This is a genomic window from Pseudomonas sp. 43A (assembly GCF_013363935.1).
Classification (GTDB): Bacteria; Pseudomonadota; Gammaproteobacteria; order Pseudomonadales; family Pseudomonadaceae; genus Aquipseudomonas; species Aquipseudomonas crudilactis.
In genome coordinates, this window is the sequence record NZ_CP054880.1 from 1,825,070 (window position 1) to 1,940,412 (window position 115,343).

Below are 115,343 nucleotides of genomic sequence, written 5' to 3' on the forward strand. Positions count from 1 at the left end.
TATCTGCAGCAAGCAGGCGCTGAGGGTTTTTATTGATCTGGAAAGTGGAATAGTCGAACTCCACCGGTGGCGAGTGTTCGACCTGGCCGCTGGCATCGAAGCTTTGATAATGCGCGGCGCTGATCTGGCTGTAGTCCCATTGCGTGATGTTTTGCGCAATGCGGTATTCCAGCAGCAGACGTTGCGCCAGCAGCGGTTTTTCTCGCAGGTCGGCGGGATTTTGATGAAACATCAGCACTTGCCGACAGAGCCGGCGCGTGCCGATTTCAAAGCCTTGACCGTAAGTCGAAAAGGGGTCCGGGCGCACGCGCCACGGCCCGAGTGTGTCGCCGTCGTACAGCGGGATTTCGCTCAGCGACGCCGTACGCTCGCCGTAGTCGAAAATCAGCTGAAACTGCCAATCCAGCTCGCTCGGGTCTGGCACGGTCCAGGCGAACAAACGCTCGCTTGCCGTGAAGTTGCCGTAACACACCCGCTCCAGATAACGCTGCGCGCGGTAGTCGTGGGTCGGGTCGGGATCCTGATCATCGGCTTTGTAAACGAAGCAGATATGCTCGCCGTGGGTGTTCATGCTTTCGCAGAGCAGCCACGCCGCAATATTTTGCGCGGCATCCGGATCGGCACGGCGTGAGGCGGCGGTTTTGCCATAGACGTGCAGCGAGCCATCAGCGCCATGTATCAGCCAAAACGTCGACGCAGCGTTCTCCGATGTACGGGTCTGCAGTTGCCATTGCTCGCGCAGGGCAAAGTCGCTTTCAACGCGCGGCCAATAACGGACCACGCGATGCGGGCCGATGCTCTTGCCGCCGTAGGTTGATTCAAAACGCGACTTGATCGTGCCGTCAGCTTCCAGCTCCGGCATCCATACCTCGCCATCGTGACCGACGATCTCATCGTGTTCGGTATAACGCGGAACACCCTTGGCGGTGCGCCGGCTGATCTGGCTCAGCCCCATGCCCCAGCCGATACCGAAGGACCCGTTACCGCTCTGGCTGCTGTACGTCAGCGACAATTGCGGCGCCAGACCCCATCCGCTCGAGAGAGGGATGGGCAGCTCGAAGGACGCTGCACCGGTCGGCCCCACGGCGCCCCAGCTTTTACCGATGGTGGCAATCGATGAACTCTTGGCGATGGAGGGAGTAACGATGCTCAGGTCTTGTTCGGCCATGATTGCGTCCGGTGCACTTGCGGTGGCGTAAGTGAAATGACGCTATCAACAATTGCCAAGGGCGTAACCTGTCAAACCTGACAGGTGCACAAGATCGATTTGTGTGGTTGCCTCGGATTTTTATCGCCGAATCAGTTATCTCCAATGCAATCGCAGGCACAAAAAAAGGCCGATCCGTCATTTGACGGGTCGGCCTTCTTTTTTACGCCTTCAGGCGTTTACTGCACTTCTACCGCCAGGCTTTCGCTGATCTTCTGTTGCCAGATCGCCGGGCCGGTGATGTGAACGGACTCACCTTTGCTGTCCACCGCAACGGTGACCGGCATGTCCTTGACCTCGAACTCGTAGATCGCTTCCATGCCCAGTTCGGCAAAGGCCAGCACCTTGGACTTCTTGATGGCCTGGGCCACCAGGTAGGCAGCGCCGCCGACAGCCATCAAGTACACGGCTTTGTTGTCCTTGATCGCTTCGATCGCGGTCGGGCCGCGCTCGGATTTGCCGATCATGCCCAACAGGCCGGTTTGCTCGAGGATCTGCCGGGTGAACTTGTCCATCCGCGTCGCGGTGGTCGGGCCAGCCGGGCCAACCACTTCGTCACCGACCGGATCAACCGGGCCGACGTAGTAGATGAAGCGACCCTTGAGGTCGACCGGCAGGGTTTCACCCTTGTTGAGCATCTCGACCATGCGCTTGTGCGCAGCGTCGCGACCGGTGAGCATCTTGCCGTTGAGCAGGACGGTTTCGCCCGGCTTCCAGCTCTGCACGTCTTCCGGGGTCAGGGTGTCGAGGTTGACGCGACGAGCCGACGGGCCGGCTTCCCAGACGATTTCCGGGTAGGCGTCCAGCGGTGGCGCTTCCAGCGAGGCCGGGCCGGAACCGTCGAGCACGAAGTGCGCGTGGCGCGTGGCGGCGCAGTTCGGGATCATGCACACCGGCAGCGAGGCGGCGTGAGTCGGATAATCCATGATCTTCACGTCGAGCACGGTGGTCAGGCCACCGAGGCCCTGGGCGCCGATGCCCAACTGGTTGACCTTCTCGAACAGTTCCAGGCGCATTTCTTCAATGCGGTTCTGCGGGCCACGGGCCTTCAGTTCGTGGATGTCGATGGATTCCATCAACACTTCCTTGGCCATCACCGCAGCTTTCTCGGCGGTGCCGCCGATGCCGATGCCGAGCATGCCCGGAGGGCACCAGCCGGCGCCCATGGTCGGAACGGTCTTCAGCACCCAGTCAACGATCGAGTCGGACGGGTTGAGCATGGCCATTTTCGACTTGTTCTCGGAACCGCCGCCCTTGGCCGCCACGTCCACTTCCACGGTGTTGCCCGGGACGATGGAGTAGTGAATCACGGCAGGGGTGTTGTCCTTGGTGTTTTTCCGAGCACCCGCCGGGTCGGCGAGGATCGAGGCACGCAGGACGTTTTCCGGCAGATTGTAGGCGCGGCGCACGCCTTCGTTGATCATGTCGTCCAGGCCCATGGTGGCGCCATCCCAACGCACGTCCATGCCGACGCGCACGAACACGGTGACGATACCGGTGTCCTGGCAGATCGGGCGGTGGCCGGTGGCGCACATGCGCGAGTTGATCAGGATCTGCGCCATCGAGTCACGGGCCGCTGGCGATTCTTCGCGCAGGTAGGCTTCGTGCATCGCCTGGATGAAATCCACGGGGTGGTAATAGGAAATGAACTGCAGGGCGTCGGCAACGCTCTGAATCAGGTCGTCTTGCTTGATCACGGTCATGAGTCGCGCTCCTCTAAAAGACGGGAACATTCAATAAGGTGCCTGCGGCTTGGGTGCATCGGTCGGTCGCAGACACCTTTCAAGGCACGCCGGGGCTGCTGGCGCGACGCTAAAAAGGCGCGGCAGTATACCGCGCCTCGGTGGGGCATACACGCGCCGGCAGTCATTCGTTGGTCGCATGGGTGGGCGAATATCGGCCAGCGGGTTTGCATTTCCGGATTTACCCCCTCACCCCAGCCCTCACCCCCAGGTGGGCGAGGGGGAAAGGGAGCCGATCTTCGTGCTGTTCAGACCTGAGTTCAGCTCGGGGAAAGGGAGTCGAATTTCATGTTGTTCAGACCTGAGTTCGGCTCGGTATTTCAGGTCGGCGTATTGCCAGCAATCCACTCGGTCAGTCCCCTCTTCCTCTGGGAGAGGGTTAGGGTGAGGGGCTTTTGGCGGTACACGCAGGCCACACTTTTGACGTCAAATTTCGAGCCCGAAAATCGGTGGTCATTTATCGACTACGCCACTAAAGTGGCAGCCGGTCTGTAGAGTAGGACACTCGGTCAGCCTCTTATCGCACGGTGAGTCAACGATTGACCCATAACGCCATTCAACGTCTTTTGCTTAAACGTTTCGCCCTTGCTGCGGCCACCTACGGATTGGCTTTGCTGCTGCTGTGGCTGGCGTTTTTCGCCGGTCATTACGGCCAGTCCCTGAGTTCCGTGGCCATCGGCAGCGCGCTGGTGGTAATCAGTCAGGCGACGCTGTTCGCAATGTTCTGGAGCGGGCGCAACCAACGCTTTGCCGACCCCAGCCTGACCGAAGTGCAAGTGCTGCTCGGACTGGGCTGGCAGACCTGGCTGATCGCGCATCTGGATGAAGCCCGTGGCGCCTTTCTGGTGTTCTACGTGCTGATTCTGCTGTTCGGCCTGTTCCATCTCAGTCGACGGGCCTTCATCCGCTGCGCCCTGCTGGTGTTCTTCAGTTTCTGCGCGATCACGCTGTGGGACGGCTATCACTTCCTCTTGCCCGACCCTGCGCTCGCCGCCTTGCAGGTGTGCATTCTGGCGATGGTGCTGGCGTGGCTGGTGCTTTACGCGCGCTTCGTTCAAGTCTCGCGGCAACGCCAGCGCCAGCGCCGGTTTGCCTTGCAGGCGCATCAGGACACCCTGCGCGGGATGATGCGTCAGCTCGAAGACCTGGTCGCCACCGACGAGTTGACCGGGTTGTTCAATCGCCGGCACTTTCTGCGCCTGGCCTCGCGTGAGCTGAATGCGATGGACAACGACGTGGTGCACGGCCTGGCGTTGATCGATCTCGATCATTTCAAACGCATCAATGATCTGCACGGTCATGCTGCCGGCGATCAGGTGCTGCAGGCGTTCGCCGGCGTTGCGCAGGCGTGTCTGCGCGACGGCGATGTATTGGCGCGTTATGGTGGCGAAGAATTCGTGGTGCTGCTGCCCGATTGCAATGCCGAACGCTTGACCGCTTGCTGCGAGCGTCTGCGCATCGCCTTCACCGATGTCGAGCTGGTGGGGCTGAGCGTGCGCAACCTCAGTCTGTCGGCGGGCATGACCCTGCTGGAACTGGGTGATGACCTCGACGACGCCTTGCAGCGTGCCGATCAGGCGCTGTACCGAGCCAAACGTGACGGGCGCAATCGTTGTGCCGCGGCGTGGGAGAACGTCGATGCCTGAACTTCGCGTCGGTGAACAGCAATGGTCAGTGGCGGCGGGCAGCAACCTGCTCGATGCCCTCAATCAGCGTGGTGTCGCCGTGCCCTACAGCTGCCGCGCCGGCAGCTGTCATGCGTGTCTGGTGCAATGCGTGCAAGGTCTGCCGGCGGATAACCGTCCGGATGCGTTGAGCGCTGAACAGCGGCAACAGGGCTGGCGACTTGCCTGTCAGTGTCAGGTAACCGAAGACTTGCAGGTGCACACCTTCGATCCGCTGACCGACGGTCGCCCGGCCGTGGTCGAGGCGCTCGACTGGCTGAGCGACGGCGTGTTGCGTTTGCGCCTGACCCCGCAGCGGCCGTTGCGCTACAGCGCCGGGCAACATCTGGTGTTGTGGATCAATCACATCGCCCGGCCATATTCGCTGGCAAGCCTGCCGGAAGAAGACCGCTTTCTCGAATTCCACCTCGATTGCCGCCAGCCCGGCGAATTCAGCGATGCCGCGCGGCGCCTGCAGATCGGCGACGCGATCCGCCTCGGCGAACTGCGTGGCGGCGCCTTGCATTACGACCCTGACTGGCACAACCGACCGCTGTGGCTGCTCGCCGCCGGCACCGGTCTGGGGCCGTTGTTCGGTGTTCTGCGCGAAGCCTTGCGTCAGGATCATCAGGGCGCCATTCGTGTCATTCACGTGGCCCATGATGCTGACGCGCACTACCTGGCCAAACCTTTGGCGGCACTGGCCGCGCAACGCGAAAACCTCAGCGTCGAGCTGTGGACGGCGGCCGAGTCAGCCGCCGCTTTGGCGCAACTGCGCCTTGTTTCCCGGCAAACCCTGGCCTTAGTCTGCGGCTCGACGGCCAGTGTCGACGCCTTTGCAAGGCGCCTGTATCTGGCCGGATTGCCGCGCAATCAACTGCTGGCCGATGTGTTTTTGAGCCGTGGTTGAGCGCTGATCTTTCAGACGCGAGACACGCCATGACCGAAGCCATCCTGCTGGAACGCGAACGCGGTTTGCTGACCCTGCGCCTCAACCGCCCGGACAAGAAAAACGCCCTGACTCGTGCCATGTACAGCCGTCTCGCCGAGGCGCTGAAACAGGCTGACAACCACTCTGAAATCAACGCCGTGCTGATCACCGGCAGTGCAGAATGCTTCACGGCCGGCAACGACATCGCGGACTTCATTCAGCAACCGCCGAGCGACCTCGACAGCCCGGTGTTTCACTTCATGGTCAATTTGCTGGAGTGCCGCAAACCGGTGATCGCTGCCGTGGCCGGTGCAGCGGTGGGCATTGGCACGACATTGCTGCTGCACTGTGATCTGGTTTACGTGGCCCGCGATGCGCGCTTGCGCATGCCGTTCGTCAATCTCGGTTTATGCCCGGAGTTTGGCTCCAGCCTGATCCTGCCGCGTTTGCTTGGGCAAGCCAAAGCGGCAGAGTTGTTGTTGCTCGGCGAAGGATTCAGCGGTGAACAGGCTGTGCAGTGGGGGATTGCGACCGAAGCGTTGGGTAGCGGCGATGCGGCGCTAAGCAAGGCGCGGGAAATGGCGCTGCGCTTCGATGAATTGCCGGCCGAAGCGGTGCGTATCAGCAAGCAATTGATGAAGGCGCCGGATCGCGAGTTGATCCGTAGGGTGATCGAAGAGGAGGGCGTGCTGTTCACCCAACGGCTGCGCTCGCCGGAAGCATTGGCGGCGTTGAGCGGATTCATCAAGCGGCATTGAAAAGCCACCCTCACCCCAGCCCTCTCCCAGAGGGAGAGGGAGAGGGAGCCGACCGAGGTGTAATGCGCTATACATCGACTTGAAAGAACCGGTCGGATTCAGCTCTGAGCTATCAGGTCGGTGCAATTCTGCAATATCCCTCAATCGGTTCCCTCTCCCTCTGGGAGAGGGCTAGGGTGAGGGGCTTTCGATTCAACGTAGACAACAAAAAAGCCCCGGCACTCACATGCCGGGGCTTTGGTTTTTCAGCGCGTCACTCAGACCTGCGGGTCGCCCACGTGCAGGATCTTCATGCCGTTGGTGCCGCCGGTGGTGTGGTAGCTGTCGCCCTTGGTCAGGATGACCCAGTCGCCTTTTTCCACAACGCCGCGCTTGACCAGCTCGTCAATCGCCTTCTGGCTGACTTCATGCGGTTCCAGCGAGGCCGGATCGAATGGTACGGTGTACACGCCACGGAACATCGCTGCACGCGCCTGCGTTTCGCGGTGCGGCGAGAACGCGTAGATCGGCACCGAGGAACGGATACGCGACATGATCAGCGGGGTGTAGCCACTTTCGGTCAGGGCGATGATCGCTTTGACGCCCGGGAAGTGGTTGGCGGTGTACATGGTCGCCAGCGCGATGCTTTCGTCGCAGCGGGTGAATTCCTTGCCGATGCGGTGGCTGGAGGTTTTACCGGTCGGGTGTTTTTCAGCGCCGACGCAGATGCGCGCCATCGCCTGCACGGCTTCCAGCGGGTACTGGCCAGCAGCGGATTCAGCCGAGAGCATCACGGCGTCGGTGTAGTCGAGCACGGCGTTGGCCACGTCGGACACTTCGGCGCGGGTTGGCATCGGGTTCTGGATCATCGACTCCATCATCTGGGTCGCGACGATCACAGCCTTGTTGTGGCGGCGTGCGTGCAGAATGATTTTCTTCTGAATGCCCACCAGCTCGGCGTCGCCGATTTCCACACCGAGGTCACCACGGGCAACCATCACTGCGTCGGAAGCCTTGATCAGGCCATCGAGGGTTTCGTCATCGGCCACGGCTTCGGCGCGTTCGATCTTCGCCACCAGCCAGGCAGTGCCGCCGGCTTCGTCGCGCAGTTGACGGGCGTATTCCATGTCGGCAGCGTCACGCGGGAACGATACCGCGAGGTAGTCGACTTCCATTTCTGCGGCGAGCTTGATGTCGGCCTTGTCTTTTTCAGTCAGGGCCGGTGCGGTCAGGCCGCCACCGCGACGGTTGATGCCTTTGTGGTCGGACAGCGGGCCGCCGATGGTCACGGTGCAATGCAATGCATCGTCAGTTTGGGTATCAACGCGCATCACCACGCGGCCGTCGTCGAGCAGCAGCTCGTCGCCCACGCCGCAGTCCTTGACCAGATCCGGGTAGTCGATGCCGACCACTTGCTGGTTGCCTTCGGTCAGAGGATGGCTGGTGGAGAAGGTGAACTTGTCACCGATCTTCAGCTCGATCTTCTTGTTGGCGAATTTGGCGATACGGATTTTCGGGCCTTGCAGGTCACCGAGCAGGGCGACGAAGCGGCCGTGCTTGGCAGCGAGGTCACGCACCAGCTTCGCGCGAGCCTTGTGCTCGTCGGGGGTGCCGTGGGAGAAGTTCAGACGGGCAACGTCCAGGCCAGCCAGAATCAGCTGTTCGAGAACTTCCGGCGAGTTACTGGCCGGGCCAAGGGTAGCGACGATTTTGGTACGACGGACGGACATGCAAAGACTCCTGAGTTCAAGCGCTAGCGAAGGCTACTATGCTCTTGGGGTGTAGTCATTGTTCGAATGCACTACTTATTGTTTTCTTTATTGAACACGACGATTGGCGCAAACACTTCTGAAGATTTCTCGGCAAGGGTCGATAAAGAGCACAAGACAGGAGAACCCTCATGCGATTCGTACCCATTGCCGCCCTTGCCCTCAGCGTCCTCGCCGTGACGGGCTGCACCCGTTGGTCGATGAACCATCATTTGAACAACGCCTACAGCGCCTATGACCGCGGCAACTGCGAGCAGGTCATGCTCGAACTGTCCAAGGTCGAACGCGCCAGCCGTGCCCGCCCGTATGTGTGGCCGGAAGTGTCGATGATGCGCGGCCAGTGCCTGGAGCGGCAAAAGATGTTTGTCGATGCGGCGCAGACCTACCAGTTCATCATCGCCTCGTACCCCAACAGCGAATACGCCTACCGCGCCCGCGCGCGTCTGGAAACCTTGCAGAGCCTGGGCCATTACCCGACGCGCAGCGCTGCTGCCGTGGTGCGCCCGACCCGCTTCTGATGACAGTTGTCATACAAAATCTGGCCGTGTGTACAAGCTGAGCTATAGTCGAATAACCCGGGTTTAGAGCCGAATCTGTAAACCCGGAGCAACACCTGCGACTGGCAAGTGGTCAGGTGACGGCGACGTAGCGACCGTCACACCGGAAGCGGGGAGAGCGCACCTGCGCTACAGGGGCGTTCCGAAGCAAAGGTGCGGCTCTGTGATGGAGCCTTGCATGGCGAACTGCGCATGTTTACCGACCGCCGGATTGAACGGCATCAGCTGCCGTATTTCCTCAGAGTGTTCAACAGCGTCACCAACAAACCCATCGGTTTTCTGGGCAACGTGTCCGAAGACGGGCTGATGCTGATCAGCCAGTTGCCGATGATGGTGGGTGTGGACTTCCATTTGCGGCTGCAAATCCCTTGCGGCGAGGGTTGCCAACAGATAATCGATCTGGCCGCGTGTTGCCTGTGGTGCCACGAAGACGCGACCCCGCTGCACTACGACGCCGGTTTCAGCCTGCAACAACCACCGCCGGAATACGGGCAATTGGTTGAGGCGTTGCGCCAGTACTTCAGTTTTCAGCCATTGCCGGCCTCGGCCTGATCGGAAACCGCCTAAAGCTTCGCGAGCAAGCTCGCTCCCACAGTGATCCGCATTCTTTCAGTTGAAATGCTTCGAGTGTGGGAGCGAGTTTGCTCGCGAAAACGTCAGTACAGACAACCTCTCTCCAAGGTCAGGTAACGGCAATCGCCCGCTCGTTATCCAGCGCCTTCTCCGCCAGCAACAAACCCATCTCGCTCAATTGATAGATCGCCATCGCCAGGTGTCGCGGCTTGTTTTCAAGGCTGTCGGCCAGGTCGAGCAGCAGAATGCTCACCGAAGAAAACGTTTCGTAGGTCTGAATGGCCACGGCTTCGGGGTTGAGGTCGGGCGCGATCATGAACATCTGCATGCCGCGATCCACGGAGTTGCGTGGGTCGGGTTTGGGTTTGAGGTAGTGGTCGAGGGCTTTTTCGGCGGCCTCGTGGAGCTTTTTCGAGTCGCTGGATTGATAGGGGGAAACCGAGTCGGTTTCGGGGGGATTTGGAGTGTCTTTGAACATAGTGATAACCCTTGTAGTGAGGGCCTTCACCACTTCGCGACTAAACGAAGGGGTGGCGGCTGGACGCAGGTTAGTCGACCGGGGGGTATCACCAAAAACCGGCGCGCCGAAGCGCCCTGCGTACAGCCACCATCGAGTGGGGGGATAGGGAGTTCCCGACTTGATGACGCTTATACACATTGGTGACACACCCCGGGCGACTAAACCCGACCACTGATTGGCAGCGGCACGGATCAAGTTACGGGGCATCAGCCAAGCGCACAAGCCGGCGGATTCTGAGGGATGTGTAGGCAATGGCGCAACTCGGTGTAGCCGTGTGTTGGCGGCTGTAGGAAGCCTCTGAACGGCAATGCGGGAAAAATTACCATCCGTCGGGACTGTCAGATTTTACAGGTAGGCACCTGCTTATTTCCCTGCGTACATATACCCCTCAAACATTGCTCGGGGCAGAGAGGGGAAATTCATGTCACAGGATAAGAATCTCGAAGGCGTATCAGAGAGTGCCGATATCTCTGTACCGCAGGAACAGGAACCTCTGCTCTCGAATGGTGTAAGTCCGGATGGGCAATATGTCGGACCATTACAAATTCAGCTCTGGGAAATCATCGAGACCGTTGATACCAAAAGTTCGATCATCTTCAACATTCCGCAGTCTGACGGTAGACACCAAGTCTGGATTGATTACTACGGTCCGAACGGATATTTCCGCAATTGCCTCGTTGGTGAATGGTATCCGGGCGTGCAGTGGAATGAGTACCCTGCAACCGATCTACCTGAGGGTAATGGTTACTACGCTACGAAGTGGAATTACAAAGGCAACTGGTCCGAGCGCAGAGATAAGCGGGTATTTGTAAGAAAACTCCCTGTCATCACTGGTAAAGATGAATTTGCAGCGACTGTTTACGGGACGGGTGTTACCAGTGGTCGTCTTGAAATAGTCGAAAACCTTACGGGACAAAGCCTCAGTCCGCAGATCACCGGTACGCTGAGTAACTGGTCGATAAAGCTTTCGGATGGTCTAAAACCAAGAAGTTACAGCGTCAAGGTACGTCATTCGGAATCAGGATATGCCACTCGCTTCTCGACTCCGATAATCTTCAATTATTACGGCGTCCCTGCCATTACTCGACCGAAAAAAGATGATGTGATAACGCAAGGCCGACCATTAGTTGAAGGAGAAGGATACCCAGATGCGACTGTCAGGATCTATCAAGCGGATTCTGGCGTAGTTCTTTACGGAGAGACGAAAGTCAGCGCTAACGGATATTGGTCGACAACGCTGTTGCAAGATTTGCCAGCCGGCCGCTTCACCTTTACCGCACAGCAGTCGTATGGCGGTAGTAACCTGCCTGGTTGGGCGAAAGGCGTGGATGTTTTTGTAACCACTGCACCTGTTATTACTCCGCCAGATCCAGGCTCGTATCAGAATCAGGTTTTTACCGTAACCGGTTCAAAGGGAGCTTTAGGTGGCACTGTTCAGGTTTTACTGGACGGGAAAGAGATCAAAGTCGGTGAGAGTCTGATACTGACGAAGGCAAATTGGAGCGCCTCCGTTGAAGTGCCTGCAGGCAATACTTCGCTGGTGGCTATCAACGTCATCGAAGGACGAAGGTCCGAGCCAAGTGGTCCGCGCGCATTCAAGGTCCGCCCTGCCACGTTCGTCGGCGTCAACGTCGAAGTCCTGGCTGATGGATCAATCAAGTTCTCAGGCTCCGCCCACGCCGGCGCAACGGTGGTGATCACCGCGCCCGGTTATGCAGTCACGCCGCCAGGGGAGGTTGTGGCAACCGGGGGTCAATGGGCAACCACCGCGACGGATTGGCCATACGGCACCTACAACCTGCAAATCGTGCAAAAAGTGCGCGACGGTGCCAGTGGCTGGATCGAGTCACAGCCTTTCCCATTCCAAATCAACAAAGTATTAGCCGATGTGAGCGAGGTGACATCGACCCCTGACTATCAGCCGACGGTCACGGGTAAAGGCTCTCACGGCGCCACGGTGCAATTGTTGAGACCCGGGGGATCCGATGCAGGTTTTCCCGATGCTGTGGTGACTAATGGTCAATGGTCGAGCACGGCGTTAACGCAATGGGGGCCGACGCGCAATTATCCCCTCAATATCAGGCAATCCCGGGACGGGCAGCATTCGCCCAACTGGGTTGCGCACTACATCAATATTCCGCCACTGGCTCCCGGTCTTGACGACCCGCTCGAAGATGGACTTTCACCCTGGTTCAGCGGCACTTGCTGGCCGGGCGCGGTGGTCAGCCTCCAGTACAGCGACGAGGTCGGTGTGGTGCACCCGGCCACTGTCAGCAATGACAAGTGGACATTCCGCCGCGACATGGCGTTCGAGACGGGGGTTGAGCATACCGTCACCGTGACCCAGTTTGCCGCGGAGCAGACCTCGTTACCGGCGAGCGCCACCTTCACCGTCAGACGGCCCATGTCCCAGCCGCGGATCACCTATCCGGACCCGACCAGCAAGGTGGGCCGTGATGTCACGGTCGAGGGCGACAACGGTATGCAGGGTGCCGTGATGCAGTTGCGGGATGCCCAGTTCCAAAGCCCGCTGGGGCCGGAAAAAACACTGGATGCAGACGGTGCGTGGTCGATCGATCTCGCCGGTCTGGAATTCCGCAGGTACACCATCGATGCACAGCAAATCCTTGACGAACGGCCGTCCGAGCGCAGTGAGCATTGCTATTTCGATGTGGTGTTGTTGCCGCCGCAGATCACCCAACCGACGGAAAACGGGAAGCTGCCACGTACCGCAAAAATCGCCGGCAGCGGCATGGCGAACGGACGGGTCGAAGTTTTTCTGGAGGGTGTCAGCGAGCCTCTGCTCAGCGACATCCTGGTGAACGCCAAGGGTGATTGGGAAGGTGAAGTGACGTTGCCGGTGGGGCGCACAAGCATTCGTGCGCGGCAAACGTTCGTCGATGGAAACGGCCAGCGGCAAGAGTCGGACCTCGGCGAAGCGCGGCAATATGACGTCGTCCCGGCTGCACCGCTGATCGAAACCCCGACCGAGGATGACCCAGTCGGCAGACGCACGGTGGTGTCTGGTTTCGGTGTGCCTGGCGACACGGTCACGGTGACGCTGGCCGACGCCACGCACTCGCTGCAGTCCAGCGCCATCGTGCAGGAGGATCGCACCTGGTCGGTGACACAGGACTTCAGTTCCCTTGCCGGCGGGCCTTACGTGCTTGAGGCGGTGGCGTCGCTGGAGGAGTTCGCCTCCGTCGAGGCACTGCGCCCAATCATGCTGGGTACTTTTCTGCCCACCCTCGACGCCCCGGCGGCGGGCCGCTGGGTCAGTCATCCGCTGCAGTTTGCCGGCCGCGGGCGCAAGGGCGTTGGGACAGTGGTGAGTTGGTACAACCCGGATGTGCAGTGGACGGGGCCCTTGCCCATTGCCGGTGACACATGGCATGGGGAGGCGACGCAACCATTGCCGGAATCCGGCAACTGGTACCGATTCAGGCAGAGCCTCACGGATGAGAAGGGCGACGAGACGATATCCGACTGGGTCGTGAGCGCGCGCTTCGAGGTCGAGCGCGCAAATCCGCCGGTGGAAGGTTCTTGAACGCATACCCGACGAACGGTTGTAAAACCTGTCAGATCTGACAGTAGACACTCGACCTGTCGAAGCGCCAAATCTTAATCACTGAGTGTGCAGCCTGGTGGAAACGCCAGGTTGCTCCGGCCGGCTTTCGTCTCAAGGAACCTGATCATGGCTGATTCGCGTCGCCCCGCTTTGCAAATGTTCGATCAAATGTTTGGTGACGAACAACACGCACAAAACCTCGGGCTGGACAATCTCAAGACGTATCTTGAACAAGGGGGATCGATTTTTCCCTTGGTGGAAAAGGGCGTTCAGGGTCTGGTCAGGGAGCAGCGGCTCAGCCCGGATGACGCCCGGCGGTTTTTGCGCGGGGCCAACAGCATGGCCACGTATCTGCGTCGTCAGTTTATCGAGCAAACCCTGACGGGCGATCGGAACGCGACAACACGCAGCTCCAGCGGTTTGTTATCCATGGTTGACGGCCCCACTTATCAAGTCCTGATCGGTACCGACTTTGCTGCACTGTGTCCACCGGATGCACTGGAGTCCCTTGTTTCGCCCATAGCGTATCTGATCGATTTGCTGCGCTGGATTCGTGACCGTATCAAGCCCGAAAACCAGGAAGAACAATATCAGTTGCACAACCGCCGCACGGATTTGCTCGCGCTGGAGGTCGACGTCAATGCGGTCTATCAGTCGGTATCGTCGGTCGACATCATCGTCGCGGTATTGGAGCAGTTCATCGCGGCGAACAAGCCCAAGCCAGGACAGTCGACTGAAGACGCATTGATCGAGGCCCGCTACCCCAACGGTCTGCCGTATTACCAGCATTGGGTCACGATTGATGCTATCGCGCAGTCCCATGACCTGTCGGTGGGGGACTTCGAGCACCGTGTCGATCTGGCCTACCCCTATTTTTTACAACCCGATGCCCGGGGAACCAATACCGGTCCCGGCTTCGCTCATGCTACGCGCCTCGGTCCCTATCAGCGGCAATTGCTGACGGAAGCCCGCGAGAGCTATGACCAGCGTAAAGAGTTTTTCGACCGCCACTTCGGTACCAATGACCTTGATAGTTACCAGAACCTTAGTCAGGTGGAGTTTCTAGGCGAGCGAACCAAGTTGAGCAGCACGCAGATCGAAGCTTTGCTGTCGATTCGCGATGCTGCCCCGGTGCGCTCAGCCAATGTGAAATACCCGGATGAGACACCCGAGACACCCGAGATACCCCAGATACCCCAGATACCCGAGAAACCCGAGAGTGAACGGTCGGGGTCGGTGTACATCAACAACAACACCGCCCCCGCCGTGCGGATCGACGACGAGTCACAATTTCGCCATCGGCTGACGGCAGACCCCGACAAGGAACTGGGCTTCAACCGCTATGACCGGATAAACCAAATGGTCCGTCTGGCCAACTGGACCGGTTTGCCGTTCGATCAGGTCGATGCACTGCTGGTGGCTGCGATCCGGGCAGTAGAACACGGTAATCCTTCGGACCCCGCCGCTGCGTCAGAGATGGACATATCCAGCGGCGTCGTGCATGCCCTGGGTCTTTTTCAGACCCTGCGTGAGCGTTACGAATGCACTGCGGCGGACTTTGCCGGGTTCATCGCAGAGCTGTCGATCTACGGCCGTGGCGAGGCACTCTCGCTGTTCGACCAGATCTTCAATGATCGAACGGATTACCGCGAGCCCTTGCGGCTCGACAACCTTACGTTTCCAGTGACGCCGGCGCCGGGCGAGGTCGATCTGACGATCAGCCAGTTGTGCCGTGGCCTGGCGATTGACCCGCAGACTTATTACGTCCTGGCAACCACGGTGGCCAGAGCACATGGATTGACCGACACACTGACGCGCAGCCCGGCGATCATCTCGAGTTTTTACCGCCTGGTTCGACTGCCCCGACTGTTGAACATCACCCCCATCGAAGGTGTGCTGATGCTGTCGGTGCTGGGTGGGATCGAGTGGGTTGATGGCTTGGCGGGTACCCCTCGTATCCACACCGTTGCAGAAGGTCCACCAGACATACTGGAACTGATCGAAGCCATGCACAGTTGCGTGCAGTGGTGCGCGCAAAGCGATCTGCCAGTGTTGTGGGTGTTGCAGCATGCGGTCAAACCGCTGGCGGCGCAGCAACCGTCCGAGCAGGATCAGCAACTTTTCGAGCAGTTGCGCAATTTGCTGCCGACCGCATTGTTGTCCAACGGTGTGTTTCTGATGGCCGGCGTGCCGTCTGCAGGGGTCGCCGACTGGCTCGAATTCCTGGTGAGCCGCGCCGATGGCCAGCTTCCTATTGTCGACGCCTATGGTCTGGTATTGCCTCAGTGGGGGACATCCGAGCAATACCTGGACGATGTCCGCAGAAAAATTGCCTGGGCGGTCGACAGTGCCTTGGGGGTGGTCGAGGAGCCATTGCGCCTAACCCTTATCGACATCATGACCGGTGTGGTTCTGCAGGCGCGTGATGCTCAGGCATCGTTGGTCAAAGAGACGCTGGCCGTGTATGCCGGTGTCGGTGTGGAGCAGGTACTACCGATCCTGAGCTGGTCAAACACCACGGTTCATCAATTGCTGCAACAAGTGCTTGAGCAAACCCCTGTGGAATCAGAGGGGGCAAGCCGAAAACAGCACCGCAATGCCGATGTGCTGCTCGATCTGCTGGCGCAGGTGCGCTGGCGCAGTGAAGTGGTGTCGACGCTGGGGTTGAGCGCCGCGCTGTTGCACGAATATCTGGATTACGGTCACGAAGCCTGGCTCGGTCAGAGCAACAGGCACGAATTGACGATACGCACACTGTATTACTTGACGACACTGACCCGTGCCTTTGCCCTGAGTGAACAACCGTCGCAGAAACTGTTGGACTATCTGCGTCAGGTCAACGATCTGTCGGATCTCACGGGGGATGCAATGAGGCTGGTGCAACAGGCCGCCGCCATCAGGCTGGCCAATTTTTTTGGCTGGAGCGTGCAGGAAGTCCGCGAGTGTGTCGACCGTATCGATCCCACCAACCTCAAGGTGTTGAAAAACCTCAGCCAACTCGATCTGTTGATGCGCGTCCGGGAGCTGTCCATCGAGACCGGCATGGATGCATTGACGATTTTCCTGATCGGCAGTCTGCCCGAAACCGTCGACAAGACAGCCTATGCCAAGGCCGCCGAACTTGCTCTGCTGGGCGCGACCAGTGAGCGCTCGCCTGTGGCGCACGTGGCAAGCGACCTCAACGAGTTGGTCTCAATTACCTGCGACGTGGTGGATGGCAGCGATGTCGTGGCCAACAAGCCAGGTGAGCTAGCCACGTATCGGGTGACCGTGAACAACGCGCAAGGTCAGCCGCTGAGCGGCATCAAGGTTCACTGGCGAGCCTCCCTGGGCAGCATTAAAACAGGTGCGACCGACACAAATGGAACGCTTTTGGTCATCTATACCCCGGGCAAGGTCATGGGCACCGATACGCCCGTGTATTGGCTGGATCTGTTTGAGCCGCGCTACGCCACATCTATCGACATCACCTTCGACCGCAAAACGCTGACTTTTCCGTTGGCAGAACTGTCACCAACGCCCTTGGGAGTCGTGCCGGAAGGCCAGGAAGTCGAACTCTACGCGTTGCTGGAAGACGGCTACGGCAACCGCGCGCACGACTCGTTGGTGGATTGGTACTGGGTGACCGTACCCCCGACAAATGTGGATACCGCAACTATCAGACCCCGTCAGGGGTTCACCGATCAACAGGGACTCACGCGAGTTTTTGTGTCCAGCGAAACCGGAGGCACCTTCGTTTTCAGTGTTCGGAGTCAGTCTAGCGATAGCGAAAGCGTGTTCATTAATCCCATCACCTTCGCGGGTGAGGCGATACCGGGGTAAGCGGTATCGCTTGGCTAACGGTTGTCCCCGGAGCATATCCCAAGGAGCAGGATCATGGCATTGAGCAACATTGGCGGGCTGCTGGAAAAACGTCGCGCGGCACTGCTCGAATACTGCATCGGCCAGGTGGCCAATGCGAAATATCCGTTCTTGAAAACGGCGGCCGATCTGTTCGAACTGCTGCGCATGGATCCACTGGACACCTACCAGGTGCGCAGTTCGTGGGTAGCCGAAGCGACCAGTTGTGCACAGCAGTACATTCATGCGGTGTATCGCAAGCTGGAACCGGGCTTTGAGAAGCAAGCGTTCGACAATCGGCATTTGCTCGAATGGGAGCTGTACAACAACTATCCCGACTGGGCCGCCGTGCAGCTGATTTCGTGTTACCCGGAAAACTTCATCAATCCCTTTGTACGCCTGCGCAAGACCAGTCTGTTCAGAACCCTTGAAAACAATCTCAATCAGGCACGCTTGAGCAACGATTCCGTGCAGTCGGCGCTGCAGGACTACCTGCAGACCTTCGAACAAACCTGCGATCTGGATGTGATCAGTTGCTACATGGACAGCATGACGCCGGCCCGCGCCAATTATTACGTTGTCGGGCGACAGCGGGTGCAGCCCTTCCAGTACTTCTGGCGCAAGGCCGAGATTGAACTGGGCAGCCAGAGTGTGGCGGTCAATCCAGCGGCCTGGAGTGAATGGCAAGCCGTGGAAATCCCCGTTGCCGACGAGGTGCTGGATATTCGCCCGGTGGTCTGGAATGGCCGGTTATGTCTGGTCTGGGCGCAATGGCGTGTGAAGGTCGCAGCGAAAGTTGGCTCAGTCGATATTCCCTACAAACTGGACATCAATCTGGCGTTCATGACCCAGAACGGCCAATGGTCGGCGCCGCTGCTCCTGCACAGTTCGGAATACCAGACCAACCTTTTGCCGGGCACCCGGTTGATTGCGAGTGAGCGCCGCGATTATCTGGATCCCAAGGGCAAGCTGGGGGTTTTGCTGACGGGCAAGATAAGTGGCCAGACTGTGGCGCCGCTGAGGGTGCATGCGGTTTACGACGTGTTGATGCGCCCGGTCGCCGGCGACGGTGGGGCATGGCTGGATCTGGCGCTCCAGCATCGATTCGTCAGCAACGAAACGGTTCAGCATCCACTGAGCAGCCAGGTCACGGTCGTTCCCCGTGTCCTGACGGCGGGTTCCCTGACGCCGCATATGGATCTGCAAGTCATGGCGTTGCGGGTGGGAGATGAAGATATGATCACGGTGCAGGGATATTGCAGGCCCACCGGACTTGCCAGTGCCATGGTGAAGATCAAACTGTGGCTTGTTGGCGCTTCAGGTGAGGATCCTAAACCGCTGGAACAAGAGCTGGATCAGGCGGGTGGTTGGGTAACCGAATCGTTGGTATCCAGCCGAAAAGAAGGCACTTGGCCGGACCCGACCACTTTTGCATTAGCCGGCCCCACCGCTTATACGGGCGATAAGCGATTTCACCTGACCATCGTCGACCTCAAGGATTTCGTCCCGCCCACCTTGCGCAAAAACACTGTCGATGCGGCGCAGTTTCTTTCCTTCAATCAGTCTGACTTGCAACTGAAGTTCGTCCGGCTCAATTCATTGTTTGGCCCGGAACTGGTGCAGCGTTCCAATGGTTCCGTGGACGCCGTGCTGGACTGGAACACTCAGTTCATTGCCGAGCCGTCGCCCACCGGGGTGCCGTTCGTTGAGCCCAATGGTGCTTTCAACGGTGCCAATGGCCTGTTTTTCTGGGAGCTGTTTTTCCATCTGCCGCATTTGATGGCCACGCGCTTGCGCGATGAAGAGCGCTTCCGTGAGGCACAAAACTGGCTGCATTACGTGTTCGATCCACAGGCAACTGCCGATCCTCGGGAACATCCAGACTATCCCAACCCAAGACCGGCATACTGGCGTTGCCGCCCCCTGGACATCGTCAGAACTCCAGGCGATCCGGGTTGTGAAGTTCAGAACCCCACGGATCCGGATGCCATCGGCTACGCAGCACCGGCGCACATGCAGATTCTGGCATTCACCGACTATGTGAAAAACCTGATGAGCTGGGGCGACTGGTATTACCGGCAACTGACCCGCGACAGTCTGGTGGCCGCCAAGCTGTGCTACGTCCAGGCCGGGTTTCTGATGGGCAAGGCACCGACCGCCAACACGGCGACCCGTTGGCAAACCACCAAGGTCGCCGACTTGCTGGAGCAGAGCACTGTGCGGCCGCGGCTCGAAGCCTTTGAAAAGACGCTGAATTTCAGCCTGGCGGATTACCCGGTCGCTTCCGATACCCCGCCGATGCTCGGATTGTTGGCCTGTGGGCCCTTTGAAATCCCCATCAATCAGTCGCTGCTCGACCTGTATGCCGCGCCTGAACTACGGATGCACAACCTGCGCCACAATCTCACCATAGAGGGCAGGCCTATGGATCTTGCGCTGTTCAGCCCGCCGACGGATCCCAATCAATTGCTGCGCGACCTGGCGACCGCTGGCGTGGCCGGGCCGAGACCGATGGGTGGGCGAATGGTGGTCAATGCCTTCCGTTGGCGTGTGACGTTCGAAGTCGCACTGCGGGCCGTGCAGGCGCTGCAGGATTACGGCAGTCAGGTGCTCAATCTGCTGGAGCGGCGTGATCGCGCCGAGCAGGAAGAATTGCAGCAAAACCATCTGGTGGAATTGGGCAGCTATGTCGAAACGGTGCAGGATCAGTCGATCGCCCAACTGGAGGCGAATGTGACAGCGCTGCAGCAAAGCCGGACCATGGCGCAGGAGCGGGCGGATGCTTACGCAGCGCGTTACAACGAAAACGTCTCGGCGATCGAATATCAGGTCATGTCGAGCCTGAAACAGTCGAAAACCTCCGCGTTGCAGGCCAGGGTCGTCAGGACCGCCGGGGGCGTCATCGGGGCGTTGCCGAAAATATTCGGCACCTCCAATGGCGGCTTCAAACCGGAACATGTGTTTGATGCAGCGGCTTTCGGCATGGAGGTTGCCTCGTCGCTGTTGCAGATCGATGCCGACAGCCAGGCCACGACCGAAGGTTACCGGCGTCGCCGAGGCGAATGGGCGCTGCAGCGTGATCAGGCAATGGCGGAGGTGCGTGCGCTCGATGAGCAGATCGTGGCGCAGAATCATGCGGTCACTGCGGCACGATCCAGCCTTGCGCAGACCTTGCGGGCCAACAGTCAGGCATTGACGGTCTACAACTACCTGAAAAAACGTGCGAGCAATGCCGAACTGTTCGGCTGGATGCTCGGCCAGCTCAAGGCGCTGCATTATCAGGCCTACGATGCGGTCATCAGCCTGTGCCTCAGCGCCCAGGCTTCGCTGGCCGCCGAAACCGGTGATTACGATACGCAAATCCCCTTGCCTCAGGTGTGGCTCGACCATCGTCATGGGCTGACCGCCGGTGAGCAGTTGCGCGGGCATCTGCTGCGTCTGGAGCGTGAATATCTGCAACGCCACGAGCGACGGCTGGAGCTGGTAAAAACCATTTCCCTGCGACAGTTGTTCGACGACGAAGTGGAACCTCAGGTGGGCATTGCCAGCTGGGCGGATGCCTTGCAGCAACTGAAAGACACCGGGGTACTGGAGTTCAGGCTGACCCAGTTGCTGTTCGATCGCGATCATCCCGGGCATTTCTGCCGGCAGATCAGTTCGGTAGAGGTCGAACTGCCGGTCCTGACCGGACCTTATGAGGATGTGCGGGCGACCTTGCTGCAGATCAGCAGCATGACGGCGACCCGGCCAACCACGCAGTCCGTGCAGTACTTGCACAATCCGGGCGGGGTAGCGCCGCTGGATGTGGTGATCAATTTGCGCAGCGCTCAGCAAATAGCCTTGTCGGTGGGCATCGCTGACAACGGTCTGACGAACATGAAGCCCGATGAAGGACTGCTCCGTCCGTTTGAATGCACTGGCGTGATCTCCGGCTGGAGATTGAGTGTCCCGTGGTCGGGTAAACGGCTGCAGGCCGCCATGCTTGCGTCGTTGACCGACCTCATTGTGCGTATCCATTACACCGCCAAGGCCGGAGAGCCGACCTTCGTCCAGAAAGTCGTAGACCTGGTCACCCAGGCTGAAAACACCAGGCTGAACAAACAGGCCAAAGGAGCGAGCGATCATGCATGAGCCAGTCATCCAAGCGAATCAAAGTCTGGTGCTCAACGGTGATTTCACTCAACAGCTCGACCACTGGACTTACAAAGGGTCAGTCGGCTTAACGAGTGAAATGTATGAAGGCGCGTTTATCGGTTTCCTGGTGGCGGGGGTCGGTGGCTCGGTTACACAGCAGGTATCAGTGCCTAAAAAGCCCGATGCCGGCGCCAGTTACGAACTGACATTTTTGTGCGAGTTTCGCCCGGGGGCTGACTGGTCGGGCCAGCTCGGAACGTTGCGCATCCTCAAGGGCAACACGGAGTTGATGAGCATCGAACTCAAGCGCGAGACGCTACGCAGCCTTGAGGACGATAACGCTCGTCTGGCGACGGCACAGCCGTTGGATTTCATTCCGATTGCCTATCGCGAATCGCTGGATCACCTGGCATTCGACAGCGGCGAAACCTTGACCTTCGAAGTCAACGGTGTGCCGAGCAACCCTTCAGATAAGCGCTCGGTTGTGCGTATTACGCGCATCGACCTTCAACTGAAACTGGAGCCCTTGAAGCTGCAGGCGCTAAGTCTGGACGAGGAAACCCTGACGCCAGGTCGGACCTTGTATCTGTGCCTGGGGGCATCCCTTGGCGGCGCATCGGACGACTTCCTTTTCACTCCACACAAGCTGTCTTTTATGCCTGTAGCCGGCAGCGCCTGGCTGGATACCCAGATCGCATTGACCAGCCACGGTAACCCGATGGACGCGGTCAAGGCTGATCCTGAATGGGGTGTCGATCAGGCGCTGCTGTCGCATTGGTCGCTCGACTGCCCGGCGATCGGCGAAGAGAAAAGCTACGATTTTTCGATAAGCCTGGTTAACCAGTACAGCGCCGAACCTTATGCGATTGACGTTTCGCTGGGGCATCACCGCCTGGCCTTTCGCGAGGTACAGGAAGCGGCTTACTACCCGGTGCTTGAATATGCGCAGAGTGTCCGGCTCGGCGTGCAAGTCGTTTCGTTCTACACCGGCCAGGCGCTGGATGGCCGGACAGTGAACTGGACGGCGTCCGGGCAAGGTGTACTGGGGGCCGGGATCACTGACGAGCAAGGCTGGGTTTACTTTGATTTTGCACCGAGTACTGCGGGTGATGTGGTTATCAAGGCAGCGGTCGAAAGCCCTTATTACGCCAGTGGCGAAGTGACCCACGAATTTGCGGTCAAGGTGTTGGCGACGGATCCGTGGAAGGCGTTGCGATCCGTCGTCGAGGATATAGAAACGCAGTGGGACGTGACCGGTTATCCCAACCGGGGCGCCGCGCACCCTGTCATCGTGCGCCTGCTCGCCGACAGCCCGTTGCAGGGCACTGATCTGTCGCTGCACTGGAGCGGCGTCGGGCACGAGCAATTGGGGATCACGGTCAGGCCCCCGCTCGAGGAGCCGGTTCCGTTCGATGGGCGCGACAGCCTCTGGACGCTGACCAGCGAGGACCGGCTCGACGGTCGCTTTGATCTGTCATTGGTCTGCTCAAAGCTGTTGTTGCCATCTGTAGCCAAACCGATGTCGCTGGCGCGCAACCGGATCAAGGTGGGGGAGGTGCGTGAGGCCAACAAATATCCGATCGTCGACGAGGCCGAGAGCGTGCTGCTGCGGGTGCAAGCGGTGCATGAAGTGGCCAGAGGCGATGGTGATCCGGTCAGCAATGCGTTGGTCGAATGGGTGATTCCCGACGGTGACCCGGTCCACAGTGCCACTGGGTCGGGCGGCTGGGCCAGTTTGCTGTATACGCCGAAAACTGCCGGGGAAAAGACCATCACCGCCCGGCTCAAGGCGCACCAGGAAGCGATGTCGGTCGAGCACCTCTTCACTGTCACGGCCGTTGCCACCAACCCCTGGAAAAGTCAGGTGAAAATCTGGCTCGACGATGCTGAGGTTCAACGCAATACACTTGGCGTGCTCTGCCGACGTGGACAGACTCATACCCTCAGAGTCGAACCGGTTACCGGCAGTGATTGGCTCGGGCGCAACATCAGTCTGCACTGGCGCGGCGTTGATCCTGATATCGGGTTGCGGCCCACAGACTTGGGAACGCTCAAGCCATTGACGTTGCCAGGGCCGCAATGGCAACTGGTCTCCGACAGCAGCACCAGCCTTAGCAGCCTGTTTGAGCTGGAACTGCGCCTTGAAGGCGAGACAAACGTTCGCGAGTTGGCAGGACGGCTGATGTCTGCGGATCTGACGGAGGAAATGGCGCTGATGCTCGATCAGGTGCCATCGGCGCTGGATGATCGCAGCTTGTATCCATGCCTGGGGGCCGTTCACCGCTTCAACGTTTTACCTCATGCACTGAGCCCGTTGGTGGGGCTTGAAGCATCCCTGATCTGGTCGGGCACACCGGCCGATTCACTGGGCGCGACCGTCGCCCCGCCGCTGGAGCATGGGCAGACACTGAACGACGGCGGCGCAATCTGGACGCTGGACTTCACCGGCAGTGCGACGCAAGGCGAGTTTGCTCTGACCCTGGCCCTGCCTCAGTTGAGTTTCGAGGCGATCGCCAAGCCGATGACACTGGCTCACAACAAGGTCAGATTCGAGGCATGGCGCGAGTCGGCGGTGGATCCGGTCATTGGCCAGGCGCCGGCGTGGATGTGGGTGCAGGTGTACTCGCATTACACCAACCGCCCTGTGGATCAGGCACCGGTGAGCTGGATCATCGATGGCAATCCTCGCGATATCCAAACCACGACCGATGGCTGGAGCGGCTTTGACTTCAGGCCGCAGGTCGCCGGGGAAGAGTCGGTAACCGCAGCGGTACTCAGTCGTTATGACGACTACGAAGATCGTCGTCCAATGACAGTCAGATCGCTGGCCAGTGATCCCTGGGAGGGGCTGATGGTCAGTTTCGACAAGCAGTCGGAACAGCCAATAGGTCAACAAACGTTCTTTCCGCGACGCAAGGGTCAACATGAACTACAAGTGCGAGCGCTGGACGGCAGTGACTTGCTGGGTCAGTACCTGACACTGGGCATGACGGAGTCCGGGCCAGCGGCACTCGGCATCCGTTTCGAGGAACCGAGGTTGGGCGATCCCAGATTGTTTTCGTCCGCAGGACTGACCTATAGGTTCCGGGTGGACGATCTCAAGGATGGCAGCTTTGGATTGCACTGCTCGTCGACGCGGCTGGCCAGTCTGTCTCCCGTGAACGCCATGTCGCTGGGACAAGGCGAACAGGTGGTGAAGATCGCTGAACGCCAGCGGGTCAATCAGACGTTGTTCTGGGGCGATGCCGTGACTGAACAGATCACGGTCATCTCCTCGATCAGCGGCAAGCCGATGGTTGGGGTCACTGTGACCTGGCGCAGCCCCGACCTTGGAGAGGTGACATCGATCACCAACTTTCACGGGGTGGCGAAGATTGAGTTTGTGCCGACTACACCGGGAGCGCTGGAGCTGACCGTATCGGTGGGCGGAGCATTGCACTCGGATTCGATAGCGTTGCCGTTCTTCGTGCATGAGCCTCGGGAAATCCAGTCGTTGATCAGTCCTGGTCCGACGGGATATCCGGGGCAAGAAGTCAGCGCACAGGTCATTGTGGTTTCTGCCAGAACAGGCGAGCCCCTCGTTGATGTCGACGTGGAATGGGAATACCCGGGCATCAAGATCGCCCCAACGAAAACGGATGGTACCGGCAAGGCCGAGGTCGCGTTCAGACTCCCACCGGTCAAGGAAGGTTGGTTGCTTGCCGCTGTGAAGGGCGGCTACGCCGGATGGGAGGTCAGATCGATGATGTTTACCGCGAATGCAAACTCGGACACCTGGTTGCAGGAATTCACGCTTTGGCTCAATGGCGAAGAGGTGAGCCTTGTCGACGGGAAGCTGCTGCTGTCTCACGCAACCGCTTACGATCTGGAGTTAAGGGTAAGGCCGCACAGTTGGCTGATCCCCTGGGCTGAAGTGGCACTTGAAGACTCATCCGGGGCGCAGGCGCTCGGGCTGACGTTTGATCCGGATCTTGAAACCTTGCGTCCGGTGGACGGTGAACCCATTCGATGGTCTGTTAATAACGAAGGCCCATGGCGCAATGGCGACTTCACTTTAAAGTTGACCAGTCCCAGCATTCCGGATCGATTGTTGCCGGGGCAACTGTTTGATATCGAGGCAGAGCTGGACATGCAGTTCGACAGTTTTGCGAAGGTCTTTGGGCATGACACGTTGTATCCTTGTCATCGCGTGGCGCACGTAATCAGATTGCGGGCAAAGTCTGGCAGTTCGCTGACGGGGGCTTATGTAAGGCTGGGATGGCAAGGCGAAAGCGCCGAGAGCCTTGGATTGAGCATAACGCCTGATCTTGCACAGGAACATCAACTCGGACAAGACTGGTTGTTCTGGACTCTCGATTGCCGAGAAAGTATCCGGGATGGCGCGTTTGCCCTGACGCTGAAGACACGGAATGATCAATGGCTTATTTCGCCAGCGGCCATGCGCCTGGCGCATAACTGGGTGGATGCAGAACGGTGGCGCGAAGACATTGAAATGGGTAACGGGGAAATAATGACCCGAAATTTCATTCGGGCGACCTCCAAAATGAAGAAAGAGCTTGCGCCGGGAGTTCGAGTCTCCGTTCAGCATTCCGATTCAAGCGAGACCTACTACGTAACAACCGATCTTGCCGGTGAAGCGTTCGTTAATACGTACAGGGGCGTAACTGCCGAACTGAAAATTTACAATCACTATGACGGCAGCACTGTCTGATTGTGAGTTTTGGTCGTGGGAATAAATCAGCACCTTTTCCAACTGAAGAAGGCGCTAAAAACCTCCGGCACTCTTCAAAGCCAGATACCGCGTCACCAGTTCGCCCCCCAGTTCCGCTGGCCGGACATCCACTACCGGAACCCCATGAGCCCTCAAGCGCTCATGGAGTTCTGCCTGCTCGTTCAAATAACTCACCGTCCCGCAATAGGCCAGAGCCTCGGGCAAGGTTTGCACCGGTGCATGTCGCAGGGCGTCTAGCGTCTCCTCGCGCAGGCTTGCCACCATCACGCGGTGCTGTGTGCTCAGGCGTTTGACGGCAGCCAATAGTTCATCGTCGACTTCATCGCGCAGGTTGCTGACCAGCACCACCAATGCCCGGCGTTTTTGCCGGGCCAATAGTTGATTGGCGGCGGCCTGGTAGTCGGCAGGGCGTTGTGTGCTGCCCAGGTCATACACTGTGTTGAGCAACACGTTCAGTTGCCCGGCGCCTTTGACTGGCGCGAGATGGCGCGGCTGTTCGCTGGCGAAGGTACTCAGTCCCACCGCATCGCCCTGGCGCAGGGCCACATAACTCAGCAGCAGGCAAGCATTGAGCGCATGGTCGAAATGCGACAGCTCGCCGTCCTGGCTGCGCATGCATCGGCCGCAGTCGAGCAGAAAGATGATCTGCTGATCGCGCTCGTCCTGATACTCGCGGGCAATCGGTGTGCGTTGACGGGCGGTGGCTTTCCAGTCGATCTGGCGCAGGCTGTCGCCTTCACGGAATTCGCGCAACTGATGGAATTCCAGACCCTGACCGCGCCGTTGGCGCTGACGCACACCGAGCTGGCTGAGCCAGTTGTCCACGGCCAGCAGTTCACCGCCGTAGAGTCGGGCGAAGTCGGGGTAGACGCGGGTCTGGTCGCTGACATCGAGCAGGCGTTTGCCTGTCCATAATCCCAAGGGACTGGGCAGGCTGACTTCGCAGTGAGCGAAGCTGAAATGACCGCGCTTGAGCGGGCGCAATCGATAACCGAGCAGGCTGCGCCGGCCGGGTTGCAATTCAATCGACAGCGGCAGGTTTTCGAAACTCAGCCCGGCTGGCGGGTGATCGAACAGTTCAATGTGCGTCGGTTCGCTGAAGTCATGTTCGACTTCCAGGCGCACTTCACCCCAGCGGCCGAGCGCAAGACTGCCGGGCATTTGCCGTGTGATGCGCGGTGTTGGCAGGCGTTGCAGGCGCAGGGCATCGAGCACCGCCAGGGCCAATAGCGCCAGCAGCAACCCCCAGTTGATCGATATCAGGCTGGCAGGGATGTCGACTTCCAGCGCCCGCAATGTACCCAGAACGATGCCGATCGCCAGCAGCAAGGCCAGCCAGATCAACAGCAGGCGTGAGGGTTTCACAGACGCGGCGCCGCAATCTGGTCGAGCAGTTGCTGCAGCACCTGATCGACCTGCAGCCCTTCAATGTCCAGCTCCGGGGCAATGCGTACGCGATGGCGCAGCACAGCCAGTGCGCAGCCTTTGATGTCGTCCGGGATCACGAACTCGCCGCCGCGCAACAACGCGCGGGCACGGGCGCAACGCACCAGTGCGATCGAGGCGCGGGGCCCGGCGCCGAGAATCAGCCCCGGCCAGGTGCGCGTGCTACGGGCCAGACGCACGGCGTAGTCGAGCACCTGATCGTCCAGCGGCAAGTCACTGGCGATGCGTTGCAGGGCTTGCACGTCCTTGGCTTGCAACACAGTGCGCAGCGGTTGCACATCGAGCATGTCGGCGCGGGTTGAACGGCTGACCTGTCGCACCATGTTCAACTCTTGATCCGCGTCCGGGTAGTCCATGCGCACCTTGAGCATGAAGCGGTCGAGCTCGGCTTCGGGCAGGGGATAAGTGCCTTCCTGTTCGATCGGGTTCTGCGTCGCCAACACCATGAACGGTTGCGCGATGGGCAGGGCGCGACCTTCGAGTGTGACCTGCCGTTCCTGCATCGCTTCGAGCAAGGCCGCCTGGGTTTTCGCCGGGGCGCGGTTGATCTCGTCGGCCAGCAACAGGTTGGTGAACAGCGGGCCTTTGCGCAGCTTGAACTGCTCGGTTTGCAGGTCGTATACGGCGTGGCCAGTGACGTCGCTGGGCATTAGATCCGGGGTGAATTGAATCCGCGCGAATTCGCCACCGAAGCAGCGGGCCAATGCGCGCACCAGCAGGGTTTTGCCTAGCCCCGGCACGCCTTCAAGCAATACGTGGCCACCGGCGATGAGCGCCGTGAGCACGTCGTCGATCACCTGGTTCTGGCCGATCAGGGCTTTCTGCAATTCGCCGCGCACCGCTTGCGCCAACTGGCTGGCACGCTGGCGTTGCTGGGCGGCGTGGCTGGCGCTGCCGGGCTCGATCTGTTCAGTCATAGCGTGTTCCTCAAGGTTTGCAGGTGGGCGACCTGGCGGCAGAAATCGGCGCTGGAGATCCGCCGGTTCGGCACCGGGCTCAGGGCCTGGCTGATAGCGCGGGTGGGTTGCCGGGTCAGGCGCGACAATGCCAGCCATTGTTCGGCAACGTTCAATTGATCGAAGCCGGGATGGCGGCGACGGGCGCGGCGCAGCACATCCTGTTGTAGTGCTTGCAGCAGTGCCTGTTGGCCGTTGTGGCGCAGCAGGAAATCGGCGCTGGCGCGCAGGTGTTCCTGCAATTGTCGGCGTCCACTCGGGGCGGGTAGCTGAAGTGGGCCGTGGCGTACACCGACATGCCACAGCCACAGGCCGATCAACGCGAGCAGGGCAACGATGGCTTGCGGGAAGTAGCGCCAGAGCAAGGTCAGCAGGCCATCGTGCTCGGTGTTGTAGATCAACGTGACGTCGGTGTCGGCGCTCAGATACCAGAGCAGCCAGGCGTTGTCGTATTGGCTGATGATGTTGTTCTTCCACAACTCGGCGTCGGTGACCACGGTGATCGAGCCAAGGCTGTAGGGCAGTTGCATCATGTGCGTGGCCTTGGCGCTGTTGGCCCAGGCTTGCGCAAGATTCTTCGGGTCGTCGAGGTGGAAGTCGGTATCGAAACCGGCGTAGGCCGGGGCGTCTTCGTCTTCCAGATAGAGTTTGGTCAATTTCGGGAAGCGGTCTGGCGCCACGTCGGCGGGCAGGTCTTTCAGATCCTTGCTCAGGGATTGATGCAGCTGCACCCGATCAAGCAACAGGTCATTGCTTTGTTTGCTCTGCTCATCCCACAGCGATTCGGCGACGAACACCAGCCGCCCGCCGGCCCGCGTCCAGTTCAACACCTGATCGACCTGACGCGGGGTCATGCGTGAGCGGTCGTTGAACAACAGCAACGTATGACGGCGAGGGTCGATTTCCGGCAGTACCGCGAGGCTTTCGGCGTGGCTGACCATGAGGCCGCGCTCACGCAAAAACAGCTCGGCCGCCAGATAAGGATTGGCTTGCGCGGCGGGCGAGGGGCCGTGATCGACTTCTTCCTGATAAGGCTTGGCCTTGAGGTAGAGGAAAACGCTCAGCGCGCCCAGCAACAGGGCGATCAACGCGCCAACCCACCACAGTGTCCGGCGACTCAACGGGCGGCTCCGGGGCCGAACAAGGCGCGCCAGCCATCGCACAATTCCTGCTGCATGGACGCCGGTGGTACGCGATGCCCGTAGGCCATGTTCTGCCAGTGATTAGTCAGGCTGCGGCTGAAGGCGAGCAGTTCGGGGCGCTGCAATTGTTCAACGTGCGCGAGCACCTGGAGTTCGGTGTCGGCGGGTTTCAGGCTCAGATCGAAGTCATGCAGCAGATGGCTGAGCAACCCTCGATAGAGCAGGCCCAACGCTGCACGGGGCTGGCTTTGCCACAGTTGTTCGGCATGGGCGGCGATGTCGTCAGGCAAGGTGTCGCGGTTCAAATCCAGACCGAAGGCTTGCTGCGGCAACGCTCGTTTCGGTTTGGAAGGCAGTCTGGGGCGGCGGCTGACAAAGGCCTGGAGAAACTCGCGATAGCGCCAGCCCAGCCAGCCCAGCACCGCAATGAGCGTGCCCCACAACAGCACTTCAATGACCTTCGCCAGCACATTCAAGTGTTGTCCGTCGAGCCAGCCCAGCAGGGTTTTCAGCCACTGCGGCGCTTCACCCGGTTTTTGCGCTTCGGCAGGTTTCGCCGGGTCGTCGCCAAAGCGATAGCGGGTGACGACTTCCTTGTTCTTGAACGGCGGCTGTTCAAGCAATGCCTTGATACTGTCCCGTGAGGCCTGGCTAGTGAGTGGTTGATTCAACAAGCGCGGTGCCTGCGGACTGTCATCAGGCTCGGCCGCCCAGGTCGACGGCATATTCGGCAGCACCAGACAGACCGCCAAGAGCAATCCCACCACGCCATTGTTCAGGCGCTGACGCAAGCGGCGGAACACCAGTTCGATATCCCACGCTTCCAGTTGTGTGCGTCGGTTCAGATAAAGGCTGAAACCGCAGGCAACGTAGATCGGCTCCCACACCACCAGCACCAGCGCGTAGAAAGCATTGGTCAGATGTTCCAGCCAGCGCCAGTCTTGATCCGCCGCGAGAATCAGTGACTGCCAGCTCCAATCCGTTTCGACCTGTTGCGGCAGCAACATGTAGAACAGCACCATCAGGCCGATCCACAGCGCGGTTTCCAGATGCACGCCGATGAGGGTCAGCCATTGCGCAGCGCCGGCGTTGCGTTGCAGCAGCACGTGCAGGCGTTGTTGCCGGGCACTGCCGTCGAGACCTTCGAGTTGCACCACCGGCAGCAGAAAACTGCGGCTGAAACTCAGGCGGCGCCAGGTCAGACTGGCCAGCAGTTGCGGTTTGAGCAGGCGTGGCCATTCGCGCAAGGCCTGTTTAAGTGTCGGCGTCTCGCCAAACAGCGCTTGCGACAGGATGTACAGCGGCAGGCGTTCGTACGCTGGTTTCAGCCACCAGAAGATAAACACCGCCAGCGACGGCGAGTCCCACAGCAGCAGGCTGAGCAGGGCGAACAGCGGCAGGGTGACGATCGCCCAACTGGTCATCAGCAGACGCCGGTGTTGCTGGCTCATCAGCACGCCGAGGTCCATGGCCTCCCAGGTCGTGCGCGGGCGGATCACCACGGTGGCGTCACTCAGGCGCATGGCGGGTCCTTCCAGCGAACGCCAGATAGAGCGCGACCAACGCCCAAAGCCCGGCGCCGACCAGATATTTGGTCAGCGGCGTGACAGTGGTTTTCGACGACCAATAGGCTTCGATAAACGCGGCAATCAACAGGAACAGCATCACCCCGCAGACCAGCAACACGCTTTTGCGTGCCGCCCGTTGCAGCGCTTCACCGCGCGTCAGCCGTCCGGGTGCGATCAACGCCCAGCCGAGTTCCAGGCCGGCCGCGCCGGCGAGGGCAATGGCGGTGAGTTCAAAGGCACCGTGGGCGATGACGAATGACCAGAAGGTCTGGCCGAAACCGATCTCGCTGAGATGCCCGGCGACCGCGCCGATGACCATGCCGTTGTAGAACAGAAAGAACGCACTGCCCACGCCCAGCAACAAGCCGCTGGCAAAGGTCTGAAAGGCAATGCCGATGTTGTGCATCACGTAGTAACCGAACATTACCCAGTCTTCACTGGCCGCACGTTCGGCGGGGCGTCCGAGGTGGCCGGCGACCGGATCGTACATGCCTTGCATCTCGCGCACCTGATCGGCGGGGATCAGGTTGTAGACCAGGTCGGGAAATACATACACCAACACGCCGACGCCGATCAGGCTGCCGAAGAACAGCAGGCTGGCGACCAGCACAAAGGGCCATTCGGCGCGCACCAGTCTGGGAAAGTCGGCGAGGATGAAACTCAGCAGATTGGCGCCGAATCGGCTGCGATGACGGTACAGCTGTTGATGGCCGCGCAACACCTGTTGCTGCAGTGAGTCGATGAGGAAACTGCTGTAACCGCGCGCCTGTGCCAGCGCCAGATGTTGGCAGAGGCGTCGATAGGCCTTGGGGAAACCGCCGACTTGCGAGGTGTCCTTGCCGCGCTCAAGGCGTTCGAGGGCCAGCGCAAACCGCTCCCATTCGGCCTTGTGGCGGGTTTCGAAAAGACTCTGCTTCATGTCGGGCCCAACAAACCGCGAGCGATACCATTGAGTTCAGTAACAGCTTTGGGCGCGGAAATATGCAGTGGTTGGGCGAGCAGTGCTGCCAGTTCATTGACCCGCGCTGACGATAATTCACCTTGGCGCTCGGCAAAACCCAGCACGGCGCGTTGTTCCGCGAGCGTCAGGGGGACGGGCGAACGCCGTGGTTCGGCTTCAGGCAGTTGCGGGCGAGTCAGCGGGCGTTCGCTGTAGACCACCAGTGTGCCGGCAGCGATGTCGCCGAGGCGTTTGAAGGTCGGGTGTTGCAGGCAACTGAGGGTACCAAGGAAGTAGCCGAAGGGCAGCAGATCGACAAAGCGCAGCAGGTTGCGCAGCAGCGAGGCCGACCAGCCAATCGGAGTGCCGTCATCGTGCACCACGCGCAGCCCCATCCATTGTTTACCCGGCGAGCGGCCCTGACGCAGCACTTCGAACAGCACCATGTACCACCAGCTGATCGCAAACAGCAGCAGTGAACCCAGGCCCATGCCGAGCTTGCCGAGAAACGCCAGGGCGATGAACAGCACACCCATGACCACGCCGCGCAGAGCCAGATCGATCGCGAAGGCCACGGCGCGCACCATCAACCCGGCGGGGCGCAACGGCAGATCGATGCCTTCCGGCGTTTCGACCTGATACCGCGTATCCAGCGGCGGGGCCAGCGGTGCTTTCCTTGGCGGTGCTGTAGGCTCGAGCATGGGCTACCTGATGTTCGCCTGTTCGGGGGGCAAGTGAGGTCGATGCTAGCAGTCTCTCGGGGGAAAACGACATAACTATGTATTGCACAGCGAGTGACACTAGGTGTTTGAATGTTTCAAGGCTGGCCGCGACGGCGGTTGAACGCCTAGACTTCGCCGATCTTCAGTTCAGGAACCGCCCGTGACTTCAATCTTCTGGTACGACTACGAAACCACTGGCATCAATCCCCGCTGCGACCGTCCGTTGCAGGTCGCCGGGATTCGCACCGACCATGACCTCAACGAGATCGATGAGCCGGTCAACCTCTACTGCCAGCCCAGCGAAGACATCCTGCCGCATCCGGCGGCTTGCGCGATCACCGGTATCACCCCGAGCCAGCTCGCCGAAAACGGTTTGAGCGAAGCCGATTTCATGACCCGCGTTCATGCGCAACTGGCTGCCCCAGGCACCTGCGGGGCGGGTTACAACACCTTGCGTTTCGACGACGAGATGACGCGCTACAGTCTGTATCGCAATTTCTTCGATCCTTACGCCCGCGAGTGGCAGGGCGGCAACAGTCGCTGGGATCTGATCGACGTGGTGCGCGCCGCCTACGCGCTGCGTCCCGACGGGCTGGTCTGGCCGACGGACGACGACGGGCGGGTGACGCTCAAGCTCGAACGCCTGACCGCCGCCAACAATATTGATCACGGCCATGCCCACGAAGCCCTGTCGGACGTGCGCGCGACCATCGCCCTGGCGCGGTTGATCCGTCAGAAGCAGCCAAAACTGTATGACTGGCTGTTCCAATTGCGCAGCAAGCAAAAAGTCATGGATCAGATTCGCTTGTTGCAGCCGCTGGTGCATGTTTCCGGGCGCTTCTCGGCGGCGCGCAGTTATGTTGGCGTGGTGCTGCCGCTGGCCTGGCACCCGAAAAACCGCAACGCCTTGATCGTCTGCGACCTGCACCTCGATCCGCAGGGCTTGCTCGATCTGGATGCGCAAACCCTGCGCCAGCGCTTGTACACCCGCCGTGACGATTTGCCTGAGGGCGAGTTGCCGGTGCCGCTCAAGCTGATTCATGTCAACCGTTGCCCGGTGGTGGCTCCGCTGTCGGTACTGCGTGCGCAGGATCAGCAAAGGCTGGGTCTGGACATGGCGCTTTATCAGGAACGCGCGCTGCGACTAACTGACGCACAACAAGTTTGGAAAGATAAAGTTGCTGCGATTTATGTCAGCGAAGATTTCACCCCGAGCGAGGATCCGGAACAACAGTTGTACGACGGTTTTATCGGTGACCGCGACCGGCGTCTATGTGAGCAAGTGAGGAGCGCTGACCCTTCGCAATTAGCGCAAGAGCAATGGCCTTTCGATGATGAACGTTTGCCTGAATTACTCTTTCGATATCGAGCACGTAACTTTCCCGAGACCTTGAGTTTTGAAGAGCAGGAACGCTGGCGGATATTTTGTCAGCAGCGTTTGTCCACACCTGAATGGGGTGCGCCGAATACCTTGCAATCTTTTACCGAGGCCGCAGAGCAATGGTCGCTTAGTGCGACACCGATGCAGAGAGCCGTACTCGATGAATGGCAGAATTATGTCCAGGCATTACGCAAACGTTTGAATCTTTGAAATCGAACATGATCGGCGCTAATTTTCGCGGATAAAAAAAACGCCAGCATTCGCTGGCGTTTCTTTTCGTGGCAGATTGGTCTGCGACGGGTACTGCGGCTTAGCCCAGCAGGGTAGCCCAGCCTTCAACCACATCACCGCCCCACTTGGCTTTCCACTCTTTCAGAGTTTTGTGGTTGCCACCTTTGGTTTCGATGACTTCGCCGTTGTGCGGGTTTTTGTATTGTTTAACTTTGCGAGCACGCTTGGTGCCGGTAGTTTTTACTGCGCCACCGCGTGGTGCTTTGGTTTTCGATTCTGGATCCAGCAGCGCGATGATGTCACGCAGGGATTTGGAATATTCACCCATCAGGGTGCGCAGTTTGCCTTCGAATTCCAGCTCGGCTTGCAGTTTGTCGTCTTCGGACAGGTTCTTCAAACGGGCTTGCAGCTCTTTGATAGCTTCTTCGGTGGCGCGATATTCGTTGATCAAGGACATGATTACTACCTTAGTAGAGTGCTGAATGGCAGGGGACAGTGCCGCAATAATAGTCAGGCTGTTTCATCAAGTAAACATTTAACCGGACTTTTTATTTAAATTAGTTACGAAAGAAACCGGCAATTTGAATGTTCAGTTAAATAGTGTGATGCAGTCATCACAGATATTCACAGTCAAAGGATCAAACAGGGCTCGCGCAGCGCCACGAGGGTGACGTTTGTCGCCGTCAGAAATCCGAGTGTCGAGGCGGTGCGCGCGAGGGTGCTCATCAGTACTGCAGTTTTGCCGCGCAATCGCTAGAATGGCCGCCTTTGCGAAGTTCTGGAGTTCCCCCCTCATGCGCACTTTTCGGCTGGTGATATCTTGCCCGGACCGCGTTGGCATCGTTGCCAAAGTCAGTAATTTTCTGGCAGCCCACAACGGCTGGATCACCGAAGCGAGCCACCACTCGGACAATCAGGTCGGCTGGTTCTTCATGCGTCACGAAATTCGTGCCGATTCGCTGCCTTTCGGAATTGAAGTTCTGCGCGAGAAGTTCGCGCCGATCGCCGAAGAGTTCTCGATGGACTGGCGCATCACCGACACCGAGCAGAAAAAACGTGTTGTGCTGATGGCCAGCCGCGAGTCCCACTGCCTCGCTGACTTGCTGCACCGCTGGCACAGCGATGAGCTGGACTGCGACATCTCCTGCGTGATTTCCAACCACGACGACCTGCGCAGCATGGTCGAGTGGCATGGCATTCCTTACTACCACGTTCCGGTCAATCCGCAGGACAAGCAACCGGCCTTCGACGAAGTGTCGCGTCTGGTCAAACAGCACGATGCCGAAGTGGTGGTGCTGGCGCGTTATATGCAAATTCTGCCGCCAGACATGTGCCGTGAATACGCACACAAGGTGATCAACATTCACCACAGCTTCCTGCCGTCGTTCGTCGGTGCCAAGCCGTATCACCAGGCTTCCCTGCGTGGTGTGAAACTGATCGGCGCGACCTGCCACTACGTGACCGAAGAGCTGGACGCCGGTCCGATCATCGAGCAGGACGTGGTGCGCGTCAGCCACAGTGACAGCATCGAAGACATGGTGCGTTTCGGCCGTGACGTCGAGAAGATGGTGCTGGCTCGTGGCTTGCGTTATCACCTCGAAGACCGTGTGCTGGTGCACGGTAACAAGACTGTAGTGTTCTGATCGAACTCACGCAGGCTTGAAAAACCAAGGGTCTGGGCGTTCAATCGCTCAGACCCTTGTTCATTCAAGCCCCGAGGAAACCTTCATGAGCGACCCACTGGACAAAGCCACTTCCAAAGCGCCGGCGACTTTGGGCGAGGGGTGTTTGAGTCGATATGATCCCGAGGACATGAGCCCGGAAGATGGCACCGAGTTTCCCGGCGCTGCCGAGTTGTGGGAACAACTCCAGGAAGAGCATCAGAACGACGTCAAGAAGCCTGTCTGACGTTCATCAGCTTCTTCAATAGCGGCCGACCCAACATCAACAGAAACACCGGGCCGCCCACCAGCAGATAAAAGTAATACGTCACCACTCGCCAGATCAGAATCGCCGCCGCTGCGGTGGATTTCCCCACCATCGGCGCCAACAGTGCCGCCGAGGTCAGCTCCGCCGCTCCCGCGCCGCCCGGCAGCAAGCTGAACTGGCCAGCGCCCAGCGAAAGCATCTGCACCAGAAAACTCCACGCCCACTGCAAGTCTGCGCCCAGGCCGCGCAGCGCCAGATACAGCACGCTGTAACGCAACAACCAATGCACGCAGGTCAGGGCGAACACTTTGATCAATGTTTGCCAGGGCAACTTCAACGTATCGGTAAACGCCGCGAGAAAGTGCAGCAACTTGCGCGCCCAGCGACGGCGGGTACCGGCCTTGACGTTCATCCTTGCCAACAGGCGACCGCTCAGGCGAATCAAGGTGCGGTGATAGCGCGCGACCAGCACACAACTGAACAAACCGCCGAACAGCGAAATCGCACTGACGGTCAGTAACCACTCGAGGCGGTCACTGAGGTGCTGGAACAGCGCATAAATCAGAATCCCGCTGAGGGCGCAGAGAAAGAACAGCAAATCGCTGAGCTGATCCATCGCAAACACCGCGCTGCCCCGCGCCGGACGCACGCCTGATCGGGCCAGCAGCGCCATGATTGTCAATGGCCCGCCGCTGCCGCCGGGAGTGGCGCAATAGGCGAACTCGGCGGCCATTACTACGCCAAGGCTTTGCAGCGGCGTGACACGCTCGCGCTGATCGCCGAGTAACAAGCGCAGACGCAAGGTATTGATGCCCCAGCAGAGCAGGATCATGCCGAACATGATCAGCAGCCAGTGCAACGGGAAACTTTGCAAGCGCGACCAGGTTTCGCCGCCACCCAGCACAACCGGAATCAGCACCGCCGCGAGCAGGCCGATCAGCAAGAGAATGCCGCGACTCATGCGGCGTGTCCCCATTGACCGCGCTGTTGGTCGAGCCAGTGGATTTTGGTCATCGGTACGCGTCCTTCACTCAGTAGTCGTTCGAGGGTGTGCAGCCAGTAGTCACGGGAATAACCGTGGCGCATGTCCACGGGATGCAAGCCTAGACGAATCACCGGCGCCTGGCGCCAACGCTGTTGACGCTGCTCGCTGACAATCTTCGATAAGCCCCTTCGCCACGCGCTGCGGGCGCTCCAGACCAAGCCTAGTGCGTCGAGGGGGGTGAAATCCGGCAAACGATAAAGATGTTGCGGATCACTGGTGTAGCGCAGCGGTAACTCGCGCAGGGCCTGGCGGGTGCCGTCGCTCATCAACCACGCCGGGGCAACGAAACCGTGCAGCGGCCAGTCGTGGCGCTGGAAGATTTCGATGCCGGCACGCAGGCGGGCGAGGGCGGCTTCATGGGATAAACGATAGAACTCGCCTTCATGGGTGTAAACGCGGCGCATGAACCAGTCGCGCGGTGTCGTCGGGCCGGGCTCCTGGTCATCGTGGAAATAACCATGCAACGCCAACTCATCGCCACGGGCAACGCGCGTATCGAGCATTCGGCAAAATGCCGGGTGATCGTTGAGGGCATTGTGCCGGTGGAAGTCCGGTACGACCAGCCACGTCATCGGCACGTTGCCCAATGCGTCGACGGCCTCGACAAACGGTTGGTAGTCCGCCCACGTCGACGGCGCCACGTCGTGCAGCACCAGCAAGACGGCGGGATTATTGGTCGATTCAAGCATTGGCCACCCTGGGCAGCGTATGTCCAAGTACGGCGTGATAGTGGCCCAACAAACTGTCGACCACCGTGTCCCAGGCGTAGTGAGTTTCGACATGCTGGCGGGCCTGAGCGCCGAGCCTGGTACAGCCGCGATTGAACAGTTCGCGCACGGCATTGGCCATCGCCTGCGGGTTGTTCGGTGCGCAAAGCAGGCCGCAGGACTCAGTGACAATCTCTTCGAACGCCCCGGCCGCCACCGCCACCACGGGAATGCCGCAGGCCATGGCTTCGAGGATCACCAGGCCGAAGGTTTCCTGGTCGCCGGCATGGAGCAGTGCATCGGCACTGGCCATCAACTGCGCGACGCGTGGCGCGGGACAGAATTCGTCGATCACACTGACGTTGTCCGGCACGGCGGTGGGCATCGACGAACCGACCAGCAGCAAGTGATAGCGCGGGCCGAGGCGCTGCATGCATTTGAGCAGTACCGGGAGGTTTTTCTCTTTCGAGCCGCGCCCGGCAAAAATCAGCAACCGGGTTTCTTCGGCGATGCCCAGTTCTGCGCGTAGTTGCGGGTCGCGGGCATTGGGGTGAAAGGTCTGCAGATCGACGCCCAACGGTTGCACGAAGACATTGCGTACACCGAGGCCGCTGAGCTTGTCAGCCATGACCTGACTGGGCGCCAATACCCGGTCGAAGTTGCCGTAAAGCCTGGTGACATACGCCTCGATATTCGGCGTGACCCAATGGCCCATGCGATTACCGACCAGCAGTGGCAGGTCCGAGTGATAAAAACCGATCACCGGCACATCCAGCTGCCGCCGCGCATCCAGTGCGGCCCAGGCGGTCAGGTAGGGATCGCCGACTTCGATCAGCTCCGGCTGCAAATCGTGCAGCACGTTGCGCCAAGGGGCGAGGCGAAGGGGGAAACGATAACCCTTGCCGAACGGCAGGGCGGGGGCTGGAACCGTATAAACACCGTCGTGTTCGCTGAAATGCGCACCGGGGATCAACAGGCTGTGGCGAGTGCCGGGTTTGATGCTCAACCGGCGGTGTTTGGCATCCAGATAAGTGCGCACGCCACCGCTGGCCGGGGCGTAGAACATGGTGATGTCGGCGATATGCACGGTGATCAACCCTCCGCTGCGTGGTTCTCCTTTGGTTGACCTTTATCAAGAATAGATGTTCGGTCGGGATTGCGCGGTAGAGCTGATGAGCACCCTCACCCTAACCCTCTCCCGGAGGGAGAGGGGACTGACCGAGGTGTCTGGACTTGATACTTCGACCTGAAAGTCTTCAGTCGAACTCAGGTTTTGAACAGCATGAAGATCGGCTCCCTTTCCCCTTCGCCCTTTTGAGGGAGAGGGGACTGATCGAGGCGTTTGGGCTTGATACATCGACTTGAAAGTCTTCAGTCGAACTCAGGTTCTGAACAGCATGAAGATCGGCTCCCTTTCCCCCTCGCCCCCTTGGGGGAGAGGGCTGGGGTGAGGGGGTAGGCCTTTGATCTTAGATGCGGAAACTGCCAACCAGTTGTTTCAGACGCGAAGCCTGCTGCTCCAGGTCCGAACACGCCCGCAACGTCGCCTGCAAGTTCTCCACGCCTTCCTGGTTCAGCGTATTGATCTCGGTGATATCGACGTTGATCGACTCCACTACAGCGGTCTGTTCCTCGGTCGCCGTGGCCACCGACTGGTTCATCCCGTCGATCTCGCCGATACGCTGCGTCACGCTGTTCAGGCGTTCGCCAGCCAGGTTAGCAATCTCGACGCTGTCCTGACTGTGGCGCTGGCTGTCGCTCATGGTGCTCACCGATTCACGGGCGCCGACCTGCAGCTCCTCGATCATGGTCTGCACTTGTTGCGCCGATTCCTGGGTGCGATGCGCCAGATTGCGCACTTCATCGGCCACCACGGCAAAACCACGACCGGCCTCACCAGCACGCGCCGCTTCAATCGCCGCGTTAAGCGCGAGCAGGTTGGTTTGCTGGGAAATGCTGGTGATCACTTCAAGAATCTGACCGATGTTCACGGTTTTGCTGTTCAGCGACTCGATATTGCTGCTCGACGCGCTGAGCATGCTCGACAGTTGATTCATCGCCTTGATGCTGCGATCCACCACCTGCTGGCCGTCTTCAGCCAGGCTACGCGCGTCGCTGGCCTGATTCGACGCTTGTGCAGCATTACGGGCGATTTCCTGCGCGGCGGCGCCGAGCTGGTTGATCGCTGCGGCCACACTGCTGGTGCGCGAGGCTTGCTGATCGGAGTTGTACATCGACGAGTTCGACGCCGCGACCACGCGCAGGGCGACTTCGTTAACCTGACCGGTGGCCGAGGACACTTCGCGGATCGAACCGTGAATACGCTCGACGAAACGGTTGAATGCGGTGCCCAGCACGCCGAATTCATCGTTGTTAACGATGGTCAGGCGTTTGGTCAGGTCGCCTTCGCCGTCGGCAATGTCTTCCATGGCGCGAGTCATGACGTGCAGCGGCTGGATCAGAATGCGGATCAGCATGCCAAGCAGCGCGAGGATGATCGCGACTGCGATGACTGTGGCGATGACCGCAGAGGCGCGGAACTGGCTGAGCATCGCAAAGGCCTGATCCTTGTCCACCGACAGACCGATGTACCAGTTCACCGACGGCAGGCCTTTGATCGGCGCGAAGGTCACGATGCGGGTCTTGCCGTCGACGGTGACTTCGCTGAAGTCGCTGCTGATGCGCGGGGTGTCTTGCGGATAGGCTTCTTTCAGGGATTTCATCACCAGAGCCTTGTCCGGGTGGACGAGGATCTTGCCGTCGGCGCTGACCAGGAACACATAACCCATGCCGTCGAAGTCCCGGGCGGCGAGGGTGTCGACCAGCGATTGCAGGCTCAGGTCACCGCCGACCACGCCGACGCTCTGGCCGGCCTTTTTCGAGGCGGTGGCGATGGAGATGATCAACTGGCCGGTGGCGGCGTCGATGTACGGTTCGGTCAGGGTCGAGGTGCTGCTGCTCTCGGCACCTTTATACCAAGGGCGCACGCGTGGATCGAAACCGTCCGGCATCTTCGTGTCCGGGCGGATGGTGAAGTGCCCGGTGGAATCGCCCAGATAGGTGGCCATGAACGTCGAGGTCAGGGCTTTCTGCTCCAGCAGGCTGGCGACGTTGGCAGACTCGGGGTTGATCGAAATGTTCTGGGCGGCGTTCTCGATCAGCAGAATGCGACCGTTGAGCCAGGTCTGGATATTGTCGGCGGTGACCTCGCCCATCTCGTTGAGATAGTTGTTCAGGTCATCGCGGATCGCATTGCGCTGTAGCCAGTCGTTGTACAAGGTAAACGAGGCGAAGGCGGCGATGACGATGAGGGCGGCGGCAAGCAAAATTTTATGGCTGAAGCGCAGATTTTTGTTCATGGCTTGGGGTTCCGCTAAGGTCTTAATGTCCAGGGCGTGCTTTTATAGAAGCGCGCAAAATGGGCAAGGGTGAAAACAAGCTGATATTTCCGTCTCTCCTTAGGGAAATGTCCGGCCTGACTTGTGGTCGGGTCTCTCACTCTTCTTTATCGGCCATGCAGAATCAAAGATTAACCATTGGGTGACAAAATGCCTGACTCCTCGCAACTCGTAATCGGCGCCGATCTCGCAGGCCAACAGATTGCTCAGGCCATGCGCCTGGCGAACCGCCACGGACTGGTCGCGGGCGCCACCGGTACCGGTAAAACCGTCACCTTGCAGCGTTTGGCCGAGGCGTTCAGCGACGCCGGCGTCGCGGTGTTTGCCGCTGACATCAAGGGCGATCTGTGTGGCCTCGGTGCCGCCGGCAACCCGCAAGGCAAGGTCGCCGAGCGTATCGCCGGGATGCCGTGGCTCAACTACAAGGCGCAGGCCTATCCGGTGACCTTGTGGGACATCCACGGCGAGTCCGGTCATCCGTTGCGCACCACGTTGAGCGAAATGGGGCCGCTGCTGATCGGCAGTCTGCTGGAACTGACCGACAGTCAGCAGTCGGCGCTTTATGCAGCGTTCAAGGTCGCCGATCGTGAAGGCCTGTTACTGCTGGATCTGAAGGATCTGAAAGCGCTGCTCAATCACCTCAAGGAAAACCCGCAGCTGTTGGGCGAAGACGCGGCGCTGATGACTACTGGCTCCAGTCAGGCGCTGTTGCGCCGCTTGGCAATCCTCGAACAGCAGGGCGCTGAAGCCTTGTTTGGCGAACCGGCACTGCAACTCGAAGACATTCTGCAACCGACCGCCGATGGTCGTGGGCGCATTCACTTGCTCGACGCCAGTCGTCTGGTGCACGAAGCGCCGAAGGTCTATGCGACATTCCTGTTGTGGCTGCTGGCCGAGCTGTTCGAGCAGTTGCCGGAGCGCGGTGATGCCGACAAACCGCTGCTGGCGCTGTTTTTCGACGAGGCGCATTTGCTCTTTGGCGATACGCCCAAGGCCTTGCAGGAAAGGCTGGAGCAAGTGGTGCGCTTGATCCGTTCCAAAGGCGTTGGCGTGTATTTCGTCACGCAGTCGCCGGCGGACTTGCCCGATGACGTGCTGGCGCAGCTCGGCCTGCGCATTCAGCATGGCTTGCGCGCCTTTACCGCCAAAGAGCAGAAGTCCCTGCGCGCGGTAGCGGACGGCTTCCGGCCGAATCCGGCGTTTGACAGCCTGTCGGTGCTGACCGAGTTGGGGATTGGTGAGGCGCTGGTCGGCACGCTGACCGAGAAAGGCACGCCGGAAATGGTTCAGCGCGTGCTGGTGGCGCCACCGCAATCGCGAATCGGGCCGCTGACCGATACCGAACGAACCATGCTGATTGCCGGATCGCCGTTCAAGGGCCGCTATGACAAGCCGATCGATCGTGAGTCTGCGTATGAAATTCTGATGGGGCGTAAAGGGCTGGCGCCTGAGGCTGAAGCGCCAGCGGCTTCGCAAGAGCCGAGTCTGGCGGACAGGGCTGGAGAGTTCCTGGGTACGGCAGCAGGGCAGGCCTTGAAGTCAGCCATGCGTCAGGCTGCCAATAACCTCGGCAAACAACTGGTGCGCGGCCTGATGGGGTCGCTGCTCGGCGGCAGCAAACGCCGCTGAAACCTGTGGGAGCGAGCTTGCTCGCGAAGGCGCCGTGTCAGGCAACACATAGGTTGAATGACAGTCCGCTAGGTTGAATGACAGTCCGCATTCGCGAGCAAGCTCGCTCCCACAGGGAATTTGTCAGGTCTTGGCTTTGGCGTGCGCCGCCAGTCGTTCCAGCGCCGCGCGCAACCCCGGGTCAGTGATCCCGTCCGCCGTGGCCTGAATCGTCGCCGCTGCATCCGTCGACAAATCCATTGTGTGCCCGGCCGCTCCGCGTTGAACGGTCGGCGGCTGCACCTTGAACAGAATCCGCGTCAAACTGGCGAACTCGTCAAACATCTGCAACTGCCGCTGCAAGCGTTTTTGCTGGTAACGCAGGCGCGTGGCCCAGTGGCCATCGGTGACAATCAGCAACAGACTGCCCTCACGCCACGACGCTACATGGCAATGTTCACGGGCGGCGGGTTGCAGTTGGCTTTCGAGCAGGCGCTGCAGATGACCCAGTCGTTGGGCATGGCCGAGGATGGCTTTGAGCGGCTTGGCTTCGCGCAGGAGAACGGCGGGTGCTCTGGCCGTAAGAGGGCGAAATGCCATGATCGAACACCTGAAGTAACAGAAACGCCATGGTAGCAGAAAGAGGTGGATTCACTCGCCCATTGCTTTTGCCCCCGCTTTACCCATTAAATCAACGACTAACTTCTGCCTTGTATGACTTGAAGTTGAGCAAAACGCCCCTATTTTAAGTGAGCCCCGTCAAAGCGCAGTGCCAGCATCGTGGAACATCGCCACTTTCCTCACTTCCGTTTCCGGGTAGAATGCTCGTTCGCATGCGGCCATGAGGGCTGCACGGGCGACGCTCACGGGGCCGCCCTCCATCCCTTTAGTGTGGAAGATCCTGCCGATATGTTTGCGCCTTTGTTAAAGAAACTTTTTGGAAGCAAGAACGAGCGTGAAGTCAAACGCATGCTCAAGACGGTGCAGCTCGTCAATGCCTTCGAAGAGCAAATGGTGGCCCTTTCGGACGATCAATTGCGCGCCAAGACCGAAGAGTTCAAGGCCCGCATCGCCAAAGGGGAAACCCTCGACAAGCTGTTGCCAGAAGCCTTCGCGGTCGCCCGCGAAGCCGGCAAGCGCATCATGGGTATGCGCCACTTCGACGTGCAACTCGTCGGTGGCATGACCTTGCACGAAGGCAAGATCGCCGAAATGCGCACCGGTGAGGGTAAAACCCTCGTAGCGACCCTGGGTGTTTACCTCAACGCATTGTCCGGCAAGGGCGTGCACGTTGTGACGGTGAACGACTACCTGGCGCGTCGCGACGCCAACTGGATGCGTCCACTGTATGAATTCCTCGGCCTGACCGTCGGCGTCGTGACGCCGTTCCAGCCGCCGGAAGAGAAACGTCTGGCCTACGCCGCCGACATCACCTACGGCACCAACAACGAATTCGGTTTCGACTACCTGCGCGACAACATGGCGTTCAGCATGGAAGAAAAATTCCAGCGCGAACTCAACTTTGCCGTGATCGACGAAGTCGACTCCATTCTCATCGACGAAGCGCGTACCCCGCTGATCATCTCCGGTCAGGCCGAGGACAGCTCCAAGCTGTACATGGAGATCAATAAACTGATCCCGCAGCTGGAGCTGCACGTTGAAGAAGTCGAAGGTGAAGTCACCAAGGCTGGCCACTACACCGTTGACGAGAAGACCCGTCAGGTCGAACTCAACGAAGCCGGTCACCAGTTCATCGAAGACATGCTCACCCGCGTCGGCCTGCTGGCTGAAGGCGAGAGCCTGTACTCGGCGCATAACCTGGGCCTGCTGACCCACGTGTATGCCGGTCTGCGTGCGCACAAACTGTTCAACCGCAATATCGAATATATCGTCCAGGACGGCCAGGTCGTACTGGTCGATGAGCACACCGGCCGTACCATGCCGGGTCGCCGCCTGTCCGAAGGCCTGCACCAGGCCATCGAGGCCAAGGAAGGCCTGAACATCCAGGCTGAGAGCCAGACCCTGGCCTCGACTACCTTCCAGAACTACTTCCGTCTGTACACCAAGCTGTCCGGCATGACCGGTACCGCTGACACCGAAGCGTTCGAATTCCACCAGATCTATGGTCTGGAAGTCATGGTCATCCCGCCGAACAAACCGTTGGCGCGTAAAGACTTCAACGACCTGGTGTTCCTGACCGCCGAAGAGAAATACGCGGCGATCGTTACGGATATCAAGGAAAGCATGGCTGCCGGTCGTCCGGTGCTGGTGGGTACTGCCACCATCGAAACCTCCGAGCACATGTCCGCATTGCTGGTGAAAGAAGGTATCGAACACAAGGTTCTGAACGCCAAGTTCCACGAAAAAGAAGCCGAGATCATCGCGCAGGCCGGTCGTCCGGGCGCACTGACCATCGCCACCAACATGGCCGGTCGTGGTACCGACATCCTGTTGGGCGGTAACTGGGAAGTGGAAGTCGCTTCGCTGGAAGACCCGACCCCTGAGCAAATCGCTCAGATCAAGGCCGACTGGCAGAAGCGTCACCAGCAAGTGCTGGAGTCCGGCGGTCTGCAAGTGATTGCCTCCGAGCGTCACGAATCGCGCCGTATCGACAACCAGCTGCGTGGTCGTGCCGGCCGTCAGGGTGACGCCGGTTCGAGCCGCTTCTACCTGTCGCTGGAAGACAGCCTGATGCGCATTTTCGCCTCTGACCGGGTGAAGAACTTCATGAAAGCCCTGGGCATGCAGCCGGGCGAAGCGATCGAGCACCGCATGGTGACCAACGCGATCGAGAAGGCGCAGCGCAAGGTTGAAGGCCGTAACTTCGATATTCGCAAGCAACTGCTCGAGTTCGACGACGTCAACAACGAACAGCGTAAAGTGATCTATCACATGCGTAACACGTTGCTGGCCGCTGACAACATCGGTGAGACCATCGCTGACTTCCGTCAGGACGTGCTCAACGCCACCGTCAGCGCACACATTCCGCCGCAATCGCTGCCAGAGCAGTGGGACGTGGCAGGTCTGGAAGCGTCGATTGCCAGCGATTTCGGCGTGACACTACCGATCCAGCAATGGCTCGACGAAGACGACCATCTGTACGAGGAAACCCTGCGCGAGAAGCTCATGACCGAGCTGATGGCGGCGTACAACGAGAAAGAAGACCAGGCCGGTGCCGAAGCACTGCGCTCGTTCGAGAAACAAATCGTGCTGCGCGTGCTGGACGACCTGTGGAAAGACCACCTGTCGACCATGGATCACCTGCGTCACGGCATCCACCTGCGTGGCTACGCTCAGAAGAACCCGAAGCAGGAGTACAAGCGCGAGTCGTTCACGCTGTTCTCCGAGCTGCTCGATTCGATCAAGCGCGACTCGATCCGCGTGCTGTCGCACGTTCAGGTACGCCGCGAAGACCCGGAAGCCGAAGAGCAGCGTCTGCGTCAGGAAGCCGAAGCACTGGCCGCCCGCATGCAGTTCGAACACGCCGAAGCGCCAGGTCTGGAGCAACCGGAAGTTCTGGGTGAAGAGGTTGATGTAGCCCTCGCCACCGCCCCGGTTCGCAATGAGCAGAAGCTGGGCCGCAACGAACTGTGCTACTGCGGTTCGGGCAAGAAATTCAAGCATTGCCACGGGCAGATCCAGTAAAACCCGTTTCAATCGCTGAAATACCCGCGCCGCGACCGGCTCCTGCCGTCGCGGCGTTTTGCCATTTAAACCACCGTTGCTGCGCGTGACGGTGCTGACATCATTGAGTAAGGAGCGCATTCATGGCTGTTGGTCTTGGTCCTTTGCCAACGTTGCACCCGGTTGCCGGTTTTGAACTCGGTATCGCCTCGGCCGGCATCAAGCGCCCCGGGCGCAAAGATGTCGTTGTGATGCGCTGCGCCGAAGGCTCGACCGTGGCAGGCGTGTTCACCTTGAACGCGTTTTGCGCGGCACCGGTGATCCTGGCGAAAAAACGCGTGCAGAACGCCGTGCGTTATTTGCTGACCAACACCGGCAACGCCAACGCCGGCACCGGCGAACCTGGCCTGGCCGCCGCTGAGCGTACTACTGCCAGACTGGCCGAGCTGACTGGCGTTGATGCCAGCCAGATTCTGCCGTACTCCACCGGTGTGATTGGCGAGCCACTGCCGGTCGAGAAGATCGAAGGCGCGCTGCAAGCCGCACTGGACGACCTCTCGGAAAACAACTGGGAAGCCGCCGCCACCGGCATCATGACCACCGACACCCTGCCGAAGGGCGCCAGCCGCCAGTTCGAGCATGACGGCGTGACCATCACCGTCACCGGTATCAGCAAAGGCGCGGGCATGATTCGCCCGAACATGGCGACCATGCTCGGCTACATCGCCACCGACGCCAAAGTCTCCCGTGACGTTCTGCACAATTTGATGCTGGACGGCGCGAACAAGTCGTTCAACCGCATCACCATCGACGGCGACACCTCGACCAACGACTGCTGCATGCTGATTGCCACCGGCAAAGCTGCACTGCCGGAAATCACCCGCGCCGAAGGCGAGCTGTTCGCCAAGTTGAAGCAAGCGGTGTTCGAAGTATGCATGGACGTGGCCCAGGCCATCGTGCGTGACGGCGAAGGCGCAACCAAGTTTGTCACCGTCGAAGTGAATGGCGGCGGCAACCATCAGGAGTGCCTGGACGTTGGCTACACCGTTGCGCATTCGCCGCTGATCAAGACTGCACTGTTCGCTTCAGACCCGAACTGGGGCCGTATCCTCGCCGCAGTCGGCCGTGCTGGCGTGCCGGATCTGGACGTGAGCAAGATCGACGTGTTCCTCGGCGAAGTGTGCATTGCCAGCCGTGGTGCCCGTGCGGCGACCTACACTGAAGCCCAGGGTTCGGCGGTGATGCAGCAGGAAGAAATTACCATCCGTATCGAGTTGGGTCGCGGCGATTGCAGCGAAACCATCTGGACTACTGATCTGTCGCATGAATACGTGAAGATCAACGCTGAATACCGTACTTGATCCAAAATGTGGGAGCGGGCTGCCGGCCTCTTCGCGAGCAAGCTCGCTCCCACAGTGGTTTCGGCCGTTCATACATGTTGTGTACATCCAAGAACCTGTGGGAGCGAGCTTGCTCGCGAAGGCGATGGTTCAGACACGACAAGTTTAGACGCTTTCCTCTGACGAAAAGGCGCCACACCCATGTCCCTGCACCTGATCATCGGCGACAAACTGCTTTCCTCCTGGTCCCTGCGTGCCGCACTGGCGCTTGAACTGACCGGCGCACCGTACAGCGAAGAACTGATCAAACTCGGCAAGCCCGATACCCGCGCGCTGCTGCTCAAGCATTCGCCGACCGCTAAAGTCCCGCTGCTGCAAACGGCGCGCGGCACCATTGCCGACTCACTGGCAATTGCCGAATACCTCGCCGAGACGTTCCCGTCCGAGCAACTATGGCCCTCCGACATTTTCGCCCGCGCTCAGGCCCGATCCGCTTGCGCACAAATGCACAGCGGTTTCTTCGCCATGCGCAATCACATGCCGTTCAACCTCAACCATGACGCACCGCTGAACCCGGTGCCGCCAGAAGTGAAGATCGACATCGAGCGCATGCTCGCGCTGTGGGCTGAATGCCGCGCCGCCGCCACCGAGAGCGGGCCGTACCTGTTCGGTCGGGTGAGTCTTGCCGATGCCTTCTTCGCCCCGATTGCCGTGCGTTTGCGCACCTACCAAGTGCAACTGCCCGCCGCCGACGAAGCCTATGTTGAAACCGTCTACCAATGGCCCGCCTTCAAAGCATGGCAAAAGGCTGGACTGGAGGAGTTGATTCCGTGAAACGCGTACACGTCGCCGCTGCGGTCATTCGTGATAGCAGCGGCAAAATCCTCATCGCCCGCCGCGCCGACACCCAGCATCAGGGTGGTCTGTGGGAGTTTCCCGGTGGCAAGGTCGAGGCCGACGAGTCGGTCGAAGGCGCACTGGCCCGTGAGCTGCACGAAGAGTTGGGCATTGTCGTTGGCTCAGCCCGCCCGCTGATCAAAGTGCGTCACGACTACCCGGACAAGCAGGTATTGCTGGATGTCTGGGAAGTGTCGGCATTCACCGGCGAGCCGCACGGTGCTGAAGGGCAGCCGTTGGCCTGGGTCTCGGCGAAGGAACTGGCGAGCTACGAATTCCCGGCCGCCAACCAGCCGATCGTTGCGGCGGCGCGTTTGCCGGCGGAGTACCTGATTACTCCTGAGGATCTGGAAACCCCGGCTCTACTGCGCGGTATCCAGAAGGCGATTGCCGGTGGGATCAAACTGATCCAGTTGCGCGCGCCGAACGGCTATGACCCCAAATATCGCGATCTGGCTGTCGATGCGGCCGGGCTGTGTGCCGGGAAGGCGCAGTTGATGATCAAGGGGCCGTTCGAGTGGCTCGGCGATTTCCCGTCTGCCGGCTGGCACATCACCTCTGCACAGCTGCGCAAATACGCGGCGGCGGGGCGGCCGTTACCGGCGGAGCGCTGGTTGGCGGCGTCGTGCCACAACGTTGAAGAACTGGCGCTGGCAGAGCAGATGGGCGTGGATTTCGTCACGCTGTCGCCGGTGCAGCCGACTTTGACGCACCCGGATGCCCAGCCGTTGGGCTGGGAGCAGGCTTCAACGTTGATCGAAGGCTTTAGTAAGCCGGTGTTTCTGTTGGGCGGGGTTGGTCCGGCTGAGCGCGAGAAGGCTTGGGGCGTTGGCGCGCAGGGTGTCGCGGGGATTCGCGCGTTCTGGCCTGATTCTCTGTAAAGGCTGCTGGCCTCTTCGCGAGCAAGCTCGCTCCCACATTTGACTGCATTCCAACTGGATGAACCCAATCAACTGTGGGAGCGAGCTTGCTCGCGAAGGCGGCCTGTGAGGCGCTACTTTTCTGCAGGTTTTACCGCCGGTTGCCAAAGAATCTCCGCAATCCCCTGCCGCCGCGCAATCAACCGCGCCGCGACAAACAGCAAATCCGACAACCGATTGATATACGCCAGCCCAACCCCGGCCAACGGCTCCAGCGCATTCAAATGCTGACAGCGCCGCTCGGCACTCCTCGCCAGACTCCGGCACACATGCGCCTGCGCAATCAGCATCGACCCGCCCGGAAGAATGAAATTCTCCAGCGGCCCCAGCTCTTCATTCCACAGATCGATCGCAGTTTCCAGCCGTTCGATTTCTGCCGCGTTCAATGCCTGATACTCCGGCATCGCTAACTCGCCACCCAAATCGAACAGCCGATGCTGACAAGGCGCCAACACCTCGATCAGTTCATTCAGCCCGGGATACGTGTCGCGCTCGGCCAGCAACCCGGCCAGCAACACGCCGACCTGACTGTTCAGCGTATCGACCTCGCCGATTGCCTCGATGCGCGGGTGATCCTTGGGCACGCGGCGGCCATCGCCCAGGCCGGTTTCGCCTTTGTCACCGGTGCGGGTGTAGATTTTCGACAGGCGAAAGCCCATGGGTTACCTCGATAATTGATTGGTTTCGGCAGCGAAGGGCAGCGGTTGCGTCAACGGCAGGCGCAAGGTGAAACAGGTGCCTTGGCCCGGTGCCGACTGCACCTCCATCTGTCCTTTGTGATTATTGGTGATGATGAAGTACGACACCGACAAGCCAAGGCCGGTGCCCTGACCGATTTCCTTGGTGGTGAAGAACGGCTCGAAGGTGCGTTTGCGCACGTTCTCGCTCATGCCGATGCCGTTGTCCTCGACCTGGATTTCGGCCCACGGTGGATTGAGCTTGGTGCGCAGGATGATCCGTCCCGGTTCGCTGTCGTCTTCACGCTGATGGATGGCCTGCGCGGCGTTTTTCAACAGGTTGAGCAGCACTTGCTCAAGTTCATTGGCGGTGCCCGGCACCGGACCGAGCGCCGGGTCGAACTGACGGATGATCGCCTGGCCCTTGAAGTCGAAGCCGATGGCCAGATCAAAGTCGTTGCCAGCGATTTCCACTGCTTGATCGATCAATGCCGGTAAGTCGCACGGCGCCATTTGTCGGGTGCTGCGACGGCTGAAGCTGAGCATGTGCGTGACGATTTTCGCCGCGCGGGCGCCGGCCTGTTGGATGCCGTCGAGCAGTTGCGGTACTTCGCGGCCCTGCAGATAGCGGTTTACCGTGTCCAGTTCAATGCCCAGTTGCTCGGCGGTTTCGAGGTTCTTCGGCAGGTCGGCGGACAGGCGTCGCCGGATGTTCTGCACGTTGTGCAGGATCGCGCCCAGCGGGTTGTTGATTTCATGGGCCATGCCGGCGGCGAGGCCACCGACCGAGAGCATTTTTTCCGACTGCACCATCATTTCCTCCAGCGACAGGCGCTGGGTGATGTCATCGATACGGATCACCACTCCCCGCCCGGCACCGCCCATCAGGGGATAGAACGTCAGTGCGTAATGCTTCGGTTCATCGTCCTTGAACCACGTCACTCGCTCGATTTTCGCCACGGTGTGCTGCTCGACGGTCTGCTTGAGTTGCGGCAGAAACGGCTTGAGCGGTTCGAAGGCGAGAAAGATTGGTTGGTTCAGTGCCTCGTCCAGTCGTGTGCCGGAGAGGGCACTGGCTTCCTGGTTCCACTGGGTCACGTAGAGCTGCTCGTCGAGGGCGATCAGCGCCGAGGGCATCGAGTCGATGATGCTGTTGAGGTAGTTCTGGAAGCCGGTGAGCTTCTTCTCGATCTTGCTGCGCACCTGGACTTCCAGTTCCAGTTTGCGGTTGGTGTGGCGGGTTTCCTCGGCCAGCCCCTGGGCTTGATCGTAGGCCGCTTGCGAGTCATCGCGGGCGCGCTTGAGTTGCTGCTCGCGGGCTTCGATGCGCGACAGCATGGTGTTGAACGCCTCGGCGAGGCTGCCGATTTCGTCATGATTGCCACGTGAGGCGCGCAGGGCGTAGTTCTCTTCGCGGGTTACCTGACGCGACAATTCCTCAAGCTGATGAATCGGCCGGGTGATCAGGCGTTTGATCTGCCGGGCAATCACCAGCCACAACAGCACGCTGAAAATCAGAATGCCAAGGCTCGCGGTCAGGGTGCCGGTGTAGAACGCCATCGGCAGTTCGCTGCTGGCCACCAGCAACAAGTGGCCCGGCGCAGTGCCGGGGCGGGGCAGGGTGATCAACTGGTTGCTGCGAAATTCGGTCAGTTGCCACGCTTCGATGTGCCGATAGCGCTCCGGCAGATTCAGTTTGTCGCCGCGCTGCACTTGCGCCAGACGTTCGCCCTTGCCGTCATACAGGGCGGCGGCGCGCAGTGGTGAATAGCTGTCGAGTTCTTTGAGCAGGCGCTCGGCGCTTTGCGGTGATTGCAGGGCTTCGCTGACCAGACTGGGGTTGGAAATCAGCCGGCCGATGGTCTGCAACGCCTGCGGCGCCATGCTTTCCTGGGAAATGTAGTAGGCGGCACTGATAAAGGTCAGGTTGGCGACCAGCAGAACGGTGGTCAACAGCACCAGCAGGGCGGCCAGCAGTTTCTGGCCGACCGGCAGGTTTTCGAGGCGCTGGCGCAATGGCATCAGGTTTTTCACAGCAGAGGAACAAGTGGCCAGCGTAGCCGCTGCTCAGTCGCTGGGCAATCCGAGGCTGCGCAGATGCGTGATCAGTCGTTGCTGCAATTGCTTGAGGTGCGGCAGGTTCAACTGATGGCGCGCGGCGACTTTGCAGGCGTGGCCCAATAGATAGCTGATTTCGGTACGGCGCTGATTGGCGACGTCCTGATACATCGATGAGTAATTGGCGGCGGTGGCATGGATGACCCTTTCGACTTCCTGTTGCAGGTTTTCTGCTGCAGCCGGTTGGCCGCAGCGCTCCAGCAACTCGACCAGTTCGCCACACAGCGTAGCGACTTCGCAGTGATGTTCCTGCAATCCGCCGTTACGGCAATGGTGCAGCACGGTCAACGGATTGATCGCGCAGTTGAGCGCCAGTTTGCGCCACAACCGCGTGAGGATATCGGTACTCCATTCATGGGGAATTTTCGCCGCCTCCAGATCGTCCAGCCAGATCGGTGCGACCGGATGCCCAGCGTCGCCCAGCCAAGTGAAACCGTGGCCGGCGAACACCACACGCCAGGCGCCATCGCGAAAGGCGCCCTCGGTACTTGAAGCGCTGATGCAGCGTGCCAGCGGAACACGGTTGGCCACGGCGTCCTGACTGCCGAGGCCGTTTTGCAGGAGGATCAGTTCGGCGTCCGCCGTCAGCCGTGGGGCGAGGCGGGCGACGGCGCTTTCGGCGTCGTAGGCTTTGCAGGCCACCAGCAAACGGCGGATTGGCTCGGGACTATCGGGTGTTTCGCCGGGAACCGCATAGGTGCTCGCCACACCGTGCTCCACCAGCGTCAAGCCGCCCGCAGCCTGATAGCTTTGCAAGCGTTCGGCATCACGCACGATCAGCCTGACCGGCAGACCGGCGCGAGCCAGGCGTGTAGCCCACAGCGTGCCGAGACTGCCGGCGCCCAGTACATGCCAGGGGGTGGACATCAGTTTTTTACTCGATTGCGTACAGGCATGTGCGGCTCGCCGTGTCGGTGGGAAAAGACCCGTTATAATGAGCCCGATTTTAACCGCAAGCCAAGCGCGCTCCATCCACATCGAGCGCGCCTTTTTATTGGAGAGATTACATGCCGTCGTTCGACGTGGTATCCGAACTGGACAAACACGAACTCACCAACGCGGTCGAGAACGCCGTGAAGGAACTCGATCGTCGTTATGACCTGAAAGGCAAAGGCAGCTTCGAGTTCAAGGAAAAAGACCTCACCGTCAGCCTGACCGCTGAAGCCGGGTTCCAGCTGGAAGCGATGATCGAAATCCTCAAGCTGGCGCTGGTCAAGCGCAAGATCGACGTACAGTGCCTTGAGGTCAAGGACGCTTATGCATCGGGCAAACTGATGAAGCAGGACGCGATCCTCAAGGAAGGCATCGACAAAGAACTGGCGAAGAAAATCGTCGGCCACATCAAGGATGCCAAGCTCAAGGTGCAGGTCGCCATTCAAGGCGAGCAAGTGCGCGTGACCGGCAAGAAGCGTGATGACCTGCAAGAGGCCATCGCGGCACTGCGGGCCAAGGAATTCGGCATGCCCCTGCAGTTCAACAACTTCCGCGACTAAGCTCGGTCAGATGACCTGTGGGAGCGAGCCTGCTCGCGAAGGCGGTGTGTCAGTCAACTCATTGCTGAATGACACGGCGCCTTCGCGAGCAGGCTCGCTCCCACATTGTTTTGTGTACACCCGGCGGGTTTCTGCCGCTTATTTTTCGCGTGCCCAATGGCCGGAAATCAGGAGATAGAACATGGATTTGAATGCTGAGGTGGACAACCTGGTCAAGGCATCCCAGGCGTGGATCCCGATGATCATGGAATACGGCAGCCGCGTGCTGCTGGCAGTGATTACTTTGGCCATCGGCTGGTGGCTGATCAACAAGGTCACGCAGAAACTCGGCGGTCTGCTGGCCCTGCGTAATGCCGATCTGGCGCTGCAAGGTTTTATCAGCAGCCTGGCGAACATCATTCTCAAGGTGCTGCTGATTGTCAGCGTCGCTTCGATGATCGGTGTTGAAACCACTTCGTTTGTTGCTGCGATCGGTGCTGCCGGTCTGGCGATCGGTCTGGCCTTGCAGGGCAGCCTGGCGAACTTCGCTGGCGGCGTGCTGATTCTGCTGTTTCGTCCGTTCCGTATTGGTGACTGGATCGAAGCGCAAGGCGTAGCGGGCACGGTCGACAGTATCCAGATTTTCCATACCGTGCTGCGTACTGGGGATAACAAGACCATCATCATGCCTAACGGCAACCTGTCGAACGGCATCATCACCAACACCAACCGTCAGCCGACCCGTAAGGTTGTGTTTGATGTGGGCGTCGATTATGAAGCCGATCTGCAAAAGGCCCGTCAAGTGCTGCTGGATCTGGCCAACGACGAGCGTATTCTGAAAGACCCGGCACCGCAGGCGGTGATTTCGACGCTGGGTGACAGTGCGATCACAGTTTCCCTGCGTGTGTGGGTTAAAACTGCAGACTACTGGGACGTGATGTTCATGTTTAACGAGCAGTCGCGTGATCGTTTAAAAACCGCCGGTATTGATATTCCTTTTCCGCAGCGGACGATTCGCGTAGTTCAGGAAACAGCAGCACAGTAACAACCTTGATACCTGGCTTTGCAGTCAGTTAATCAATAAGAACCCAAGAGTCATTCATGCTCTTGGGTTTTTTTATGCCTGTTGTGAAAGTTCGCCAGCTAATAGATAGCTGGCTAATCTTTGTTGCAGGGATGCAATAAGTGCAGGCATAAAAAAACCGCTCACCTGAATCAGGTGAGCGGTTCTTGTTAGAGCATGGCTCTACAGTACGTCAGCTGCGCATCTCTATTAAAGGATGTTCAGTGGGTACTCAACGATCAGACGGGTGTCGTTGTTGTCAGACGCGTAGCCGCTGTACGCGCCGTTGGAGCGGTACATGGCATAACGCAGACGGAACGACAGGTCTTTGGCCGGGCCTTCCTGGATCACGTACTTGGACTCGGCGTTCCACTCGTTTTCCTTGCCTTCACCCAGACCGTTGGTGGTGATGTGGTCACCCATCACGTAACGGGTCATGAAGCTCAGGCCAGGTACGCCGTAGGTTTTCATGTTCAGGTCGTAGCGAGCCTGCCAGGAACGCTCGTCGCGGCCCACGAAGTCGGAGATCTGAATGGAGTTGGCAACGAAGATGGTGCTGTTACCGTCAACGCCATAGTAGTAAGCGTTGTCGCCGCTGGAGCGCTGGTGAGCGAGGGTGAACTTGTGGGCACCGATGCTGTAAGCAGCGGCCAGGGACCACAGGTTGTTGTCCACACCAGTGGTGCCGTCGCCGATCGCGTCAACCAGGTCACCGCGGCTTTCGCCTTTGGTGTGGTAGCCGTTGAAGTCGAAGTTCAGCGACTGCTCGTCGTTGATTGGCAAGGTGTAGTTCAGGTTGACGTAGTACTTCTTGAAGTAGTCGTCAGCGTCGGAAGCAGCCAAGGCACCGGTGAAGTTATCGGTGAACGAGTAGCTGGCGCCGAAGATGTTGATGTTGGTCAGGCCTTTGCCGCCATTGCCGTTCTCATCAGGCAGACCGCCGATGCTGTCACGGCCCATACCGGTTTGTTTGCTCAGGGACGTGAAGCGACCTGCGCTCAGTTCCAGACCTTTGATCTCTTTGGAAGTGATCAGGGTACCGGTGGCGACTTCTGGCAGCAGACGGCTGTCGTCGGTGGCGAATACCGGGCTGGCAACGAATTGCTGGCCGTATTTCAGAACGGTGTCGGATACGCGGAATTTGACTGCGCCGCCGATTTTGCCCTGGGATTTTTCCGGGTTGCCATCGCTGTCGTTGGCGAACAGGCCGTTACCGCGGTGGCCCGAGCCGCCGTCCAGTTTGACCGAACCCATTGCCATGGCGTCGAGACCGAAGCCAACGGTGCCTTGAGTGAAGCCCGATTCGTAAGTCAGCAGTTGGCTGAGACCGGAATCCTGGCGATAACCAGCAGTACCGGAAGTGCCGTTGCCTGCACCGTTTTTAAAGTCACGGTTCATGTATTCAAAACGGGTCTTCAGTTTCAGGCTCTGGTCTCCAAAGAAACCTTTGGACTCGTCCTGGGAAGACGCCATTGCGAACTGCGAGGTGCCTGCTGCAACAGCCAGGGCGATCATGCTCCACTTCATCACGCGCATCGTGATTTGCTCCTTTGGTTTTTAGAAGAGTACTGCCGTCCCACCTGTTTTATTATCTGGGCGGCTCTTTCTTTTTGTGTCGGCGCAAACTTATATCACGCCGACAATGTTGGCGATACTTGCGAATCTAACCTTTCACCTTCTTTACGACGCTGTCGCAAACGGTTGTGTAGATGTCGCAAATTCACAGTACCGATGCAATCGGGCCTACAACTTTTTCGCTGTTTTCTTAGCCGTTCGCATCGCTAAAAAAGAGTCCCTGGCAAAACACTTGAATCTCCATCGGGCAACCCTGCCACTGTTTTTGTTGGGCTTGAGGCATCCACATCGTGTGGTGCGCTTATAGTCCATATGTGTGCGAATGCAACAAGCGTGCACAAACCGCAAAGTCAGTGCGGTTATTTTTCTGAACAGCGCGTGTTACCTGTAAAAACCTCATGAATACGGGGCGCAAAGCCTATTTTTACAAGGGCTTGACGCCATTCCTGCATTGGTGTTGCCACGGCGTCCGCTGCCCACGACAGCGAAAAACGTTACCGGTTCACCCCGTGAGTGAGTATTCGGCGGATGCTTCGACGCATGAGCGTAGACGCACTGTGCGGTTTTGGTGCAAAAAAACACACACGCTGTCCTGTAATCACACAGCTTGGTGAGTGGGCGACCTTGAGCGCATCAGGGGTTTTCGGTCATTTGCGTGTGTTTATTGCCGATCCTGGTTCTTTGCTGGTGCAACGTGTCGGTATATGTCCCATGTCGGGGCGTGCGGCGAATGACAAGAGGGCACAGCTGTCGTGAAGGCTGGCGCAATCGCAGGTATGCTGCCGGTCTGTCGCTTGGTGCTGCGTCCTGCGGGATGGCCGCTAAGCTCAATATGTCGATCAGCCGGAGTGCGCGTAGTGTTTGCTTTAGATTCACGACTTCAACAGGACACGCTGACCCTCGGTGACTTCCCGCTCTGCCGACTGTTGCTGTCCAATGACAGCAACTATCCGTGGTTCATCCTGGTGCCTCGTCGCGACGATATCAGCGAGTTGTTTCAGTTGGATGTCGCCGATCAACAGCAGTTATGGCTGGAAACCACCGCGCTGGCCGAGTTGCTCAAGGATTTGCTGGATGCGGACAAAATGAACGTGGCGACGCTGGGTAATGTCGTCAGCCAATTGCACATGCACGTGATTGTGCGCAAACGCGATGACGCCGCCTGGCCGGCGCCGGTCTGGGGCAAACACCCGGCCAAGCCTTATAGCGCCGAGCAAGTGACGGCCATTCGCGAACGCTTGCGTCTGGTGCTGACCGAAGACTTCACGTTTCTGGAGGGCTGAAGCATGAGCCTGGAACAACGCGTTACCGATCTGGAAAGCCGTCTGGCGTTTCAGGATGACACCATCCAGTCGTTGAACGACGTGCTGGTCGCGCAGCAGCGTGTGGTTGATCGCCTGCAATTGCAGATGGCGGCACTGCTCAAGCGTCAGGAAGAGATGGTCGGGCAGTTCGAATCGTTCGAAGAAGAAGCGCCACCGCCGCACTATTGAGTGAGCCATTTGCTTGAATAGAAAGTGAAGACATAAAAAAACCGCGTACAGCCAGGCTGCACGCGGTTTTTTATTGCCTTGGATCAGCGACGCGGCAAGGCGGCGATCACGTCCTCGGCTTGCAGGCCTTTGTCCCGGTTCATCACCGAGAATTCCACGCGCTGGCCTTCGACCAGTACGCGGTGGCCTTCGCCACGGATGGCACGGAAGTGCACGAAAATATCATCACCGGAATCCCGGGAGATAAAGCCGAAGCCTTTGGAGGTGTTGAACCACTTGACGGTACCGGTATCACGGTTGGTCATGTCATAGCTGGTTGGAGCGGCAACAGGTGAAGAACGATAGAAGCTCACCGCCAGGTGCAAGACCACGGCAACCAGCGCGATCACCAGGGTGAACAGCACGGCTGGCTGGCCGGCGATGACGGGCATCGGGGCGATCAGGGTCAAGGTTTGCAGGACGACGGTCAGCACCAGAAGAGCGCTGACCAGATTTTGCAGATGCTGACGCGGGCCTTTGTTCCAGTAAGGAATTACTGGAGCGATGACCAGGTTCAGCAGGCCGAAAAAGGCCAGGTAAAGTGCATCGGGTTGTTGCAGGTAGGGAACGGCTTCGGATTTCAAGCTGGGTATGAACGACAGCAGCAATGCCGCTGCGCCCATTAGCAGGTGGACGATTTTCAACATTTTGATTGGCTCACGTTTATGACGGCTCACAAGGAAGAGCTGAAGGCGCACGGTTCGCTTCGGAACAAAATAAGAGGCGGTGGACACGTTCACGGCATCAGCCTATGCGCAACACCCCGAAAAATGGGGCATGGCGACACACTGCCTATTTAACAGCAAAGCCTGCGGCTACTCAAATCAGCCCGGCCAGCGGCATCGTCTCGGTCGATTTGTCGCAGTGGCTGCACCTGATCGGGGCTGCGGGGTGTCGACAGCCTTGCTAGAGTGGGTCTGCACCTGTTGGATGAATTCAATCGCCGTTAGGGGGTAAACATGGCAATCGATATCGGTATCAGTGAAGAAGATCGCAAGTCCATCGTCGAAGGCTTGTCGCGTCTGCTGTCGGACACCTACGTGCTGTATCTGAAAACCCACAACTTCCACTGGAACGTCACCGGCCCGATGTTTCGTACGCTGCACTTGATGTTCGAAGAGCAATACAACGAGTTGGCGCTTGCCGTGGACTCGATCGCCGAGCGTATTCGCGCGCTGGGCTTTCCTGCACCGGGTGCCTATGCCACTTATGCACGTCTTTCTTCTATCAAGGAGGAGGTGGGGGTGCCGAGTGCCGAGGACATGATCAGACAGCTGGTCGATGGTCAGGAGGCGGTGACTCGTACTGCGCGCGGTATCTTCCCGCTCCTCGATAAGGTCAGTGACGAGCCAACGGCAGACTTGCTGACCCAGCGCATGCAGGTTCACGAAAAAACCGCGTGGATGTTGCGTGCGTTGCTCGAAGCCTGATCAAGGCCCGAGGGCACGTCTGAGGGCGTGCTCGCGGGCAGTCCGGAATCTTACCGGCATCGTTGGCTTATCCTACGGCTATGGTCAATAAGTCATCTGGATATAACTTTGCGTCTGCGCTTTTATGAAGTCTCAGGATGTGGCTTTGTAAACCAGCAGAGATGACAAAGGAGTGTCAACGATATGGTAGAGGGAGACAGGCGAAGCGACAGGGTTGTCGGCTTGCCGCATGAGTTGAAATTCGATCCGTTCGTCAGCGAGTTCGACATGTCATTGGTTCAGCCGCTGTCTCGATCCGTGCGTTTGAACGGATTCGCGACATGCCTGCGACTGGAACAGGTTTACTGGAATATTCTGGGCAACATGGCCAGGAATAACAGCTGTTCGATCAGTTCGCTGTTGTCCCACGTCGACCGGGAAGTGCATCTGCGTCATGGCGGGGTTAAAAATTTCAGCGCACTGGTGCGGGTGGTCTGTGTGATGAGTGCAGGCCAGGGAAGCTGAGTCGGCGCGAAGCAGCGGTTGCAAACGAGGTTGCGGGCTGTGCAGTCTTACGGCTGCACAGCCCGCATTTAATCGATATAATCCCGCTCTTTCGCCGCAAAGCCCTGCGCGCGGTGGCAATCTGATCGCCGAGACACCCCCATGCCGATGTACGATTATCAATGTGCTTCCTGTGGTCATCAGTTGGAAGCCATTCAAAAGATCAGCGAGGCCCCGCTGGTCGACTGCCCTGCCTGTCAGGCGCCAGAGCTCAAGAAACAACTGTCGATGCCAGGCTTTCGCCTCAGCGGCGGCGGTTGGTACGAAACCGATTTCAAGACCGGCGCCAAGAAGAACCTGGCCGGTGGCGACAAATCTGACTAGGGTTCAACCCCGGGTTGAACGACACGCGTGAGTTCCGCATTGCTTGAAAAGCAACGGGAGCTCCACCGAATTTTTCGAATTACGAGAAGCGAACCACGACCATGATGCGCAGCCACTATTGCGGCCAACTGAACGAAAGCCTGGAAGGCCAGGAAATTACCCTTTGCGGATGGGTTCACCGTCGTCGCGACCACGGCGGGGTGATTTTCCTCGATATCCGTGATCGTGACGGTCTGGCCCAGGTGGTTTTCGATCCGGATCGCGCCGAGAGCTTCGCCGCTGCCGATCGCGTGCGCAGCGAGTACGTGGTGAAGATTACCGGCAAGGTGCGTCTGCGTCCGGCCGGTGCCACCAACGCCAACATGGCGTCGGGCATGATCGAAGTGCTGGGTTACGAACTGGAAGTGCTGAACGAGTCGGAAACCCCGCCGTTCCCGCTGAACGAGTTCTCCGACGTTGGTGAAGAAACCCGTCTGCGTTATCGCTTCCTCGACCTGCGTCGTCCGGAAATGGCCGAGAAGCTGCGCCTGCGTTCGCGCATGACCACCAGCATTCGTCGTTTCCTCGACGAAAACGGCTTCCTCGACGTTGAAACGCCGATCCTGACCCGTGCGACTCCTGAAGGTGCGCGTGACTATCTGGTGCCAAGCCGTACCCACGCCGGTTCGTTCTTCGCCCTGCCGCAATCGCCGCAGCTGTTCAAGCAACTGCTGATGGTTGCCGGTTTCGACCGTTACTACCAGATCGCCAAGTGCTTCCGCGACGAAGACCTGCGCGCTGACCGTCAACCGGAATTCACCCAGATCGACATCGAGACCAGCTTCCTCGATGAAAAAGAGATCATGGGCCTGACCGAAGAAATGATCCGCAACCTGTTCAAGGAAGTGCTGGGTCTGGAATTCGGCGACTTCCCGCACATGACTTTCGAAGAAGCCATGCGCCGCTACGGTTCCGACAAGCCAGACCTGCGTAACCCGCTGGAACTGGTCGACGTTGCCGATCAACTGAAAGAAGTCGATTTCAAAGTGTTCAGCGGCCCGGCCAATGATCCGAAATGCCGTATCGCCGCACTGCGCGTTCCAGGCGGGGCAAGCATGCCACGCAAGCAGATCGACGATTACACCAAGTTCGTCGGCATCTACGGTGCCAAGGGCCTGGCGTACATCAAGGTCAACGAGCGTGCTGCCGGTGTTGACGGTCTGCAATCGCCGATCGTGAAAAACATCCCGTTGGAAAACCTCAACGCCATCCTCGATCGCGTGGGTGCAGTTGACGGCGATATCGTGTTCTTCGGCGCCGACAAGGCCAAGATCGTCAGCGAAGCCTTGGGCGCACTGCGTATCAAGCTCGGTCACGACCTCAAGCTGCTGACCTGTGAGTGGGCACCGATGTGGGTTGTCGACTTCCCGATGTTCGAAGAAAACGACGACGGCAGCTTCTCCGCGCTGCACCACCCGTTCACCGCGCCGAAGTGCACGCCGCAAGAGCTCGAAGCCAACCCGGCTGGCGCTCTGTCCCGCGCGTACGACATGGTCCTGAACGGCACCGAGTTGGGTGGCGGTTCGATCCGTATCCACCGCAAAGAGATGCAACAGTCGGTATTCCGTCTGCTGGGCATCAACGAAGCGGAACAGGAAGAGAAATTCGGCTTCCTGCTCGACGCGCTGAAGTACGGTGCGCCGCCGCACGGTGGCTTGGCCTTCGGTCTGGACCGTCTGGTGATGCTGATGACCGGCGCCCAGTCGATTCGTGAAGTGATCGCCTTCCCGAAAACCCAGAGTGCTGCTGACGTGATGACGCAAGCGCCGGGTGTGGTGGATGCCAAGGCACTGCGCGAGCTGCACATTCGTTTGCGCGAAACGCCAAAGGCTGAGTAAGACGGGCCTGAAGGCGCATCTTCGGATGCGCCTTTTTTCTATCTATAGAGAGCAGGTCGAGATTTTTTGTTTGCTGGCCGCTGCATGAGCAGGGCGGGCAACGTTTCAAAGAGAATTCGGAGCGAGTTATGGCTGGTCATTCCAAGTGGGCGAACATCAAGCACCGCAAAGAACGTCAGGATGCCAAAAGGGGCAAGATCTTCACCAAGTGGATCCGCGAACTGACCGTTGCGGCCCGTCAGGGCGGCGGTGATCCGGGCTCCAACCCGCGTTTGCGTCTGGCGCTGGATAAAGCGCTGAGCGCGAACATGAGTCGCGACATCATCGACCGCGCCGTCGCGCGTGGCGCCGGTGCCACCGAAGCGGACAACGTTGAAGAACTGACCTACGAAGGTTACGGCCCGGGCGGCGTAGCGGTGTTGGTCGAGTGCATGACCGACAACCGCAACCGTACCGCTGCAGCCGTGCGCCATGCGTTCAGCAAGTGCGGTGGCAACCTCGGCACCGACGGTTCGGTGGCGTACCTGTTCGAGCGCAAAGGCCAGATCAGCTTCGCACCGGGCGTCGATGAAGACGCATTGACCGAAGCGGCGCTGGAAGCCGATGCCGATGACGTGGTTGCACACGAAGACGGTTCGATCGACGTGTTCACCTCGTTCACCAGTTTCTATGCGGTGCGTAACGCGCTGGAAGCTGCGGGTTTCAAGGGTGATGACGCGGAAATCGTCATGCAGCCGACCACCAGCGCCGAACTGGATCTGGAAGGCGCGGAGAAGGTGCTCAAGCTTATCGACATGCTTGAGGATCTGGATGACGTGCAGAACGTCTACTCCAACGCGGACATTCCGGAAGACGTGGCCGCTCAGCTCGGTTAAGAGCGGCTACGATTCAATGTGGGAGCGAGCCTGCTCGCGAAGGCGGATTTTCAGGCAACATCGTTGCTGATGATGAAACCGCTTTCGCGAGCAGGCTCGCTCCCACATTTGTTATGGGTTGATTTGAAAATCGTGCTTTTACCGAATCTGCAGGCGTTATGACTTTAATTCTTGGTATCGACCCCGGTTCGCGTATCACCGGTTACGGGATTGTTCGCGATACCGGGCGTGGCGGTTGTATTTATGTGGCTTCGGGCTGCATTCGTACCGGTGCGGGCGAACTGCACGAGCGTTTGCAAATCGTTTATCGCGGTGTTCGAGAAATCATTCAGACTTACGGCCCGGTGACCATGGGCATCGAAAAGGTGTTCATGGCGAAAAACGCCGACTCGGCGTTGAAGCTCGGGCAGGCGCGCGGCGCAGCGATTGTTGCCGGCGCCGAAGAGTGTCTGGAGATTGCCGAGTACACCGCCACTCAGGTCAAACAGGCGGTGGTCGGCACTGGCGCCGCCAATAAAGAGCAGGTGCAGATGATGGTCATGCACATGCTCAAGCTGACCAGCAAACCGCAAATCGATGCCTCGGACGCCCTGGCCATTGCCATTTGCCATGCGCACACACGCTCCAGTCTGCTGCCGCACGGTTTGGGAACGGCACGCAGTCGTGGCGGGCGCCTGCGTCTCTGATAGCATCAGCATCAAATTTGTGGAGTGTGGACTTTCGCGCCTGTGTTGCCGGCCCGAGTCTTTCGCTCTGACTGTCGCCAGCCCACGGCTGGCCAACGCTCAAGGATCTGAAACGTGATTGGACGCTTGCGCGGCACCCTGGCTGAGAAACAGCCGCCGCACCTGATTCTGGATGTAAACGGCCTCGGGTATGAGCTGGAAGTGCCCATGACCACCCTTTATCGTTTGCCGTCGGTCGGTGAACCACTGACCCTGCACACCCATTTGGTCGTACGCGAAGACGCGCAGTTACTCTATGGTTTTGCCGGCAAGCGTGAGCGAGACTTTTTTCGCGAATTGATCCGTCTCAATGGTGTCGGGCCGAAGTTGGCCTTGGCCTTGATGTCGAGTCTGGAAGTCGACGAACTGATTCGCTGCGTGCAGTCGCAGGACACCTCGGCGTTGACCAAAGTGCCGGGTGTCGGCAAGAAAACCGCCGAGCGTCTGCTGGTCGAGCTGAAAGATCGCTTCAAGGCCTGGGAGACTACGCCGGCCATGTTCGCGCTCGTACCGAATCAGCCGGACGGCCCGGCTCCGGTCAATACCGCTGAGAACGATGCGGTCAGCGCGCTGATTTCCCTGGGCTACAAACCGCAGGAAGCGAGCAAGGCGATTACCGCCATCAAGGACAAGAATTTGAGCAGTGAAGACCTGATCCGCCGCGCCCTGAAGGGAATGATTTAAGTGATTGAAGCTGATCGTCTGATCGCCGCCGCGCACAGTCCGCGCGAGCGCGAAGAAGTCCAGGACCGCGCGATTCGCCCGGTTAGTCTGGCCGACTATATTGGCCAGCCGACCGTGCGCGAGCAGATGGAGCTGTTCATCCAGGCCGCCCGTGGCCGTAGCGAATCCCTCGACCACACACTGATCTTCGGACCGCCGGGTCTGGGCAAGACTACGCTGGCGAACATCATTGCCCAGGAAATGGGCGTGTCGATCAAGAGCACGTCCGGTCCGGTACTTGAGCGTCCGGGTGATCTGGCCGCATTGCTGACCAATCTTGAGCCGCACGACGTACTGTTTATCGACGAAATCCATCGCCTGTCGCCGATCGTTGAAGAAGTGCTGTACCCGGCGATGGAAGATTTCCAGCTCGACATCATGATCGGTGAAGGGCCAGCCGCGCGTTCGATCAAACTTGATCTGCCGCCGTTCACTTTGGTGGGCGCAACCACTCGCGCCGGCATGCTGACCAACCCGTTGCGTGACCGCTTCGGTATTGTCCAGCGTCTTGAGTTCTACAGTACGGCCGACCTGGCGACGATTGTCAGCCGTTCGGCAGCCATTCTCGGTCTGCCGCTGGATCCGGAAGGTTCTTTCGAGATTGCTCGTCGCGCCCGGGGCACGCCGCGAATCGCCAACCGTCTGTTGCGCCGCGTGCGTGACTTCGCCGAAGTCCGCGCCAAGGGCCATATCACCAAAGCGGTGGCGGACCTGGCGTTGAACCTGCTGGACGTCGACGAACACGGTTTTGATCATCAGGATCGGCGTCTGCTGTTGACCATGATCGAGAAATTCGATGGCGGCCCGGTCGGCATCGACAGCCTCGCCGCTGCAATCAGCGAGGAACGCCACACGATTGAAGATGTGCTGGAGCCGTATCTGATTCAGCAGGGTTACATCATGCGCACACCACGGGGCAGGGTGGTGACGCGCCATGCGTACCTGCACTTCGGTTTAAACATTCCGTCACGAATGGGTGAAATGCCCGTGGCAGACGAGTTTCTCGATGCCGTGGACGATTGATACACAATTTTTGTCGATTTATTCAGGGTTTGTACGGTCATAGGACGGTACTTTTGCGGTAAAGCTCTGAAACCATGAAAAACAGTTGCCTGGCCGGATTGGCAACCCGAGGAGTAAGCACTAGAGTATGCGCGCGCAAAACGGGCTTGGGCCGTTCGCACATCGTTGTCGCGTTTATTACGAGGACACCGATGCGGGCGGCATCGTGTATTACGTTAATTACCTCAAGTTTATGGAACGGGCTCGAACCGAGCGGCTCCGCGAACTGGGCTTTGCCCAATCTGCGCTTGCCGGGGAGGACCTGTTGTTTGTCGTGCATTCCAGCGAAGCGCGCTATCACGCGCCGGCGCGACTGGACGACGAGCTGCTGGTAAGCGCTGATGTAATCGAATTGAACCGGGTCAGCCTGCGCTTCAAACAGCAGGTCAGGCGGGCAACGGATAATGTGCTGCTCTGTGAAGGGCAGTTTTTGGTGGCCTGTGTGCGCACTAACAGTTTGAAACCCCGGGCCCTTCCCGAAGACCTGCGTGCGGCCTTCGCCGACGCGGTCGGCCCGGGTACACACTCAAAGCAGGAGATAAAGCGTGGAAGCTAACGTCGTCGACCATTCCTCCATGTGGAGCCTGGTCAGCAATGCCAGCATCGTGGTGCAGTTGGTAATGTTGACTCTGGTGGCCGCATCGGTGACCTCATGGATCATGATCTTTCAGCGCAGCAATCTGCTGCGCGCCGGTCGACGCGCCCTGGAGAGCTTCGAAGAGCGCTTCTGGTCGGGTATCGATCTGTCCAAGCTGTACCGTCAGGCGGGCAGCAACCCTGATCCGGATTCGGGTGTGGAGCAGATCTTCCGCGCCGGTTTCAAGGAATTCTCCCGTCTGCGTCAGCAGCCAGGTGTCGATCCTGAAGCGGTAATGGAAGGTGTGGCCCGTGCCATGCGCGTGGCCATCTCCCGCGAGGAAGAGAAACTTGAGCAGAGCCTGCCGTTTCTCGCCACCGTCGGTTCGGTCAGCCCGTACATCGGTCTGTTCGGTACGGTGTGGGGCATCATGAACTCCTTCCGCGGTCTGGCCAGCGCCCAGCAAGCAACCCTGGCCACTGTGGCCCCGGGTATCGCCGAAGCCCTGATCGCCACCGCGATCGGTCTGTTCGCCGCGATCCCTGCGGTTATCGCTTACAACCGTTTCGCCGCTCGCAGCGAAACCTTGCTGGGCCGCTACTACACCTTCGCCGATGAATTCCAGGCGATCCTGCACCGCAAAGTGCACACCAGCGAAGAATAAGCAGGTAATTTCCAATGGCTTTAATCGCTCGAGCTCGCAAAAAGCGCAAGCCGGTCGCCGAGATGAACGTGGTGCCTTACATCGACGTGATGTTGGTGCTGCTGGTTATCTTCATGGTGACCGCGCCGATGCTCAATCAGGGCGTGAAAGTTGATCTGCCCAAGGTTTCCAGCGAAGCCTTGCCGCAGGACAACAACACTCAGGTCCTGACCATTTCGATCAAGGCTGACAAGACCTACTACTGGAATCTTGGCAGCGAAGTCGATACCGAGAAGCAACAGGACAGGGCCATGACCCTGCCGCAAATGACCGACGCGGTGACCAAGATCATTCGTGCCGGCACTGAAGGCGGCAAGCGTACCCAGGTCTTCATCCGCGGTGACAAGACCGTCGACTACGGTTCCGTCATGGGCGCCATGGGCGGGTTGCAGAAAGCCGGGGTCGGTAATGTTGGTTTGATTACCGAGGCCCCCTGATGCAGCAACAGCGAGAGCCGTCCGCCTCGGAAAGCTACTTCTGGCCTAGTGTTCTGGCAATTGTCCTGCACGTGCTGGTGTTCGGCATGCTGTTCGTCAGTTTTGCCTTTACACCAGAGCTGCCGCCGGCCAAACCGATTGTCCAGGCGACCCTCTACCAACTGAAATCGAAAAGTCAGGCAACCACCCAGACCAATCAGAAGATTGCGGGTGAGGCGAAGAAATCCGCCGCGCGCCAGACCGAAGTCGAGCAGATGGAGCAGAAGAAGGTCGAGCAGGAAGAGATCAAGGCCGCTGCGGAACAAAAGAAAGAAGAAGCGGCTCAAAAAGCCGAGGAAGCCAAGAAGGCCGACGAGTCGAAGAAAGCAGACGAGGCGAAAAAGGCTGACGAAGCCAAAAAAGCCGACGAAGCCAAGAAGACCGCCGAAGCCAAGAAGGCTGAAGAGAAACAATTGGCTGATATAGCCAAGAAGAAATCTGAAGAAGAAGCGAAAAAGGCTGCTGAAGAAGAGGCCAAGAAAGCCGCTGCTGAAGAAGCCAAGAAGAAGATCGTCGAAGACGCGAAGAAGAAAGCCGCCGAAGACGCCAAGAAGAAAGCTGAAGCTGAAGAGGCGAAGAAGAAAATCGCCGACGAAGCGAAGAAGAAAGCTGCTGCCGATGCTGCGAAGAAGAAAGCGCAGGATGCGGCACGTAAATCGACCGAAGACAAAAAGGCTCAGGCCTTGGCCGATCTGCTTTCCGACACGCCGCAGCGCCAGCAGGCCTTGGCCGATGAGCAGGGTGACGAAGTCGCGGGCAGTTTCGATGACCTGATTCGTGCGCGAGCGGCAGAAGGTTGGGCTCGTCCACCTTCGGCACGCAAAGGCATGACGGTCGTGCTGCAAATCGGCATGTTGCCGGACGGTACGGTGACTTCGGTCAGCGTGGCCAAGTCCAGTGGCGACGGTCCGTTCGATGCATCGGCAGTCGCGGCAGTGAAGAATATTGGACGTTTGACAGAAATGCAGGGAATGAAGCCGAGCGATTTCGCTCCGTATCGTTCATTCAAGATGACATTCACACCTGAGGATCTAGCCTTGTGAGAAACCTTCTTCGAGGAATGCTGGTCGTGATCTGCTGCATGGCAGGGATCGCGATGGCGGATGAAAAGAACATTCTGGTTACCAGCGGCAGCGATCGGGCTACTCCGATCGCCGTTGTACCGTTCGGTATGCAGGGCGGTGCTGTGCTGCCGGACGACATGGCAGAAATCATTGGTAACGATTTGCGTAACTCGGGCTACTACTCGCCGATTCCAAAGCAAAACATGATCAGCCAGCCAAGCCAGCCGAGCGAAATCATCTTCCGTGACTGGAAGGCGGTGGGTGCTCAATACATGATGGTGGGCAGCATTGCGCCAGCCGGCGGTCGCCTGCAAGTGCAGTGGGCGCTGTTCAACGTGGCCACCGAACAGAAAGTGGCTGACGGCAGTGTTTCTGGTACCACCGAGCAACTGCGCGACATGGCGCACTTCATCTCTGATCAGTCGTTCCAGAAGCTGACCGGTATTGAAGGTGCGTTCTCGACTCGCCTGCTGTATGTGACGGCTGAACGCTTCTCCGAGAAGAACACGCGTTACACCCTGCAACGTTCTGACTATGACGGTGCCCGTGCCGTGACTCTGCTGCAATCGCGCGAGCCGATCCTGTCGCCGCGTTTCGCACCGGATGGCAAGCGCATTGCTTACGTATCGTTCGAGCAGAAGCGTCCGCGCATCTTCATGCAGAACATCGACACCGGTCGCCGTGAGCAGATCACCAACTTCGAAGGCCTGAACGGTGCACCAGCCTGGTCGCCGAACGGCGATCGCCTGGCATTCGTACTGTCCAAAGACGGTAACCCGGACATTTACGTGATGAACCTGGCTTCGCGCCAGATCACCCGAGTGACCGCAGGTCCTGGCATCAACACCGAACCGTACTGGGGCAAGGATGGTTCGACCATCTATTTCACCTCGGACCGCGGCGGCAAGCCTCAGATCTACAAAACCAGCGCCAGTGGCGGTGGTGCCGAGCGTGTGACGTTTGTAGGTAACTACAACGCCAACCCGAAACTTTCGGCAGATGAAAAGACTTTGGTGATGATTCATCGTCAGGATGGCTTCACCAATTTCAAGGTGGCAGCTCAGGATCTGCAGCGAGGTAGTGTAAAGATCCTCACTGATAGCACTCTGGACGAGTCACCTACTGTTGCGCCCAACGGCACCATGGTAATCTACGCCACCCGCCAACAGGGCCGGGGAGTCTTGATGCTCGTGTCCATTAATGGACGCGTTAGGCTCCCGCTTCCTACCGCTCAAGGCGAAGTCAGAGAACCGTCCTGGTCCCCTTACCTGAAGTGAGCGGGCGCTACACGTTTTACTTAACACACTGGGGTTCATTAGGAGTTTCACGATGGAAATGCTGAAGTTTGGTAAATTTGCTGCGCTGGCTCTGGCCATGGCTGTAGCTGTAGGTTGCTCGTCCAAAGGCGGCGACAACGCCGGTGAAGGCGCTGTTGATCCAAACGCTGGTTACGGCGCAAACACTGGTGCCGTTGACGGTTCCCTGAGCGAAGAAGCTGCTCTGCGCGCAATCACCACCTTCTACTTCGAATACGACAGCTCGGACCTGAAGCCAGAAGCCATGCGCGCTCTGGACGTTCACGCCAAAGACCTGAAAGCAAACGGCGCTCGCGTTGTTCTGGAAGGCAACACCGACGAACGTGGTACTCGTGAGTACAACATGGCACTGGGCGAGCGTCGTGCGAAAGCCGTTCAGCGCTACCTGGTACTGCAAGGTGTTTCCCCAGCTCAGCTGGAACTGGTTTCCTACGGCGAAGAGCGTCCAGTTGCTACCGGCAACGACGAGCAGTCCTGGGCTCAAAACCGTCGCGTCGAACTGCGTAAGTAATTCGATATGCGAACGTGCCGTCGTGCTGTAACTGTTCTGGCTCTCAGCCTCGCGCCGCTTGCGGCGTGGGCTGCGGTTCCTGTGGTCGATGACAACTCCGGTTATAACAATAGCGGGAGCAGTTATCCGCCTGCAGGTTACGGTACGAACGGCGCCTATGCCGGGGGAGCGGCTTCGGCCCCTGCCTCGGCACAAGGCATGCTGTTCAACCAACTGCAACAAATGCAGGATCAGATATCGCGCCAGCAAGGTGTGATCGAAGAACTGCAGAATCAAGTTGCGCGCATGAAGCAGGAATCCCTGGAGCGATACCAGGATCTTGATCGGCGCATAGGATCCGGTGCTGCACCTGCCGCGACTCCTGAGAATTCTTCTGCCGGTGGCGATGCAAGTGCTGCTGCCGGTGCTGCCGCTGGCGCCGGGGCTGCTGCCCAGGCACCTGCTGCAAGTAGCGAACCGGGTGATCCGGCCAAGGAAAAGCTGTATTACGATGCCGCTTTCGACCTGATCAAAGCCAAGGATTTTGACAAGGCCAGCCAGGCTTTTGCCGCTTTCCTGCGCAAATACCCGAACAGCCAATACGCGGGCAACGCTCAGTACTGGTTAGGCGAAGTGAATCTGGCCAAAGGCGATCTGCAAGGCGCAGGCCAGGCTTTCGCCAAGGTTTCGCAGCTGTATCCCAAGCACGCCAAAGTGCCGGATTCGCTGTACAAGCTGGCTGATGTAGAGCGCCGCCTCGGTCATACCGACAAGGTCAAAGGCATTCTGCAGCAGGTGGTGGCCCAATATCCGGGTACCTCCGCCGCTCAGTTGGCCCAACGCGATCTGCAACGCATGTAAGCAGGCTTGACCCGTTTGGAAGAAACCCGCGCTTGTCGCGGGTTTTTTCGTTAGAATTCACGCCCTTTTTCTGAAACACGCTTCTTGTGGTCCGCGCGTTGGCGGGATTACCTGAAGTGCCTGACGGAGGCGGACAGCCTGTTTAGCTGTTACGCCCGTGGCGACTATGCAAGACACATTGAGAATCACCGAAGTTTTCTACTCTTTGCAGGGGGAAACGCGGACTGCCGGGCTGCCCACGGTTTTTGTGCGCCTGACCGGTTGCCCATTGCGTTGCCAATACTGCGACAGCGCCTATGCCTTCAGTGGCGGTACCGTGCGTACCCTCGACGACATTCTCGAGCAAGTGGCCGGATTTCGCCCGCGCTACGTCTGTGTCACCGGCGGTGAGCCGCTGGCACAGCCCAATGCCATTCCTTTGCTCAAACAGTTGTGTGATGCCGGTTATGAGGTCTCGCTGGAAACCAGCGGCGCCCTCGACGTCTCGGCTGTCGATCCGCGCGTCAGTCGCGTTGTCGATCTGAAGACGCCGGATTCGAAAGAAGCCCATCGCAACCGTTACGAGAACATCGAACTGCTGACGCCCAACGATCAGGTGAAGTTTGTCATCTGCTCGCGCGACGACTATGACTGGGCCGTCTCCAAACTGATTCAGTACGGTCTCGATCGGCGTGCCGGCGAAGTGCTGTTTTCCCCAAGTCACCATGACCTCAATGCTCGCGATCTGGCGGACTGGGTGGTGGCGGACAACCTGCCGGTGCGGTTGCAATTACAGTTGCATAAATATTTGTGGAATGACGAGCCGGGGCGCTGATATGACCGAACAACTGAACTCCACTGGAAAACGTGCGGTCATCCTGCTGTCCGGCGGCCTGGATTCGGCGACCGTTGTGGCCATGGCTCGCGCCGAAGGCTACAGCTGCTACACCATGAGCTTCGATTACGGTCAGCGTTCCCATGCCGAATTGCACGCGGCTGCACGCGTCGCCCGCGACCTGGGCGTGGTTGAGCACAAAGTCATTGGCCTGAACCTGAATGGCATGGGCGGTTCGGCGCTGACCGACAGCAGTATCGATATCCCGGAAGAACTGGGCGAAGGCATTCCGGTCACTTACGTGCCGGCGCGCAACACAGTGTTCTTATCGTTGGCGCTGGGCTGGGCTGAAGTGCTCGGCGCGCGCGACATCTTTATTGGTGTCAACGCCGTGGACTATTCCGGTTACCCGGATTGCCGTCCCGAGTTCATCGAGTCGTTTGAGCGCATGGCCAATTTGGCGACCAAGGCGGGCGTGGAAGGCAATGGTTTCCGCATCCAGGCACCGTTGCAGAACCTGAGCAAGGCGCAGATCGTTCAGGCGGGCGTGAAGCTTGGCGTTGATTATGGCCTCACCGTGTCCTGCTATCAGGCCGACGATGAAGGCCGCGCGTGCGGTAAATGCGACAGCTGCCGGCTGCGCGCAGAAGGCTTTGCGGCCGCTGGTGTGAGTGACCCAACACCTTATTTTTGATTATTTTCAAAAAGGTGTTGAATAGTCCTTAAAAATCAGTATTATACGCGCCACCACACAGCGGGTCGTTAGCTCAGTTGGTAGAGCAGTTGGCTTTTAACCAATTGGTCGTAGGTTCGAATCCCACACGACCCACCATATTTGGCGGTTTAGAAAATCCGGAAGGCCCACGAAAGTGAGGATTTCCGGGTTTTTTTTTGCCTGCAATTCGGACCTGCGTCGTTTCGATACCTGCAGCGCTGACGCAGGTCAGAATCATCTTTTGTATCAACGGGATATTCTGTAGCCTTGCGCAGCTTCAATGCTGTCCGTGCCTGATAATACTCACTCTCCCGGCGGTACCCTCAAGCGGTCCGGAGCCGGGTGTATACTCGACTTTCGCGCGAACGCGCCTGCAGGTCTTGCGAACATGACGCAGATTTCCGAACGCCTTCTGGTTCAAGCCCACCTCGATGCCAAACAGCCCAAACCGCTGACGGCCGAGGAAGAGGCTTATTACCGTTCTGCCATCGCCGCCGAGCTCAAGGCTCAGGACGCGGTGCTGGTGGCTCACTTTTATTGCGATCCGGTGATTCAGGCTCTGGCCGAAGAAACCGGTGGCTGTGTCTCTGACTCCCTGGAAATGGCCCGCTTCGGCAATGCTCACCCGGCGAAGACCGTGGTGGTGGCCGGCGTGAAGTTCATGGGCGAGACCGCGAAGATTCTCAACCCGGAAAAACGCGTGCTGATGCCAACGCTGGAGGCGACCTGCTCGCTGGACCTGGGATGCCCGGTTGATGAGTTCTCGGCGTTCTGCGATCAGCACCCGGAGCGTACGGTGGTGGTCTACGCCAATACCTCCGCTGCTGTTAAAGCACGGGCTGACTGGGTGGTGACTTCAAGTTGCGCACTGGAGATCGTCGAAAGCCTGATGGACAACGGCGAGACGATCATTTGGGGCCCTGACAAGCACCTGGGCACCTACATTCAGCGCAAGACCGGCGCCGACATGCTGCTCTGGGACGGTGCGTGCATCGTTCACGAGGAGTTCAAGTCCAAACAGCTCGAAGACATGAAGGCGCTGTACCCGGACGCCGCGATTCTGGTGCACCCGGAATCGCCAACGTCGGTGATCGAGCTGGCGGACGCCGTCGGGTCCACCAGCCAGTTGATTGCTGCCGCGCAGAGCCTGCCAAACAAGACCCTGATCGTCGCCACCGACCGTGGCATCTTCTACAAGATGCAGCAGTTGTGCCCGGACAAGGTTTTCATCGAGGCGCCAACCGCCGGTAACGGCGCTGCGTGCCGCAGTTGCGCACATTGCCCGTGGATGGCCATGAACACCCTTGAGCGCACGCTCAAGAGCTTGAAGGACGGCACGAACGAGATCTTTGTTGATCCGGCGTTGATTCCGCAGGCGATCCGGCCGCTGAAGCGCATGCTCGACTTCACCCAGGCAGCGCGGATGAAGCTGGCCGGTAACGCCTGAGCTCTTTCAGACACAACACAAAACCTGTAGGAGTGAGCCTGCTCGCGATAGCGGCGTGTCAAACAACGAATATGTTGACTGACACACCGCTATCGCGAGCAGGCTCACTCCTACAGTGGTATTCGGCGTCTGGAAATTATTTGGTCTTCTTCGGGACCCGGACGAGGCGTGTATCGGAATAGATGTCATGCCACGTGCGCTTCTGCTTGTCGTACAGCGACCAGAAGAATCCCAGCCCCACGCACAACCACGACGCAATCGACACCATGAACCGCAACAGCGCCTGCCACAGGCTGATCGCGGTGCCATTTGCGTTCTGCACGCGAATGCCCCACACCTGCATGCCCAGTGTCTGCCCGCCATGGGTCCAGAACTTGGCAAAGAATCCGAACAGCACCAATACCAGCACCGTCGAGTAGAGCGGATCACCGTCCAGTTGCCCGGCATCGGTCATCACACGCAGGCGCTCTTCGCCAATGATCGCTGCCTGGATCAACTTGTAAATAAATCCGGTGACGATCAGCAGAGCGGTGCACAGCAGAAAGTCATAGAACATCGCTGCCAGACGACGGCCCAGGCCAACGGCAGGAAAATCGCCCTGTGGGGTGAGCAGGTTTTTCGACATGGCAGCCTCTGGACGCAAAGTGAAGCGCCATTTTACGGATTCGCGCGCACAAAAAAGCCCCTGATATCAATATCAGGGGCTTTTTCGTAACAGAAATCAGGCTTCTGCTTGTACTTCGTCAGCCTGCATGCCTTTCTGGCCTTGCACAGCAACGAAGGTCACTTTCTGGCCTTCTTTCAGGCTTTTGAAGCCGTTGCCCTGAATGGCGCGGAAATGCACGAACAGATCCGGACCGCTTTCTGGAGTGATAAAACCAAAACCTTTCTCGTCGTTAAACCACTTGACGGTACCGCTCTGACGTGTGGACATTTCTTATTTCCTTTGACGCAAAAATTAATGACAGTCTCCTTCACATGAAAGAGTACTGGGGCTGGTTGCAGGAGAGTAAGAAGACGTCGAACGGGATGTAGCTAACTTGTAGGCTACTGCCCAGGTCACGATTCCAAGCTGACCCATGCAAACACAGTGGACAAACTCTACGCCAACTACGGGAGAAAAAACAAGCCCTGCGAAGGCCCCGGTTTTACTGCGCTTTCTGGCAGTTAGTCAGTTCACTAGTGCGGGCTTAGACGATTAGCTTGTTCAATTGTTTTCGGACGTTATAAGCAAAGTTCATATTCGAATCGAATGTTAGAAAATGCACTTTTTTGTGGCGATTGCGTGACACATTAGTGCACGCATTACGCAATCGCGTTACTTATAGAAACAGTCAATCAACCGCGATAGTAGCGTTGTGGAACAAATGGCATTTTGCTTACAAGCATTTGTACCTTTTTCCCACGAACGATGGCCCAGACCGGTGTGTCGAGGGTGACATAAGCGCTGTCGAGGTAACCCATCGCCAACGGCCCGCCCAAGGTCGGACCAAAGCCACCGCTGCACACGCTGCCGATGATCTCGCCGGCTTCGTTGACGATTTCTGCGCCTTCACGCACCGGGGTGCGTTCTTGCGGTAGCAAGCCGACGCGTTTACGTGCGACGCCATTCTGCTGCTGGGCGAAAATGTTTTCCGCCCCCGGAAAACCGCCGGCGCGCGCGCCATCAGTGCGACGAGGCTTGGACATTGCCCACAGCAGACTGGCTTCGATCGGCGTGGTCTCGGTGTTCATGTCGTGGCCATACAGGCACAGGCCGGCTTCCAGGCGCAGCGAATCGCGAGCACCGAGGCCGATGGCCTGGACTTCCGGTTCAGCGAGCAGGGCGCGGGCGAGTTTTTCGGCATCGGCGGCCGGAACGGAGATTTCGAAACCGTCTTCACCGGTGTAGCCCGAACGGCTGACGAAGCAGTCGACACCCAGCAGATTGACGCGGGCGAACTGCATGAACGTCATTTTCGCCACGTCGGGAGCCAGTCGCGCCAGCACGGTAACGGCTGCCGGACCCTGCAATGCCAAGAGGGCGCGCTCTTCGAACAGCGCCGTAATGGTGCACTGATCGCCGATGTGTTTTTGCAGGTGGGCCAGGTCCTGATCCTTGCAGGCGGCATTGACCACCAGGAACAGTTCGTCGTTGCCGAGGTTGGCGACCATCAAGTCATCGAGAATGCCGCCGTTCTCGTTGGTGAACATCGCGTAACGCTGCATACCCACCGGCAGGTCGATGATGTCTACCGGCACCAGGCTTTCCAGCGCTTTGGCGGCGTTGGCGCCGGTCAGGCGGATCTGACCCATGTGCGAGACGTCGAACAGCCCGGCCTGCTCACGGGTGTGCTGGTGTTCTTTCATCACGCCGAGCGGGTATTGCACCGGCATGTCGTAGCCAGCGAACGGCACCATGCGGGCGCCGAGTTCGAGGTGCAGAGCGTGCAGCGGGGTTTTCGACAGTTGTTCGGTGGACATGCGTGGCTCCTTGAAAATTTGAGTTGGGGGTAAGCGGCAAGATCAAGATCAAAAGCCCCTCACCCCAGCCCTCTCCCGGAGGGAGAGGGGGCTAATTACGTTTCTCTCCCTGGGGGAGAGGTGGTCAATTTTGGTTTGGCTTGGTTCGTGATCAGCATTCGATGATGTTGACCGCCAGACCGCCGCGGGCGGTCTCTTTGTATTTGCTTTTCATGTCGGCGCCGGTCTGGCGCATGGTGCGGATGACTTTGTCGAGGGAGACGAAATGCTGGCCGTCGCCACGCAGGGCCATGCGCACCGCATTGATGGCTTTCACCGAGCCCATCGCATTGCGCTCGATGCACGGCACTTGCACCAGTCCGCCAATCGGGTCGCAGGTCAGGCCGAGGTTGTGTTCCATGCCGATTTCTGCGGCGTTCTCGACTTGCTGAACGCTGCCGCCGAGCACTTCGCACAACGCCCCGGCCGCCATCGAACAGGCGACGCCGACTTCACCCTGACAACCGACTTCAGCGCCGGAGATCGAGGCATTCTCCTTGTAGAGAATGCCGATGGCCGCCGCGGTCAGCAGAAAGCGCACGACGCCGTCGTCATTCGCGCCGGGGATAAAGCGCATGTAGTAATGCAGCACCGCCGGAATAATCCCCGCTGCACCGTTAGTGGGTGCGGTGACTACGCGGCCACCATTGGCGTTTTCTTCGTTGACCGCCAAGGCGTAGAGGTTGACCCAATCAAGCACCGACAACGGATCACGCAACGCCGATTCCGGGTTCTTGCACAGTTGCCGATGCAACGCCGCCGCACGACGTTTGACCTTCAAACCGCCCGGCAGAATGCCTTCGTTACGACAACCGGCGGCGACGCAGTCCTGCATTACTTGCCAGATTTTCAGCAGGCCGGCACGGGTCTCCGCTTCCGGGCGCCAGGCGCTTTCATTGGTCAGCATCACCTGACTGATCGACAGACCATAGGTGGCGCAATGGCTGAGCAAGTCCTTGGCACTTTTGAACGGGAAGGTCAGCGGCGTGGCGTCTTCGACGATGCGATCGGCGCCGGCCGCATCTTCATCGACCACAAACCCGCCACCGACCGAGTAGTACTCGCGGCTGCGAATCTGCAGGCCCGCCGCATCAAAGGCGCGGAAGATCATGCCGTTGGGGTGATAGGCCAGCGGCTTGCGGATCATCGCCAGGTGTTCTTTCTCGTTGAACGCAATGCTGTGTTCACCGAGCAGGTTAAGCCGGCCGTTGCCGCGAATTTCTTGCAGACGGGCGGCAACGGTTTCGGTATCGACGGTGTCCGGGTGTTCGCCTTCGAGGCCGAGCAGCACGGCTTTGTCGCTGCCGTGGCCTTTACCGGTGGCGCCGAGGGAGCCGTAGAGTTCGACGCGAACGCTGGCGGTGGTGGTCAGCAGGTTTTCCCGGCGCAGGCCTTCGGCGAAACGCGCAGCAGCGCGCATCGGGCCGACGGTGTGGGAACTGGAGGGGCCGATGCCAATCTTGAACAGGTCGAACACGCTTAACGACATGAGTGGTTCTCCGGTTTCTTGTTATAGGAATTGGCGAAACATCAGGCTTGATGCGTTCCCCTGTAGGAGCTGCCGAAGGCTGCGATCTTTTGATCCTGATCTTTCAACAGCAAGATCAAAAGATCGCAGCCTTCGGCAGCTCCTACAGGTTAAGCGGTGGGGGCGAGTGGTTCGCCCCTTTCTGGTTTAAGCGTAGCTTTCGATCGACGGGCAGGCGCAGACCAGGTTGCGATCGCCGAAGACGTTGTCGACGCGACCGACCGGTGGCCAGTATTTGCCTTCGATCAACGAAGCAACGGGATAAACGGCCTGCTCGCGGCTGTACGGGTGAGTCCACTCGCCCACCAGCTCTGCCGCCGTGTGCGGCGCGTTCTTCAGCGGGTTGTCGTCCTTGTCCAGCGTGCCGTTTTCCACCGCGCGGATTTCTTCGCGGATGCGAATCATCGCGTCGCAGAAGCGGTCCAGTTCTTCCTTGGATTCGCTTTCGGTCGGCTCGATCATCAGCGTGCCGGCTACCGGGAACGACATGGTCGGCGCGTGGAAGCCGAAGTCGATCAGGCGCTTGGCGACGTCATCAACGCTGATGCCGCTGCTGTCTTTCAACGGACGCAGATCGAGAATGCACTCGTGTGCCACCAGACCGTTGCTGCCGGTGTACAGCACTGGGTAGTGCTCTTCGAGGCGACGGGAGATGTAGTTGGCATTGAGGATCGCCAGCTGCGAAGCGCGCTTCAAACCGGCGCCGCCCATCATGCGAATGTACATCCAGGTGATCGGCAAAATACTTGCGCTGCCGAACGGTGCTGCGCAGACCGCGCCTTCCTTGCGTTGCATCTGGCCGTGGCCTGGCAGGAACGGGGTCAGGTGCGACTTGACACCAATCGGGCCGACGCCCGGGCCGCCACCGCCGTGCGGGATGCAGAAGGTTTTGTGCAGGTTCAGGTGGGAGACGTCGCCGCCGAACTTGCCCGGTGCGCAGAGGCCGACCATCGCGTTCATGTTGGCGCCGTCGATGTACACCTGGCCGCCGTTGTCATGAATGATCCCGCAGATTTCGCGGATGCCTTCTTCGAACACGCCGTGGGTCGACGGGTAAGTGATCATCAGCGCGGCGAGGTGTTCGCGGTGCTCGATGGCTTTGGCACGCAGGTCTTCGATGTCGACGTTGCCGCGCGCATCGCACGCAGTCACGACAACGCGCATGCCAGCCATGTTGGCGGTGGCCGGGTTGGTGCCGTGGGCGGACGACGGAATCAGGCAGATGTCGCGGCGCTCATCGCCACGGCTCTGGTGATAGGCGCGAATCGCCAACAGGCCTGCGTATTCGCCTTGCGAACCGGCGTTCGGTTGCAGTGAGATCGCGTCGTAACCGGTAGCGGCGCAGAGCATCGCTTCCAGTTCATCGGTCAGTTGCTGGTAACCGGCACTTTGCGCGGCCGGGGCGAACGGGTGCAGAGCACCGAATTCAGCCCAGGTCACCGGGATCATTTCGCTGGCAGCGTTGAGTTTCATCGTGCACGAGCCCAACGGGATCATGGTGCGATCCAGTGCCAGGTCCTTGTCGGCCAGTTTGCGCAGGTAGCGCATCAGCTCGGTTTCCGAGTGATAACGGTTGAACACCGGGTGGCTGAGGATTGGCGACTGACGTACCAGCGACGCAGGAATAGTGCTTTGAACCGAAGCGGCGAGGGCAGCGAAATCCGGCAGGGTCTTGCCGTCGGCGAACAGGCTCCACAGGGTTTCGATATCCGCCTGGGTGGTGGTTTCGTCGACCGACAGGCCCAGACGCTGAGCGTCGATCACGCGCAGGTTGATCTGCGCAGCGTGCGCCTTGTCGTGCAGTGCGGCGGTGTTTGCGCCGGTGGCCACGGTCAGGGTGTCGAAGAAGCTGGCTTGTTCGACTTTCGCGCCGAGCGCGGTCAGGCCCTTGGCCAGAATCGCGGTCAGGTGATGCACGCGGTTGGCGATCTGGGTCAGGCCTTTCGGGCCGTGGTAGACGGCGTACATGCTGGCGATATTGGCCAGCAGCACTTGCGCGGTGCAGATGTTCGACGTGGCCTTCTCGCGGCGGATGTGTTGCTCGCGGGTCTGCATCGCCAGACGCAGCGCCGGCTTGCCGAAGCGGTCAACCGAAACGCCTACCAGACGGCCCGGCATGTCGCGTTTGAACGCATCTTTGGTGGAGAAGTAAGCCGCGTGCGGGCCACCGAAGCCCAGCGGCACGCCGAAGCGTTGCGCGGAACCGATGGCGACGTCAGCGCCGAACTCGCCCGGGGCGGTCAGCAGCGTCAGGGCCAGCAGGTCAGCGGCGACGGCGACCAAGGCGTTGGCGGCGTGGAAGCGTTCGGTCAGTTCGCGGTAGTCGAACACATCACCGTTGCTCGCCGGGTATTGCAGCAGGGCGCCAAAGAACGGCGTTACGTCAGTCAGTTCACGCTCATCGCCGACGACCACGTCAATGCCCAGCGGCTCGGCACGGGTGCGCAGCACGTCGAGGGTTTGCGGGTGGCTGTGGATCGAGGCGAAGAATTGGTGGCTGCCCTTGTTCTTGCTCAGGCGTTTGCAGAAGGTCATGGCTTCGGCAGCGGCGGTGGCTTCATCGAGCAGGGAAGCGTTGGCGATCGGCAGGCCGGTGAGGTCGCTGATCATGGTCTGGAAGTTCAGCAGCGCTTCGAGACGGCCCTGGGAAATTTCTGGCTGGTACGGCGTGTACGCGGTGTACCAGGCCGGGTTTTCCAACAGGTTGCGCAGGATCGGCGACGGCGTGTGGCAGTTGTAGTAGCCCTGGCCGATGTAGGTCTTGAACAACTGATTCTTGCCGGCGATCGATTTGATCATCGCCAGGGCATCGGCTTCGCTGAGGCCGTCGTCCATGCCGAGCACGCTGGTGCCCTTGATGCTTTCCGGGATGACGCTGGCGCTCAGCGCTTCGAGCGAGTCGAAGCCGAGGCTGTTGAGCATGGCTTGCTCGTCACCGGCGCGCGGGCCGATATGACGGGCGATGAATTCGTTGGCGGTGCCGAGGTTGATTTGAGTCATGTCGGTGTTCCTCAGGCTTCGGCTTGGGCTTTGATCAGACGGTCGTACGCGTCCTGATCGAGCAGTTTGCCGACAGCGGCGGCATCGCTTGGCTGGAAGCGGAAGAACCAGCCTTCGCCCAGCGGATCTTCGTTGACCAGTTCCGGAGCGTCTTCGAGCGCCGGGTTGACGGCCAGTACGTCGCCATCGAGCGGCATGTACACGCCGCTGGCAGCTTTTACCGATTCCACGGTGGCGGCTTCGGCGCCTTTTTCGTAAGCCTGCAGCTCAGGCAGTTGCACGAACACCACGTCGCCCAGGGCGTTCTGCGCGAAAGCGGTGATGCCGACAGTAACGCTGCCGTCAGCTTCGGTGCGCAGCCATTCGTGATCTTCAGTAAAACGCAACTCGCTCATGGAAACTCCTCAGGGGGCCAGACTCGTCTGGTGGACGCGGTGGAATAGTCGGGCGCGAAGGCCCTTATTTATGAGGGGTTGATTAGCAAGAATGCGGCCAAGGTTCATTTATCTTTATAAATCAATGATTTAGGTATTAAAGGGGTCAGCACGGGAGGCATCTCTGTAGCGAAATCGCTACAGCCTGGAGCGAGGATAAAAGCTGAACGGGATCAAAGCCTTGCACAGCGGTGATCGGAGGAGGGTGTATCGATATCGTTCCGCTGTAGCGCTTTCAGTACAGTTGGAGGTCGCTTTTAAACTGGGAACCCTGATTTTTTGAATTGGAAACCCGGACTGTAGGAGCTGCCGAAGGCTGCGATCTTGACCCGGGCAATACACATCCAAATTCAAAAGATCGCAGCCTCCGGTAGCTCCTACAAGGGAATTTGTGGTGCTTTCAGGGCTTGTTGGGAATTCCGTATTTGCGCAGGCGATGGGCGATGGCCGTGTGCGAAGTTTGCAGGCGGCTGGCCAGTTGGCGGGTCGAGGGATAGCTGACGTAGAGTTTTTCCAGCAGCGTTTTTTCGAAAGATTCGACCGCTTGTTCGAGGCTGTCGACATCGCTGTCGGTTTGCCGCGCCACCGAGGTGCCGGCAATGTCGAGGTCGCCGATATCCACCAGGCTACTCTCGCAAATCGCCGCCGCGCGGAAGATCACGTTCTGCAATTGTCGTACGTTGCCCGGCCAGCGATTGCCGAGCAGCGCCGGGTAAGTCCCCGGGGCGAGGCGGCAGACCGGGCGCTGAATCTGCGCACAAGCCTGCTGCATGAAATAGCGTGCCAGCAACAGAATGTCCTGGCCGCGCTCGCGCAGCGGCGGCACTTCGACGTTGAGTACGTTGAGGCGATAAAACAGGTCTTCGCGGAACAAGCCTTCGCTGACCATTTTTTCCAGATCACGGTGGGTCGCGCTGAGGATGCGCACGTTGACCTTCACCTCGCGATCACCGCCCACGCGGCGGAAGCTGCCGTCGTTCAAAAAGCGCAGCAGTTTGGCCTGCAAGTACGGCGACATTTCGCCGATTTCATCGAGAAACACCGTGCCCTGGTTAGCCAGTTCCATCAGCCCCGGTTTACCGCCGCGCGCCGCGCCAGTGAAGGCTCCCGGGGCGTAGCCGAACAGTTCGCTTTCGGCGAGGTTCTCTGGCAACGCCGCGCAGTTCAGGGCGAGAAACGGTGCGCTGTGGCGAGCGCTGATGGCGTGACAGGCGCGGGCGACCAGTTCTTTGCCGGTGCCGGTTTCGCCCTGGATCAGCAGGGGGGCGTCGAGGGCGGCGACTCTTTGCGCGCGTGCCTTGAGTGTGCGGATTGCCGGGGACTCGCCGAGCAGCGCGTCGAAACCTTCGGCGTGGTCGTGGTGCAGCGCCGAGAGTTGTTCGCCGATGCGGTTCGGTTGGTACAAGGTCAGCAGGGCGCCAGCGTCGGTGATTGGCGTGGCATCGAGCAACAAGGTCTGACCGTTGACGGTGATTTCGCGCAGCGGCAGGCGAAAGCCGTGTTCGAGCAAGGTGTCGAGCAGGGCGGGGTCGTTGAACAGTTCAGAGACGCTTTCACCGGCCGGTTCGCGACCGTAGAGCGCGATTAATGCCGGGTTGGCGAGCAGCACTTTGCCGGCGCTGTCGAGCGCCAAAACCGGATCGGTCATCGCAGCCAGCAACGCGTCGAGCTGCAAGTGCCGACGCTGGCCGGGGAGGATGTCGACCACGGTCACCGCTTCCACGCCGAGCACGCGGAACAGCGCATCTTTCAGTTCTTCGAGCACTTGCGGGCTCAGGGTCGGCGCGTCGATGTAGACGTTGGGCGGGATCATCTCCACCGCATCCAGATTGAGATTGCGCCCACCGAGGATAGCCAGGACTTCCTGGGTGATGCCGACGCGGTCGATGAAGCTGACGTGGATACGCATGGGGCGGTTCAGTGATCTGCAGAGCGGAGGGTGGCAAGTATGCCTTGGGCTTGGAGAGAGGTGAAAGCAAAAGCACCCTCACCCCAGCCCTCTCCCGGAGGGAGAGGGGGCCGACCGAGGTGTCTGGCGCTATACGTCGACCTGTTAAATCGAGTCGATTATGGATTCAGTGATGCAGGGTCAGGTCGGCGTAATTCTGCAGCATCCCCCAATCAGTCCCCTCTCCCTTTGGGAGAGGGCTAGGGTGAGGGGCTTTTTCGGTTTACTCGAAATGCTCAAGATTGACCGGATCCCCGGATTGCATATTCAACTTCTGCCGAATGTCTTCAAACATCAGATCGTAATGCTTGTGCACCGATCCGATCTGGCTGTGAGCCTTGGGAATTCCGTACTTCTCGGCGATCCGGGTCACGTCGCGGGCGAAGTTGTAAGCCTCTTCCTTGGGCAGGAAAAACGCTTCCTTCATGTCCTTGCCCTGCATGCTGCCATGCAGGGTGAACTGAATCCCTTTGCCTTTCTGCGGATCGGTGAACACTTCATAGTCGAGGTGCACGTTGTAACTGACGTCATCCGGCGTCAACGCATGCCGCTCGATGTGCAGGCGACCGGGTTCGAATTGGGCCATGGTTTACTCCTTTCAAGGCATGGGAGAAGGGCAGACCTCGGGCCTGCCCCCGGAGTTTCTAATTATCGATAGCTGATGCCGGGCTTGGCGGTGGTCACGCGAGTACCGGCAGTGCCCTGAACGATGGCTTCGATATCCGCCAGCGAACCGATCACCGCAACTTTGCCAGTATGGCGCGCGAATTCGCAGGCTGCCTGCACCTTCGGTCCCATCGAACCGGCGGCGAAACCGAGGCGTTCGAGTTCATCCGGGTGCGCTTCGGCAATGGCTTTCTGCGTTGGTTTGCCGTAGTCGATGAACGCCGCGTTGACGTCAGTGGCGATCACCAGCAGGTCGGCTTCCAGTTGCTCGGCGAGCAGCGACGAGCACAGGTCCTTGTCGATCACCGCCTCGATACCCTTGAGGTTGCGGTTCTCGTCATACATGGTCGGGATCCCGCCACCACCGGCGCAAATCACGATGCTGCCCTTGTCCAGCAACCACTTGATCGGGCGGATTTCGAAGATGCGTTTTGGCCGTGGACTGGCGACTACGCGGCGGAACTTGTCGCCGTCCGGAGCAATCGCCCAACCTTTGTCAGCGGCGAGTTTTTCCGCTTCGGCTTTGTCGTAAACCGGGCCGATCGGCTTGGTCGGGTTCTTGAACGCGGGGTCGTTGGCGTCGACTTCAACCTGGGTCAGCAGGGTGGCGAACGGCACCTCGAAGTCGAGCAGGTTGCCCAGTTCCTGTTCGATAATGTAGCCGATCATGCCTTCGGTTTCGGCACCGAGCACGTCCAGCGGGTAAGGGGTGACGGAGGTGTAGGCCGCCGCTTGCAGCGACAGCAGGCCGACTTGCGGGCCATTGCCGTGGGCGATGACCAGTTGGTTGCCGGGATGGATCTTGGCGATTTGCTCGGTGGCGATGCGGATGTTGGCGCGCTGATTGTCAGCGGTCATCGGTTCACCACGGCGGAGCAGGGCGTTACCGCCCAGCGCTACGACGATACGCATGGTGCATGTCCTTCTAAAACAGAGGAATGGCAAACGACTCGATTCCCTGATGGAACCGGAATCCCCTGTGGGAGCGAGCCTGCTCGCGAAGGCGTCAGATCAGTCGACATCTCTGTTGAATGACTCACTGCTTTCGCGAGCAGGCTCGCTCCCACCTTTGGCACCGGTTCCTTCAGTGGGAGCTATTTCAGTTACAGATCAGCCAGGGTCGAGACCAGAATCGCCTTGATCGTGTGCATGCGGTTTTCCGCTTGCTCGAAGGCGATGCAGGCAGGCGACTCGAACACGTCGTCGGTCACTTCGATGCCGTTTTTCAAATGCGGATACTGCTCGGCAATCTGTTTGCCGACCTTGGTATCGCTGTTGTGGAACGCCGGCAGGCAGTGCATGAACTTGGTGCGTGGGTTGCCGGAGGCTTTCATCAGCTCGGCGTTGACCTGGTACGGCAGCAGTTGCTGGATACGCTCGGCCCAGGCTTCCACTGGCTCGCCCATCGATACCCAAACGTCGGTGTGAATGAAGTCGACGCCTTTAACGGCGGCTTTCGGGTCTTCAGTCAGGGTGATGCGCGCACCGCTTTCTTCCGCATATTTGTGGCAACGCTCGACCAGATCATCCAGTGGCCATAGGGCTTTCGGCGCGCAGATGCGCACGTCCATGCCCAGTTTGGCGCCGACCAGCAGCAGCGAGTTACCCATGTTGTTGCGCGCATCGCCGAGGTAGGCGTAGCTGATGTCATGGATCGGCTTGTCGGCGTGTTCACGCATGGTCAGCACGTCGGCGATCATCTGAGTCGGGTGATATTCATCGGTCAGACCGTTGAACACTGGCACACCGGCGAACTTGGCCAGTTCTTCGACGATTTCCTGTTTGAAGCCACGGTACTCGATGGCGTCGTACATGCGCCCGAGCACGCGGGCGGTGTCTTTCATGCTTTCTTTGTGGCCGATCTGCGACGAGTTCGGGTCGATATAGGTGACGTTGGCGCCTTGGTCATACGCCGCCACTTCGAATGCGCAACGGGTGCGGGTCGAGGTTTTTTCGAAGATCAGGGCGATGTTGTTGCCCTTCAGGTGTTGTTGCTCGGTGCCGGTGTATTTCGCGCGTTTCAGATCGCGGGACAGGTCGAGCAGGTAACGCAGCTCACGTGGGGTGTGGTGTTCCAGGCTGAGCAGGTTACGGTTGTGAATGTTGAACGCCATGATGATTCTCCTTGGATTCGGTAATCGGCCCGGCCGCTACGGGATGGGTGCGGCCGGGGAGATGGTCGTTTAGTAATCGATTGGGTCACGCACGATCGGGCAGGTCATGCAGTGGCCGCCGCCACGGCCTCGGCCCAGTTCACCGGCGCTGATGGTGATGACTTCCACGCCGGCCTTGCGCAGCAGGGTGTTGGTGTAGGTGTTGCGGTCGTAGCCGATGACCACGCCCGGCTCCACGGCCACCACGTTGTTGCCGTCGTCCCATTGCTCGCGTTCGGCGGCGAAGCTGTTGCCGCCGGTTTCCACCACGCGCAGCTTCGCCAGGTTGAGGGCTTTGGCCACGGTGTCGAGGAAGGTGCCTTCTTCGCGGCGGATGTCGATGCCGCCCTGTTTGCTTTCGTCAGGACGCAGGGTGAACGCGACGATCTGATTCACGACTTCCGGGAAAATCGTCACTAGGTCGCGGTCGCAGAAGCTGAACACGGTGTCGAGGTGCATCGCGGCGCGGGACTTCGGCAGGCCGGCGACGATGACTTTTTCCACGGCTTTGTTCTTGAACAGGTTCAGCGCCAGTTGGCCGATAGCTTGGCGGGACGAACGTTCGCCCATGCCGATCAACACCACGCCGTTGCCGATCGGCATGACGTCGCCGCCCTCAAGGGTGGAGCTGCCGTGATCCTTGTCCGGGTCGCCGTACCAGATCTCGAATTCGGCGTTGGTGAACTGTGGGTGGAATTTATAGATGGCGGTGGTCAGCAGGGTTTCCTGACGACGCGCTGGCCAGTACATCGGGTTCAGCGTCACGCCACCGTAGATCCAGCAAGTGGTGTCACGGGTGAACTGGGTGTTCGGCAGCGGCGGCAGAATGAAGCTGGAGTGGCCGAGGAAATCGCGGAACATCTGGATGGTCTTGCCGCCGAAACTGTCCGGCAGATCATCGGCAGACACGCCGCCAATCAGAAACTCGGCGATGTGTCGCGGCTCGAGGCTTTTCAGCCAGGATTTGACTTCGTTGATCAGGCCCAGGCCCACTGAGTCGGCGGTGACCTTGCGCTCGAGAATCCAGTCCAGTGCCTCAGGGATAGCGACGATGTCGGTCAGCAGGTTGTGCATTTCCAGCACATCGATGCCGCGCTCGCGCATTTTGGTGACGAAGTCGAAGTGGTCGCGCTTGGCCTGGGCCACCCAGAGCACGTCGTCGAACAGCAGTTCATCGCAGTTGTTCGGGGTCAGCCGCTGGTGGGCCAGACCTGGGGAGCACACCATGACTTTGCGCAGTTTGCCGGCTTCGGAATGGACGCCGTACTTAACTTTTTCCGTGGTCATTTCAGATCCTCCAGATAACAAAACAATCAGGGATTACAGAGTCAGGAAGCCGTCGTAGAGACCGTAGGCAGCCACCAGGGCACCCACGACCACTGCGGCGAAAATCAGCTTCTCGACGTTAGTGAAAATCGGTTGTTTGAGTTCCAGCTTGGCTTTGGCGAACAGGATCGCGCCAGGTGCGTAGAGCAGGGCCGAGAGCAGCAGATACTTGACCCCGCCGGCATACAGCAGCCACACCGCATAGATCAGCGCGATGCCGCCGATAATCAGATCCTTGCGCCGTTCGGCCGCAAAGCCTTCGTAGCTTTCGCCGCGCACCGCCAGCAGCAGGGCATAGGCTGCCGACCACAGGTACGGCACCAGAATCATCGAAGTGGCGAGGTAGATCAGCGACAGGTAAGTGCTGGCCGAGAACAGCGTGATGATCAGGAAAATCTGCACCATCGCGTTGGTCAGCCACAGGGCGTTGACCGGTACGTGGTTGGCGTTTTCCTTACGCAGGAACTCGGGCATGGTGTGGTCTTTGGCAGCGGCGAACATGATCTCCGCACACAGCAGCACCCACGACAGCAGCGCCCCCAGCAACGAGATGATCAGACCGACGCTGATCAGCACCGCGCCCCAGTGACCGACCACGTGCTCAAGCACGGCCGCCATCGACGGGTTCTGCAGTTTCGCCAGTTCCGGTTGGGTCATGATGCCCAGCGACAGTACGTTGACCAGCACCAAGAACAGCAGCACGGTGATGAAACCGATCACGGTGGCCTTACCCACGTCCGAGCGTTTTTCCGCACGGGCCGAGAAGATGCTCGCACCCTCGATGCCGATGAACACCCAGACGGTGACCAGCATCATGTTGCGCACCTGGTTCATCACACTGCCCAGATCCGGGTTTTTGATGCCCCAGATGTCGGCGGTGAAGATGTCCAGTTTGAAGGCGAACACCGCGATCAACACGAACAGCAGCAGCGGTACGACCTTGGCGACCGTGGTCACGAGGTTGATGAACGCCGCTTCCTTGATCCCGCGCAGCACCAGAAAGTGCACGGCCCACAGTAAAACCGAGGCGCCGATTACCGCAGCAACGGTGTTGCCTTCACCGAAAATCGGGAAGAAATAACCGAGGGTGCTGAACAGCAGAACGAAGTAACCGACGTTGCCCAGCCAGGCGCTGATCCAGTAACCCCAGGCGGACGAGAAACCCATGTAATCGCCGAATCCGGCCTTGGCGTAGGCGTAGACACCGCCGTCCAGGTCAGGCTTGCGATTGGCGAGGGTTTGAAAGACAAAAGCGAGGGTGAGCATGCCGACAGCGGTGATGGCCCAACCGATCAGTACTGCACCGACGTCGGCGCTGGCGGCCATGTTTTGTGGCAAAGAAAATATCCCGCCACCGATCATTGAGCCGACTACCAATGCAACCAGTGCACCTAGTCGTAGTTTTCCGGGAGCTTCAGACATTGCATGACTCCATTGCAGGAGAGAAGAGATCACAGCGTAGTTCTGTTGTCTGTTCAAACAGCTGACTTAGATCAGTGCATGGTCACATTCCATTGTTAATGAATGACTTAGGCTTCGACTGAAGGCATAAATACTCTGCCCGAAAGGCCCGTCCTAGAGGTGTTGTGGCTACATTGTTGGGAATGGCTATTATTACTTTTGAATTATCACGCTAGTTCTTTTTCAGCTTTTGGCAAATTTTCAGCGTCTGTTTTCAGTACAGAATTGATTTATCAGGATCAGCGCACAAAACTGTCTTAACGTGCTAGGCGTTAGCGTCATCGGCTATATATAAACAGGCGTTAATTGGCGTTACCTGATAAACGTCATCTACCTTTATCCGTTTAGTTAATAGTTGTTACAAATGCACGCTCACCACACTTCAAAGGGAAACTGAAATGTCGCAACCGACGCAAAAGCTGCGATTAGGCGCGTTGATCGCCCTGGTGGTGGGTTCGATGATTGGCGGAGGGATTTTCTCGCTGCCGCAGAACATGGCGGCACGCGCCGATGCCGGGGCGATCCTGATCGGTTGGGGCATCACGGCGATCGGCATGCTGACCCTGGCGTTCGTGTTCCAGACGTTGGCCAATCGCAAACCCGAGCTGGATTCCGGCGTGTACGCCTACGCCAAGGCCGGGTTTGGCGACTACATGGGTTTCTCGTCCGCGTGGGGTTACTGGATCAGTGCGTGGCTGGGCAATGTCGGCTATTTCGTCCTGCTGTTCAGCACCCTCGGTTACTTCTTTCCGGTGTTCGGCCAAGGCAATACGCCGATCGCCATCGGCTGTGCATCGGTGCTGCTGTGGGCCGTGCATTTTCTGGTGATGCGCGGGATCAAGGAAGCGGCGCTGATCAATCAACTGACCACGGTGGCCAAAGTCGTACCGCTGATCATGTTCATCGTCATCGCCGCCATCGCATTCAAGGCTGACATTTTTACCCGCGACATCTGGGGCACCAGCAACCCGAATTTTGGTGGGGTGATGGATCAGGTGCGCAACATGATGCTGGTCACGGTGTTTGTGTTCATCGGCATCGAAGGCGCCAGTGTGTACTCGGCGCGGGCGGAGAAACGCAGCGACGTCGGCCGCGCCACGGTGATCGGATTTATCGGCGTGCTGGCGCTGCTGGTACTGGTCAACGTGCTGTCGCTGGGGATCATGAGCCAGCCGGAGCTGGCGAATCTGCAAAACCCGTCACTGGCGGCGGTGCTTGAGCACATCGTCGGGCCGTGGGGCGCACTGTTGATCAGCATTGGTCTGGCGATTTCCCTGCTCGGTGCGCTGTTGTCGTGGGCGCTGCTGTGTGCGGAAATCCTCTTCGCCACGGCCAAGGACAAGACCATGCCGGCGTTCCTGAAAAAGGAAAACAAGAACCACGTGCCGGTCAACGCGTTGTGGCTGACCAACGCGATGATCCAGATTTTCCTGTTGATCACGCTGTTTTCGGCGGGCACTTACACCAGCCTGATTTATCTGGCCTCGTCGATGATTCTGGTGCCGTATCTGTGGTCGGCGGCGTACGCGGTGCTGCTCAGCGGGCGGGGCGAAACCTACGAACATGCTTCGGCTGAGCGCACCAAGGATCTGCTGATCGGTGGCATCGCCCTCGGTTATGCGGTGTGGTTGCTGTATGCCGGCGGGGTGAAGTATTTGCTGTTGTCGGCGTTGCTCTATGCGCCGGGGGTGATCCTGTTTGCCAAGGCCAAACATGAGGCGGGCGAGCCGTTGTTCACTCATGTCGAGAAAGGCATTTTCACTTGCGTGGTCATCGGCGCGGGGCTGGCGGCATACGGGTTGTACAGCGGTGTGCTGTCGTTGTGAGGTTGGCGCTTGCGTATGCGCCGCCGTATGACTGGGAGGCGATGTTGGGGTTTCTGGCGGCACGGGCGGTGGTCGGGATGGAGGTCGTGGTCGATGGTGTGTATTCACGCAGCATCGGTTTGAACGGGCTTCATGGCACGGTTTCAATTTGGCCTGAGGCAGGGAATGCCTTGGCCGTTGAGCTGGATTTTCCTGATCCGTTGATGGTGCCCGAGATCGTTGTCAGGTTGCGGCGGATGTTTGATCTGGATGCGGAACTGGCGCTGATGCAAGGGCATCTGGCGAATGATCCGTTGCTGGCGCGGCTGATTGCCGAGTGGCCGGGGTTGCGGATTCCGGGAGCGTGGGATGGCTTGGAACTGGCCTTTCGCGCGGTGCTTGGGCAGCAGATTACGGTGGTGGCGGCGATTCGTCTGGCGGGGAAACTGGTGGCGCAATATGGCGCGACGCTGGAATCCACAGTGCCCGGATTGACGCATGTGTTTCCCGAGGCGCACGTATTGGCGGCGGCAGATCTGGCGGCGCTGGGCATGCCGAAAAGTCGCGGGCGGACGCTGTCGGGGGTGGCGCAGTCGTTGCTGGAAGAACCTTCATTGTTCGAGCCGAATCGCGAGGACGGAGTGGCACGTCTACTGGCGTTGCACGGGATAGGCGAGTGGACGGCGCAGTACATTTCGTTGCGGCAATTGCGCGATCTGGATGGGTTTCCCCATGGCGATGTCGGGCTGCTACGGGCACTGGAAGTGTTGGAGGGCGTGCGACCGACAGCGCGGGATTTGGCTTTGCGCGCTGAGGCCTGGCGGCCTTATCGAGGGTATGCGGCGCAGCTTTTGTGGACGTCTTTGAGCAGGGCAGATTGATACATCATCGCTCGGCCTGAAATTGCAGCCCTCACCCCAGCCCTCTCCCAGAGGGAGAGGGGGCCGACCGAGGTGTGTTGCGTTGTACATCGACCTGAAGGACCGAGTCGATTATGGATTCAGCGCCAAGCGTTAAAGTCGGTGCATCTCTCGAATACCCGCCAATCAGTCCCCTCTCCCAGAGGGAGAGGGGGCCGACCGAGGTGTGTTGCGCTGTCCATCGACCTGCAAGACCGAGTCGATTATGGATTCAGCGCCAAGCGTTCAAGTCGGTGAATCTCTCGAATATCCGCCAATCAGTCCCCTCTCCCGGAGGGAGGGGGGCCGACCGAGGTGTGTTGCGTTGTACATCGAGCTGAAAGACCGAGTCGATTATGGATTCAGCGCCAAGCGTTCAAGTCGGTGAATCTCTCGAATACCCGCCAATCAGTCCCCTCTCCCAGAGGGAGAGGGGGCCGACCGAGGTGTGTTGCGTTGTACATCGAGCTGAAAGACCAAGTTGATCAGGGATTCACCGATATTCGTTCAAGTCGGTGAATCTCTCGAATATCCCCCAATCAGTCCCCTCTCCCTCTGGGAGAGGGTTAGGGTGAGGGGCTTTTTAAGCCCACCGTGGTTGGTGAGACCCCAACTCTGTAGCCGGCAACGCCCACTGAATCGGCGTGCCGCTGATCTTCACCGGCACCTGCAAGCGATGCGCCGGCCCCCACGGTGTCTGTTCCAGAAATGAACCCTGATCCCGCTCATCTTCCGCCCGCAATGCTTCATTCGTCCCCAGCCCAGACTCGATCAACAGTTTCGCCGTCCGCGCCAGCGACAACCGCGCCGAGCCACTTCGACCCGTCTTCAAACGCTCGGTCAACAGTCGGAGCGCGCTCGCCGCCAGCAAATACCCGGTCGCATGATCCAGCGCCTGCACCGGCAACGGCGTCGGTTTGTCAGCTTGCTTCCATAGCTGGCCGGCCTCGGCGATGCCGCTGCTCATCTGCACCAGACTGTCGAAGCCGCGGCGGTTCTGCCACGGGCCACTCCAGCCGTAGGCATTGAGGCCGACATCGATCAGGCCCGGCGCGAGCTGGCGACGGCGCTCAACGCCGAACCCGAGATTTTCCAAGGCATCGGCGCGGTATCCGTGCAGCAGAATATCGGTTTCTTTCAACAAGCCCTCGAACACCGCACGATGCGCCGAGTCATGCAGATTCAGCCGCGCGCAGCGTTTGCCGAGGGTCATTTCCGGGACGACACCGGGCTCGTTCCAGATCGGTGAATCGATGCGCAATACATTGGCGCCAAGGCCGGCGAGAAAACGGCTGGCGGTGGGACCGGCGAGTACGCGCGTCAGATCCAGCACCTTGATCCCGGCCAACGGTTGCGCCACCGAACCTTGCCACGGTTGACCGTGTTCATCCGGCGAATCGAAGAAATGCACCAGCGGTTCGGCATTTACCGCCAATCCCTGCGGATGCTTTTGCCACTGCGCCCAACTGCGCATCTCGGCGGCACAACCGTTGGCGTCAACCACCGCTTGCTCCAGATCTGTGCTCGTCCATTGCGCGACTTTCGCCGCCATCGCGGTACGATCGGCGCAGGCACCGAGCACACTTTCAGCGGCGGCGCGGTGATGCGGGGCGTTGGTGTGCAGACGGATCCAGCCGTCCTTTGTCGCGTAGTCTCCGGCAACCGGGTCCCACAGCGGTGGTACTTGCCAGCCCATCGGGCGCAGCGAGGTCGAGAACCAGAACGAGGCCAGGCGACGGTCGACTTCCACGCTGGGCAGGTGACCGGTCTGTTGCTCGATCAATTGGCTGACGGCCTGACCGGCAGCGGCCATGCTGGCGCAGGCAAGCTCGGTGACCGCGAATGCCGAGGGCAGGGCGCCATCGGCGGTGAACGGAATCGGCGTGTGCGGCAAGCCGAGTGCGGCTTGAATGGACGTGAGTAAATCAGTCATCGAAGGCCCTCCGGAGCGAGAGGGCGATGATAGTGCAAAAAATCATTGGATTAGATGAAAGCCCAGCGAATGAACACTCTCCCCTGTGGGAGCGAGCTTGCTCGCGAAGGGGGCGTCACATTCAACATCATTACTGAATGGCAGACCGCTTTCGCGAGCAAGCTCGCTCCCACAGGGTTCAACGGTGTAGCGTCAGACGCGGAACTGATCCATCAACTTCATCTGCTGACTGGCCAGGGCATTGAGCTGGCTGCTGATCGCCGCCGATTCGGTGGCTTGCTCAGTCAGCGTTTCGGTGACAGTACGAATCGCCGAGACGTTGCGGTTCACTTCTTCCGCCACCGCACTCTGCTGCTCCGCCGCGCTGGCAATCTGCAAGTTCATGTCGCTGATCACCGTCACCGCATCGCTGATCTTGCCCAGCGCATCGACCGCCTGACGAATCTGCCCGGCGTTGTTGTGCGCCTGGGTCTGGCTCGAATGCATGGTCGCGACCACGCCCCGCGTACCGGTCTGAATCCGCTCGATCACGATGCGAATCTCTTCCACCGAGTCCTGCGTACGTTTGGCCAGGTTGCGTACCTCGTCGGCAACCACGGCAAAACCACGGCCACTCTCACCGGCACGGGCGGCTTCAATCGCCGCGTTGAGGGCGAGCAGGTTGGTCTGTTCGGCGATGCTGCGGATCACTTCCAGCACCGAGCCGATCTGCTCGCTGTTGACCGCCAGCGCTTCAACCTCGGTCACCGCTTTACTGACTTCATCGGCCAGTTGATTGATGTCGCGGGTGCTGCGTTCGATGATCGACATGCCGTCCCTGGCCGACTGATCGGCACCTTTCGCGGCATTGGCCGCGTTGGAGGCGCTGTTGGCGACGTCGTGGGCGGTGGCGCTCATTTCGTTGGAGGCGGTGGCCACCTGGTCGATCTCGCGGAACTGCACCTGCATGCCTTCGCTGGTCTGGCGGGCAATTTCCGAAGACTGGTCGGCGGTGCCACGGGCTTCAGTGATGCTCTGTTTGATCTGCGCGATGGTCGGTTGCAGCTTGTCGAGGAAGCGGTTGAACCAGTTCACCAGTTCGCCCAGTTCATCCTTCTTGCTGTAGTTCAGGCGTTGGGTCAGATCGCCTTCGCCGCTGGCAATATTTTTCAGCATCTCGGCAACGCTGTTGATCGGACGCGTCACACCGGACGCGGTCAGCCAGATCAGCAGCAGGCCAACCAGACCGGCAACCACGGCGACCAGTAGCGCAGTGATTACGCCGGTTTCCTGGGCATCGTCGAGTACCGCTTGCAGTTTGACCGAGTCAGCCAGCAGCACCTGTTTCGGCAGGTCGATGACCACGCCCCAGGCGCGTGAGTTACCGATCGGGTCGACCGGGTACACGGCACGAATCAGATCGCCCTGTTCAAGAATCTTCGGTGTACCCGAAGTCAGCAGTTGCAGTACATCCTTGCCATCGGCACCGAGGGTGTCGCTGATCTTTTTGCCGACCTTGGTGGCGTCGGAGCTGTCGGCAGCGAGCACGCCGCTGCCGGAGACGATCAGCATGTGCCCGGCGTTATTGAACAGGTTGCGCTGGGAATCCACGGCCGCCGCTTGCAGGGCGTCGAGGGCGATGTCGACGCCGACCACGCCGATGGCTTTACCGTCGACGATCAACGGCACGGAGATGGTCGTCATGAGCATTTCCTTGCCGCCGACGGTGTCGGCATACGGGTCGAGCAGGCAGGTGCGCTTGGCGTCGCGAGGGCAGGTGTACCAACTGTTGTAGGGCGTGCCGCTGACGCTGAGGGTGGTTTTGGTCAGGTCTTCTTCGACCATGATGGTGTTCAGCGAGGCGCCGGCAGCGCGACTCCAGTACGTGGCGAAACGTCCGGCTTCGTTGGACTGGCGCGCGGCATCGTTGGCGAATTCGCTGTCCTTGCCGTCGAGAGCGTTCGGTTCGAAAGCGAGCCAGATGCCGAGCACTTTGTCGTTGCGCTCAAAAGCGGTTTTCAGGCTCAGGTTCAACTCTTCGCGCAAGGCGCCGGCGTCCAGCGAACGCTTGGCGGCCATGACGCGCATGTCCTTGATCTGATCCGCTACGGCCGTGATCACCGTCAGGCTTTCACCGAAGGTCTTCTGCACCCGTACTGCTTGTTCAGCGGCTTTGGCTTGCAGCAGATTCTCGACACTGGCGGTGAGCAGCTTGTTGCTGGAGTCACTGACCAGTTCGTCGTTCTGGTTGGTCTGGTAAATGTTCATGCCGACGATCAGCGCAACCACACCGAGCAGGCACAGGCCGGAGAGCAGAACGATTTTCAGGCGAATGGACAGAGCGTCGAACATGGGGCGATCTCGCGAATGAATAAACGGGTGGCAGGCGGATATGAACTATCCGGTTCGCCAAATCCATTCAGCGCCATTCAATGCTCATCGGCGTGGAACGAGAGCGCATGAGGCGCGTGCCGACGGACGGTCAGCGCTAAACGTTTGCGCAGGGGAAAGTGCTGAAAAAACGAATAATTACAGGGATGTTTCAGGACGGTGACGGCGCTTGTCACGGGCAGGAGAGACTTGTGGCGAGCGTGATCAGGCAGTTTTTGCCAGAGATTCCGGGCGCGACCAGATCCACAGATTGCCCAGGCTCATCCCGGCAATCGCCAGATAGACCGGCCAGCCATGATCGAGCATCACCAGCATCAACGTGGCGCAGAGCAACATGCTCACCGTGGCGCTGACCTTGGCCTTGCGCGCAATGATCTTGCCGTTGCGCCAGTTGCTGAGGATCGGCCCGAACAAGCGGTGATTTTCCAGCCAGGCACTCAGGCGCGGCGAGCTGCGGGTCGCGGCCCAGGCGGCAAGAAGGATGAACTCGGTGGTCGGCAGGCCGGGCACGACAATGGCGATCAGGCCAATGCCGAGGCTGACGTAGGCCAGCAGGCCGAACAGCACACGGGCGAGTTTGGAGGAGGCGGGTTGCGGCATGGGCTCGGGATTGCTGTGAGGCGAGATGGGGATTCTACAGGCTTGAGCTGTTCCCATGTGGGAGCGAGCTTGCTCGCGAAAGCGGTATGTCAGTCACATTAATGTTGAATGTGCTGCCGTCTTCGCGAGCAAGCTCGCTCCCACAGGGCTTTGTGGTTTGTCGGGAATCAGGCCAATTCGGCTTCGGTGGCGTAAGCCTGTTCCAGCAACACGGTGAAGCGGTTGAACGCGTCGATCGCGCCTTGCTCCACTTCAGCCTCTTCTTCAGCACTGAACTGCAGCGAATCAAGAGTACGCACGAAGCTCTTCCAGCCTTCGGCGCGGCCACCTTCCGGCTCGCCGAGGTGACGGGCGCCAAAGGTTTCGCTCAGCTCCAGGGCCACAGCGCGTTTGATCAGGAATGCAGCACCGAGCTTCGAACCTTCGGAGACAAAGATCCAGCCCAGCGCACGGGCCTTGCTCGGATTTTTCACCGCGCCCGCGACCGGTGCCGGTACTTCGGTGTCCAGATCAGCCAGGTCAGCCTTGGCCGCTTCGGCGCGGCAACGGGCCGGCAGATCCGGGACGATCGCGGTCAGTTCGGCATCGTTGTACAGCTCGACCAGTTCCGACTGGAACAGGTATTGCGCAACGACGAAGCGGGCGAAGTTGGCTCGGGTCTCGAACGGCGCATGCGCCTTCACCAGTGCATCGAGCTTGCTGTGCGGTTCATTGGTGATCTGGTTCAAGCGTTGCGAACGCAGGGCTTTTTCCGAAGTGGTCATGACATGTCCTTGATAAAAGAGGCGCTTGATAACGAGACGAACAAGACGCTGTGCAAGCGTAAAAAAACCTCACGGCGCGGTGCCTGAACACGCGCCGTGAGGTTCACCGGATCAGATGTCCCAGATCAGATTGATCGCGAAGTTGCGGCCCGGTTGGGTCAGGCGATCGAGGTTGGCCGGTTGCGTCACTGACGCTTCGCCGACGCTGTCGTAACCGCGCACGTCATCCCACAGCCAGTATTTCTTGTCGGTCAGGTTGTAGATGCCGCCGCTGACGGTGACGTCGTCGGTGACTTTGTAATAACCGGCCAGATCCAGAATGCCGAAGCCCGGCGTCTTGAACTGACTGCTGACGCCATCCGGCGATTTGAAGTTGCTGTCGTCGACGCGATCCTTTTTCTTCACCAAGGTCCAGCTCAGCAGGCCGCCGTAGTTGTCCTGGTCGTAACCCAGACCGAACACGCCGGTCAGCGGGTTGACGCTGTTGATCGGCTCGCCGTTGTCGTTGTTGCGACCGTAGGCGTAGGCGATCGAGCCCTGGGTGTAGAGGCCTTGTGGGGCGCCAAACGCATCCAGATTCAGGCGACCTTTGACTTCCGCACCCTTGATGGTGGCGTGCTTGATGTTGGCCGACTGGAAGGTCAGCTCGTTGCGGCCCGGGGTCACGGCGTCTTCGTTGATGAAATCGCGGTACTTGTTATAGAACACCGCCACGTCGAACGAACCTTGCTCGAAGTTGCCGCGCAGACCGGTTTCATAGCTTTTGCTTTTTTCCGGTTCCAGGTCGGGATTCGGCGCCACGCTGTAACCGGTGGTGGTGTTTTCGAAGCGGCCGTACAGGGCTTTCGCGGTCGGCGTGCGGAAGCCTTCGGCGTACTGACCGTACCAGGTGTAGTTTTCGGTCAGGGCATAGGTCAGGCCGAATTTCGGCGAAACTTTGTGCCAGGTCTTGTTCTTGTCGCTGACCGTGCCTTGGCCGTCAGCCGCCACGGTGTTGAGGAATTCCTGAGTGATGTGCGGCTTGAGCTGGGTGTAGTCGTAGCGCAGGCCCGGCAGGAAGGTCCAGTTGTTCCAGCTGATCTGATCCTGAGCGAACACGCTGTAGGTGTTGATTGTCGGGTCCGGGAAGTCGGTGGCTTTGGCCAACACGTCAGCGGGGCTGGTCGCGCCGATGGCGGTGCAGCCACGACCGACGGCCAGGCAGGTGCCGTCGCCGCTGCGCGAACCGGTGACTTTCTGTTGCTTGATGGTGGTGCCGTAAGTCAGCACGTGATCGGTGTCGCCGATGGCAAACGCCTTGTCCAGTTGCGCGTCGAACACCCACTGTTTCTCTTCGTAAATGGTGTCGCGAGTACGCAGCACTTTACGGGTGATCGGGTAGTAGAACTCGGTGGTGCTCTGGTCGGTCTTGGCGATCTGGTGGTTGAGGCTCCACTTCACGTTGTCGACCAGCAGGCTGTCGAGGGCGAACGAGTGCTCGATGCCGAAACGCTCACGGGTGATGGTGTCGTTGCCGGTGCGCCACTGATACATGCCGCCGGGCAACACGCTGTTCGGAATGGTCGGGGCGCCGTTGAAGTACGGGCCGCCGTAAGCACTTTTCTGATCGGTGTCGCGATCATCCTTGTACTTTTCGTAGGTCAGACCCAGACGCGAATCTTCGTTGTAGTTCCAGCCGATCTTGGCCAGCACGTTGTAGGCGTTGACGTCTTCCGGGTTGGCCGCAGTGCGTTCCAGACCGGTGCCATTGTTGCTGCCGTAGGAGTCGGTCTCGTGACCGTCGCGTTGGCTGTAGTGCAGCAAACCGTCGAACTGGTCGGCACGGCCGGCAACGGTGGCGGACTTCAGCCAGCTGTCATCGGCCGAGCTGTAACCGGTTTTCAGGCGCGCACCGACGTCTTTGCCCGGCTTGATGATGTCGTCGGCATCGAGGGTGTAGTAGCTGACGGCGCCGCCGATGGCGTTGCTGCCATACAGCACCGAGGCCGGGCCGCGGAGAATTTCCACGCGTTTGACGATTTCCGGATCAACGTAGTTGCGCTGGGTCTTGGCGTACGGGCCGTTGAAGAAGCCGTCCGGGACTTCTACACCGTCGACTTGCGTCAGGATGCGGTCGCCGTCGATACCACGGATGTTGTAGCCGCTGATGCCGCCACGGGTGCCGGCGCCGCCGACGGAAACGCCCGGCTCGTAACGGACCAGATCCTTGATGGTGTTGACGTTGTTGCGGTCCAGATCCTGGCGGGTCTGCACGGTGACGGTGGCCGGCACGCTGTTGACCGACTGCTCCTGACGGGTGGCGCTGATGGTCACCTGATCCAGATTGAGGGTGCCACTGGCGTTGCGCTTTTCCAGCACGACATTGTTGTTGCTGATTTTGCGGAAGCTCAGGTTGGTCCCCACCAACAGGCGCTCCAGAGCTTTTTCCGGGGGCAGCGAGCCACGCACGCCCGGCGACGACACGCCCTGACCCAATTCTGCCGGCAAGCCGACCTGCCAACCGGTCACGGCGGTGAAGGCGTTGAGTGCCGATACCAGCGGCTGCTGACCGATGGCGAACGAGTAATCGCCCATGTTGCGCGTCGGTTGCTCGGTGGCCGCCATCAGCGGTGCAGCACCGGCCATCAGGATGGCAGCGGTCAGCAGCGACAGCACGCGGGAAGGGGAGGAAGTCTGGCGGGTAAGGCGTGAGGACATCGATAGCGCTCCGTGTCGCACGAATCTTTATAGGGGCTGATTGGCTTCGCGTGTTGCGAATCAATTGCATTGGCTATAACGAGACGTACTGACGTTGGTTATCGAGTAAAAATAATTCTCATTTAGTTCAGGATGACGAGTGCGGGGAATTCTTTCAGTTGCGCCGAGGTGATGTGCGCGAGGGAACGAACCACGTCGAGCGGCTGATCGAGACGGTAATTGCCAGTCACCGCGACGTCGGCCAATTGCTCGTTGGTGTTGATGATCCAGCCTGGATAGTAGCGGCGCAATTCGGCCAGCACCTGATTAAGCGGGCAGTTCTCGAACACCAGTCGGCCCTGAACCCACGCCAGATCCGTGTTGGCATCGAGTTTGGCCGGGCGGTCGAAACCGTTGGGGCCGATGCGGATGCTCTCGCCGGCAGTCAGACGCACACGGGCATCGTTGTGGGTGGCGCGCAGATCGACGTCGCCACGCTGCACATTGACCTGCGCCACACCGTCAAGATAACGCACGGCGAACGCGGTATCGCGCACGCTGGCGGTGACCGGACCGGCATCGATTTCCAGCGGTTGACTGCGGCCGCTGGCAATCTCGAAAAACGCTTCGCCCTGAAACAGCCGGGCAACGCGCTGTTGATCGTTGATGGTGCTGGAGAAGGCTGAGTTGGTGTTTAGCAGGACTTTCGAGCCGTCCTCCAATTGCAGACGCTGGCGCTCTCCGACCACGGTCAGATGATCGGCCTGAAGGCGCATCGGCAAATTGCTGAAACTGAACAAACCGAGGATCAGCACCGCAGCAGTCGCCAGCGGCTTCCAGTGCGGACGCAGACGCTTGAGGAAAGTGACTTTCGCAGGTTTCGCCGCCAGGCTTTGCGCGCACTGGGCGATTTGCGGGCCGTCCCAGATCGCCTGGGCCTTGGCGAATGCTTCGGCATTCAGCGGATCGGCCGCCAGCCAGGCGTGAAATTGCCGGGTCTGCTCCTCGTCCGGGCTGCCGAGCACGATGAGCCAGTCCAGTGCCTGGTCCATTGCGTTTGCAGCGTCCTGCACCGAATCCGGCGAAGGCGAGCGGTGGGTGTCCGTCACGGTGTTTCCTCGGCAGTGTCTGCGCACGGCTGTTTTCTAAGTGAAGCGTAAAAGTCGGGCAAGGGTAACAAAGCCCGATGATCCGTGCAGTCGATCCTGGCACTTACAGAAAAGCCCTACAGTCTCAGTCGCCATTCAGGCGTTCAGCGACGCCAATGCAAATGCTCATGATCAGCTTCAATTCTTTCTGCACGGTGCTGAGGGAGACGTTCAGCTCGTCGGCTATTTCCTGATAACTGTTCCCGTGCAAACGGCTGAGGATGAAAATCTGCTGCTGGCGGGGGCTGAGTTGACTGAGGCTCACATTCAGGCGCTCCAGCATCTGTTCGGCGTGGGCGGCATCTTCGGCGCTGCTGGCGGGGGCGACGACGCTGTGCACGACATTCTGCGGCACATCATCGACCATGGTTCGCGAATGGATCTTGCGCGCACGCAAATGATCCAGCGCCAGATTGCGCGCGGTCTGGAAGACAAAGGGTTCGAGGTGATCGATGGCCCGCTCGCTCAACGCCCGCGTCACGCGCAGGTAGGTCTCCTGCAACAGGTCTTCAGCGGTGCTGTGATTGTTGACCATCCGTTCCAGCGTTCGCAGCAGGGAGGTGCGCTGGGTGAGGAAGACGTGGTTGAAGCGCGATTGACTCACGGGAGGACCTGATCGATTTCAAGCGAATGATAATGCTTATCATCTAGTTGAATGGTCAAGTGTTGATTTCAAATTGAAATCGAAACCCTGTGGGAGCGAGCTTGCTCGCGAAGGCGTAGTGTCAGGCAATTCAACTAGCGACTGACCCACCGCTTTCGCGAGCAAGCTCGCTCCCACAGGGATAGGGGGATTACTTGAGATTACTCGGCGTTACACAACGCCAGGCAGTTATCCAGCATGCGATTGGAGAAGCCCCACTCGTTGTCGTACCAGGCCAGCACTTTCAGCAGTTTGCCGCTGGATTTGGTGTGGTTGGCATCAAAGATTGATGACAGCGGATTATGGTTGAAGTCGCTGGATACCAGCGGCAGGGTGTTGAAGCCGAGAATCTTCGAGTGTTGGCTAGCCGCTTTCATCAGCGCGTTGACTTCTTCGGCGCTGGCTTCTTTCTTCAGTTGTACGGTCAGGTCCACCAGCGACACATTGATCACCGGCACGCGCACGGCCATGCCGGTCAGTTTGCCCGCCAGTTCCGGCAGCACCAGGCCCACCGCTTCAGCGGCGCCGGTCTTGCTCGGGATCATGTTCTGCGTGGCCGAGCGCGCGCGGTACGGGTCGGTGTGATAGACGTCGGTGAGGTTTTGATCGTTGGTGTAGGCATGAATGGTGGTCATCAAACCGCTTTCAATGCCCAACTCGCGGTGCAGCACTTGCGCCACTGGCGCCAGGCAGTTGGTGGTGCACGAAGCGTTGGAGATGATCTGGTGGGATTGGCGCAGAATGTCGTGGTTCACGCCATAAACGACGGTAGCGTCGGCGCCTTTGGCCGGAGCCGAGATGATCACTTTGCGTGCGCCGGCAGTAAGATGCGCGGCCGCTTTGGCACGATCGGTAAAGAGACCGGTGCATTCGAACACCACATCAATCTTTTCCGCCGCCCATGGCAGTTCGGCCGGGTTGCGAATGGCGCTGACCGCAATGCGGTCGCCGTTGACGGTCAGACTTTCATTGTCATGCTCGACCTGAGCGTCGAACGTGCCGTGAACGGTGTCGTATTTGAGCAGATGGGCATTGATCGAACTGTCGCCAAGATCGTTGATGGCGACGATCTGCAAATCCTGTCGATAGCCTTGGGTATACAGTGCGCGCAGGACATTACGGCCGATGCGGCCAAAACCATTGATTGCGATTCGAAGAGTCATGGAACAGCGCCGCCGTCGTTTTGTTGTTGGAATTACAAGATTATTCGCATAAAAATAGAAAACAAGCCTTTTTAGTGGCAATATTTTGTTTTATCTACAACGAGTGACCTGAATCAACTGGTCCGAATGGTCAAAAAAGCCGTCTGTCATTCCAACAACAACGGCGTTTGATCAGCATAGACAATCAGGTCGCCACATCCGTTAGCCTGGAGTTCTACACATGCATCCCCGCGTCCTTGAGGTCACCGAACGGCTTATCGCCCGCAGCCGCGCCACGCGTCAGGCTTACCTTGCACTGATTCGCGGCGCCGCCACCGACGGGCCGATGCGCGGCAAGCTGCAATGCGCCAACTTCGCCCACGGCGTGGCCGGGTGCGGCAGCGAAGACAAGCACAGCCTGCGGATGATGAACTCGGCGAACATCGCCATTGTTTCTTCGTATAACGACATGCTCTCGGCGCATCAGCCGTATGAAGTGTTCCCGGAACAGATCAAGAACGCCCTGCGCGAAATCGGCTCGGTCGGCCAATTCGCTGGCGGCACTCCAGCGATGTGCGACGGCGTCACACAAGGTGAGCCGGGCATGGAACTGAGCCTGCCGAGCCGCGAAGTGATTGCCATGTCGACGGCCGTGGCGCTGTCGCACAACATGTTCGACGGCGCGCTGATGCTCGGCATCTGCGACAAGATCGTCCCGGGCCTGATGATGGGCTCGCTGCGCTTCGGTCACCTGCCGACGATTTTCGTGCCGGGTGGGCCGATGGTCTCGGGGATTTCCAACAAGGAAAAAGCCGACGTGCGCCAGAAGTACGCTGAAGGCAAAGCGACCCGCGAAGAGCTGCTGGAATCGGAGATGAAGTCCTACCACAGCCCGGGCACCTGCACCTTCTACGGCACCGCCAACACCAACCAGTTGCTGATGGAAGTCATGGGCCTGCACTTGCCGGGCGCCTCGTTCGTCAACCCAAACACGCCGCTGCGTGATGCGCTGACCCGCGAAGCCGCGCACCAAGTGACGCGTCTGACCAAACAAAATGGCAACTTCATGCCGATCGGCGAAATCGTCGACGAGAAGTCGCTGGTCAACTCCATTGTTGCGCTGCACGCCACCGGCGGTTCGACCAACCACACCCTGCACATGCCGGCCATCGCCATGGCGGCGGGCATTCAACTGACCTGGCAAGACATGGCCGACCTCTCCGAAGTCGTGCCGACCCTGAGCCACGTCTACCCGAACGGCAAAGCCGACATCAACCACTTCCAGGCAGCGGGCGGTATGTCGTTCCTGATCCGCGAACTGCTTGGCGCCGGTCTGCTGCACGAAGACGTCAACACCGTGCTCGGTCATGGCTTGAGCCAATACACCAAAGAACCGTTCCTTGATAACGGTGAACTGGTCTGGCGTGAAGGCCCGGTCGATAGCCTCGACGAAAACATCCTGCGCCCGGTCGCTCGTGCGTTCTCGCAGGAGGGCGGTTTGCGGGTGATGGAAGGCAACCTCGGTCGCGGTGTGATGAAGGTTTCTGCCGTCGCGCTGGAAAACCAGATCGTCGAAGCGCCAGCGATGGTGTTCCAGGATCAACAGGATCTGGCCGACGCGTTCAAGGCCGGTCTGCTGGAAAAAGATTTCGTCGCGGTGATGCGCTTCCAGGGCCCGCGCTCCAATGGCATGCCCGAGCTGCACAAAATGACGCCGTTCCTCGGCGTGCTGCAGGATCGCGGCTTCAAAGTCGCGTTGGTGACGGACGGGCGGATGTCCGGCGCCTCGGGGAAAATCCCCGCAGCGATTCACGTCAGCCCCGAAGCTTATGTCGGTGGCGCTTTGGCGCGCGTGCAAGAGGGCGATATCATCCGCGTCGATGGCGTCAAAGGCACCTTGGAGCTCAAGGTCGACGCCGCCGAATTTGCAGCGCGCGAACCCGCCAAAGGCCTGTTGGGCAACAACATCGGCAGCGGTCGCGAACTGTTTGGCTTTATGCGTTTGGCCTTCAGCTCGGCGGAGCAGGGCGCCAGCGCCTTCACTTCTGCCCTGGAGACGCTTAATTGAAACTGGCTTTGGTCGGTGACATCGGAGGCACCAACGCGCGGTTTGCGTTGTGGAAAAACCAGCAACTGCAATCGGTTCAAGTGCTGGCCACGGCCGACCACGCCAGCCCGGAAGAGGCGATCAGCCTCTATCTGAGTGGGCTCGGTCTGGCGCCGGGTTCGATCGGTTCGGTGTGCCTGTCGGTGGCCGGCCCGGTCAGTGGTGATGAATTCAAATTCACCAACAACCACTGGCGCCTGAGCCGCAGCGCGTTCTGCAAAACCTTGCAGGTCGAGCAGTTGTTGCTGGTCAACGACTTCTCGGCGATGGCGCTGGGCATGACCCGTTTGCAGCCGGGCGAATTTCGCGTGGTCTGCGAGGGCACGCCGGAGCCGTTGCGCCCGGCGGTGGTGATCGGTCCGGGCACTGGCCTTGGCGTCGGCACCTTGCTCAATCTCGGTGAAGGCCGTTTTGCGGCATTGCCGGGCGAGGGCGGTCACGTTGATCTGCCGCTGAGCAGCCCGCGTGAAACTCAGTTGTGGCAGCACATCCACAACGAGATCGGCCATGTCAGCGCGGAAACGGCGTTGAGCGGCGGCGGTCTGCCACGGGTTTACCGGGCGATCTGCGCGGTGGACGGCCATGAACCGAAGCTGGATACGCCGGAAGCGATCACGGCAGCTGGTCTGGCAGGTGATCCGATTGCCCTGGAAGTGCTCGAGCAGTTTTGCTGCTGGCTCGGCCGTGTCGCCGGCAACAACGTACTGACCACGGGCGGGCGTGGCGGGGTGTATATCGTCGGCGGGGTGATTCCACGCTTTGCCGATTTCTTCCTCGAAAGCGGTTTTGCCCGCAGCTTTGCTGACAAAGGCTGCATGAGCGATTACTTCAAAGGCATTCCGGTGTGGCTGGTGACAGCGCCGTATTCCGGGCTCGTTGGCGCCGGCGTGGCCCTGGATCAATCAATCCCGACCTGAAATGCAATCACCCCTGTGGGAGCGAGCTTGCTCGCGAATGCGGAGTATCAGTCAACCCAAATGTTGAATGTAACGACGCCTTCGCGAGCAAGCTCGCTCCCACAGTGGTTCTATGGTGTTTGTAAGTTCGATGCTTAAGGCATAATCCGCCCCAATTCCAACAACAAGGATGCCTTCGAAGTGAGCTCAGTCAACAAGTCGATATTGTTGGTCGATGACGACCAGGAAATACGCGAGTTGCTGGAAACCTACCTGACCCGCGCCGGGTTTCAGGTGCGGGCCACCGCCGATGGTGCCAGTTTTCGTCAGGCCCTCAACGAGGCGCCGAGCGATCTGGTGATCCTCGATGTCATGTTGCCCGACGAAGACGGCTTCAGCCTGTGCCGTTGGGTGCGTCAGCATCCGCGTCAGGCGCAGGTGCCGATCATCATGCTCACCGCCAGTTCCGATGAAGCCGACCGCGTGATCGGTCTGGAGCTCGGCGCCGACGATTACCTCGGCAAACCCTTCAGCCCGCGCGAACTGCAAGCGCGCATCAAAGCCCTGTTGCGGCGTGCGCAATTCGGTCAGGAGCGCAGCGGCAGTGATGTGCTGGCGTTTGATGAGTGGCGGCTGGACATGGTCAGCCATCGGCTGTTTCACACCGATGGCGAGGAGGTGATTCTTTCCGGTGCCGACTTTGCCCTGCTGAAGCTGTTCCTCGATCACCCGCAGGAAATCCTCGACCGCGACACCATCGGCAACGCCACCCGTGGCCGCGACCTGATGCCACTCGATCGCATCGTCGACATGGCCGTCAGCCGTTTGCGCCAGCGCCTGCGCGACACCGAGAAGCCGCCACGGCTGATCCGCACCGTGCGCGGCAGCGGCTATCAACTGGCAGCCAACGTGGTTGCCGGCAATGCTCACTGATTCGCTGCGTAAACTCGCCGCCAAGGTGCCGGTGCCCCGTTCGTTGCTCGGGCGGATGTTGCTGCTGACGCTGTTGGCTGTGCTGTTCGCGCAAACATTGTCGAGCGTGATCTGGGTCTCGCAACTGCGCGCCACCCAGCTCGAAGGTCTGGTCACCAGCGCCCGCAGCCTCGCCCATTCAATGACCGCCAGCGTCAGCTATTTCCGCTCATTGCCGGTGGCTTATCGGCCGTTGGTGCTCGATCAGTTGCGCAGCATGGGCGGCACCCGATTCGTCGTGACGCTCAACGACAAGCCTTTGGGCATGGACGTGCTGCCGGTGACGCCACGCAAAGCGGCGGTGATGAAAGCGGTCGACGAAGTGCTGCGGCAGACGTTGGGCCATGACACCGATATTTCGGTGACCTTCGTCAGTCCTGAGGATCTGCGCATCTTCAATGCCGGGCTGAAACTCGATGAGCTGCCACGCTCCTGGGCGCATTACGCGCTGACTCTGGAGCCGGTAAATCCGCCCGTTTTGGTTACGCAGATTCAAATGGCGCCGGGCGAATGGTTGTACATCGCCTCGCTGCTCCCCGAGCCCTACACCAGTCTTGAAGAGCAAGGTCTGCCCTCGCAACAGGTGTGGTTCATCGTCCTCACCAGCGGATTTTTGCTGCTGTTCATCGGTCTGTTGGTGCACTGGCAGAGCCGGCCGCTCAAGCGCCTGGCGCGTTCTGCGCGGGATCTGTCGCTGGGCGCTGACGTCGAGCCGGTGGCTGAGGGCGGCGGCAGCGAAGTGGTCGAAGTGGGGCGTGCGTTCAACACCATGCGCGAACGCATCAGCCGTTACCTGACCGAGCGCAGCCAGTTGTTCAGCGCGATTTCCCATGACCTGCGTACACCGATTACGCGTTTGCGTTTGCGCGTCGAATTGCTTGAAGACGAGAAGTTGCAAGCCAAATTCGGCCGCGATCTGGATGAGCTGGAACTGCTGGTCAAAGGCGCGCTGCAATGCGTGAAAGACACCGACATCCACGAGAACATCGAGCCGGTGGACTTGAACCATGTGCTCGACTGTCTGGTGGAGCCGTATCTGGCGCCGAACGGCAATGGCCGCGTGACGCAGCAGGGCAAGGCGCTGGCGGCTTATCCGGGCAAGCCGCTGGCGTTGAAGCGCTGCATCGGTAACCTGATCGACAATGCGTTGAAGTATGGACAGAACGCGCATCTGCACATTGATGATGATGACAGCGCGTTTGTCCTGCACGTTGATGATGAAGGGCCGGGTGTGCCGGAGCAGCGCTTGGAGCAGGTGTTTGAGCCGCACTTCAGGCTGGCGGGGCAGCAGCAGGGGTATGGGCTTGGGTTGGGCATTGCGCGCAATATTGCCCACAGCCATGGTGGGGAGGTGACGTTGCAGAATCTGCGTGAGGGTGGGTTGCGGGTGACCCTGCAATTGCCGCGTTCGGTGGATTGAATCAAAAGCTTTCCCTCACCCTAGCCCTCTCCCAGAGGGAGAGGGGACTGATCGGGGAATGCTGCAGAGATACGCCGACCTGGAAGTCCGGTAGCGAATCCATAATCGACTCGATGTGTCAGGTCGGCGGATAACTCAGCACCACTCGGTCGGCCCCCTCTCCCTACGGGCGGTCCGACGTTTCGGGAGGGCTGGGGTGAGGGTCGCTTTTTGTCACGATCTGGTGACAAACCCCGCCCCCTTCGTTACAAGCCCACCCCGACCCGTTGTTTAGACTCCCCGCAGTCATAACAACAAAAAAGGCCACCCATGGATCTCTTCCAACCCGGCTTCAGCAGTTGGCTGAACGCCCCTGCCCACCAGCAATGGCTCGCCGCCGAAGGCCTGCGTCTGCTGGATTTCGCCAAGGCAGCAAAACTCCCACAAGGCTTCGGCAACCTCGACGAACGCGGCTGTCTGCCAGCGAACGCGCAAGCCGAAACCATGAACACCGCGCGCATGACCCACAGCTTCGCCATGGCCCATATTCAGGGCCTGCCGGGTTTCGCCGAGCTGGTCGATCACGGCATCGCCGCCCTGCGTGGGCCGTTGCGTGATGCACTGCACGGCGGCTGGTTCGCCGTCGCCGAACACCGCGATGACAACACCGGCAAGAACGCCTATCTGCATGCCTTCGTTGCGCTTGCGGCCAGCTCTGCGGTGGTCGCACAGCGTCCCGGCGCCCAAGCGCTGCTGGACGATGCCATCGACATCATCGACACGTATTTCTGGAGCGAAGAAGAGGGCGCCATGCGCGAATTCTTCAACCGTGACTGGAGCGAAGAAGAAGCCTATCGCGGCGCCAACAGCAACATGCACGCGACCGAGGCGTTCCTCGCGCTGGCCGATGTCACCGAAGATCCGCGCTGGCTGATCCGCGCGCAACGCATCGTCGAGCGGGTGATCCACGGTCACGCCGCCGGCAACGGTTACATGGTCATCGAACATTTCGACCGCGACTGGCAGCCACTGCGCGAATACAACCACGACAATCCCGCCGATGGTTTCCGCCCTTACGGCACCACGCCGGGCCACGGTTTCGAGTGGGCGCGGCTGTTGCTGCACCTCGAAGCGGCCCGCGTGCAGGCCGGCATGCTCACCCCCGGCTGGCTGGCGACCGACGCGCAGAAACTCTTCGAGAACAACTGCCGCAACGGTTGGAACGTCGATGGTTTGCCGGGCATCGTCTATACCCTCGACTGGGGCAACAAAGCGGTAGTTCGCCACCGCCTGCACTGGACCCACGCCGAAGCCAGCGCCGCCGCCAGCGCCTTGCTCAAACGCAGCGGCGATGCGCAATACGAAACCTGGTACCGACTGTTCTGGGAATTCTGCGAGATGAATTTCATCGACCGTTGCGACGGCAGCTGGCACCACGAACTCAATCCGCAAAACACCCCAAGCGCCGATATCTGGCCGGGCAAACCCGATCTGTATCACGCCTGGCAGGCGGTGCTGATCCCTCGTCTACCCTTGTCGCCGAGCATGGCGACTGCGCTGGCGCAGTTGTCCCAGAGCATTCCTGTGTAACCATGCGGTGACATTCGCGCGTCCCTTCGTTACCTGCGAAGGGAAACGTCCTGTTTAAACTCCTGTGCAGCGCAAGCACCAGACTTGCATGCATAACAACAAGAAAGGTACATCTCAGATGAATGCGATTTCTCGCCTCGCTACTGTCATTTCTGTCGCCTCCCTGTTCCCGCTCGCAATTCTGCCTCTCAGTGTTTCCGCTGCCGAATCCAAAGGTTCGGTCGAAGTCGTGCACTGGTGGACGTCCGGTGGCGAAAAAGCCGCCGTTGATGTGCTCAAGGCGCAAGTCGAAAAAGACGGTTTCACCTGGAAAGACGGCGCTGTCGCCGGCGGTGGCGGTGCGACTGCCATGACCGTGCTGAAAAGCCGTGCCGTTGCCGGCAACCCGCCTGGCGTAGCCCAGATCAAAGGCCCGGACATCCAGGAATGGGCGTCGACCGGCCTGCTCGACACCGACGTGCTGAAAGACGTCGCCAAGTCGGAAAAATGGGACAGCCTGCTCGACAAGAAAGTCTCCGATACCGTGAAGTACGACGGTGATTACGTGGCCGTGCCGGTGAACATTCACCGCGTGAACTGGCTGTGGATCAACCCGGAAGTGTTCAAGAAAGCCGGGATCACCAAGAACCCGACCACCCTCGAAGAATTCTACGCCGCTGGCGACAAGCTGAAAGCTGCGGGCTTCATTCCGCTGGCTCACGGCGGTCAGCCTTGGCAGGACAGCACCGTGTTCGAAGCCGTGGTGCTTTCGGTCATGGGTGTCGATGGTTACAAGAAAGCCCTGGTTGACCTGGACAACGCCGCGCTGACCGGCCCGGAAATGGTCAAGGCGCTGACCGAGCTGAAGAAAGTCGCGACCTACATGGACGCCGATGGCAAAGGCCAGGACTGGAACCTGGAAGCGGCCAAAGTCATCAACGGCAAGGCCGGCATGCAGATCATGGGTGACTGGGCCAAGTCCGAATGGACTGCCGCCAAGAAAGTCGCTGGCAAGGACTACGAGTGCGTAGCGTTCCCGGGCACCGACAAGGCGTTCACCTACAACATCGACTCGCTGGCCGTGTTCAAGCAGAAGGACGCCGGCACTGCGGCCGGTCAGCAGGACATCGCCAAAGTCGTGCTGGGTGAAAACTTCCAGAAAGTCTTCAGCATCAACAAAGGCTCGATCCCGGTGCGCAACGACATGTTGAACAACATGGACAAGCTCGGCTTCGACTCCTGTGCGCAGACCGCTGCCAAAGACTTCCTGGCAGACGCCAAGTCTGGCGGCCTGCAACCAAGCATGGCGCACAACATGGCGACCACGCTGGCCGTGCAAGGCGCGTTCTTTGATGTCGTGACCAACTACATCAACGACCCGAAAGCCGACCCGGCCGACACCGCCAAGAAACTTGGCGCAGCGATCAAGTCGTCCAAATAACAGCTAACACCGCAACCCCTGTGGGAGCGAGCTTGCTCGCGAAAGCGCAATGTCAGGCGCAGGTGTAATACCTGTCAGACGCCTTCGCGAGCAAGCTCGCTCCCACAAGGGGGAAGCATGTGAATTTTCTACCCTCGTACTGGATTTCCCCATGAGTTCTGTTGCTGTGTTCAGCAAGGCCTCGCCGTTCGATGCATTGCAACGCTGGCTACCCAAACTGGTGCTGGCGCCGAGCATGTTCATCGTGCTGGTGGGCTTCTATGGCTACATCCTGTGGACGTTCGTGCTGTCGTTCACCACCTCGACGTTCCTGCCCAACTACAAGTGGGCCGGCCTGGCGCAATACGCGCGGTTGTTCGACAACGATCGCTGGTGGGTCGCGAGCAAAAACCTCGCGGTGTTCGGTGGCATGTTCATCGGCATCACTCTGGTGATCGGTGTGTTGCTGGCAGTGTTCCTCGATCAGCGCATCCGTCGCGAAGGCTTTATCCGCACCATTTACCTGTACCCGATGGCGCTCTCGATGATCGTCACCGGTACTGCGTGGAAATGGCTGCTCAACCCGGGCATGGGCCTGGACAAATTGTTGCGTGACTGGGGCTGGGAAGGCTTCCGTCTCGACTGGCTGATCGACCCCGATCGCGTGGTTTACTGCCTGGTGATCGCTGCTGTGTGGCAAGCCTCGGGCTTCATCATGGCGATGTTCCTTGCTGGCCTGCGTGGCGTTGATCAATCGATCATCCGTGCCGCCCAGATCGATGGCGCGAGCATGCCGACGATCTACTGGAAAGTGGTGCTGCCAAGCCTGCGTCCGGTGTTCTTCAGTGCGGTGATGATTCTGGCGCACATCGCGATCAAGAGCTTCGACCTGGTCGCGGCGATGACTGCCGGTGGCCCGGGTTATTCCTCCGACCTGCCAGCGATGTTCATGTATTCCTTCACCTTCAGTCGTGGCCAGATGGGCATGGGCTCGGCCAGTGCGATTCTGATGCTCGGTGCGATCCTCGCGATCATCGTGCCTTACCTGTATTCCGAGCTGAGGACCAAGCGCAATGACTAGTCTCGCTGCCAAACCTGCTATCAGCCTGAGTCGCGTCGCGATTTACGCGGTGCTGATCCTCGCCGTCCTGCTTTATCTGGTGCCGCTGGTGGTCATGTTGCTGACCAGCTTCAAGACCCCGGAAGACATCAGCACCGGCAACCTGCTGAGCTGGCCGACCGTGGTCAGCGGCATCGGCTGGGTCAAGGCCTGGGCCACGGTTGACGGTTACTTCTGGAACTCGATCAAGATCACCGTTCCGGCTGTGATCATCTCTACCGGCATCGGCGCATTGAACGGCTATGTGCTGTCGTTCTGGCGCTTCCGTGGTTCGCAGTTGTTCTTCGGTCTGTTGTTGTTCGGCTGCTTCCTGCCGTTCCAGACCGTGCTGCTGCCGGCCTCGTTCACCCTCGGCAAGATGGGCCTGGCAAGCACCACCACCGGCCTGGTGTTTATCCACGTGGTTTACGGTCTGGCGTTCACCACGCTGTTCTTCCGTAACTACTACGTGAGCATTCCGGATGCGCTGGTGAAAGCTGCACGCCTCGACGGTGCGGGTTTCTTCACGATTTTCCGCCGGATCATTCTGCCGATGTCGACGCCGATCATCATGGTTTGCCTGATCTGGCAGTTCACCCAGATCTGGAACGACTTCCTGTTCGGTGTGGTGTTCTCCAGTGGTGATTCGCAACCGATCACGGTGGCGCTGAACAACCTGGTCAACACCAGCACCGGCGCCAAGGAATACAACGTTGATATGGCAGCGGCGATGATCGCCGGCCTGCCGACCCTGCTGGTCTATGTGGTCGCAGGCAAGTATTTCGTGCGCGGGCTGACGGCCGGCGCAGTCAAGGGGTAATCATGGCAACGCTCGAACTTCGCAACGTCAACAAGACCTACGGTGCCGGCCTGCCGGACACCCTGAAGAACATCGAACTGTCGATCAAGGACGGTGAGTTCCTGATCCTCGTCGGCCCGTCGGGCTGCGGCAAGTCGACCCTGATGAACTGCATCGCCGGTCTGGAAACCATCACCGGCGGCGCGATCATGATCGGTGACCAGGACGTCAGTGGCATGAGCCCGAAGGATCGCGACATCGCCATGGTGTTCCAGTCCTACGCGCTGTACCCGACCATGAGCGTGCGCGAGAACATCGAATTCGGTCTGAAGATCCGCAAAATGCCGCAGTCGGCGATCGACGAAGAAGTCGCGCGTGTGGCCAAGCTGTTGCAGATCGAACACCTGCTCAATCGCAAGCCGGGTCAGCTCTCCGGTGGTCAGCAACAGCGTGTGGCGATGGGCCGTGCACTGGCACGTCGACCAAAGATTTATCTGTTCGACGAGCCGCTGTCCAACCTCGACGCCAAGCTGCGCGTCGAGATGCGCACCGAAATGAAACTGATGCACCAGCGCCTGAAAACCACCACGGTCTACGTGACCCACGACCAGATCGAAGCGATGACCCTGGGCGACAAGGTTGCGGTGATGAAGGACGGCATCATCCAGCAGTTCGGCACGCCAAAAGAGATCTACAACGATCCGGCCAACCTGTTCGTGGCGAGCTTCATTGGTTCGCCGCCGATGAACTTCATCCCGCTGCGCCTGCAACGCAAGGACGGCCGCCTGCTGGCGCTGCTCGACAGCGGTCAGGCGCGTTGCGAGTTGCCGATGAGCATGCAGGATGCCGGTCTTGAAGATCGCGAAGTGATCCTCGGCCTGCGCCCGGAGCAGATCGTATTGGCGAACGGCGAGGGCAATGGCCTGCCGAGCATTCGTGCTGAGGTGCAGGTGACCGAACCGACTGGCCCCGACACCCTGGTGTTCGTCAATTTGAATGACACCAAAGTCTGCTGCCGTCTGGCGCCGGACGTGGCACCGCAGGTGGGCGAGAACCTGACGCTGCAATTCGATCCGTCGAAAGTGTTGTTGTTTGATGCCAACACCGGTGAGCGCCTCGGCACTGCCGGTCAACCACAGACCGATGCGCGGTCTGCGAACGTGGCGCAATTCAAAGGCCGCTGAAGAACAGTGTAGGCCTTCGCCTGCTCGCGATGACGGTGTATCAGTCGACAGAGATGTTGAATGTAAAACCGCTATCGCGAGCAGGCGAAGGCCTACAAGGAGCACGCGGTGGATTGCCTGTAATCCATCGCAATTTATGTAAACCGCGTTAGATAAAAACAGTTAATAACAATAAAGACGAGGATGTAGGGATGAAAAAGAAACACGTCAATGCCCGGTTGATCTGCCAAATGTCAGCTGCGGCGGCATTGGTGCTGGCCGGTAACGCCATGGCGGCGGATGCCTTCAGCTCCGACTCGAAATGGATGACCGGTGACTGGGGTGGCGAGCGGACCAAGCTGATCGAGCAGGGTATCGACATCAAGGCCGACTACGTTGGGGAAGTCGGTGGCAACCTGAACGGTGGCTACAACGACGACAAGACCGCGCGTTACGCTGACCAGTTCGGTCTGGGCGTGGCACTCGATCTGCAAAAGCTGTGGGGCTGGGATAACACCCAGGCGAAGATCCAGCTGACCAACCGTAACGGCTACAACATCTCCAACGACCGCGTTGGCGATCCGCGCGCCGGCACCTTGAGTTCGTCGCAAGAAGTTTACGGTCGTGGCCACAT

The 115,343-nt window shown here is 59.4% G+C and carries 92 protein-coding genes, 1 tRNA gene and 2 pseudogenes (2 of these 95 running past the window's edge); 52 read left to right on the forward strand and 43 right to left on the reverse strand.

What is annotated here, in order from left to right:
• Both HUW52_RS08060 and HUW52_RS08065 read right to left on the reverse strand, forming a co-directional pair.
• On the reverse strand, positions 1–1,168 hold the beginning of the coding sequence (locus tag HUW52_RS08060) for a SpvB/TcaC N-terminal domain-containing protein (RefSeq protein ID WP_175553352.1). Its footprint begins 3,335 nt before the window's first position; the window shows 1,168 of its 4,503 coding nt (coding positions 1–1,168); its start codon is at positions 1,166–1,168; the stop codon falls past the left edge of the window.
• Positions 1,169–1,386: 218 nt separating this feature from the next.
• On the reverse strand, positions 1,387–2,910 hold the full coding sequence (locus HUW52_RS08065; RefSeq protein ID WP_007916251.1) for a fumarate hydratase: 1,524 nt from the start codon (positions 2,908–2,910) through the stop codon (positions 1,387–1,389).
• Between the two features lie 578 nt (positions 2,911–3,488).
• Between HUW52_RS08065 and HUW52_RS08070 the strand changes: the two genes are divergently transcribed.
• Genes HUW52_RS08070 through HUW52_RS08080 form a run of 3 tightly spaced genes read left to right on the forward strand, consistent with a single transcriptional unit; the run spans position 3,489 to position 6,302 of the window.
• A complete protein-coding gene (locus HUW52_RS08070; protein ID WP_016983105.1) occupies positions 3,489–4,595 on the forward strand; it encodes a diguanylate cyclase in 1,107 nt (368 codons plus the stop codon).
• Complete coding sequence (locus HUW52_RS08075) at positions 4,588–5,523, forward strand: iron-sulfur-binding ferredoxin reductase (protein WP_095121349.1); 936 nt, start codon at positions 4,588–4,590, stop codon at positions 5,521–5,523. The genes HUW52_RS08070 and HUW52_RS08075 overlap by 8 nt, the downstream gene beginning before the upstream one ends.
• A 29-nt stretch (positions 5,524–5,552) precedes the next feature.
• Positions 5,553–6,302 carry an enoyl-CoA hydratase-related protein gene (locus tag HUW52_RS08080; protein WP_175553353.1) on the forward strand — a complete coding sequence of 250 codons (750 nt, stop codon included), beginning with the start codon at positions 5,553–5,555 and terminating at the stop codon, positions 6,300–6,302.
• Positions 6,303–6,559: 257 nt separating this feature from the next.
• Here the strand turns inward: HUW52_RS08080 and pyk are convergent, their stop codons facing one another.
• Positions 6,560–8,011: a pyruvate kinase gene (pyk, locus tag HUW52_RS08085; RefSeq protein WP_175553354.1), complete on the reverse strand. Its 1,452-nt coding sequence runs from the start codon at positions 8,009–8,011 to the stop codon at positions 6,560–6,562.
• 170 nt (positions 8,012–8,181) lie between these two features.
• Here pyk and HUW52_RS08090 point away from each other — a divergent pair, with 170 nt between their 5' ends.
• The gene (locus HUW52_RS08090) at positions 8,182–8,568 is read left to right on the forward strand and encodes a tol-pal system YbgF family protein (protein WP_007951249.1); all 387 of its coding nucleotides are present in this window, start codon (positions 8,182–8,184) and stop codon (positions 8,566–8,568) included.
• Positions 8,569–8,799: 231 nt separating this feature from the next.
• On the forward strand, positions 8,800–9,159 hold the full coding sequence (locus tag HUW52_RS08095) for a PilZ domain-containing protein (RefSeq protein ID WP_095121398.1): 360 nt from the start codon (positions 8,800–8,802) through the stop codon (positions 9,157–9,159).
• Positions 9,160–9,289: 130 nt separating this feature from the next.
• Here the strand turns inward: HUW52_RS08095 and HUW52_RS08100 are convergent, their stop codons facing one another.
• Positions 9,290–9,658 (reverse strand): DUF6124 family protein, encoded by a 369-nt coding sequence (locus tag HUW52_RS08100; protein WP_175553355.1) that lies wholly within the window; start codon positions 9,656–9,658, stop codon positions 9,290–9,292.
• A 463-nt stretch (positions 9,659–10,121) separates the two neighbouring features.
• On the opposite strand from HUW52_RS08100, the gene HUW52_RS08105 reads away from it, so the two are divergent.
• The 4 genes from HUW52_RS08105 to HUW52_RS08120 all read left to right on the forward strand — a co-directional run bounded on the left by HUW52_RS08105 (position 10,122) and on the right by HUW52_RS08120 (position 25,953).
• The gene (locus HUW52_RS08105) at positions 10,122–13,247 is read left to right on the forward strand and encodes a hypothetical protein (protein ID WP_256667990.1); all 3,126 of its coding nucleotides are present in this window, start codon (positions 10,122–10,124) and stop codon (positions 13,245–13,247) included.
• A 147-nt stretch (positions 13,248–13,394) separates the two neighbouring features.
• On the forward strand, positions 13,395–17,090 hold the full coding sequence (locus HUW52_RS08110) for a Tc toxin subunit A (protein ID WP_175553356.1): 3,696 nt from the start codon (positions 13,395–13,397) through the stop codon (positions 17,088–17,090).
• A 54-nt stretch (positions 17,091–17,144) separates the two neighbouring features.
• Positions 17,145–21,239: a neuraminidase-like domain-containing protein gene (locus HUW52_RS08115; RefSeq protein WP_175553357.1), complete on the forward strand. Its 4,095-nt coding sequence runs from the start codon at positions 17,145–17,147 to the stop codon at positions 21,237–21,239.
• The gene (locus tag HUW52_RS08120) at positions 21,232–25,953 is read left to right on the forward strand and encodes an Ig-like domain-containing protein (RefSeq protein WP_175553358.1); all 4,722 of its coding nucleotides are present in this window, start codon (positions 21,232–21,234) and stop codon (positions 25,951–25,953) included. Before HUW52_RS08115 ends, HUW52_RS08120 begins: the two co-directional genes overlap by 8 nt.
• 54 nt (positions 25,954–26,007) lie before the next feature.
• Here HUW52_RS08120 and HUW52_RS08125 read toward each other — a convergent pair whose 3' ends face one another.
• The 6 genes from HUW52_RS08125 to HUW52_RS08150 are packed head-to-tail and all read right to left on the reverse strand — an operon-like array spanning position 26,008 to position 32,727.
• Positions 26,008–27,339, reverse strand: a complete 1,332-nt coding sequence (locus HUW52_RS08125; RefSeq protein ID WP_175553359.1) for a DUF58 domain-containing protein — start codon at positions 27,337–27,339, stop codon at positions 26,008–26,010.
• Complete coding sequence (locus HUW52_RS08130; protein ID WP_016983118.1) at positions 27,336–28,337, reverse strand: MoxR family ATPase; 1,002 nt, start codon at positions 28,335–28,337, stop codon at positions 27,336–27,338. The genes HUW52_RS08125 and HUW52_RS08130 overlap by 4 nt, the downstream gene beginning before the upstream one ends.
• On the reverse strand, positions 28,334–29,497 hold the full coding sequence (locus HUW52_RS08135) for a DUF4350 domain-containing protein (protein WP_175553360.1): 1,164 nt from the start codon (positions 29,495–29,497) through the stop codon (positions 28,334–28,336). The genes HUW52_RS08130 and HUW52_RS08135 overlap by 4 nt, the downstream gene beginning before the upstream one ends.
• Entirely contained in the window at positions 29,494–31,041 is a 1,548-nt protein-coding gene (locus tag HUW52_RS08140) for a DUF4129 domain-containing protein (protein ID WP_175553361.1), read from the reverse strand. Before HUW52_RS08140 ends, HUW52_RS08135 begins: the two co-directional genes overlap by 4 nt.
• Entirely contained in the window at positions 31,028–32,005 is a 978-nt protein-coding gene (locus HUW52_RS08145) for a stage II sporulation protein M (RefSeq protein WP_175553362.1), read from the reverse strand. The genes HUW52_RS08140 and HUW52_RS08145 overlap by 14 nt, the downstream gene beginning before the upstream one ends.
• Positions 32,002–32,727: an RDD family protein gene (locus HUW52_RS08150; RefSeq protein ID WP_175553363.1), complete on the reverse strand. Its 726-nt coding sequence runs from the start codon at positions 32,725–32,727 to the stop codon at positions 32,002–32,004. The genes HUW52_RS08145 and HUW52_RS08150 overlap by 4 nt, the downstream gene beginning before the upstream one ends.
• A gap of 181 nt (positions 32,728–32,908) precedes the next feature.
• Here HUW52_RS08150 and sbcB point away from each other — a divergent pair, with 181 nt between their 5' ends.
• The gene (sbcB, locus tag HUW52_RS08155; RefSeq protein WP_175553364.1) at positions 32,909–34,339 is read left to right on the forward strand and encodes an exodeoxyribonuclease I; all 1,431 of its coding nucleotides are present in this window, start codon (positions 32,909–32,911) and stop codon (positions 34,337–34,339) included.
• A gap of 100 nt (positions 34,340–34,439) precedes the next feature.
• Here sbcB and mvaT read toward each other — a convergent pair whose 3' ends face one another.
• Positions 34,440–34,817, reverse strand: a complete 378-nt coding sequence (mvaT, locus tag HUW52_RS08160) for a histone-like nucleoid-structuring protein MvaT (RefSeq protein ID WP_016983124.1) — start codon at positions 34,815–34,817, stop codon at positions 34,440–34,442.
• 337 nt (positions 34,818–35,154) lie between these two features.
• On the opposite strand from mvaT, the gene purU reads away from it, so the two are divergent.
• Together purU and HUW52_RS08170 are read left to right on the forward strand one after the other, a co-directional pair.
• A complete protein-coding gene (gene purU / locus HUW52_RS08165; protein ID WP_016983125.1) occupies positions 35,155–36,003 on the forward strand; it encodes a formyltetrahydrofolate deformylase in 849 nt (282 codons plus the stop codon).
• Between the two features lie 85 nt (positions 36,004–36,088).
• Complete coding sequence (locus HUW52_RS08170) at positions 36,089–36,268, forward strand: hypothetical protein (protein WP_175553365.1); 180 nt, start codon at positions 36,089–36,091, stop codon at positions 36,266–36,268.
• On the opposite strand, the gene HUW52_RS08175 is transcribed toward HUW52_RS08170, so the two are convergent.
• The 5 genes and pseudogenes from HUW52_RS08175 to HUW52_RS30695 form a co-directional block, all read right to left on the reverse strand.
• Positions 36,252–37,250 carry a lysylphosphatidylglycerol synthase transmembrane domain-containing protein gene (locus tag HUW52_RS08175; protein WP_175553366.1) on the reverse strand — a complete coding sequence of 333 codons (999 nt, stop codon included), beginning with the start codon at positions 37,248–37,250 and terminating at the stop codon, positions 36,252–36,254. The two genes, HUW52_RS08170 and HUW52_RS08175, sit on opposite strands and share 17 nt — an antisense overlap.
• Positions 37,247–38,023 (reverse strand): DUF2334 domain-containing protein, encoded by a 777-nt coding sequence (locus HUW52_RS08180; protein ID WP_175553367.1) that lies wholly within the window; start codon positions 38,021–38,023, stop codon positions 37,247–37,249. The genes HUW52_RS08175 and HUW52_RS08180 overlap by 4 nt, the downstream gene beginning before the upstream one ends.
• Complete coding sequence (locus HUW52_RS08185) at positions 38,016–39,128, reverse strand: glycosyltransferase family 1 protein (protein ID WP_175553368.1); 1,113 nt, start codon at positions 39,126–39,128, stop codon at positions 38,016–38,018. Before HUW52_RS08185 ends, HUW52_RS08180 begins: the two co-directional genes overlap by 8 nt.
• Before the next feature lie 382 nt (positions 39,129–39,510).
• Complete coding sequence (locus HUW52_RS30690) at positions 39,511–40,275, reverse strand: methyl-accepting chemotaxis protein (protein WP_371929256.1); 765 nt, start codon at positions 40,273–40,275, stop codon at positions 39,511–39,513.
• A 93-nt stretch (positions 40,276–40,368) separates the two neighbouring features.
• Positions 40,369–41,400 (reverse strand): annotated as a pseudogene (locus tag HUW52_RS30695) (cache domain-containing protein); the annotation flags it as partial.
• Positions 41,401–41,589: 189 nt separating this feature from the next.
• Here HUW52_RS30695 and HUW52_RS08195 point away from each other — a divergent pair.
• Positions 41,590–43,068 carry a helicase HerA-like domain-containing protein gene (locus tag HUW52_RS08195; RefSeq protein ID WP_175553370.1) on the forward strand — a complete coding sequence of 493 codons (1,479 nt, stop codon included), beginning with the start codon at positions 41,590–41,592 and terminating at the stop codon, positions 43,066–43,068.
• 123 nt (positions 43,069–43,191) lie between these two features.
• On the opposite strand, the gene HUW52_RS08200 is transcribed toward HUW52_RS08195, so the two are convergent.
• On the reverse strand, positions 43,192–43,647 hold the full coding sequence (locus tag HUW52_RS08200) for a DUF721 domain-containing protein (protein WP_038366691.1): 456 nt from the start codon (positions 43,645–43,647) through the stop codon (positions 43,192–43,194).
• Between the two features lie 309 nt (positions 43,648–43,956).
• Between HUW52_RS08200 and secA the strand changes: the two genes are divergently transcribed.
• From secA to HUW52_RS08220, 4 genes are all read left to right on the forward strand, one after another.
• A complete protein-coding gene (secA, locus tag HUW52_RS08205) occupies positions 43,957–46,692 on the forward strand; it encodes a preprotein translocase subunit SecA (RefSeq protein ID WP_175553371.1) in 2,736 nt (911 codons plus the stop codon).
• A 122-nt stretch (positions 46,693–46,814) separates the two neighbouring features.
• Positions 46,815–48,032, forward strand: coding sequence for a bifunctional glutamate N-acetyltransferase/amino-acid acetyltransferase ArgJ (gene argJ, locus HUW52_RS08210; RefSeq protein WP_175553372.1), 1,218 nt, complete (start codon positions 46,815–46,817; stop codon positions 48,030–48,032).
• A gap of 180 nt (positions 48,033–48,212) precedes the next feature.
• Positions 48,213–48,845, forward strand: a complete 633-nt coding sequence (locus HUW52_RS08215) for a glutathione S-transferase family protein (RefSeq protein ID WP_175553373.1) — start codon at positions 48,213–48,215, stop codon at positions 48,843–48,845.
• Positions 48,842–49,789, forward strand: coding sequence for a Nudix family hydrolase (locus HUW52_RS08220; protein WP_175553374.1), 948 nt, complete (start codon positions 48,842–48,844; stop codon positions 49,787–49,789). The genes HUW52_RS08215 and HUW52_RS08220 overlap by 4 nt, the downstream gene beginning before the upstream one ends.
• A 113-nt stretch (positions 49,790–49,902) precedes the next feature.
• On the opposite strand, the gene HUW52_RS08225 is transcribed toward HUW52_RS08220, so the two are convergent.
• The 3 genes from HUW52_RS08225 to HUW52_RS08235 are packed head-to-tail and all read right to left on the reverse strand — an operon-like array spanning position 49,903 to position 53,490.
• Positions 49,903–50,487, reverse strand: a complete 585-nt coding sequence (locus HUW52_RS08225; protein WP_175553375.1) for a cob(I)yrinic acid a,c-diamide adenosyltransferase — start codon at positions 50,485–50,487, stop codon at positions 49,903–49,905.
• A 3-nt stretch (positions 50,488–50,490) separates the two neighbouring features.
• Positions 50,491–52,527: a HAMP domain-containing sensor histidine kinase gene (locus HUW52_RS08230; protein ID WP_175553376.1), complete on the reverse strand. Its 2,037-nt coding sequence runs from the start codon at positions 52,525–52,527 to the stop codon at positions 50,491–50,493.
• 45 nt (positions 52,528–52,572) lie between these two features.
• Positions 52,573–53,490, reverse strand: a complete 918-nt coding sequence (locus tag HUW52_RS08235) for a putative 2-dehydropantoate 2-reductase (protein ID WP_175553377.1) — start codon at positions 53,488–53,490, stop codon at positions 52,573–52,575.
• A 140-nt stretch (positions 53,491–53,630) separates the two neighbouring features.
• On the opposite strand from HUW52_RS08235, the gene HUW52_RS08240 reads away from it, so the two are divergent.
• Together HUW52_RS08240 and HUW52_RS08245 are read left to right on the forward strand one after the other, a co-directional pair.
• Complete coding sequence (locus HUW52_RS08240) at positions 53,631–54,116, forward strand: YajQ family cyclic di-GMP-binding protein (RefSeq protein WP_175553378.1); 486 nt, start codon at positions 53,631–53,633, stop codon at positions 54,114–54,116.
• A gap of 181 nt (positions 54,117–54,297) precedes the next feature.
• Positions 54,298–55,140 (forward strand): mechanosensitive ion channel family protein, encoded by an 843-nt coding sequence (locus HUW52_RS08245; RefSeq protein ID WP_016983189.1) that lies wholly within the window; start codon positions 54,298–54,300, stop codon positions 55,138–55,140.
• A gap of 228 nt (positions 55,141–55,368) precedes the next feature.
• Here the strand turns inward: HUW52_RS08245 and HUW52_RS08250 are convergent, their stop codons facing one another.
• The gene (locus tag HUW52_RS08250; protein WP_175553379.1) at positions 55,369–56,694 is read right to left on the reverse strand and encodes an OprD family porin; all 1,326 of its coding nucleotides are present in this window, start codon (positions 56,692–56,694) and stop codon (positions 55,369–55,371) included.
• 896 nt (positions 56,695–57,590) lie between these two features.
• Here HUW52_RS08250 and HUW52_RS08255 point away from each other — a divergent pair.
• Both HUW52_RS08255 and HUW52_RS08260 read left to right on the forward strand, forming a co-directional pair.
• Entirely contained in the window at positions 57,591–58,016 is a 426-nt protein-coding gene (locus HUW52_RS08255; RefSeq protein WP_016983819.1) for an HIT domain-containing protein, read from the forward strand.
• Between the two features lie 3 nt (positions 58,017–58,019).
• Positions 58,020–58,226 (forward strand): SlyX family protein, encoded by a 207-nt coding sequence (locus tag HUW52_RS08260; RefSeq protein WP_008080215.1) that lies wholly within the window; start codon positions 58,020–58,022, stop codon positions 58,224–58,226.
• An 83-nt stretch (positions 58,227–58,309) separates the two neighbouring features.
• On the opposite strand, the gene HUW52_RS30595 is transcribed toward HUW52_RS08260, so the two are convergent.
• Entirely contained in the window at positions 58,310–58,912 is a 603-nt protein-coding gene (locus HUW52_RS30595; RefSeq protein WP_038366645.1) for a cold-shock protein, read from the reverse strand.
• Positions 58,913–59,224: 312 nt separating this feature from the next.
• Between HUW52_RS30595 and HUW52_RS08270 the strand changes: the two genes are divergently transcribed.
• The 19 genes from HUW52_RS08270 (at position 59,225) to nadA (ending at position 74,287) form a co-directional block, all read left to right on the forward strand.
• Positions 59,225–59,695, forward strand: coding sequence for a Dps family protein (locus HUW52_RS08270; RefSeq protein ID WP_016983820.1), 471 nt, complete (start codon positions 59,225–59,227; stop codon positions 59,693–59,695).
• Positions 59,696–59,878: 183 nt separating this feature from the next.
• Positions 59,879–60,199 carry a ribbon-helix-helix domain-containing protein gene (locus tag HUW52_RS08275; protein ID WP_026000504.1) on the forward strand — a complete coding sequence of 107 codons (321 nt, stop codon included), beginning with the start codon at positions 59,879–59,881 and terminating at the stop codon, positions 60,197–60,199.
• 141 nt (positions 60,200–60,340) lie between these two features.
• Positions 60,341–60,562: an FmdB family zinc ribbon protein gene (locus tag HUW52_RS08280; RefSeq protein WP_007912741.1), complete on the forward strand. Its 222-nt coding sequence runs from the start codon at positions 60,341–60,343 to the stop codon at positions 60,560–60,562.
• Between the two features lie 101 nt (positions 60,563–60,663).
• Positions 60,664–62,439, forward strand: coding sequence for an aspartate--tRNA ligase (gene aspS, locus HUW52_RS08285; protein ID WP_016983822.1), 1,776 nt, complete (start codon positions 60,664–60,666; stop codon positions 62,437–62,439).
• Between the two features lie 128 nt (positions 62,440–62,567).
• Complete coding sequence (locus tag HUW52_RS08290) at positions 62,568–63,314, forward strand: YebC/PmpR family DNA-binding transcriptional regulator (protein ID WP_016983823.1); 747 nt, start codon at positions 62,568–62,570, stop codon at positions 63,312–63,314.
• Between the two features lie 158 nt (positions 63,315–63,472).
• A complete protein-coding gene (ruvC, locus tag HUW52_RS08295) occupies positions 63,473–64,000 on the forward strand; it encodes a crossover junction endodeoxyribonuclease RuvC (RefSeq protein ID WP_007962095.1) in 528 nt (175 codons plus the stop codon).
• Positions 64,001–64,114: 114 nt separating this feature from the next.
• Entirely contained in the window at positions 64,115–64,723 is a 609-nt protein-coding gene (ruvA, locus tag HUW52_RS08300) for a Holliday junction branch migration protein RuvA (RefSeq protein WP_034153418.1), read from the forward strand.
• On the forward strand, positions 64,724–65,785 hold the full coding sequence (gene ruvB, locus HUW52_RS08305; RefSeq protein ID WP_016983825.1) for a Holliday junction branch migration DNA helicase RuvB: 1,062 nt from the start codon (positions 64,724–64,726) through the stop codon (positions 65,783–65,785).
• Positions 65,786–65,912: 127 nt separating this feature from the next.
• A complete protein-coding gene (gene ybgC / locus HUW52_RS08310; protein WP_016983826.1) occupies positions 65,913–66,380 on the forward strand; it encodes a tol-pal system-associated acyl-CoA thioesterase in 468 nt (155 codons plus the stop codon).
• Positions 66,370–67,065: a protein TolQ gene (tolQ, locus tag HUW52_RS08315; protein ID WP_008080223.1), complete on the forward strand. Its 696-nt coding sequence runs from the start codon at positions 66,370–66,372 to the stop codon at positions 67,063–67,065. Before ybgC ends, tolQ begins: the two co-directional genes overlap by 11 nt.
• A 23-nt stretch (positions 67,066–67,088) precedes the next feature.
• Positions 67,089–67,541 (forward strand): protein TolR, encoded by a 453-nt coding sequence (gene tolR, locus HUW52_RS08320; RefSeq protein WP_161806672.1) that lies wholly within the window; start codon positions 67,089–67,091, stop codon positions 67,539–67,541.
• The gene (tolA, locus tag HUW52_RS08325; RefSeq protein WP_016983827.1) at positions 67,541–68,623 is read left to right on the forward strand and encodes a cell envelope integrity protein TolA; all 1,083 of its coding nucleotides are present in this window, start codon (positions 67,541–67,543) and stop codon (positions 68,621–68,623) included. The genes tolR and tolA overlap by 1 nt, the downstream gene beginning before the upstream one ends.
• A 17-nt stretch (positions 68,624–68,640) precedes the next feature.
• Positions 68,641–69,921, forward strand: a complete 1,281-nt coding sequence (gene tolB / locus HUW52_RS08330) for a Tol-Pal system beta propeller repeat protein TolB (RefSeq protein WP_016983828.1) — start codon at positions 68,641–68,643, stop codon at positions 69,919–69,921.
• A 52-nt stretch (positions 69,922–69,973) separates the two neighbouring features.
• A complete protein-coding gene (pal, locus tag HUW52_RS08335) occupies positions 69,974–70,471 on the forward strand; it encodes a peptidoglycan-associated lipoprotein Pal (protein ID WP_003178634.1) in 498 nt (165 codons plus the stop codon).
• A 6-nt stretch (positions 70,472–70,477) separates the two neighbouring features.
• A complete protein-coding gene (gene ybgF / locus HUW52_RS08340) occupies positions 70,478–71,311 on the forward strand; it encodes a tol-pal system protein YbgF (RefSeq protein WP_016983829.1) in 834 nt (277 codons plus the stop codon).
• Between the two features lie 166 nt (positions 71,312–71,477).
• Positions 71,478–72,125, forward strand: coding sequence for a 7-carboxy-7-deazaguanine synthase QueE (queE, locus tag HUW52_RS08345; protein ID WP_007912722.1), 648 nt, complete (start codon positions 71,478–71,480; stop codon positions 72,123–72,125).
• A 1-nt stretch (position 72,126) separates the two neighbouring features.
• Positions 72,127–72,819: a 7-cyano-7-deazaguanine synthase QueC gene (queC, locus tag HUW52_RS08350; protein WP_175553380.1), complete on the forward strand. Its 693-nt coding sequence runs from the start codon at positions 72,127–72,129 to the stop codon at positions 72,817–72,819.
• Between the two features lie 62 nt (positions 72,820–72,881).
• Positions 72,882–72,957 (forward strand) — tRNA-Lys (locus tag HUW52_RS08355).
• A 271-nt stretch (positions 72,958–73,228) separates the two neighbouring features.
• Complete coding sequence (nadA, locus tag HUW52_RS08360) at positions 73,229–74,287, forward strand: quinolinate synthase NadA (RefSeq protein WP_175553381.1); 1,059 nt, start codon at positions 73,229–73,231, stop codon at positions 74,285–74,287.
• A 136-nt stretch (positions 74,288–74,423) separates the two neighbouring features.
• Here the strand turns inward: nadA and HUW52_RS08365 are convergent, their stop codons facing one another.
• The 12 genes from HUW52_RS08365 to arcD (HUW52_RS08420) form a co-directional block, all read right to left on the reverse strand.
• A complete protein-coding gene (locus HUW52_RS08365) occupies positions 74,424–74,912 on the reverse strand; it encodes an RDD family protein (protein WP_175553382.1) in 489 nt (162 codons plus the stop codon).
• Between the two features lie 96 nt (positions 74,913–75,008).
• A complete protein-coding gene (locus HUW52_RS08370) occupies positions 75,009–75,221 on the reverse strand; it encodes a cold-shock protein (protein WP_003227496.1) in 213 nt (70 codons plus the stop codon).
• A 404-nt stretch (positions 75,222–75,625) separates the two neighbouring features.
• Complete coding sequence (gene gcvT, locus HUW52_RS08375) at positions 75,626–76,750, reverse strand: glycine cleavage system aminomethyltransferase GcvT (RefSeq protein ID WP_175553383.1); 1,125 nt, start codon at positions 76,748–76,750, stop codon at positions 75,626–75,628.
• A gap of 151 nt (positions 76,751–76,901) precedes the next feature.
• The gene (locus HUW52_RS08380; RefSeq protein WP_175553384.1) at positions 76,902–78,278 is read right to left on the reverse strand and encodes an L-serine ammonia-lyase; all 1,377 of its coding nucleotides are present in this window, start codon (positions 78,276–78,278) and stop codon (positions 76,902–76,904) included.
• A 186-nt stretch (positions 78,279–78,464) separates the two neighbouring features.
• Positions 78,465–81,317 (reverse strand): aminomethyl-transferring glycine dehydrogenase, encoded by a 2,853-nt coding sequence (gene gcvP / locus HUW52_RS08385; protein ID WP_175553385.1) that lies wholly within the window; start codon positions 81,315–81,317, stop codon positions 78,465–78,467.
• An 11-nt stretch (positions 81,318–81,328) separates the two neighbouring features.
• The gene (gene gcvH, locus HUW52_RS08390) at positions 81,329–81,712 is read right to left on the reverse strand and encodes a glycine cleavage system protein GcvH (protein ID WP_016983835.1); all 384 of its coding nucleotides are present in this window, start codon (positions 81,710–81,712) and stop codon (positions 81,329–81,331) included.
• 439 nt (positions 81,713–82,151) lie between these two features.
• A complete protein-coding gene (locus HUW52_RS08395) occupies positions 82,152–83,660 on the reverse strand; it encodes a sigma-54-dependent transcriptional regulator (RefSeq protein ID WP_102900179.1) in 1,509 nt (502 codons plus the stop codon).
• A gap of 262 nt (positions 83,661–83,922) precedes the next feature.
• A complete protein-coding gene (locus HUW52_RS08400; protein WP_175553386.1) occupies positions 83,923–84,285 on the reverse strand; it encodes a DUF5064 family protein in 363 nt (120 codons plus the stop codon).
• A gap of 62 nt (positions 84,286–84,347) precedes the next feature.
• Positions 84,348–85,277, reverse strand: a complete 930-nt coding sequence (gene arcC, locus HUW52_RS08405; RefSeq protein WP_016983838.1) for a carbamate kinase — start codon at positions 85,275–85,277, stop codon at positions 84,348–84,350.
• A 191-nt stretch (positions 85,278–85,468) separates the two neighbouring features.
• Positions 85,469–86,479, reverse strand: coding sequence for an ornithine carbamoyltransferase (locus tag HUW52_RS08410; protein WP_016983839.1), 1,011 nt, complete (start codon positions 86,477–86,479; stop codon positions 85,469–85,471).
• Between the two features lie 69 nt (positions 86,480–86,548).
• Positions 86,549–87,805, reverse strand: coding sequence for an arginine deiminase (gene arcA / locus HUW52_RS08415; RefSeq protein WP_175553387.1), 1,257 nt, complete (start codon positions 87,803–87,805; stop codon positions 86,549–86,551).
• Between the two features lie 33 nt (positions 87,806–87,838).
• Positions 87,839–89,266, reverse strand: coding sequence for an arginine-ornithine antiporter (gene arcD, locus HUW52_RS08420; RefSeq protein ID WP_007908042.1), 1,428 nt, complete (start codon positions 89,264–89,266; stop codon positions 87,839–87,841).
• A gap of 437 nt (positions 89,267–89,703) precedes the next feature.
• Between arcD (HUW52_RS08420) and arcD (HUW52_RS08425) the strand changes: the two genes are divergently transcribed.
• Together arcD (HUW52_RS08425) and HUW52_RS08430 are read left to right on the forward strand one after the other, a co-directional pair.
• Positions 89,704–91,131, forward strand: coding sequence for an arginine-ornithine antiporter (gene arcD / locus HUW52_RS08425; protein ID WP_095112272.1), 1,428 nt, complete (start codon positions 89,704–89,706; stop codon positions 91,129–91,131).
• Positions 91,128–91,991: a DNA-3-methyladenine glycosylase gene (locus tag HUW52_RS08430; RefSeq protein ID WP_175553388.1), complete on the forward strand. Its 864-nt coding sequence runs from the start codon at positions 91,128–91,130 to the stop codon at positions 91,989–91,991. The genes arcD (HUW52_RS08425) and HUW52_RS08430 overlap by 4 nt, the downstream gene beginning before the upstream one ends.
• A 601-nt stretch (positions 91,992–92,592) precedes the next feature.
• On the opposite strand, the gene HUW52_RS08435 is transcribed toward HUW52_RS08430, so the two are convergent.
• The 9 genes and pseudogenes from HUW52_RS08435 to gap all read right to left on the reverse strand — a co-directional run bounded on the left by HUW52_RS08435 (position 92,593) and on the right by gap (position 103,306).
• A complete protein-coding gene (locus HUW52_RS08435) occupies positions 92,593–93,942 on the reverse strand; it encodes a CoA transferase (protein ID WP_175553389.1) in 1,350 nt (449 codons plus the stop codon).
• A 192-nt stretch (positions 93,943–94,134) separates the two neighbouring features.
• Positions 94,135–94,890 (reverse strand): methyl-accepting chemotaxis protein, encoded by a 756-nt coding sequence (locus HUW52_RS30700; protein ID WP_371260381.1) that lies wholly within the window; start codon positions 94,888–94,890, stop codon positions 94,135–94,137.
• A 150-nt stretch (positions 94,891–95,040) separates the two neighbouring features.
• A pseudogene (locus tag HUW52_RS30705) lies at positions 95,041–96,273 on the reverse strand (chemotaxis protein); the annotation flags it as partial.
• A 243-nt stretch (positions 96,274–96,516) separates the two neighbouring features.
• On the reverse strand, positions 96,517–96,912 hold the full coding sequence (locus HUW52_RS08445) for a YbaN family protein (protein ID WP_016983710.1): 396 nt from the start codon (positions 96,910–96,912) through the stop codon (positions 96,517–96,519).
• Positions 96,913–97,079: 167 nt separating this feature from the next.
• Positions 97,080–97,676: a biliverdin-producing heme oxygenase gene (locus HUW52_RS08450; RefSeq protein WP_175553391.1), complete on the reverse strand. Its 597-nt coding sequence runs from the start codon at positions 97,674–97,676 to the stop codon at positions 97,080–97,082.
• A 111-nt stretch (positions 97,677–97,787) separates the two neighbouring features.
• Positions 97,788–100,373 carry a TonB-dependent receptor gene (locus HUW52_RS08455; protein ID WP_175553392.1) on the reverse strand — a complete coding sequence of 862 codons (2,586 nt, stop codon included), beginning with the start codon at positions 100,371–100,373 and terminating at the stop codon, positions 97,788–97,790.
• A 122-nt stretch (positions 100,374–100,495) separates the two neighbouring features.
• Complete coding sequence (locus HUW52_RS08460; protein WP_016983707.1) at positions 100,496–101,461, reverse strand: FecR domain-containing protein; 966 nt, start codon at positions 101,459–101,461, stop codon at positions 100,496–100,498.
• Between the two features lie 124 nt (positions 101,462–101,585).
• Positions 101,586–102,104 (reverse strand): RNA polymerase sigma factor, encoded by a 519-nt coding sequence (locus tag HUW52_RS08465; protein ID WP_175553393.1) that lies wholly within the window; start codon positions 102,102–102,104, stop codon positions 101,586–101,588.
• Between the two features lie 200 nt (positions 102,105–102,304).
• Positions 102,305–103,306, reverse strand: coding sequence for a type I glyceraldehyde-3-phosphate dehydrogenase (gene gap, locus HUW52_RS08470; RefSeq protein ID WP_016983705.1), 1,002 nt, complete (start codon positions 103,304–103,306; stop codon positions 102,305–102,307).
• A 220-nt stretch (positions 103,307–103,526) separates the two neighbouring features.
• Between gap and edd the strand changes: the two genes are divergently transcribed.
• From edd to HUW52_RS08520, 10 genes are all read left to right on the forward strand, one after another.
• Positions 103,527–105,353, forward strand: a complete 1,827-nt coding sequence (gene edd / locus HUW52_RS08475; RefSeq protein ID WP_016983704.1) for a phosphogluconate dehydratase — start codon at positions 103,527–103,529, stop codon at positions 105,351–105,353.
• Positions 105,350–106,309: a glucokinase gene (locus tag HUW52_RS08480; RefSeq protein ID WP_175553394.1), complete on the forward strand. Its 960-nt coding sequence runs from the start codon at positions 105,350–105,352 to the stop codon at positions 106,307–106,309. Before edd ends, HUW52_RS08480 begins: the two co-directional genes overlap by 4 nt.
• A gap of 180 nt (positions 106,310–106,489) precedes the next feature.
• Positions 106,490–107,221, forward strand: coding sequence for a response regulator (locus HUW52_RS08485; RefSeq protein WP_007917879.1), 732 nt, complete (start codon positions 106,490–106,492; stop codon positions 107,219–107,221).
• Entirely contained in the window at positions 107,211–108,680 is a 1,470-nt protein-coding gene (locus tag HUW52_RS08490) for an ATP-binding protein (protein WP_016983702.1), read from the forward strand. Before HUW52_RS08485 ends, HUW52_RS08490 begins: the two co-directional genes overlap by 11 nt.
• Positions 108,681–108,989: 309 nt before the next feature.
• Positions 108,990–110,249 carry an AGE family epimerase/isomerase gene (locus tag HUW52_RS08495; protein ID WP_175553395.1) on the forward strand — a complete coding sequence of 420 codons (1,260 nt, stop codon included), beginning with the start codon at positions 108,990–108,992 and terminating at the stop codon, positions 110,247–110,249.
• 118 nt (positions 110,250–110,367) lie between these two features.
• Entirely contained in the window at positions 110,368–111,669 is a 1,302-nt protein-coding gene (locus tag HUW52_RS08500; protein WP_016983700.1) for an ABC transporter substrate-binding protein, read from the forward strand.
• A 151-nt stretch (positions 111,670–111,820) separates the two neighbouring features.
• Positions 111,821–112,729 (forward strand): carbohydrate ABC transporter permease, encoded by a 909-nt coding sequence (locus HUW52_RS08505; protein ID WP_007917874.1) that lies wholly within the window; start codon positions 111,821–111,823, stop codon positions 112,727–112,729.
• A complete protein-coding gene (locus tag HUW52_RS08510; RefSeq protein ID WP_175553396.1) occupies positions 112,722–113,567 on the forward strand; it encodes a carbohydrate ABC transporter permease in 846 nt (281 codons plus the stop codon). The genes HUW52_RS08505 and HUW52_RS08510 overlap by 8 nt, the downstream gene beginning before the upstream one ends.
• Positions 113,568–113,569: 2 nt before the next feature.
• The gene (locus tag HUW52_RS08515; RefSeq protein ID WP_038369188.1) at positions 113,570–114,730 is read left to right on the forward strand and encodes an ABC transporter ATP-binding protein; all 1,161 of its coding nucleotides are present in this window, start codon (positions 113,570–113,572) and stop codon (positions 114,728–114,730) included.
• A gap of 191 nt (positions 114,731–114,921) precedes the next feature.
• Positions 114,922–115,343, forward strand: partial view of a carbohydrate porin gene (locus HUW52_RS08520; RefSeq protein ID WP_016983697.1) — the beginning only. The gene runs 928 nt beyond the window's last position; 422 of the gene's 1,350 nt are visible here — the first part of the coding sequence; the start codon lies at positions 114,922–114,924; its stop codon lies off the right edge, out of view.

What these genes read in the sequence shown, in the direction of transcription:
- HUW52_RS08065 (WP_007916251.1), bottom strand. Translation starts at nt 2,910, where the DNA reads ATGACCGTGATCAAGCAAGACGACCTGATTCAGAGCGTTGCCGACGCC.
- HUW52_RS08075 (WP_095121349.1), top strand. Translation starts at nt 4,588, where the DNA reads ATGCCTGAACTTCGCGTCGGTGAACAGCAATGGTCAGTGGCGGCGGGC.
- HUW52_RS08080 (WP_175553353.1), top strand. Translation starts at nt 5,553, where the DNA reads ATGACCGAAGCCATCCTGCTGGAACGCGAACGCGGTTTGCTGACCCTG.
- pyk (WP_175553354.1), bottom strand. Translation starts at nt 8,011, where the DNA reads ATGTCCGTCCGTCGTACCAAAATCGTCGCTACCCTTGGCCCGGCCAGT.
- HUW52_RS08090 (WP_007951249.1), top strand. Translation starts at nt 8,182, where the DNA reads ATGCGATTCGTACCCATTGCCGCCCTTGCCCTCAGCGTCCTCGCCGTG.
- HUW52_RS08095 (WP_095121398.1), top strand. Translation starts at nt 8,800, where the DNA reads ATGTTTACCGACCGCCGGATTGAACGGCATCAGCTGCCGTATTTCCTC.
- HUW52_RS08100 (WP_175553355.1), bottom strand. Translation starts at nt 9,658, where the DNA reads ATGTTCAAAGACACTCCAAATCCCCCCGAAACCGACTCGGTTTCCCCC.
- HUW52_RS08105 (WP_256667990.1), top strand. Translation starts at nt 10,122, where the DNA reads ATGTCACAGGATAAGAATCTCGAAGGCGTATCAGAGAGTGCCGATATC.
- HUW52_RS08110 (WP_175553356.1), top strand. Translation starts at nt 13,395, where the DNA reads ATGGCTGATTCGCGTCGCCCCGCTTTGCAAATGTTCGATCAAATGTTT.
- HUW52_RS08115 (WP_175553357.1), top strand. Translation starts at nt 17,145, where the DNA reads ATGGCATTGAGCAACATTGGCGGGCTGCTGGAAAAACGTCGCGCGGCA.
- HUW52_RS08120 (WP_175553358.1), top strand. Translation starts at nt 21,232, where the DNA reads ATGCATGAGCCAGTCATCCAAGCGAATCAAAGTCTGGTGCTCAACGGT.
- HUW52_RS08130 (WP_016983118.1), bottom strand. Translation starts at nt 28,337, where the DNA reads ATGACTGAACAGATCGAGCCCGGCAGCGCCAGCCACGCCGCCCAGCAA.
- HUW52_RS08140 (WP_175553361.1), bottom strand. Translation starts at nt 31,041, where the DNA reads ATGCGCCTGAGTGACGCCACCGTGGTGATCCGCCCGCGCACGACCTGG.
- HUW52_RS08145 (WP_175553362.1), bottom strand. Translation starts at nt 32,005, where the DNA reads ATGAAGCAGAGTCTTTTCGAAACCCGCCACAAGGCCGAATGGGAGCGG.
- HUW52_RS08150 (WP_175553363.1), bottom strand. Translation starts at nt 32,727, where the DNA reads ATGCTCGAGCCTACAGCACCGCCAAGGAAAGCACCGCTGGCCCCGCCG.
- mvaT (WP_016983124.1), bottom strand. Translation starts at nt 34,817, where the DNA reads ATGTCCTTGATCAACGAATATCGCGCCACCGAAGAAGCTATCAAAGAG.
- purU (WP_016983125.1), top strand. Translation starts at nt 35,155, where the DNA reads ATGCGCACTTTTCGGCTGGTGATATCTTGCCCGGACCGCGTTGGCATC.
- HUW52_RS08170 (WP_175553365.1), top strand. Translation starts at nt 36,089, where the DNA reads ATGAGCGACCCACTGGACAAAGCCACTTCCAAAGCGCCGGCGACTTTG.
- HUW52_RS08175 (WP_175553366.1), bottom strand. Translation starts at nt 37,250, where the DNA reads ATGAGTCGCGGCATTCTCTTGCTGATCGGCCTGCTCGCGGCGGTGCTG.
- HUW52_RS08180 (WP_175553367.1), bottom strand. Translation starts at nt 38,023, where the DNA reads ATGCTTGAATCGACCAATAATCCCGCCGTCTTGCTGGTGCTGCACGAC.
- HUW52_RS30690 (WP_371929256.1), bottom strand. Translation starts at nt 40,275, where the DNA reads ATGTACAACTCCGATCAGCAAGCCTCGCGCACCAGCAGTGTGGCCGCA.
- HUW52_RS08195 (WP_175553370.1), top strand. Translation starts at nt 41,590, where the DNA reads ATGCCTGACTCCTCGCAACTCGTAATCGGCGCCGATCTCGCAGGCCAA.
- HUW52_RS08200 (WP_038366691.1), bottom strand. Translation starts at nt 43,647, where the DNA reads ATGGCATTTCGCCCTCTTACGGCCAGAGCACCCGCCGTTCTCCTGCGC.
- secA (WP_175553371.1), top strand. Translation starts at nt 43,957, where the DNA reads ATGTTTGCGCCTTTGTTAAAGAAACTTTTTGGAAGCAAGAACGAGCGT.
- argJ (WP_175553372.1), top strand. Translation starts at nt 46,815, where the DNA reads ATGGCTGTTGGTCTTGGTCCTTTGCCAACGTTGCACCCGGTTGCCGGT.
- HUW52_RS08215 (WP_175553373.1), top strand. Translation starts at nt 48,213, where the DNA reads ATGTCCCTGCACCTGATCATCGGCGACAAACTGCTTTCCTCCTGGTCC.
- HUW52_RS08225 (WP_175553375.1), bottom strand. Translation starts at nt 50,487, where the DNA reads ATGGGCTTTCGCCTGTCGAAAATCTACACCCGCACCGGTGACAAAGGC.
- HUW52_RS08230 (WP_175553376.1), bottom strand. Translation starts at nt 52,527, where the DNA reads ATGCCATTGCGCCAGCGCCTCGAAAACCTGCCGGTCGGCCAGAAACTG.
- HUW52_RS08235 (WP_175553377.1), bottom strand. Translation starts at nt 53,490, where the DNA reads ATGTCCACCCCCTGGCATGTACTGGGCGCCGGCAGTCTCGGCACGCTG.
- HUW52_RS08240 (WP_175553378.1), top strand. Translation starts at nt 53,631, where the DNA reads ATGCCGTCGTTCGACGTGGTATCCGAACTGGACAAACACGAACTCACC.
- HUW52_RS08245 (WP_016983189.1), top strand. Translation starts at nt 54,298, where the DNA reads ATGGATTTGAATGCTGAGGTGGACAACCTGGTCAAGGCATCCCAGGCG.
- HUW52_RS08250 (WP_175553379.1), bottom strand. Translation starts at nt 56,694, where the DNA reads ATGCGCGTGATGAAGTGGAGCATGATCGCCCTGGCTGTTGCAGCAGGC.
- HUW52_RS08260 (WP_008080215.1), top strand. Translation starts at nt 58,020, where the DNA reads ATGAGCCTGGAACAACGCGTTACCGATCTGGAAAGCCGTCTGGCGTTT.
- HUW52_RS30595 (WP_038366645.1), bottom strand. Translation starts at nt 58,912, where the DNA reads ATGTTGAAAATCGTCCACCTGCTAATGGGCGCAGCGGCATTGCTGCTG.
- HUW52_RS08270 (WP_016983820.1), top strand. Translation starts at nt 59,225, where the DNA reads ATGGCAATCGATATCGGTATCAGTGAAGAAGATCGCAAGTCCATCGTC.
- HUW52_RS08275 (WP_026000504.1), top strand. Translation starts at nt 59,879, where the DNA reads ATGGTAGAGGGAGACAGGCGAAGCGACAGGGTTGTCGGCTTGCCGCAT.
- HUW52_RS08280 (WP_007912741.1), top strand. Translation starts at nt 60,341, where the DNA reads ATGCCGATGTACGATTATCAATGTGCTTCCTGTGGTCATCAGTTGGAA.
- aspS (WP_016983822.1), top strand. Translation starts at nt 60,664, where the DNA reads ATGATGCGCAGCCACTATTGCGGCCAACTGAACGAAAGCCTGGAAGGC.
- HUW52_RS08290 (WP_016983823.1), top strand. Translation starts at nt 62,568, where the DNA reads ATGGCTGGTCATTCCAAGTGGGCGAACATCAAGCACCGCAAAGAACGT.
- ruvC (WP_007962095.1), top strand. Translation starts at nt 63,473, where the DNA reads ATGACTTTAATTCTTGGTATCGACCCCGGTTCGCGTATCACCGGTTAC.
- ybgC (WP_016983826.1), top strand. Translation starts at nt 65,913, where the DNA reads ATGCGCGCGCAAAACGGGCTTGGGCCGTTCGCACATCGTTGTCGCGTT.
- tolA (WP_016983827.1), top strand. Translation starts at nt 67,541, where the DNA reads ATGCAGCAACAGCGAGAGCCGTCCGCCTCGGAAAGCTACTTCTGGCCT.
- tolB (WP_016983828.1), top strand. Translation starts at nt 68,641, where the DNA reads ATGCTGGTCGTGATCTGCTGCATGGCAGGGATCGCGATGGCGGATGAA.
- pal (WP_003178634.1), top strand. Translation starts at nt 69,974, where the DNA reads ATGGAAATGCTGAAGTTTGGTAAATTTGCTGCGCTGGCTCTGGCCATG.
- ybgF (WP_016983829.1), top strand. Translation starts at nt 70,478, where the DNA reads ATGCGAACGTGCCGTCGTGCTGTAACTGTTCTGGCTCTCAGCCTCGCG.
- queE (WP_007912722.1), top strand. Translation starts at nt 71,478, where the DNA reads ATGCAAGACACATTGAGAATCACCGAAGTTTTCTACTCTTTGCAGGGG.
- queC (WP_175553380.1), top strand. Translation starts at nt 72,127, where the DNA reads ATGACCGAACAACTGAACTCCACTGGAAAACGTGCGGTCATCCTGCTG.
- nadA (WP_175553381.1), top strand. Translation starts at nt 73,229, where the DNA reads ATGACGCAGATTTCCGAACGCCTTCTGGTTCAAGCCCACCTCGATGCC.
- HUW52_RS08365 (WP_175553382.1), bottom strand. Translation starts at nt 74,912, where the DNA reads ATGTCGAAAAACCTGCTCACCCCACAGGGCGATTTTCCTGCCGTTGGC.
- HUW52_RS08370 (WP_003227496.1), bottom strand. Translation starts at nt 75,221, where the DNA reads ATGTCCACACGTCAGAGCGGTACCGTCAAGTGGTTTAACGACGAGAAA.
- gcvT (WP_175553383.1), bottom strand. Translation starts at nt 76,750, where the DNA reads ATGTCCACCGAACAACTGTCGAAAACCCCGCTGCACGCTCTGCACCTC.
- HUW52_RS08380 (WP_175553384.1), bottom strand. Translation starts at nt 78,278, where the DNA reads ATGTCGTTAAGCGTGTTCGACCTGTTCAAGATTGGCATCGGCCCCTCC.
- gcvP (WP_175553385.1), bottom strand. Translation starts at nt 81,317, where the DNA reads ATGACTCAAATCAACCTCGGCACCGCCAACGAATTCATCGCCCGTCAT.
- gcvH (WP_016983835.1), bottom strand. Translation starts at nt 81,712, where the DNA reads ATGAGCGAGTTGCGTTTTACTGAAGATCACGAATGGCTGCGCACCGAA.
- HUW52_RS08395 (WP_102900179.1), bottom strand. Translation starts at nt 83,660, where the DNA reads ATGCGTATCCACGTCAGCTTCATCGACCGCGTCGGCATCACCCAGGAA.
- HUW52_RS08400 (WP_175553386.1), bottom strand. Translation starts at nt 84,285, where the DNA reads ATGGCCCAATTCGAACCCGGTCGCCTGCACATCGAGCGGCATGCGTTG.
- arcC (WP_016983838.1), bottom strand. Translation starts at nt 85,277, where the DNA reads ATGCGTATCGTCGTAGCGCTGGGCGGTAACGCCCTGCTCCGCCGTGGT.
- HUW52_RS08410 (WP_016983839.1), bottom strand. Translation starts at nt 86,479, where the DNA reads ATGGCGTTCAACATTCACAACCGTAACCTGCTCAGCCTGGAACACCAC.
- arcA (WP_175553387.1), bottom strand. Translation starts at nt 87,805, where the DNA reads ATGACCACGGAAAAAGTTAAGTACGGCGTCCATTCCGAAGCCGGCAAA.
- arcD (WP_007908042.1), bottom strand. Translation starts at nt 89,266, where the DNA reads ATGTCTGAAGCTCCCGGAAAACTACGACTAGGTGCACTGGTTGCATTG.
- arcD (WP_095112272.1), top strand. Translation starts at nt 89,704, where the DNA reads ATGTCGCAACCGACGCAAAAGCTGCGATTAGGCGCGTTGATCGCCCTG.
- HUW52_RS08435 (WP_175553389.1), bottom strand. Translation starts at nt 93,942, where the DNA reads ATGACTGATTTACTCACGTCCATTCAAGCCGCACTCGGCTTGCCGCAC.
- HUW52_RS30700 (WP_371260381.1), bottom strand. Translation starts at nt 94,890, where the DNA reads ATGCAGGTGCAGTTCCGCGAGATCGACCAGGTGGCCACCGCCTCCAAC.
- HUW52_RS08445 (WP_016983710.1), bottom strand. Translation starts at nt 96,912, where the DNA reads ATGCCGCAACCCGCCTCCTCCAAACTCGCCCGTGTGCTGTTCGGCCTG.
- HUW52_RS08450 (WP_175553391.1), bottom strand. Translation starts at nt 97,676, where the DNA reads ATGACCACTTCGGAAAAAGCCCTGCGTTCGCAACGCTTGAACCAGATC.
- HUW52_RS08455 (WP_175553392.1), bottom strand. Translation starts at nt 100,373, where the DNA reads ATGTCCTCACGCCTTACCCGCCAGACTTCCTCCCCTTCCCGCGTGCTG.
- gap (WP_016983705.1), bottom strand. Translation starts at nt 103,306, where the DNA reads ATGACTCTTCGAATCGCAATCAATGGTTTTGGCCGCATCGGCCGTAAT.
- edd (WP_016983704.1), top strand. Translation starts at nt 103,527, where the DNA reads ATGCATCCCCGCGTCCTTGAGGTCACCGAACGGCTTATCGCCCGCAGC.
- HUW52_RS08490 (WP_016983702.1), top strand. Translation starts at nt 107,211, where the DNA reads ATGCTCACTGATTCGCTGCGTAAACTCGCCGCCAAGGTGCCGGTGCCC.
- HUW52_RS08495 (WP_175553395.1), top strand. Translation starts at nt 108,990, where the DNA reads ATGGATCTCTTCCAACCCGGCTTCAGCAGTTGGCTGAACGCCCCTGCC.
- HUW52_RS08500 (WP_016983700.1), top strand. Translation starts at nt 110,368, where the DNA reads ATGAATGCGATTTCTCGCCTCGCTACTGTCATTTCTGTCGCCTCCCTG.
- HUW52_RS08505 (WP_007917874.1), top strand. Translation starts at nt 111,821, where the DNA reads ATGAGTTCTGTTGCTGTGTTCAGCAAGGCCTCGCCGTTCGATGCATTG.
- HUW52_RS08510 (WP_175553396.1), top strand. Translation starts at nt 112,722, where the DNA reads ATGACTAGTCTCGCTGCCAAACCTGCTATCAGCCTGAGTCGCGTCGCG.
- HUW52_RS08515 (WP_038369188.1), top strand. Translation starts at nt 113,570, where the DNA reads ATGGCAACGCTCGAACTTCGCAACGTCAACAAGACCTACGGTGCCGGC.